This is a genomic window from Arenimonas aestuarii, assembly GCF_054781715.1.
The window spans coordinates 1-111519 of sequence record NZ_BAAGTW010000005.1 but is presented as its reverse complement, the minus strand read 5'-3'; the positions used below and the strand labels follow the sequence as shown (position 1 = coordinate 111519).

101 protein-coding genes, 1 tRNA gene, 3 pseudogenes and 1 riboswitch (1 of these 106 only partly in view) are annotated in these 111519 nt (G+C 69.0%); of the genes and pseudogenes, 41 read left to right on the top strand and 64 right to left on the bottom strand.

Features of this window, described 5'->3' with window-relative positions; genetic code table 11:
• The 3 genes and pseudogenes from ACYVJH_RS09365 to ACYVJH_RS09355 form a co-directional block, all read right to left on the bottom strand.
• Positions 1-1148, bottom strand: the 5' portion of a protein-coding gene (locus ACYVJH_RS09365) for a diguanylate cyclase (protein ID WP_460454378.1). 838 nt of this gene lie to the left of the window's left edge; the window shows 1148 of its 1986 coding nt (coding positions 1-1148); it begins with the start codon at positions 1146-1148; its stop codon lies off the left edge, out of view.
• A 135-nt stretch (positions 1149-1283) separates the two neighbouring features.
• Positions 1284-1514: pseudogene (locus ACYVJH_RS09360) on the bottom strand (proprotein convertase P-domain-containing protein); the annotation flags it as partial.
• A 132-nt stretch (positions 1515-1646) separates the two neighbouring features.
• Positions 1647-3347, bottom strand: a pseudogene (locus tag ACYVJH_RS09355) (S8 family peptidase); the annotation flags it as partial.
• Positions 3348-3909: 562 nt separating this feature from the next.
• Between ACYVJH_RS09355 and ACYVJH_RS09350 the strand changes: the two are divergent.
• The gene (locus ACYVJH_RS09350) at positions 3910-4578 is read left to right on the top strand and encodes a hypothetical protein (protein ID WP_460454377.1); all 669 of its coding nucleotides are present in this window, start codon (positions 3910-3912) and stop codon (positions 4576-4578) included.
• 72 nt (positions 4579-4650) lie between these two features.
• Here the strand turns inward: ACYVJH_RS09350 and ACYVJH_RS09345 are convergent.
• Positions 4651-4727, bottom strand: a tRNA-Met gene (locus ACYVJH_RS09345).
• A gap of 152 nt (positions 4728-4879) precedes the next feature.
• On the opposite strand from ACYVJH_RS09345, the gene ACYVJH_RS09340 reads away from it, so the two are divergent.
• From ACYVJH_RS09340 to ACYVJH_RS09325, 4 genes are all read left to right on the top strand, one after another.
• Positions 4880-5431 carry an RNA pyrophosphohydrolase gene (locus ACYVJH_RS09340; RefSeq protein WP_460454376.1) on the top strand — a complete coding sequence of 184 codons (552 nt, stop codon included), beginning with the start codon at positions 4880-4882 and terminating at the stop codon, positions 5429-5431.
• A 72-nt stretch (positions 5432-5503) separates the two neighbouring features.
• Positions 5504-5740: a (2Fe-2S)-binding protein gene (locus ACYVJH_RS09335; protein ID WP_460454375.1), complete on the top strand. Its 237-nt coding sequence runs from the start codon at positions 5504-5506 to the stop codon at positions 5738-5740.
• Between the two features lie 92 nt (positions 5741-5832).
• Positions 5833-6303 (top strand): bacterioferritin, encoded by a 471-nt coding sequence (bfr, locus tag ACYVJH_RS09330; RefSeq protein ID WP_460454374.1) that lies wholly within the window; start codon positions 5833-5835, stop codon positions 6301-6303.
• A 142-nt stretch (positions 6304-6445) separates the two neighbouring features.
• On the top strand, positions 6446-7819 hold the full coding sequence (locus tag ACYVJH_RS09325; RefSeq protein WP_460454373.1) for a S8 family peptidase: 1374 nt from the start codon (positions 6446-6448) through the stop codon (positions 7817-7819).
• An 80-nt stretch (positions 7820-7899) separates the two neighbouring features.
• Here the strand turns inward: ACYVJH_RS09325 and ACYVJH_RS09320 are convergent, their stop codons facing one another.
• From ACYVJH_RS09320 to ACYVJH_RS09310, 3 genes are read right to left on the bottom strand one after another with little or no spacing between them, the layout of a single operon-like run.
• Positions 7900-10389 carry a hybrid sensor histidine kinase/response regulator gene (locus ACYVJH_RS09320; RefSeq protein ID WP_460454372.1) on the bottom strand — a complete coding sequence of 830 codons (2490 nt, stop codon included), beginning with the start codon at positions 10387-10389 and terminating at the stop codon, positions 7900-7902.
• Positions 10390-13065 (bottom strand): EAL domain-containing protein, encoded by a 2676-nt coding sequence (locus tag ACYVJH_RS09315; protein ID WP_460454371.1) that lies wholly within the window; start codon positions 13063-13065, stop codon positions 10390-10392. It abuts the gene before it with no gap.
• Between the two features lie 39 nt (positions 13066-13104).
• Positions 13105-13689, bottom strand: a complete 585-nt coding sequence (locus ACYVJH_RS09310; RefSeq protein ID WP_460454370.1) for a DUF4126 domain-containing protein — start codon at positions 13687-13689, stop codon at positions 13105-13107.
• A 115-nt stretch (positions 13690-13804) separates the two neighbouring features.
• Between ACYVJH_RS09310 and ACYVJH_RS09305 the strand changes: the two genes are divergently transcribed.
• From ACYVJH_RS09305 to ACYVJH_RS09280, 6 genes are read left to right on the top strand one after another with little or no spacing between them, the layout of a single operon-like run.
• Positions 13805-14536, top strand: a complete 732-nt coding sequence (locus ACYVJH_RS09305) for a DUF6776 family protein (protein WP_460454369.1) — start codon at positions 13805-13807, stop codon at positions 14534-14536.
• A 2-nt stretch (positions 14537-14538) separates the two neighbouring features.
• Entirely contained in the window at positions 14539-15000 is a 462-nt protein-coding gene (locus ACYVJH_RS09300; RefSeq protein ID WP_460454368.1) for a bactofilin family protein, read from the top strand.
• Between the two features lie 31 nt (positions 15001-15031).
• Positions 15032-15391, top strand: a complete 360-nt coding sequence (gene erpA / locus ACYVJH_RS09295) for an iron-sulfur cluster insertion protein ErpA (RefSeq protein WP_188665610.1) — start codon at positions 15032-15034, stop codon at positions 15389-15391.
• Positions 15392-15398: 7 nt separating this feature from the next.
• Complete coding sequence (gene nudC / locus ACYVJH_RS09290) at positions 15399-16316, top strand: NAD(+) diphosphatase (RefSeq protein WP_460454367.1); 918 nt, start codon at positions 15399-15401, stop codon at positions 16314-16316.
• A gap of 9 nt (positions 16317-16325) precedes the next feature.
• Complete coding sequence (locus tag ACYVJH_RS09285) at positions 16326-17207, top strand: hypothetical protein (protein ID WP_460454366.1); 882 nt, start codon at positions 16326-16328, stop codon at positions 17205-17207.
• A 15-nt stretch (positions 17208-17222) separates the two neighbouring features.
• Positions 17223-17453 (top strand): zinc ribbon domain-containing protein, encoded by a 231-nt coding sequence (locus tag ACYVJH_RS09280; protein WP_460454365.1) that lies wholly within the window; start codon positions 17223-17225, stop codon positions 17451-17453.
• 10 nt (positions 17454-17463) lie between these two features.
• Here the strand turns inward: ACYVJH_RS09280 and ACYVJH_RS09275 are convergent, their stop codons facing one another.
• The 20 genes and pseudogenes from ACYVJH_RS09275 to ACYVJH_RS09180 form a co-directional block, all read right to left on the bottom strand.
• A complete protein-coding gene (locus ACYVJH_RS09275; RefSeq protein ID WP_460454434.1) occupies positions 17464-17730 on the bottom strand; it encodes a CD225/dispanin family protein in 267 nt (88 codons plus the stop codon).
• Between the two features lie 19 nt (positions 17731-17749).
• A complete protein-coding gene (locus tag ACYVJH_RS09270) occupies positions 17750-18184 on the bottom strand; it encodes a DUF2752 domain-containing protein (RefSeq protein ID WP_460454364.1) in 435 nt (144 codons plus the stop codon).
• On the bottom strand, positions 18168-18485 hold the full coding sequence (locus ACYVJH_RS09265; protein ID WP_460454433.1) for a CD225/dispanin family protein: 318 nt from the start codon (positions 18483-18485) through the stop codon (positions 18168-18170). The genes ACYVJH_RS09270 and ACYVJH_RS09265 overlap by 17 nt, the downstream gene beginning before the upstream one ends.
• Positions 18486-18515: 30 nt before the next feature.
• Positions 18516-18581, bottom strand: a pseudogene (locus ACYVJH_RS09260) (zinc-ribbon domain-containing protein); the annotation flags it as partial.
• Between the two features lie 86 nt (positions 18582-18667).
• On the bottom strand, positions 18668-20584 hold the full coding sequence (locus tag ACYVJH_RS09255; RefSeq protein WP_460454363.1) for an MFS transporter: 1917 nt from the start codon (positions 20582-20584) through the stop codon (positions 18668-18670).
• A gap of 113 nt (positions 20585-20697) precedes the next feature.
• A complete protein-coding gene (locus tag ACYVJH_RS09250; RefSeq protein ID WP_460454362.1) occupies positions 20698-26127 on the bottom strand; it encodes a putative Ig domain-containing protein in 5430 nt (1809 codons plus the stop codon).
• A 170-nt stretch (positions 26128-26297) separates the two neighbouring features.
• Entirely contained in the window at positions 26298-27584 is a 1287-nt protein-coding gene (gene purD / locus ACYVJH_RS09245; RefSeq protein WP_460454361.1) for a phosphoribosylamine--glycine ligase, read from the bottom strand.
• A 34-nt stretch (positions 27585-27618) separates the two neighbouring features.
• Complete coding sequence (locus tag ACYVJH_RS09240) at positions 27619-28068, bottom strand: hypothetical protein (protein WP_460454360.1); 450 nt, start codon at positions 28066-28068, stop codon at positions 27619-27621.
• Positions 28068-29636, bottom strand: coding sequence for a bifunctional phosphoribosylaminoimidazolecarboxamide formyltransferase/IMP cyclohydrolase (purH, locus tag ACYVJH_RS09235; protein ID WP_460454359.1), 1569 nt, complete (start codon positions 29634-29636; stop codon positions 28068-28070). The genes ACYVJH_RS09240 and purH overlap by 1 nt, the downstream gene beginning before the upstream one ends.
• A gap of 37 nt (positions 29637-29673) precedes the next feature.
• The gene (gene fis / locus ACYVJH_RS09230) at positions 29674-29955 is read right to left on the bottom strand and encodes a DNA-binding transcriptional regulator Fis (RefSeq protein WP_188665584.1); all 282 of its coding nucleotides are present in this window, start codon (positions 29953-29955) and stop codon (positions 29674-29676) included.
• Between the two features lie 112 nt (positions 29956-30067).
• Complete coding sequence (locus ACYVJH_RS09225) at positions 30068-30586, bottom strand: DUF3426 domain-containing protein (protein WP_460454358.1); 519 nt, start codon at positions 30584-30586, stop codon at positions 30068-30070.
• Positions 30587-30604: 18 nt separating this feature from the next.
• Complete coding sequence (gene prmA, locus ACYVJH_RS09220) at positions 30605-31510, bottom strand: 50S ribosomal protein L11 methyltransferase (RefSeq protein WP_460454357.1); 906 nt, start codon at positions 31508-31510, stop codon at positions 30605-30607.
• 45 nt (positions 31511-31555) lie between these two features.
• Complete coding sequence (locus ACYVJH_RS09215) at positions 31556-32236, bottom strand: hypothetical protein (RefSeq protein WP_460454356.1); 681 nt, start codon at positions 32234-32236, stop codon at positions 31556-31558.
• Positions 32233-32946: a hypothetical protein gene (locus tag ACYVJH_RS09210; RefSeq protein ID WP_460454355.1), complete on the bottom strand. Its 714-nt coding sequence runs from the start codon at positions 32944-32946 to the stop codon at positions 32233-32235. Before ACYVJH_RS09210 ends, ACYVJH_RS09215 begins: the two co-directional genes overlap by 4 nt.
• Before the next feature lie 60 nt (positions 32947-33006).
• The gene (gene accC / locus ACYVJH_RS09205; RefSeq protein ID WP_460454354.1) at positions 33007-34374 is read right to left on the bottom strand and encodes an acetyl-CoA carboxylase biotin carboxylase subunit; all 1368 of its coding nucleotides are present in this window, start codon (positions 34372-34374) and stop codon (positions 33007-33009) included.
• Positions 34375-34384: 10 nt separating this feature from the next.
• Complete coding sequence (gene accB / locus ACYVJH_RS09200) at positions 34385-34861, bottom strand: acetyl-CoA carboxylase biotin carboxyl carrier protein (RefSeq protein WP_460454353.1); 477 nt, start codon at positions 34859-34861, stop codon at positions 34385-34387.
• A gap of 39 nt (positions 34862-34900) precedes the next feature.
• On the bottom strand, positions 34901-35335 hold the full coding sequence (gene aroQ / locus ACYVJH_RS09195; protein WP_460454352.1) for a type II 3-dehydroquinate dehydratase: 435 nt from the start codon (positions 35333-35335) through the stop codon (positions 34901-34903).
• A 100-nt stretch (positions 35336-35435) separates the two neighbouring features.
• Complete coding sequence (locus tag ACYVJH_RS09190; RefSeq protein ID WP_460454351.1) at positions 35436-35990, bottom strand: TlpA family protein disulfide reductase; 555 nt, start codon at positions 35988-35990, stop codon at positions 35436-35438.
• Positions 35987-38125 carry a protein-disulfide reductase DsbD family protein gene (locus tag ACYVJH_RS09185; RefSeq protein ID WP_460454350.1) on the bottom strand — a complete coding sequence of 713 codons (2139 nt, stop codon included), beginning with the start codon at positions 38123-38125 and terminating at the stop codon, positions 35987-35989. The genes ACYVJH_RS09190 and ACYVJH_RS09185 overlap by 4 nt, the downstream gene beginning before the upstream one ends.
• A gap of 116 nt (positions 38126-38241) precedes the next feature.
• Entirely contained in the window at positions 38242-38622 is a 381-nt protein-coding gene (locus tag ACYVJH_RS09180) for a helix-turn-helix domain-containing protein (RefSeq protein ID WP_188665567.1), read from the bottom strand.
• A gap of 344 nt (positions 38623-38966) precedes the next feature.
• Between ACYVJH_RS09180 and ACYVJH_RS09175 the strand changes: the two genes are divergently transcribed.
• From ACYVJH_RS09175 to groL, 3 genes are all read left to right on the top strand, one after another.
• Positions 38967-39449, top strand: a complete 483-nt coding sequence (locus ACYVJH_RS09175; protein WP_460454349.1) for a hypothetical protein — start codon at positions 38967-38969, stop codon at positions 39447-39449.
• 142 nt (positions 39450-39591) lie between these two features.
• On the top strand, positions 39592-39879 hold the full coding sequence (gene groES / locus ACYVJH_RS09170) for a co-chaperone GroES (protein WP_188665563.1): 288 nt from the start codon (positions 39592-39594) through the stop codon (positions 39877-39879).
• A 63-nt stretch (positions 39880-39942) separates the two neighbouring features.
• Positions 39943-41598 carry a chaperonin GroEL gene (gene groL / locus ACYVJH_RS09165; RefSeq protein ID WP_188665559.1) on the top strand — a complete coding sequence of 552 codons (1656 nt, stop codon included), beginning with the start codon at positions 39943-39945 and terminating at the stop codon, positions 41596-41598.
• A gap of 78 nt (positions 41599-41676) precedes the next feature.
• On the opposite strand, the gene ACYVJH_RS09160 is transcribed toward groL, so the two are convergent.
• Genes ACYVJH_RS09160 through ACYVJH_RS09145 form a run of 4 tightly spaced genes read right to left on the bottom strand, consistent with a single transcriptional unit; the run spans position 41677 to position 45505 of the window.
• A complete protein-coding gene (locus ACYVJH_RS09160) occupies positions 41677-42909 on the bottom strand; it encodes an adenylate/guanylate cyclase domain-containing protein (protein ID WP_460454348.1) in 1233 nt (410 codons plus the stop codon).
• Between the two features lie 60 nt (positions 42910-42969).
• Positions 42970-43461: a RidA family protein gene (locus tag ACYVJH_RS09155; RefSeq protein WP_460454347.1), complete on the bottom strand. Its 492-nt coding sequence runs from the start codon at positions 43459-43461 to the stop codon at positions 42970-42972.
• Positions 43458-43925, bottom strand: coding sequence for a c-type cytochrome (locus tag ACYVJH_RS09150; RefSeq protein ID WP_460454346.1), 468 nt, complete (start codon positions 43923-43925; stop codon positions 43458-43460). The genes ACYVJH_RS09155 and ACYVJH_RS09150 overlap by 4 nt, the downstream gene beginning before the upstream one ends.
• Positions 43922-45505, bottom strand: coding sequence for a flavin monoamine oxidase family protein (locus ACYVJH_RS09145; protein WP_460454345.1), 1584 nt, complete (start codon positions 45503-45505; stop codon positions 43922-43924). Before ACYVJH_RS09145 ends, ACYVJH_RS09150 begins: the two co-directional genes overlap by 4 nt.
• A gap of 221 nt (positions 45506-45726) precedes the next feature.
• Here ACYVJH_RS09145 and ACYVJH_RS09140 point away from each other — a divergent pair, with 221 nt between their 5' ends.
• Both ACYVJH_RS09140 and ACYVJH_RS09135 read left to right on the top strand, forming a co-directional pair.
• Positions 45727-46176 (top strand): hypothetical protein, encoded by a 450-nt coding sequence (locus tag ACYVJH_RS09140; protein WP_460454344.1) that lies wholly within the window; start codon positions 45727-45729, stop codon positions 46174-46176.
• 109 nt (positions 46177-46285) lie between these two features.
• Positions 46286-48343, top strand: a complete 2058-nt coding sequence (locus ACYVJH_RS09135) for a phospholipid carrier-dependent glycosyltransferase (protein WP_460454343.1) — start codon at positions 46286-46288, stop codon at positions 48341-48343.
• Here the strand turns inward: ACYVJH_RS09135 and ACYVJH_RS09130 are convergent, their stop codons facing one another.
• Complete coding sequence (locus ACYVJH_RS09130; RefSeq protein ID WP_460454342.1) at positions 48344-51397, bottom strand: efflux RND transporter permease subunit; 3054 nt, start codon at positions 51395-51397, stop codon at positions 48344-48346. It abuts the gene before it with no gap.
• A 5-nt stretch (positions 51398-51402) separates the two neighbouring features.
• Positions 51403-52482 (bottom strand): efflux RND transporter periplasmic adaptor subunit, encoded by a 1080-nt coding sequence (locus ACYVJH_RS09125; RefSeq protein WP_460454341.1) that lies wholly within the window; start codon positions 52480-52482, stop codon positions 51403-51405.
• 127 nt (positions 52483-52609) lie between these two features.
• On the opposite strand from ACYVJH_RS09125, the gene ACYVJH_RS09120 reads away from it, so the two are divergent.
• Together ACYVJH_RS09120 and glnE are read left to right on the top strand one after the other, a co-directional pair.
• Positions 52610-53818 carry a magnesium transporter gene (locus ACYVJH_RS09120; RefSeq protein WP_460454340.1) on the top strand — a complete coding sequence of 403 codons (1209 nt, stop codon included), beginning with the start codon at positions 52610-52612 and terminating at the stop codon, positions 53816-53818.
• A gap of 257 nt (positions 53819-54075) precedes the next feature.
• A complete protein-coding gene (gene glnE, locus ACYVJH_RS09115; protein ID WP_460454339.1) occupies positions 54076-56865 on the top strand; it encodes a bifunctional [glutamate--ammonia ligase]-adenylyl-L-tyrosine phosphorylase/[glutamate--ammonia-ligase] adenylyltransferase in 2790 nt (929 codons plus the stop codon).
• Positions 56866-56883: 18 nt separating this feature from the next.
• Here glnE and ACYVJH_RS09110 read toward each other — a convergent pair whose 3' ends face one another.
• Together ACYVJH_RS09110 and ACYVJH_RS09105 are read right to left on the bottom strand one after the other, a co-directional pair.
• Positions 56884-57837: a mitochondrial fission ELM1 family protein gene (locus tag ACYVJH_RS09110; protein ID WP_460454338.1), complete on the bottom strand. Its 954-nt coding sequence runs from the start codon at positions 57835-57837 to the stop codon at positions 56884-56886.
• A 58-nt stretch (positions 57838-57895) separates the two neighbouring features.
• On the bottom strand, positions 57896-58699 hold the full coding sequence (locus ACYVJH_RS09105; protein ID WP_460454337.1) for a hypothetical protein: 804 nt from the start codon (positions 58697-58699) through the stop codon (positions 57896-57898).
• 210 nt (positions 58700-58909) lie between these two features.
• Here ACYVJH_RS09105 and ACYVJH_RS09100 point away from each other — a divergent pair, with 210 nt between their 5' ends.
• From ACYVJH_RS09100 to ACYVJH_RS09080, 5 genes are read left to right on the top strand one after another with little or no spacing between them, the layout of a single operon-like run.
• On the top strand, positions 58910-59485 hold the full coding sequence (locus tag ACYVJH_RS09100) for a YceI family protein (RefSeq protein WP_460454336.1): 576 nt from the start codon (positions 58910-58912) through the stop codon (positions 59483-59485).
• A gap of 57 nt (positions 59486-59542) precedes the next feature.
• Positions 59543-59746, top strand: a complete 204-nt coding sequence (locus tag ACYVJH_RS09095; protein ID WP_460454335.1) for a zinc-finger domain-containing protein — start codon at positions 59543-59545, stop codon at positions 59744-59746.
• Positions 59747-59768: 22 nt separating this feature from the next.
• On the top strand, positions 59769-60881 hold the full coding sequence (locus ACYVJH_RS09090) for a glycosyltransferase (protein ID WP_460454334.1): 1113 nt from the start codon (positions 59769-59771) through the stop codon (positions 60879-60881).
• Positions 60859-62121: an O-antigen ligase family protein gene (locus ACYVJH_RS09085; RefSeq protein ID WP_460454333.1), complete on the top strand. Its 1263-nt coding sequence runs from the start codon at positions 60859-60861 to the stop codon at positions 62119-62121. Before ACYVJH_RS09090 ends, ACYVJH_RS09085 begins: the two co-directional genes overlap by 23 nt.
• A gap of 6 nt (positions 62122-62127) precedes the next feature.
• Positions 62128-63006: a lysophospholipid acyltransferase family protein gene (locus ACYVJH_RS09080; protein WP_460454332.1), complete on the top strand. Its 879-nt coding sequence runs from the start codon at positions 62128-62130 to the stop codon at positions 63004-63006.
• On the opposite strand, the gene lpxL is transcribed toward ACYVJH_RS09080, so the two are convergent.
• Positions 63007-63918: an LpxL/LpxP family Kdo(2)-lipid IV(A) lauroyl/palmitoleoyl acyltransferase gene (gene lpxL, locus ACYVJH_RS09075; protein ID WP_460454331.1), complete on the bottom strand. Its 912-nt coding sequence runs from the start codon at positions 63916-63918 to the stop codon at positions 63007-63009.
• A 35-nt stretch (positions 63919-63953) separates the two neighbouring features.
• Here lpxL and waaA point away from each other — a divergent pair, with 35 nt between their 5' ends.
• Positions 63954-65285, top strand: a complete 1332-nt coding sequence (waaA, locus tag ACYVJH_RS09070) for a lipid IV(A) 3-deoxy-D-manno-octulosonic acid transferase (RefSeq protein WP_460454330.1) — start codon at positions 63954-63956, stop codon at positions 65283-65285.
• A 9-nt stretch (positions 65286-65294) separates the two neighbouring features.
• Here waaA and ACYVJH_RS09065 read toward each other — a convergent pair whose 3' ends face one another.
• The 3 genes from ACYVJH_RS09065 to ACYVJH_RS09055 all read right to left on the bottom strand — a co-directional run bounded on the left by ACYVJH_RS09065 (position 65295) and on the right by ACYVJH_RS09055 (position 68178).
• Complete coding sequence (locus ACYVJH_RS09065) at positions 65295-66650, bottom strand: TolC family outer membrane protein (protein WP_460454329.1); 1356 nt, start codon at positions 66648-66650, stop codon at positions 65295-65297.
• Between the two features lie 16 nt (positions 66651-66666).
• Complete coding sequence (locus ACYVJH_RS09060) at positions 66667-67320, bottom strand: protein-L-isoaspartate O-methyltransferase family protein (RefSeq protein WP_460454328.1); 654 nt, start codon at positions 67318-67320, stop codon at positions 66667-66669.
• A gap of 216 nt (positions 67321-67536) precedes the next feature.
• Positions 67537-68178, bottom strand: a complete 642-nt coding sequence (locus ACYVJH_RS09055; protein WP_460454327.1) for a TetR/AcrR family transcriptional regulator — start codon at positions 68176-68178, stop codon at positions 67537-67539.
• 84 nt (positions 68179-68262) lie between these two features.
• On the opposite strand from ACYVJH_RS09055, the gene ACYVJH_RS09050 reads away from it, so the two are divergent.
• The 6 genes from ACYVJH_RS09050 to ACYVJH_RS09025 all read left to right on the top strand — a co-directional run bounded on the left by ACYVJH_RS09050 (position 68263) and on the right by ACYVJH_RS09025 (position 76254).
• Positions 68263-69411 carry an efflux RND transporter periplasmic adaptor subunit gene (locus ACYVJH_RS09050; protein ID WP_460454326.1) on the top strand — a complete coding sequence of 383 codons (1149 nt, stop codon included), beginning with the start codon at positions 68263-68265 and terminating at the stop codon, positions 69409-69411.
• Between the two features lie 9 nt (positions 69412-69420).
• On the top strand, positions 69421-72498 hold the full coding sequence (locus ACYVJH_RS09045; protein WP_460454325.1) for an efflux RND transporter permease subunit: 3078 nt from the start codon (positions 69421-69423) through the stop codon (positions 72496-72498).
• 106 nt (positions 72499-72604) lie between these two features.
• The gene (locus ACYVJH_RS09040; RefSeq protein ID WP_460454324.1) at positions 72605-73333 is read left to right on the top strand and encodes a redoxin domain-containing protein; all 729 of its coding nucleotides are present in this window, start codon (positions 72605-72607) and stop codon (positions 73331-73333) included.
• Positions 73330-73551, top strand: a complete 222-nt coding sequence (locus ACYVJH_RS09035) for a hypothetical protein (RefSeq protein ID WP_460454323.1) — start codon at positions 73330-73332, stop codon at positions 73549-73551. Before ACYVJH_RS09040 ends, ACYVJH_RS09035 begins: the two co-directional genes overlap by 4 nt.
• A 63-nt stretch (positions 73552-73614) precedes the next feature.
• Positions 73615-73712: riboswitch (TPP riboswitch) on the top strand.
• A gap of 69 nt (positions 73713-73781) precedes the next feature.
• On the top strand, positions 73782-75665 hold the full coding sequence (gene thiC / locus ACYVJH_RS09030) for a phosphomethylpyrimidine synthase ThiC (protein ID WP_460454322.1): 1884 nt from the start codon (positions 73782-73784) through the stop codon (positions 75663-75665).
• 10 nt (positions 75666-75675) lie between these two features.
• A complete protein-coding gene (locus ACYVJH_RS09025) occupies positions 75676-76254 on the top strand; it encodes a DUF6445 family protein (protein ID WP_460454321.1) in 579 nt (192 codons plus the stop codon).
• Here the strand turns inward: ACYVJH_RS09025 and ppa are convergent.
• The gene (gene ppa, locus ACYVJH_RS09020) at positions 76248-76796 is read right to left on the bottom strand and encodes an inorganic diphosphatase (protein WP_460454320.1); all 549 of its coding nucleotides are present in this window, start codon (positions 76794-76796) and stop codon (positions 76248-76250) included. The genes ACYVJH_RS09025 and ppa overlap by 7 nt on opposite strands.
• Positions 76797-76967: 171 nt before the next feature.
• On the opposite strand from ppa, the gene ACYVJH_RS09015 reads away from it, so the two are divergent.
• A complete protein-coding gene (locus tag ACYVJH_RS09015) occupies positions 76968-77330 on the top strand; it encodes an Hpt domain-containing protein (protein ID WP_460454319.1) in 363 nt (120 codons plus the stop codon).
• A gap of 1 nt (position 77331) precedes the next feature.
• Here ACYVJH_RS09015 and ACYVJH_RS09010 read toward each other — a convergent pair whose 3' ends face one another.
• The 4 genes from ACYVJH_RS09010 to ACYVJH_RS08995 all read right to left on the bottom strand — a co-directional run bounded on the left by ACYVJH_RS09010 (position 77332) and on the right by ACYVJH_RS08995 (position 83105).
• Positions 77332-79122: a hypothetical protein gene (locus tag ACYVJH_RS09010; protein WP_460454318.1), complete on the bottom strand. Its 1791-nt coding sequence runs from the start codon at positions 79120-79122 to the stop codon at positions 77332-77334.
• A 100-nt stretch (positions 79123-79222) separates the two neighbouring features.
• The gene (locus tag ACYVJH_RS09005; protein WP_460454317.1) at positions 79223-81256 is read right to left on the bottom strand and encodes a sodium-translocating pyrophosphatase; all 2034 of its coding nucleotides are present in this window, start codon (positions 81254-81256) and stop codon (positions 79223-79225) included.
• A 136-nt stretch (positions 81257-81392) separates the two neighbouring features.
• Positions 81393-81830, bottom strand: coding sequence for a DUF3617 domain-containing protein (locus tag ACYVJH_RS09000; protein ID WP_460454316.1), 438 nt, complete (start codon positions 81828-81830; stop codon positions 81393-81395).
• A gap of 21 nt (positions 81831-81851) precedes the next feature.
• Positions 81852-83105 (bottom strand): 6-phosphofructokinase, encoded by a 1254-nt coding sequence (locus tag ACYVJH_RS08995; protein WP_460454315.1) that lies wholly within the window; start codon positions 83103-83105, stop codon positions 81852-81854.
• Between the two features lie 268 nt (positions 83106-83373).
• Between ACYVJH_RS08995 and ACYVJH_RS08990 the strand changes: the two genes are divergently transcribed.
• From ACYVJH_RS08990 to ACYVJH_RS08980, 3 genes are read left to right on the top strand one after another with little or no spacing between them, the layout of a single operon-like run.
• Positions 83374-83952 carry an adenylate kinase gene (locus ACYVJH_RS08990; RefSeq protein WP_460454314.1) on the top strand — a complete coding sequence of 193 codons (579 nt, stop codon included), beginning with the start codon at positions 83374-83376 and terminating at the stop codon, positions 83950-83952.
• Positions 83953-83973: 21 nt separating this feature from the next.
• Positions 83974-85332 (top strand): UDP-N-acetylmuramate:L-alanyl-gamma-D-glutamyl-meso-diaminopimelate ligase, encoded by a 1359-nt coding sequence (gene mpl / locus ACYVJH_RS08985; RefSeq protein ID WP_460454313.1) that lies wholly within the window; start codon positions 83974-83976, stop codon positions 85330-85332.
• A 2-nt stretch (positions 85333-85334) separates the two neighbouring features.
• Entirely contained in the window at positions 85335-85925 is a 591-nt protein-coding gene (locus ACYVJH_RS08980) for an LON peptidase substrate-binding domain-containing protein (protein WP_460454312.1), read from the top strand.
• Position 85926: 1 nt separating this feature from the next.
• Here ACYVJH_RS08980 and ACYVJH_RS08975 read toward each other — a convergent pair whose 3' ends face one another.
• Positions 85927-87933 carry a bifunctional DedA family/phosphatase PAP2 family protein gene (locus ACYVJH_RS08975; protein WP_460454311.1) on the bottom strand — a complete coding sequence of 669 codons (2007 nt, stop codon included), beginning with the start codon at positions 87931-87933 and terminating at the stop codon, positions 85927-85929.
• 68 nt (positions 87934-88001) lie between these two features.
• Between ACYVJH_RS08975 and ACYVJH_RS08970 the strand changes: the two genes are divergently transcribed.
• Together ACYVJH_RS08970 and ACYVJH_RS08965 are read left to right on the top strand one after the other, a co-directional pair.
• On the top strand, positions 88002-88850 hold the full coding sequence (locus ACYVJH_RS08970; protein ID WP_460454310.1) for an SDR family oxidoreductase: 849 nt from the start codon (positions 88002-88004) through the stop codon (positions 88848-88850).
• On the top strand, positions 88847-89266 hold the full coding sequence (locus ACYVJH_RS08965) for a VOC family protein (protein WP_460454309.1): 420 nt from the start codon (positions 88847-88849) through the stop codon (positions 89264-89266). The genes ACYVJH_RS08970 and ACYVJH_RS08965 overlap by 4 nt, the downstream gene beginning before the upstream one ends.
• Before the next feature lie 169 nt (positions 89267-89435).
• Here the strand turns inward: ACYVJH_RS08965 and ACYVJH_RS08960 are convergent, their stop codons facing one another.
• The 9 genes from ACYVJH_RS08960 to gspG form a co-directional block, all read right to left on the bottom strand.
• The gene (locus tag ACYVJH_RS08960) at positions 89436-90137 is read right to left on the bottom strand and encodes a Crp/Fnr family transcriptional regulator (RefSeq protein ID WP_460454308.1); all 702 of its coding nucleotides are present in this window, start codon (positions 90135-90137) and stop codon (positions 89436-89438) included.
• Positions 90138-90260: 123 nt separating this feature from the next.
• Positions 90261-91004 (bottom strand): type II secretion system protein N, encoded by a 744-nt coding sequence (locus tag ACYVJH_RS08955; protein WP_460454307.1) that lies wholly within the window; start codon positions 91002-91004, stop codon positions 90261-90263.
• The gene (locus tag ACYVJH_RS08950) at positions 91001-91492 is read right to left on the bottom strand and encodes a type II secretion system protein M (RefSeq protein ID WP_460454306.1); all 492 of its coding nucleotides are present in this window, start codon (positions 91490-91492) and stop codon (positions 91001-91003) included. Before ACYVJH_RS08950 ends, ACYVJH_RS08955 begins: the two co-directional genes overlap by 4 nt.
• The gene (gene gspL, locus ACYVJH_RS08945; protein WP_460454305.1) at positions 91489-92703 is read right to left on the bottom strand and encodes a type II secretion system protein GspL; all 1215 of its coding nucleotides are present in this window, start codon (positions 92701-92703) and stop codon (positions 91489-91491) included. Before gspL ends, ACYVJH_RS08950 begins: the two co-directional genes overlap by 4 nt.
• Complete coding sequence (gene gspK / locus ACYVJH_RS08940; protein ID WP_460454304.1) at positions 92700-93608, bottom strand: type II secretion system minor pseudopilin GspK; 909 nt, start codon at positions 93606-93608, stop codon at positions 92700-92702. The genes gspL and gspK overlap by 4 nt, the downstream gene beginning before the upstream one ends.
• The gene (gene gspJ, locus ACYVJH_RS08935) at positions 93605-94189 is read right to left on the bottom strand and encodes a type II secretion system minor pseudopilin GspJ (RefSeq protein WP_460454303.1); all 585 of its coding nucleotides are present in this window, start codon (positions 94187-94189) and stop codon (positions 93605-93607) included. The genes gspK and gspJ overlap by 4 nt, the downstream gene beginning before the upstream one ends.
• Positions 94186-94593, bottom strand: coding sequence for a type II secretion system minor pseudopilin GspI (gene gspI / locus ACYVJH_RS08930; protein WP_460454302.1), 408 nt, complete (start codon positions 94591-94593; stop codon positions 94186-94188). The genes gspJ and gspI overlap by 4 nt, the downstream gene beginning before the upstream one ends.
• Positions 94571-95092, bottom strand: a complete 522-nt coding sequence (locus ACYVJH_RS08925; RefSeq protein ID WP_460454301.1) for a GspH/FimT family pseudopilin — start codon at positions 95090-95092, stop codon at positions 94571-94573. Before ACYVJH_RS08925 ends, gspI begins: the two co-directional genes overlap by 23 nt.
• A gap of 12 nt (positions 95093-95104) precedes the next feature.
• Positions 95105-95536, bottom strand: coding sequence for a type II secretion system major pseudopilin GspG (gene gspG, locus ACYVJH_RS08920; RefSeq protein WP_460454300.1), 432 nt, complete (start codon positions 95534-95536; stop codon positions 95105-95107).
• A 174-nt stretch (positions 95537-95710) separates the two neighbouring features.
• On the opposite strand from gspG, the gene ACYVJH_RS08915 reads away from it, so the two are divergent.
• Genes ACYVJH_RS08915 through gspF form a run of 4 tightly spaced genes read left to right on the top strand, consistent with a single transcriptional unit; the run spans position 95711 to position 100944 of the window.
• Positions 95711-96163, top strand: a complete 453-nt coding sequence (locus tag ACYVJH_RS08915; RefSeq protein ID WP_460454299.1) for a type II secretion system protein N — start codon at positions 95711-95713, stop codon at positions 96161-96163.
• A 51-nt stretch (positions 96164-96214) separates the two neighbouring features.
• Positions 96215-98269 (top strand): type II secretion system secretin GspD, encoded by a 2055-nt coding sequence (gene gspD / locus ACYVJH_RS08910; RefSeq protein WP_460454298.1) that lies wholly within the window; start codon positions 96215-96217, stop codon positions 98267-98269.
• Complete coding sequence (gene gspE, locus ACYVJH_RS08905) at positions 98266-99735, top strand: type II secretion system ATPase GspE (RefSeq protein WP_460454297.1); 1470 nt, start codon at positions 98266-98268, stop codon at positions 99733-99735. The genes gspD and gspE overlap by 4 nt, the downstream gene beginning before the upstream one ends.
• 3 nt (positions 99736-99738) lie before the next feature.
• Entirely contained in the window at positions 99739-100944 is a 1206-nt protein-coding gene (gene gspF, locus ACYVJH_RS08900) for a type II secretion system inner membrane protein GspF (protein WP_460454296.1), read from the top strand.
• Positions 100945-100994: 50 nt separating this feature from the next.
• On the opposite strand, the gene ACYVJH_RS08895 is transcribed toward gspF, so the two are convergent.
• The 8 genes from ACYVJH_RS08895 to thiE all read right to left on the bottom strand — a co-directional run bounded on the left by ACYVJH_RS08895 (position 100995) and on the right by thiE (position 109695).
• A complete protein-coding gene (locus tag ACYVJH_RS08895; protein ID WP_460454295.1) occupies positions 100995-102146 on the bottom strand; it encodes an OmpA family protein in 1152 nt (383 codons plus the stop codon).
• Between the two features lie 36 nt (positions 102147-102182).
• On the bottom strand, positions 102183-104159 hold the full coding sequence (locus ACYVJH_RS08890) for an ice-binding family protein (protein ID WP_460454294.1): 1977 nt from the start codon (positions 104157-104159) through the stop codon (positions 102183-102185).
• 121 nt (positions 104160-104280) lie between these two features.
• Positions 104281-105027: a Crp/Fnr family transcriptional regulator gene (locus tag ACYVJH_RS08885; RefSeq protein WP_460454293.1), complete on the bottom strand. Its 747-nt coding sequence runs from the start codon at positions 105025-105027 to the stop codon at positions 104281-104283.
• Positions 105028-105154: 127 nt separating this feature from the next.
• A complete protein-coding gene (locus ACYVJH_RS08880) occupies positions 105155-106006 on the bottom strand; it encodes an ion transporter (protein ID WP_460454292.1) in 852 nt (283 codons plus the stop codon).
• The gene (locus tag ACYVJH_RS08875; protein ID WP_460454291.1) at positions 106003-107136 is read right to left on the bottom strand and encodes a trans-sulfuration enzyme family protein; all 1134 of its coding nucleotides are present in this window, start codon (positions 107134-107136) and stop codon (positions 106003-106005) included. The genes ACYVJH_RS08880 and ACYVJH_RS08875 overlap by 4 nt, the downstream gene beginning before the upstream one ends.
• Positions 107133-107756, bottom strand: coding sequence for an HAD family hydrolase (locus ACYVJH_RS08870; RefSeq protein ID WP_460454290.1), 624 nt, complete (start codon positions 107754-107756; stop codon positions 107133-107135). Before ACYVJH_RS08870 ends, ACYVJH_RS08875 begins: the two co-directional genes overlap by 4 nt.
• Positions 107753-109045, bottom strand: coding sequence for a glutamate-1-semialdehyde 2,1-aminomutase (gene hemL, locus ACYVJH_RS08865; RefSeq protein ID WP_460454289.1), 1293 nt, complete (start codon positions 109043-109045; stop codon positions 107753-107755). Before hemL ends, ACYVJH_RS08870 begins: the two co-directional genes overlap by 4 nt.
• A complete protein-coding gene (thiE, locus tag ACYVJH_RS08860) occupies positions 109042-109695 on the bottom strand; it encodes a thiamine phosphate synthase (RefSeq protein ID WP_460454288.1) in 654 nt (217 codons plus the stop codon). Before thiE ends, hemL begins: the two co-directional genes overlap by 4 nt.
• A gap of 58 nt (positions 109696-109753) precedes the next feature.
• Between thiE and ACYVJH_RS08855 the strand changes: the two genes are divergently transcribed.
• A complete protein-coding gene (locus ACYVJH_RS08855) occupies positions 109754-109948 on the top strand; it encodes a rubredoxin (RefSeq protein WP_188665393.1) in 195 nt (64 codons plus the stop codon).
• A gap of 10 nt (positions 109949-109958) precedes the next feature.
• On the opposite strand, the gene ACYVJH_RS08850 is transcribed toward ACYVJH_RS08855, so the two are convergent.
• Positions 109959-110804 carry a SirB1 family protein gene (locus ACYVJH_RS08850; protein WP_460454287.1) on the bottom strand — a complete coding sequence of 282 codons (846 nt, stop codon included), beginning with the start codon at positions 110802-110804 and terminating at the stop codon, positions 109959-109961.
• A 31-nt stretch (positions 110805-110835) separates the two neighbouring features.
• The gene (locus tag ACYVJH_RS08845; protein WP_460454286.1) at positions 110836-111294 is read right to left on the bottom strand and encodes a DUF192 domain-containing protein; all 459 of its coding nucleotides are present in this window, start codon (positions 111292-111294) and stop codon (positions 110836-110838) included.
• Between the last annotated feature and the right edge of the window lie 225 nt (positions 111295-111519).

Genomic DNA, 111519 nt, shown 5'->3' with positions numbered 1-111519 from the left:
CCGCTGGCGCGCCGCCGAAGCTGGGGTTCTATCTTCTCCACCAGCAGCTTCTTCAGTCCCGCCAGGCCTGCCAGGGCCGTTTCAGGGTCGTCGCTTTCCGACAGCCGCTTGAAGACATCCATCTGTACTTCCAGCGACGTCTCCGGCTTCAATGCCAGGCAGGCGGCGACCGGATGCCCGCGGTCCCAGTGCCGGGTCGCCAGCTGCCGGTAGCAGGCCAGGTATTGCTGGGCTACCGGGCCGCTCAGGGCGGCGTCGCCCTTTTCCCGGTCCGCGCGGGCAAGGTATCGCCTTGCGTCATTGAACCGTCCGAGTTCGGCCGCCGACAGCGCGGCGAAGACCAGCGCGTCCTCGCGATAGGGGCTCTCTTCAGCGGCGACCTGGTCGAAGCTGCCCAGTGCGTTTTCATACTCGGACAGATGCAAGGCGTAGGCGATGCCGCTGTTGAACTCGGTCAGGACCACCTTGTCCTTCAGGAACTGCTTGTTGGCCCGGTCCGTCGGATCTTCCAGCACCGCCTGCATCCGCACCCTGGCATCCTTGAGCAGCGCCAGGCCCTTGCGCACATAGGCCTCGTCGCCATTGACGATGTAGCTGGTGGCCGTGTCCATCATGATTTCGCCGAGCAGTTCGGTGTTGCCGGCGGGGGCAAGGGCAAGCGCGGCCTCGAAGTTTTCGAAGGCGCCGGCGATGTCGCCCGCCTGCGACTGGCGCCAGGCGACGTCCTTGAGCAGGGCCGCGGCTGCTCCGGGCTCGTCCCCCTGCCGCGCCTCGCTGGCCAGCGCCAGCAACTGGCCCATGGACTCCTCGTACCCGGGCACCGAGGCCAGGATGCAGCGCTCGCGATAGATGAAGTCCTTCGCCAGCGGCGGGTTTTCCAGGCAGGCGGCCGCGGCTTCCGGGTCGTGGCCCTCGTAGTAGTACTCATCGAACAAGGCCCGCCGGAGCCGGTAGTGCTCGGCGGGGTCCCCGCTTTCGGCCAGCCGGCCCTGGAGCCACTGCACCCGGATATCCAGCGGGGCTTCCGAAGGGTAGGCGGCCGGAAGCGGCGGCAGCGCACGGACTTCTTCGATGGTGACCTCGGCGCGGACGCAGCACACGGCCAGCAGGAGCACCCACCCGAGCCCATGCACCCTGCGTTCCGACATTCGCCTGTCACCCCTACGAAAAGGACGTTCGATACGGAATGTAGCAACGAAAGGCGGCTGGAACCTTGATGCAGCGACCAAAAGAAGAACCCCGGCCGAAGCCGGGGTCCTGGTTTGCAGCGTATTGCCCGTGGATCAGAACGTAACCGACCAGCTGTTGATGTAGCCGGTGTCGCCGCCGGCGTTGTCGTTCACCCGAAGCTTCCAGGTGCCGTTCAGCGCTTCCGAAGACAGGTTCACCGTGTAGGTGCCGACGATGTTGTCGGCACTGCCACCGCTGCGGTTGTGCAGGTTGTAGGTCGAACCATCGGGCGCCACCAGGTCGACCTTCAGGTCGCCCTTGTAGGTGTGCACGATGTTCACCGCCACCGACGCATTCGACGGGGCATTGCCGCTGCGGCCGGAGACCGAGATCGGGCTCTCGACGGTGGCGTTGTCGTTGATCGCGTAGTCGGCGGTGTTGCTGTAGGTCTGCGGCGAGCTGCCGCCACCGGCGGTGTAGTTACCGACAAGGCTGACGCCCGAGAAGCTCGAGTAGGCCTTCACGCGCACGTGGTAGGTGCCGGCCGACGGGGCCGCGATGGTGCAGGTCTCGTTGTTGCCGCTCAGGTAGGGGCGGCAGACGTACGAGGTGTCGGTCGGCTGGCTGCCGAACTGCACGTACATGTCGGCGTCGCCGGTGCCACCGGACATGGTGAAGGTCAGGTTGCTCGAACCGGCCGGCACCGACAGGGTGTAGTACAGCGAGTTGCCCGCAGTGGCCGACAGGCCGGTCACGGCCACGCCCTTGGTCAGGCTGCCACCGGTCGGCGGCGGCGGCGGCGTACCGCCACCACCAGCCAGGTCCACCAGGGCCCGGGCATCGATGATGCCCGCGCCGCAGCCACCCGAACACGCGCCCGACAGCGGGTACGCGGTCGACTTCAGGTTGGCTTCCACCTGCGACGGGGTCCACAGCGCCAGGCCCAGGGCCAGGCGACGGCTCTGCGCCAGCGCCACGGCGCCGGCCACGTGCGGGGCCGCCATCGAGGTGCCGTTGTAGGACACGTAGTTCTCGCTGCCCGGACCCTGGGTGCCGCTGTTGAGCGTGGACAGGATGTTCGAGCCCGGTGCCGACACGTCGATCGAGGTGCCGTAGTTCGAGAAGCTCGAACGCGCGCTGGCGCTGGTGACCGAGGCCACGTTCACCACGTTGTTGCAGCTGGCCGGGGTGAAGCCCGAGGCATTGGCGTTGCTGTTGCCCGCCGCCACCACCACCGTGGTGCCGCGGCTGACGGCGCTGTTGATCGCGTTCTGCGTGGCGGTGTCGCAGGAGCCGCTGCCGCCGAGCGACATGTTGATGACGTCGGCCGCATTGGCCGCCGACAGGGTCGGCACGCCGCTGACGCTGCCACCCGATGCCCAGATGATGGCGTCGGCGATGTCGGACGTGGAGCCGCCGCCGCGACCCAGCACGCGGACCGGCATCACCTTGGCGCCCCAGGCGGTACCGGCAACACCCTTGGCGTTGTTGGTCACCGCGGCCACCGTGCCGGCCACGTGCGTACCGTGCCAGCTGGAGGGGTCGCCACCGTAGTAGTCGCCCGGGTCGGCGGGGTTGGAGTCGCGGCCGTTGCCGTCACCCGCCGTGGTGCTGTTGGAGATGAAGTCGTAGCCGGCGACGATGTTGGCCGCCAGGTCGGAGTGGGTCACGTAGCCGGTGTCGAGCACCGCCACGATGATGCCGCTGCCGTTGGCCACGTCCCAGGCCGTGTTGGCGCGGATGCCGGCGTCGGCGTCGGTATAGCCCCACTGCTGGCTGTAGTTGGTGTCGTTGGGCGTCAGGGTGTGCCTCATGATCCGGTCGATCTGGACGTACTCGACGTTCGGATTGGCCGCGATCTGGCGCATCAGGGTTTCGGCTTCGGCCGGGCTGAGCTTCTGCGAGCTGGCCACGACGTCGGCACCCAGGGACATGCGGCGCACGTGGCTGGCGGCCAGCGGCTTGCCGGCGCCGGCGCGATTGCCGTTCTGCAGGCGGGAGGCCTGGACCAGCTGGTTGGCGCCGACGGCGGCGACGTCCAGCGAGCGCTTGAGCGCCGCCGGGTTGGACGCCTCGGGCGTACCGGCCTTGTACTTGACGATGAACTGGTCGAACTGGGTGTCCGAAGCGATCGCGCTCAGGTCGACCCGAGGAGCGGGCTGGACGCCCGCGGCCATGGCGGCCTGCGCTGCAAGGGCGAAGGAAGTAGCCACGACGATACCGCGCAAACGAAGCTTGCGAGTGTTGTTGCTCACGTTGGTGGATCCCCGAAAAAGGAAAACAGCGATTGCCGCAAAGCGGCCGTGTTTTGCATCCCTGCCCCGGGTCCCCTGGGTGCACAACCCCCTTACGCGAGCCTTTAGGCTTCTCGTGTCAGCAGAAGGTTGCACGCCACCCGGACGTGTGACGCAGAGCACATCTGCATGACACTTTGCCGACGCTAGCCTCAGGGATTTTTGCCGTCAAGCGGCAACGCCGCATAACCGGCCGGGCTGGCTCCGGCCGGCGCCTGGTCAAAAAATGACCGCAGAAAACAAGGCGTTTTTTGGAGGCGACTGGCGCGGCGGCAAGGTGCCCGGGAGACACCCCGGGGCTACCGCCGGGCCAAACTGCGCAAACCCGGGCCGACGAACGGTCGTGCCGGGTGCCGCCGGGTGGCGGATTGACGGGCCGGCTTCCTGCCGCAGCCAGATTCGGTGATAGTCCGGGCGAATCATTGGGCAAGCCAGGGAGTACCTGTTGGACAAGACCTCTTTCCGCGCGCCATGGCGACACGCCTGGCTGCTGGGCCTGGTGGCCGTGGCGTCCTGCGGGTCGGGCGAGCTTCCTTTCGTGGCCGGGTCCTTGCCCGATCCCTCGCTGGCCAGGGCCTACCCGGGCTGCACGATCGTCAGCGTTTCACCCGCCGAGGCGCTGCCGGAAATTGGAGGCGAGGGCCGCCGCGCCCTGATGCGCCACGAAGCCGACTGCCTGCCGGACTTCGGCCACCCCGCCGCGTGGCACCAGCCCTATCGCATCGCCTTCGCGCAGGAGTTCACCGAGTCGCGCCAGTTCCCCGGGGGTACCAACACCTGGGTGGGCGGCGAGACGCGCTTCTTCGACGACTCCGCCGGGCCGCAGCGACAGGTAGACGCCGCCGCCGAAGGCATGGGCAAGAACTGCGCCGTGCTGCTGGAAAAACTGCAGGCCGAAGCGGCGCCGTGCATCACTTCAATCGACCCGGACACCGGCCGCCAATTCCAGGCAGCGCTTGACGACTTCCGCGGCAAACTGAACTTCCACATCAACACGAATGGCGAAACGCACCTTGCGGCGATTCGCATGGGGCGCGACCAGTTCTGCCTGGAGCATTGGCAGATGGTGCAGCGTCAGCTGGAGGGGCGGTTTGCGGGGTGCGTGGTCAGATGAGCGGGTGTCCGACAGCCGTGCAATGGCGATCAGCGGGACACAAAAAAACCCGCAAAAATGCGGGTTTAGTGATGGTGGCTATGGGTGGACTCGAACCACCGACCCCGTCATTATGAGTGACGTGCTCTAACCGGCTGAGCTACATAGCCATCGGCCGCTATCCGTTGCGGATAGGGCCGCGTATTGTCCGGGCAGCACCTCCCTGTGTCAATCCAGCCCCGCTGCGGGCCGCGTGCCGCGCTTGTGGCGCCTTCCGGGCCTGTGGCAGTCTGGCCCCAGTAGATTTTTTGGAGTCCGTCCCGTGGTCGATCCGGACGGTTTTCGCCCCAACGTGGGCATCGTGCTTATGCACGGCGACGGCCGGCTGTTCTGGGCCCGGCGGGTCAACCGTGACGGTTGGCAATTCCCACAGGGCGGCATGAACACCGACGAGACGCCGCTCGAGGCCATGTACCGCGAGCTGCGCGAAGAGGTGGGCCTGGCCCCTGAACACGTGGAAGTCCTGGGCGCCACGCCCGGCTGGCTGCGCTACCGGCTGCCCAGGCGCTGCATCCGCCGGGGCAACCGGCCGGTGTGTATTGGCCAGAAGCAGGTGTGGTTCCTGCTCAAGCTCACCGGGCAGGAGTCCGACCTGCGGCTGGACCTGACCGAGAAGCCGGAATTCGACAGCTGGCGCTGGGTGGACTTCTGGTACCCGGCCGAGCACGTGGTCAGCTTCAAGCGCGAGGTTTACGTAAGGGCGCTGGAGCACCTGGCACCGCATGCCCGGGAAGTGGCGGGGGAGGGCGCTGTCCCACCGGCGGATGAGACGGTGCGGGCCCTGGTGGCGGCGGCCGGCGGCAGGTGCCGCTAAGGCCAACCGGGGCTGAAGCCCCACGAAGGCGTCCGGGGAAAGCGGTTGACAATGATTCGCATTCGGGGTTGAATGCGAACAGTTCCCATTTATGGACCGTACGCCATGTACGTCTGCCTCTGCCATGGAGTCACCGACCACGACATTCGCCGGGCTGCCGAAGCCGGGTGTACGTCCGTGTCCGAGCTGACCATGCGCACCGGCCTGGGAAGTGGCTGCGGCAGCTGCGGCGAGCTGGCGGCCGAGATCCTGGGTGAAGCCAGCGCGCCGAGGGCGTTCCCGCTGCCGGTGTTCGCGGCCGCCGCCTAAGCGGCACTGAAAACGCTAAGCATTCCCGTTCCGGCATGGCCCGGCGCGAAGCGCTAGGCTGCCTGTTGCATCCACGGAACAGGAGGCCAGCCATGAAAGGCGACGCCAAGGTCATCGAGCACCTGAACAAGGCGCTCTACAACGAACTCATCGCGATCAACCAGTATTTCCTGCACGCCCGCATGTTCAACAACTGGGGCCTGAAGGAGCTGGGCGAACACGAGTACAAGGAATCGATCGACGAGATGAAGCATGCCGACATGCTCATCGAACGCATCCTGTTCCTTGAAGGCCTGCCCAACCTGCAGAACCTGGGCAAGCTGCGCATCGGCCAGACCCCGAAGGAAGCCCTGGAGTGCGACCTCAAGCTCGAGCACGACGCCGTGCCCGACCTCAAGGCCGGCATCGCCCACTGCGAGCAGGTGGCGGACTACGTTTCGCGCAAGGTCCTGGCCGACATCCTCGAGTCCGAGGAAGAACACATCGACTGGCTTGAAACCCAGCTCGAGCTGATGGGCCGGGTCGGCGAGCAGAACTACCTGCAGTCCAAGATGGGCAGCTGAGCCCCGTTTCCGGCCCCGGCCGGGGGTGAAGGTTTCAGCTGAAACCGTGTGCTGCATCGCAGAATGACTTGGGCCTCGGGCTGGTCGTAGCTTCCCGAATCCCCGCCCTTTTGGCGGGGACTTTTCGGGGAGTCACAAACGCATGAAATCAGTTTTCCGCACCACGCTGCTGGCCGCGGCGACCCTCGCTGCGCTCGGTACTGCTTCCTCCGCCCTTGCCGGTGGCCGTTCCGACCTCGTGCTGGCCGCGCTCGACCGCGGCGCCGAGCACCACGCCAACCGCGTGATCATCCAGTTCAGCGCCGACGCCACGCCGGCGCAGCGTAATGCCGTCATGCGCCGCGGCGCCCTGCAGGTGCAGGACACGCTGGTGCGCGGCAACCGCCGCTTCGACCGCGGCGGCGACGTCCAGCTCATGAGCTTCCGCGGTTACGGCAACGTCGCCCAGGCCATCCGCGACCTGGAAGGCCGCCCGGGCGTCGACTTCGTCGAAGCCGACTTCGTGCTCCGCCACGCCACCAGCAACGACCCGCTCTACACCGGCGGCCAGCTCTGGGGCATGTACGGCGACGCCACCAGCCCGGCCAACGCCTTCGGCAGCCAGGCCGGCGAAGCCTGGGGCGGCGGCGCCGATTGCTCCACCGTGGTGGTGGGCGTCATCGACGAAGGCTACATGTACGAGCACGAAGACCTGGCCGCCAACGCGTTCAAGAACCCGGGCGACAGCACCTTCGACGGCGTCGACAACGACGGCAACGGCCTGGTGGACGACGTCTACGGCTGGGACTTCGACGGCAACAACAGCTCGCTGTTCGACGGCGCCGGCGACGACCACGGCACCCACGTGGCCGGCACCATCGGCGGCGTCGGCAACAACGGCATCGGCGTGGCCGGCGTCTGCCACAGCGTCAAGCTGATGGGCGCCAAGTTCCTGGGCCGTCGCGGCGGCAGCACCGCCAACGCCATCAAGGCGGTGGACTACTTCACCGACCTGAAGGTGGACGGTGGCCTGAACATCGTCGCGACCAACAACTCCTGGGGCGGCGGCGGTTATTCGCAGGGCCTGAAGGACGCCATCGACCGCGCCAACGCGGCCGACATCCTGTTCATCGCGGCGGCCGGCAACAGCGGTGCCAACAACGACGCCACCGCGTCCTATCCCAGCAACTACGACAGCCCCAACGTGATCGCGGTCGCCGCGCTCACCTCCTCCGGTGCCCTGGCCAGCTACTCGCAGTACGGCGCCACCACCGTGGACCTGGCGGCGCCGGGTTCGGGCATCGTCTCCACCGTGCCGCGCAGCTCCAAGGGCAAGGTGATTTCCGGCTACGCCAGCTACAACGGCACCTCGATGGCCACCCCGCACGTGACGGGCGCGGCGGCGCTTTATGCCGCCCGCAACCCCGGGGCGAGCGCGGCGCAGATCAAGGCCGCCATCCTGGCCACCACCACGCCCACGCCTTCGCTGCAGGGCAAGGTCGCCACCGGTGGCCGGCTGAACGTCGAAGGTTTCTGAGCCAGCGCCTTCGGGTGTGAAAACGAAAGGCCCGGCAGCGATGCCGGGCCTTTTTCGTTCCGCTTGCCTTGCAGGGCCGGCTATTTGAGCAGGGCGTTCAAGGCCAGCGCCGCCCGCCGGAACTCGCTCTCGAGCACCGCCACCGCCACCGCCGGCCGCGGCAGCACACCCTGGCGGGCGCCCAGTTCGATGCGCTTGGCGGCGGCCGACAGGGCCATGGCACCCAGGTTGGCGCTGGCCGACTTGAGGGTGTGCGACGGCGCCACCATCGCCGGCATGTCGCCCGCGGATGCCGCCGCTTCGAGCGTGCTGACGTGCTTGGGCGCGTCTTCCAGGAACAGGCGCACCAGGCTCAGGTACTCGTTGCCCATGACCGCGCGCAGTTCGTCCACCACTTCATTGGCCAGCACCGGCGGCGGCGTCACCGGGGCTTCGCCGCGCAGTTGGGTCGACATCGGCTCGGGCCGCGCTGCCGGCGCCGGCGGACGGGCCGGTGCGGTGGCGGCCGGCTGCGGGATCCGCGGCGCCACCGGGGCGGGCGCGGAGGCAGCGGAGCGCGACGGGAAGGTCGGGCTCGGGCGCGGGATGGCGGGCGGTGCCGGGCGCGCGGCCATCGGGGGCGGCGCCACCACCGGGGGCGGCGGCAGCGCGTCGGCCGACACCGGTCGCGCCGCCAGCCAGCGCGCCAGCGTGGCTTCGAGCAGGCGGCGGTCCACCGGCTTTGACAGGTAGTCGTCCATGCCGGCGTCCAGGCACTTCTGGCGGTCGCCGGCCATGGCGTTGGCGGTCATGGCGATCACGGGCAGGCGCGGCAGGTTGTTCGCCGTTTCGTGCTGGCGCCATTCGCGGGTGGCGGTGTAACCGTCCTTCACCGGCATCTGGCAGTCCATCAGCACGATGTCCAGGTTGCCCTGCATCATCCGGTCGAGGGCCTTTTCGCCGTTGTCGGCGGTTTCGCACTGCAGGCCGAGCAGGCCGACCAGGCGCTGGGCCACCATCAGGTTCACCGGGTTGTCCTCGACCAGCAGCAGGCGCCCGCGCAGGCGGCCCTTGGGCGGGTCGGGCTCGGGCACGGCGCCCGGCACCACCAGCTCGCGTTCGGACAGGGCCTGGGCCTCGTCGCTGAGGCTGGGCTGCGCCGGCCCGGCCGACAGGAAACCCATCAGCGCGTTGCGCAGTTCGCCGCCGCCGATGGCGCGAGGCAGCACCAGCGCGTTCGGGCCCTGCACCAGTTCGGCGGCCACCGCTTCTTCGCCGTGCAGGTAGGCCACGCGCAGGTCTTCGAGCTCGGGCGTGCGGCGCAGGTTGCGGTGCAGGGCGATCACCGTGCTGCGAACGCTGTGCAGGTCCACCAGCATCAGGTCGAAGCTCCAGTTGGCGCCCCGCTGAAGGGCGCTGCGCAGCTTCGTCAGCGCGTCCTGGGTGGTTTCGGTCTGGGTGAGGGTGGCGCCCCAGCCGGGCGCGGCCTGGCCAATGCGCTGTCGCAGCGCCGCGTCGGTGGAGAGCAGCAGCACGCGGGCGCCGTTGAGGTCGGTGCGCTGGCCCTGCACGTCGCCGGCCGCCTTGAGCAGCGGCACTTCGAACCAGAAGGTGCTGCCACGGCCGGGTTCGGATTCCACGCCGATGGTGCCGCCCATCAGGTCGACGATGCGCTTGCAGATGACCAGGCCCAGGCCGGTGCCGCCGTAAAGCCGCGTGGTGCTGGCATCGGCCTGGCTGAAGGCGCGGAACAGGCGCGCGTCCTTGGCGATGCCGATGCCGGTATCGACGATTTCAAAGCGCAGCTCGTGCTGGCTGCGGGTCTCGCCGCGGCGGCTCACCGCCAGGTTGACCGAGCCACGTTCGGTGAACTTGACCGCGTTCGAAAGCAGGTTGGTGAGCACCTGGCGCAGGCGCACGGGGTCGCCGCGCACGGCCAGGCGCACGGACGCGTCGATCTGCAGGTTCAGGCGCAGGCCCTTGGACTCGGCGGGCTTTTCCATCAGCCGGATGACCGAGTCCAGCAGTTCGCGCAGGTTGAAGCTGGTGGTTTCCAGCGTCACCTTGTTCGCTTCGAGCTTGGAGTAATCCAGGATGTCGTCGACGATGCGCTGCATCTGCCGGGCCGACGTGTAGGCGGTGCGCACGATGTCCTGCTGGTCGGGCTGCAGGCGGCTGCTCATCAGCAGGTCGAGCATCGGGATGATGCCGTTGAGCGGCGTGCGGATCTCGTGGCTCATCGTCGCCAGGAACTCGCCCTTGGCCATCATCGCCGACTCGGCGGCCTGCTTGGCCTCGGTCAGTTCGCGCTCCAGGCGGCGGTGCAGGGCCAGTTCTTCCTGCAGCGCGTTCACCTCGCGGGTCTGCTCGCCGGTGGCCTGGGCCGCCTGGTGCAGGGCGCGGCTGCGCATGGTGTAGGCGCGCCACACGCCGGCGGCGCCGGCGAAGGCCAGCAGCGCGGCGATCAGCGCGGCCGACTGCCACAGCCAGTTTTCGCTGAAATGCCCCATCGCGGCGGCGATCGCCGCGCCCAGCGCGCCCGCGATCGCCAACCAGCGCACGATCAGCGCGTCGTTCGGGTTTGGCGTCATCTAGAGCACTGCCTGTTGGAAGTCGAAGTCCATGTCGCGGTCGGCCTGCTGCACCAGGTTGCCCTGGATGAAATCGATGCCGCTCATCCACAGCGTGGCGGCGGCCTGCGCGTCCTCGACGCCGTGGCCGATCACCTCCAGCCCGCGGCGATGGGCGCGGTCGATGAGCATCTTCAGCTCGTCGCGCATGTTCGGCGACAGCGCGGTCGAGGTGTACTTGCGTGCCAGCTTGACGAAGCCCAGGGGCAGTTCGTCGAACAGGCGGTCGGTGTCGTTGCTCGATTCGAACTGGCTCAGGCAGAACTGCAGGCCGTCGGCCACCATGGCATCGCAGAAGGTGCGGATGGTGCCGGCGTGGATGGCGGCGTCCTCCATGCGCAGCTCGACCACCAGCGACGTACCGGGCACGTCGTGGGCGGCCAGCTCGGCCTTGAGCCAGGTGGCCTGGCCCGGGTCGGCAAGCGTCAGCGGCGACTGGGTGACGAAAAGGCGCAGCGCCTTGCCCTCGGCACGGCGCTCGCCCACAAGCTTCATCGCGGCCTGCATCACCCAGCGGTCGATGTCGGTGATGAAGTCGCCGCGCTCGGCCAGGGGCACCACTTCGGCCGCCGGCAGCAGCTTGCCGTCGCCGTCGCGCAGGCGCAGCAGCACCTGGTACTGGCTGTCGTCGCTGCCGGCCACGGCAACGACAGGCTGGTACAGCAGTTCCAGGCTGTTGCGGGCGATGGCTTCGCGGATTTCGTTGACCAGCGCGGTTTCGCGCGCGGCTTCGGTCGGCTGGGTCGGCTGGTAGCGGCGCACGCCCTTGTCCTGGGTGCGCGACTCCCGGGCCATGCGCTCGGCGACGTCCAGCATTTCGGACACGTCGGTGAACCGATGCTTGAAGGCGCACACGCCCACCGAGACGCGCAGGCGCAGCGGGCGTCCCTGCACGGTGAACGGATGTTGCACCAGGGCCGCGCGCAGCTGGGTGGCGAAGGCCTCCAGCGAGGCTTCGTCGCGGTCGCTGTCGAGCACCACGAAACTGCCGTCGCCAAACCGCGTGGCCGGACGCGGGCCGGCCTGTTCGCCCACCAGCTTGCCCACGGCGGCCAGCAGCTGCTCCAGGACGGTCAGTCCGAGGCGGTCGCGCAGCAGGTTCACGCTTTCGACTTCCAGGAACAGCACGCCACCGGTGCTGTGCTCATGCGCGCCGGCCAGGGCCTCGGCCACCTGTTCGCGCAGTTCGGTGCGATGCATCAGGCCGGTTTCCGGGTGCCTGCCGGTGCGCCGGGTCTGGCGTTCCTGGGACGCGCGGTGGCGGGCGACGCGATTGCTTACCGCGGCGATGAGGTGTTTTGGCCGCACCGGCTTGGAGATGAAATCGTCGCCGCCGGCTTCCAGGGTTTCGAACTGGCGGTCGGTATCGGCTTCGCCCGACAGGAACACGATGGGCGTGTGCAGGAAGGCGTCCTGGTCGCGGATGAGCACGGTCAGCTCGATGCCGTTGGCATGCGGCATATGCAGGTCCATCAGGATCAGGTCGGGGTTGAACCGGATCAGGGCCTCGAGCACGTCCAGTGGGTCGAGCACCACGTCGGTCTGCATGCCGGCATTGCGCAGGATGCCTTCGGCGAACAGGGCCTGGTTGCGGTCGTCTTCGACGATGAGCACGCGGAAGGGCTCGCCGCCGCCGGGGCTGACCAGCTGGCCCAGGCGCTTGAGCACCTCGGCGGCATTGGGCTCGACCAGCAGCAGGTCGACGCCGGCGCGCTTGGCGTTCAGGCGCAGGTTGATGTCGTCGGCTTCGCTCAGGGCCACCAGCTGGATGGGCTGGCTGCTCAGTTCGCGGGCGGCGCGCACGGTGGCGCCGATTTCGTCGAGCTGGCTGCTGAAACCGGCGTCCACCAGGGCCAGGCGCGCGGGCAGCGCGCCCAGCAGCTCGCTCAGTTCCTCGGGCGTGTCGAGCAGTTCGACTTCATAGCCGGCGGCCTCCATGCGCTGGTCGAGTTCCAGCGACAGCGGCCCGTGTTCGGTGAGGTGGTAGACGCGGATGCCGGTGACATCCACGGGGGTGTCGGCGGGAGCAGGGGCGGGTGCCGGGGCCGGGGACGGAGCCGTCTTCGGCGTCGGCGTCGGGGCCCGGGACCGCGACGGTGGGGCCGGCTTCACGGCCGCTGGTCTTGCTGCCGGCTTGGGTGCCGGCGCTGGCTCAGGCGCCGGCGGCGCCGGCTCCTCGGCCATGGCGGTGGCGGTGGCATCGGGCGCGTCTTCGCCCCAGCGACGCCAGTAGTTGGCCGGCGGCGTTTCGGCGCGGCCGTTTTGCTGCACCACGCGCTGGGGCACGCTGGGATCGGCGCCGGCCTCGGCGCCCATCGGCACGGACTGGCCGATTTCCTCGACCAGGCTCCAGAGTTGTTCGCCGATGTCAGGCTCGGGCAGCGTCTGCTGCTGCAGCGTGTCGTGCAGAAGCTCGTGCAGGCGCAGGAAATGCTGGCCGGCCTGGTCCAGTCCGTGCTGGCGGCAGGCGTGGCCCAGGCTCAGCGCGTCTTCGTTCAGAAGGGCCACGCCGTTGATGTCCCAGCCGTCCTGCAGGAAGTGGTGCAGGCGGCGGCCGATCTTCTCCACGCGCCGCGGAAGGTGGCGCAGGAAGGCGGGTCGGTGTGCGGCGAGTCGTGACTCGTCGTGCGGATTCATCGAGTGGCCTCTGTTTGGCCTTGGATTATGCCCTGAAGGTTAACGGCCGGCAGCCGCCTTGCCGGACAGGCGCCAGACCCACCGTGCCAGCCAGGCCACGAGCAGCGCGCCGGCCAACAGTACCCCCAAAAGTAGCGCCAACGCCGCCCAGGGGTAGAGGAAGACCACCGAAATCGCCCCCAGTGCCGCGGTGTCCTCGCTGGCCGAGGCCGCCCAATTCGATACCGGCTCGGGTGAAGCATTGATGACGGCGCGCGTTCCTGACTTGAGCAGGTGCGTGCCCAGCGCCGCGCCGCCACCCAGGGCCAGCGCGCCGCCCGACAGCTGGCCATCGTCGGAAAGCGTGGCCGCCGCCAGGAATGCGCCCGCGGGGATGCGCGCCAGGGTCTGAAGCAGGTCCCAGCCCGAGTCCACGCCCGGGATCTTGTCGGCGGCGAACTCCACCACCGCCAGCGCGCCGGCAGTGCCCATCACCCAGGGCGACATGGTCACCTGCAGGGCGTCGGGCAGGTCCACCCACCCCATCAGCCCGGCCAGGCCGACGCCGAAAACGGTGAAATAGGCGCGCACGCCGGCCAGGCAGGCCAGCGCCAGCCCCAGTGCGAAGATATGCGCTTCGGTCATGCCGGCCCCCGGAACGTGACGTGGTTCACAGTATAGTGGCCCTGCGCCTTGACGCTGGCAGGGTGCGCCCGCTTAAGTTGGCCGGCTCCGCGTCCCGACGCGACCCCCTAAGGTCATGAATACCCCCGCCCCCGACAAGCACCGCTTCGTCATCGTTCCGCATCGCCCTTACGCGCGGGTGCTGCTGGTGGTCGGCCTGGCGCTGTGGCTGGCAAGCCTGGTGGCCGTCTGGATGTTCGCGTCCGAACGCGCCGCGCCCGGCCGCGACCAGCTGCGCCAGGAACTGAACCTGACCAGCGAACGCGCCGCGCGCTCGGAGGACGTCGCCCGGCAGCTGCGCCAGAACGTCGCCACCCTGCGCCGCAGCGACCAGATCAGCCGTGCCGCCAACACCGAGCTGCAGGCAACGCTGGCCGAGCGCGAGGAGGAAGTCTCGGCCCTGCGCGCGGACGTGGCCTTCTACGAGCGCCTGGTCGGTGCCACCGGCCAGCGCCGTGGCCTGAGCGTGCACGAGGCCGTTTTCGCCCGCGAGTCGGGCGGCACCTGGCGCTACACCGTCACCCTTACCCAGAACCTCAACCGCGGTGCCATCAGCAAGGGCGAAGCGCGGATGTCGGTCGAGGGCGTCAGCGAAGGCCGCCTGGTCAACCTGGGCTGGGCCGAGCTCCTCCAGAAGCCGGATGCAACCGGACAACCGTTCTCGTTCCGCTATTTCCAGCAGCTCGAAGGCAGCGTCATGCTGCCCGAGGGTTTTACCCCCCAACGCGTCCGCGTGCAGTTGCGCTCGGGCGGCAGTACCGTGGAGCAGGCCTTCCCCTGGGAAGCCCGTGCGCCGCGAGGAGACTAACCATGTTCGGCAGTGACAAGAAATCCCCCCGCCACGGCAATGCCGTGGAAACCCTGGTCGGCCCGCGCGCGGTCATCCGCGGCGACATCAATTTCTCCGGCGGCCTGTACGTCGAAGGCACCATCTACGGCAAGGTGGTCGCCGACGACGGCTCGGCCGCGGTGCTCACCCTGTCCGAGGACGGCCGCATCGAAGGCGAAGTGCGCGCGCCGGTGGTCGTGATCAGCGGCACCATGACCGGCGACGTCTACGCCAGCGAACGGGTCGAACTGGCCGCCAACGCCCGCGTGCAGGGCAATATCCACTACAAGGTGGTGGAAATGGCCGCTGGCGCCATGATTACCGGCCGCCTGATCCACGCCGAGGCGCCGCTGGCCCAGTTGACCGGCCCGGCGGGTGAATCGGCGCCCGCGGCGGTGCCCCTGCGCGGCAAGACCGGCAAGGCCGAGGCTCAGGAAGCTTGAAAGCGGGGCCCGCAGGCCCCATCTTGCCGCCATGGAAATGCATCCCAGCTACCAGCAGCTCGACGCCCCGCTCGAGTTCACGCCGGCCGCGGCCGCCAAGGTCGCGTCCCTGATCGCCGAAGAAGGCAATCCGGGCCTGAAGCTGCGGGTGTACATCACCGGCGGTGGCTGCTCGGGCTTCCAGTACGGTTTCGAGTTCGACGAGCAGCAGGCCGAGGACGACCTGGCCCTGCAGCGCGACGGCGTCACCCTGCTGGTGGACCCGCTCAGCCTGCAGTACCTGATGGGCGCGGAAGTGGATTACCGCGAAAGCCTGCAGGGCGCGCAGTTCGTCATCCGCAACCCCAACGCCAAGACCACCTGCGGCTGCGGCAGCAGCTTCTCGGCCTGATCCGCGCATGAGCGCCGTGCCACCCGGTTTCGCCTTCCGCGGCCCGGGCCTGGACCGCGCCGAGTTGCTGCGCGAAAACCCTGAAGAACTCGATGCCCGCTGGCATTCGGCGCGCGTGCTGGTGGTCGATGCCGAAGGCCAGGCCCGCTTCCACCGCCCGCCCAAGGAAACCGCGCCGGCCACCGGCGCCGAGGCCTCGCCCGAAGACGTCATCTGCACCGGCGGCCGCCTGGCCCCCGGACGGCCCGCCACGGCCAGCCTGCTGGGGCTGGACGGCGACACGGCCTGGTTCGTCCTTCCCCACGAAGACCTGGACCCGCCCCTGCCGGGCCGCCTCGGCGTGCGCGAAGCGGCCGCCACCTGGCCGGCGCTGCCGGCCTCGGCCCTGGCCCAGGCCCGCGCGCTGGTGCACTGGCAGCAGCGCAATCGCCATTGCGGCGGCTGCGGGGCCGCCGTGGTGTTCGGCCGGGCCGGCTACAGCGCCCGCTGCCCGGGCTGCGGGCTCGAACACTACCCACGCACCGACCCGGCGATCATCGTCGCCGTCAGCGACGGCCAGCGCCTGCTGCTGGGCCGCCAGGCCAGCTGGCCGCCGGGGCGCTGGTCGGTGCTGGCGGGTTTCGTCGAGCCGGGCGAATCGCTGGAACAGGCCATCACCCGCGAGGTCATGGAAGAAGCCGCGGTGCCGGTGCATTCGAGCTGTTATTCAGGCTCCCAGCCCTGGCCCTTCCCGGGCTCGCTGATGGTGGGGTTCCACGCCGCGGGCGAGCCGGTGGAACCCCAGGTCAGCGACGAGCTGGAGCAGGTGCGCTGGTTCTCGAAGGCCGACATCGAGGCCGAGGTCGCCAGCGGCGAACTCAAACTTTCGCCGCGGCTATCGATCGCGCGCACCCTCATCGAGGAATGGCTGGCCCAACAGGGCTAGAATCCCCCCATGTCCGCCGCCCTCATCGCCGTCGTCGTTGCACTGCTGCTGGGGCATGTCTTCCCCTCGCTGCCGCTGCTGCGCCGCTACGACTGGTTCATCGGCTGGCTGCACTGGCTGGGCCGGCAGGCTGGCGGCGACTGGCCCAATGGCGTCGGCCTGCTGCTGGCCGTGGGGTTGCCGCTGCTGGCGATCGGCGCCGTCCAGTTCTTCGTCGACGACCTGTTCTACGGGCTGCCGGCCTTCGCCTTCGCGCTGCTGGCGCTGCTCTACACCTGGGGCCCGCGCGACCTGGACCTGGACGTCGAGGCCATCATCGAAGCACGCACGCCCGACGCCCGTTGCGAAGCCGCGCAGTCGCTCTTCCACACCGGCGGCGAGCCGGTCTGCGAAGGACCGGCGCTGGTCGAGGCGGTGTTCCGCTGCGCACTGTGGCGCTGGTTCGGGGTGCTGTTCTGGTTCCTGGTGGCCGGTGCGGTGGGTGCCATCGGCTACCGGCTGGTGTCGCTGTGCGCCCAGGGCGAGGCCCGCCGCAGCCTGCCGGCGGGCCAGCGCGGCGTCGCCCGCACGGCGCTGGCGGTGCTGGACTGGCCGGTGGCGCAGCTGATGACCTTCGCGATGGCGCTGGCGGCCGATTTCGACCGCGTCGTGGGTGCCTGGCGCGACTGGCACGCGACTGGTGGCCTGCGCCTGGACGTGGGATTCCTGGGCGCCGCCGCGCGCGCCTCGGTGGCCAGTGAACTGGCCGAGGAAGAAGCCTATGCCGTCGATGGCCCCGCGCAGGCCCCGGCCCTGCTGGAACTGCGCGACGCCATGAGCCTGGTCTGGCGCATCCTGCTGCTGTGGCTGGGCGTGCTGGCCTTGTTCGTGCTTGCCGGCTGGGCCGTGTAAGCCCCGGAGAGCGCCTTGGAAAAGCACAATCAATGCCCCGAATGTGCGGGCACCCGCGTCCACAGCCACGGCGGCATCAGCGCCGGTGGCGGTTATGCGCCAAATTACCTGCCTGGCCTGGGCACGTTCTTCTCGTCGGGCAAGTTCACGGTGCGCGTCTGCGCCGACTGCGGCCTGACCCGTTTCTACGCCTCGCCCGAGGCGCGCGCGAAGCTGCGGGACTCGAAGGACTGGCGTCGCGGTTGAGGGGCAGGGGCTAGAAGCTGTTCGCCAAAGCGCCCAGGCCAAGGCCCATGGCCAGCAGCAGCAGGTAGGCCACGAGGCCGATGAGCGGCGTGAACAGCGACACCAGGCACCAGAACCGCGCCTTGTCCGAGGCCTCGCGGGCGCCGGCCACGTTGCCGGCCGCCACCAGCGTGTCGATGCGGCTGGCATGGACCAGCGCGACGATGCCACCGGGCAGGCAGCAGAACAGGGTCGCCAGGATCGCCCAGACCAGGTGGTTGGGGACGTAAGCATGCATCTGCGGCGGGGTGGTCAATTCATGCTCCCGGGGCCAGCCACGAGAACGGTTCCCACGGCAGGTTTCGCAATACTGCGTAAGTGATCAGCACGACGGCCCAGGGCCGGGCGTCGCCGATTCGGCGGGCCAGGCTGCGCCAGCCTTCCGGCAGCGCGAACAGCTGGTTGGCCAGCAGTAGCGCGACGAAGGGCAGGGAAAGCACCAGCAGCGGGTTCATCGCCATGGCGCTGGCGACGTCGAGGTGCAGCAGCGCATGCAGGGCGCGGGTGGTGCCGCAGCCGGGGCAGAACAGCCCGGTCAGCCACTCCGACGGGCAGGGCGGCAGCGGGCTGCCGGCCTGGCGCGGATCCACGTGCCACAGCACGACGGCGCCCGCCGCGGCGGCCAGGCCCAACAGGGCCAGGCCAACCGGGTGGCGCCGATACCCCGGCAGGGGATCAGTAGTTGCCGGCATCCGCGAGGGCGCCCAGCATCACCAGGCCGAACCAGGCGACGATGGCGAACAGGCCGACGCCCAGGGAAATCCAGCTCCACAGCTTGGCGTTGTCGGATGACTGCTGTGCGCCGACGTAATCGCCGGCGGCCGCCTTGCCGTCGACCTGCGCCGCGTAAACGATGGCGACGATGCCGCCCGGCAGGCAGCAGAACAGCGTCACCAGGATCGCCCACACCAGGTGGTTCGGGATCGGCGCACGCGGCGCGCCGGCGGCAGGCGCGGTGGCCTGGGGCGGCGGGGTGCTCGGGCCGGCCGACATCGGCGGGACCGGCGGGGTGACGGAAAGCGCGGCCCCGCATTGTTCACAGACGCTGGCGCCGGCCGTGTTCTGGTGGCCGCAGTTGGTGCAGATCATGGTGTTCCCCTGGAAAGTGGTCGTGGTGCACGCAAGGGCACCACGACGGGGAAACTAGCGGTTGCGTGCGCGTTCCGTCAAACCTTTCAGGGACGGTCGCCGCGCAGCTGCCGCACGCGCGCCTCCAGCGAGGCCGCGCTGGCGCTGTCGCCGGGCACGGGCGCGTCGGCGACCAGGCCGACGGCGGCGCGCAGTCGCCGCGGCACGCGCAGGCGGCCCAGGCGGCTGTCGCGGCGCGACCACATGCTGTCCCACAGGCCGGTCAGGGCCATCGGCACCACCGGCACCGGTGTCTGCGCCAGGATGCGTTCGACGCCGCCCTTGAAGGCCGCGATCTCACCGTCCTTGGTCAGCGCGCCCTCGGGGAAGATGCAGACCAGCTCCCCGGCCTCGAGCGCGGCCTTTACTTCGGCGAACGCGGCGTCCATCACCGCCGGGTCCTCGCGTGCGCCGGCGATGGGGATGGCGCGGTGGGCGCGGAACACCCAGTTCATGCCCGGGATGCGGAAGATCTTGTAGTACATGACGAAACGGATCGGCCGCGGCACCGCGGCGCTGATCACCAGCGGGTCCATGTAGCTGACGTGGTTGCACACCAGCAGGGCCGGGCCTTCGTCGGGGACGTGTTCCTCGATGCCGGTGATGCTGACGCGGTAGAAAACGGACACGTAGATCCAGGCCAGGAAGCGCAGGAAAAATTCCGGCACCAGGCTGAAGATCAGGATCGACACGCCGGCGTTGGCGATGGCCAGGGCCAGGAAAAGCTCGGGAATGCTCAGCCCGGGTAGCGGAATCCTGAGCCCGAACACGGCCAGCGACTCTCGCTGCAGCAGCACGCCCAGCGCGGCCGCGATCACGATGAATCCCGCGTTCTGGATGTTGACGCCGGCGATCACGCGCGAAAGTTCCTCGCGCGGCGTGCGGCTTTGCACCAGCGCGAACAGCGGCACGATGAACAGGCCGGCGAACAGGCCGATCAGGGTGAGGTCGGCGATGATGCGCCAGTTGCCGCCGGCAACGAAGTCGCGGACGGTCAGGTCACTGGCGGTCGCCAGGTCCGGCCGCGCGAAATACAGGTCGGCGCAGAAGACGGTCATGCCGATCGCACCCAGCGGCACCAGGCCGATTTCGATGGTGCGGCGGCTCAGCTTTTCGCACAGCAGCGAACCCACGCCGGTGCCCACCGAAAACAGCACGAAACAGAACAGGTAGAGCGTGCTGCCGCCGCCCAGGTAGGTCTCGGCGTAGGTCGGCAACTGCGCGGTCAGCACCGTGCCGACGAACCAGAACCAGGAGATGCCCAGGATCGCGTTGCGAACGGCCAGCTGCTTGCGCGCCAGGCGCAGGGCCTTGAGCGCTTCCGGGAACGGGTTCCAGTTGATCTTCAGGTCCGGCGCCGACGCCTCGACCCGCGGCACCAGACGGCTGACCAGGTTGCCGATGATCGCCAGCACCACGATCGACGCGGCCGCCGCCTCCGGCCCCGCCTGGCCGGCCACCACGAAGATGAGGCCGCCGAAGATCATGCCCAGCAGGATCGACATCGAGGTGCCCATCTCGACCAGGCCATTGCCGCCGGTCAGCTCCTCGGGCTTGAGCACGCTGGGCAGGATCGAATACTTCACCGGCCCGAACAGCGTCGACTGCAGTCCGGTGCCGAACAGCGCCACCAGCAGCAGGGGCATGTTTTCGGTCAGGAAGCCGACCGCCGCGACCGACATGATGCCGATCTCCATCGCGGTGGTGATGCGGATGAGCCGCTGCTTCTCCAGCTTCTCGGCGATCTGCCCGGCCAGTCCCGAAAAAAGGAAGTACGGCAGGATGAACAGCGCCGGCGCCAGGTTGGTGTAGAGCGTGCGCTGCTCCGAGGACACGCCCAGGAAAAACAGCAGCGCGATGATCGCCTGCCGGTAGACATTGTCGTTGAAGGCGCCCAGCGACTGGACGACGAAAAAAGGCAGGAAGCGTCGCTGCCCGAGCAATTCAAACTGGTTGTGGGCCATTGGCTCCCCCGGTGACCGAAGAAGCCTAGCCAAAAACTTGGGTCGGGAACATATGCGCAAGAAGAAGGGGCCGGTTTCCCGGCCCCTTAAGGGTCACGCGGTTGGTGGCTACGTCAGAACTGCTTTTGCACGTTCACCTGGACGCCGTGGTCCTCGCCGTCGCCGCCGAGCTGGCCGCGGTACTCCACGCGCCAGTTCCAGCCGGTGTTGGTGTCGAACATCGCGCCCAGGCCGGCCACGAAACGATTGCGATCGAAGCGGCTGGCGGCGACTCCGTAGACCGGGCCACCGGGCAGGTCGGCATAACCCAGTTCGGCCAGCGAGCGGCCGGACAGGTCCTGCTGGTACTCCAGGCGCAGCTGCGGGGTGAAGCTGCCCCAGCTCCTGGCCCGCCGCCAATCCATGCGCAGGCCAAGCGTGGCGACGCTGGTGTCCACGTCCATCGGGGCGTAGGCCAGCGCCAGCAGCGGGTGACCCGATTCCACGTAGCGGTCCAGCGACGCGTGCGCGGTGTCGTAACGCAGGTAGGGCGCGATGAGCATGCCGTCGCGGTCGATCTCCGAGCCGGCGGTGACGGACGCGAACCATTGGTCGCCGTCACGGCGGCCGGTCACGAACCCGTTCGTTGCCACCAGGTAACGGCGCAGGTCGAAACGCAGGTCCTGCAGACCCAGCACGCCGTCGAGGAAGAAATGCCGTCCCGGATGCCAGCTGGCGTATGCGGCGAGGGTGCGGGCCGAGCCTTCGACGCGGCTGCCGTCGTTACCGACTTCCACTTCGTCCTGGCCCCAGCCAAGGCCGGCACCGATCACGAAGTCTTCGGTCACCCGGTAATCCAGGCCGGCGCTGAGGCCATCGGATTCGAAGTCCAGGCCGGCGCGGCCGGGGCTTGCATCGAGCTTGCCCGAGCGGATCATGCCGCCGATCCAGCTGCCGAACCGACCCGTTGCGTCGTCCCCGGCCGCGGGCGTGGCGTACCCGTCGCCATTGTTCGCGCCGGTGTCCGCACCGCCGCCCAGGCCGAAGGCCTGGCTGCAGGCGTCGGGCAGGTGGCCCACCAGCGGCTGTTCGCAGCGTCGGTCGGCGGCAAAGGCGAGGTTCGCCTGGCTGCCACCGCCGCCGCGGTGAAGTTGTTCCAGGCGCTGGTGGAAGTTGGCCACCTGGGCCAGCGCGAAACGACGTGCCGAATTGGCCTGGGCGTCGATCATGCCGACCACGTCCGGGTCCTGGCTGGGATCCGGCCGCTCCTGCACGGTGACTTCCAGCACCGTGACATCGGAGGTCGCGAAGGCGTTGTCGACCGTGAACTCAATTGTCGCCACGCCGGTGAACGCGGGGTCGGGCGTAAAGGTCAGCAGGAAGCCCTGGCCGCCCGGCGCCAGCGTGGCCGTACCGGCGGTGGCAGGTGAGATCGTCAGGATATCCGCGGCGGTGAAGGGACCCCCGCTGGCTCCGGCAGTGATGTCGACCGTGACCGGCGTGGCCGGGGCGGTGCTCACCGCCTGCGCCACCGGCATCGGCAGCGGGTTGACCGTCACCCTCACCGTCGCCGGTGCCGAGGTCCCGCCGGCGCCCGTGGCGACGTAGGTGAAACTGGCCGAAGACACGCCCTGGGCCGGCGCGGTGTATTCGATCTCCAGGCCCGCCACCGTCGCCGTGCCGTCCGCGGGGAGCGAGGCCAGGCTGATGCCGGTGATCGGGGTCAGGCTGGTGTCGTTGGCGGTGACCGCGATGCTGACCGTTTCACCGGCGAGCACGGTGGCCACGTCGTCCGCCACTTCGGGTGGCGCCTCGACGATGTCGACTACGTAGGCGCGGTCGAGCGAGGCCGGCGTGCCGGCCGTGCTGTCGGTCACCGTCACGGTGAAGCCGAAGCTGCCCGTTGCGGTCGGCGTACCCGTCAACTGGCCGCCGGTCCCAAGGGCCAGGCCATCGGGCAGGCTGCCCGCAGTGACCGCGTACTGGTAGGGCGCGATGCCGCCGCTGGTGCTCAAGGTCGCGGCATAGCCGATGCCCACGGTGCCGCCAGGCAAGCTTGCGGGCTGCAGGTCGAGGTTGGGTACGGCGACCAACAGCGCATAGGCCTGCGTTCCGACCTGTCCGTTGGCATCGGTGGCCGTCAGGGTGGCGTTGAAGCTGCCACTGGAGGTGGGTGTGCCGCTGATCTCGCCCGAGCTGGCAAGGGACAGGCCCGGCGGCAGGCTGCCGGACGAGACGGTGAAGGCGTGTGGGCCGACACCACCGGAGGCCGACAGCGCGGCCGCATAGGCCTGGCCGGCGATGGCGTCGGGCAGCGTGGCCGGTGTGATCGTGATCGCCGGCGCGGGTACGTCCAGCGTGTAGTTGACCACCACCGTGAACGGCGCCCCGGTACCACCGAGGCCGGTGTCGGTGGCGGTCACGGTGATCGGGTAGCTGCCGGGCGCGGTCGGCGTGCCCGAAAGCGTATTGCCCACGAACGACAGTCCCGCCGGCAGTGTCCCGGTGAGCGCGTAGCTGAAGCTGCCCGAGCCGCCCGAGGCGGTGAAGGCCTGGCTGTAGGCCACCGCATAGGGCGCATTGAGCGTGCCCGCCGCGGGCGTCATGTCCAGCAGCGGCGGCGCGACCACCAGGGTGTAGGCCTGGTCGCCGGTCTGGCCATTGGCGTCGGTGGCCGTCACGGTGACGTTGAAGCTGCCGCTGGAAGTGGGCGTACCGCTGATCGCGCCCGACGTGGCCAGGGAAAGGCCCGGCGGCAGGTTGCCGGACGAGACGGTGAAGGCGTGCGGGCCGACACCACCAGAGGCCGACAGCGCGGCCGGATAGGCCTGGCCGGCGATGGCGTCGGGCAGCGTGGCCGGCGTGATCGTGATCGCCGGCGCGGGCACGTCCAGCGTGTAGTTGACCGCCACCGTGAACGGCGCTCCGGTGCCACTGAGGCCGGTGTCGGTGGCGCCTACCGAAATCGGGTAGCTGCCCGGCGCGGTCGGCGTGCCCGAAAGCGTATTGCCCACGAACGACAGTCCCGCCGGCAGTGTCCCGGTGAGCGCGTAGCTGAAGCTGCCCGAGCCACCCGAGGCGGTGAAGGCCTGGCTGTACGCGGCGCCATAAGGAAGATCGAGGACACCCGTGGTCGGTGTCATCACCAGCGTAGGTGCCGCCACCACCAGGGCGTAGGACCGGGTGCCGGTCTGCCCGAAGGCGTCGGTCGCGGTGACGTCGACGGCAAAATTTCCTGCCTGCGTCGCCGTTCCCGTCAGTGCGCCATTGGCCGCCAGCGCCAGACCGGTCGGCAGGCTGCCGCCGCTGATCGAGAAGGTGTGTGGGGCCACGCCGCCACTGGCAGACAGCGCCTGGCTGTAGGCGATGCCGGCGTCGGCGTCGGGCAGGGTAGCCGGGTCAAGCACGATGCCCGGGGCCGGCACGTCGAGCGTATAGCTGGTGGATACCGAGAACGGCGCCCCCACGCCACTGACACCGGTGTCAGTGGCGGTGATGGTGATCGGGAAGCTGCCCGGCTCGACCGGCGTACCCGAGAGCGTGTCGCCCACCAGTGCCAGTCCGGCGGGCAATGTCCCGCTGAGCGAATAGCCATAGCTGCCCGATCCGCCCGACGCGCTGAAAGCCTGGCTGAAGGCGCTGCCATAGGTTGCATTGAGCGTGCCCGCCGCGGGATCAAGCGCCAGCACTGGCGGCGCGACGGTCAGTGCAAACGTATCGCCGACGACGAAAGGCCCGTTGCCGGTGCTCGAATCGGTTCCGGACACGGCGAGGTTGAACGTACCCACGGCGCCAGGCGTGCCCGAGATCGTCACGGTGTTGGCCGACGCGGCGGTGATCGACAGGCCCGCCGGCAGGCCGTTGACCTGGTAACCCGACCAGGGCTGGGCGCCACCATTGAACGTGAAGGTTTCCGTGTACAGCGTGCTTGCGGTGGTCGTCAGCGCGCCGCCGGCCGAGATGGTGGCCACCGGGTCGCTGACCTGGACCGAAACGACCGCCGCCGCCGAGGTCCCGCCGCTGTTGGTGGCGGTGTAGCTGAAACTGTCGGCGCCGGCATAACCGGGCGTCGGCTGATAGCTGATCGTCGTGCCGCTGACCGTCGCCGTTCCGTTGGCGGCCGGCGTGGTGATGGCAAGTGACGTCGGCGTGCCGCCCGACAAGGTCAGCGGCACGTTGGCCGGCGCACTGTCGTAGGGCACGGTGAGCGAGGAAGCGGTGGCCACCGGCGCCACGTCGGTCACCGTGATCGCGTAGGCACCTGACCCGGCGTATGGCCCGGTGCCGGTGCTGGAATCGGTAGCAGTGAGGGTGAAGTTGAAGGTGCCAGGCGCCGTCGGCGTGCCGCTGATGGCTCCGCTGGACGCGTTGACGATCAGGCCGCCGGGCAGCGCGCCGGCGGTGACCGCGTAGGTGTAGGGCAGGATGCCGCCGCTCGCATTGACCCCGCCGAAGTAAGCCTGGCCCAGCGTGCCGCCGGGCAGCGCGGAGGGCGACAGCGACATCGTTGGCGCACTGATGGTCAGCGCATAGGTGCGCGAACCCGAATACGGCCCGGGAAAGACGCCGTTGTCGGTGGCGCTGACGGTGAAAGCGAAACTGCCGCCAGCCGTCGGGGTGCCGGACAGCAGCCCGGCGGCCGACAGCGACATGCCCGGCGGCAGGCTGCCGGAGATGAGGGAGAACGTGTAGGGGGCGGAGCCGCCCGCGGCCGCCAAAGCCTGCGAGTAGGGCGAGGCCACCGTGCCGCTGGCGAGGGTGGTCGGCGAGACGGCGATAACCACGTCGTCGTTGAGCAGGGTGCCCGTCGCGCTGCTGGGCGAACCAAGGGTGTAGCCGCTGCCCGCGCCGAGGCTGACGGTGACTGTTTCATTGGCCTCGGCGGTGCCGTCGGCGGTCGGGTTGATGGTCACGGAGCCCGAGCTGGCGCCCGATGCGATGGCAAGGCTGGCCGTGTTCCCGGTGTAGTCGCTGCCCGGGGTGGCGGTGCCGCCGTAACTGAGCGCGATGCTCAGGTTGGAAGGCGCCGGATCGCTGAGCGTAACGGTGTAGACCAGGTTGGTGGCGCCGTCCTCGGCCACCTGGGCCGGCGACACGGTGATGCTGGCACTGGGCGTCGCCGCCGCCGGGACGTAGGCCACCTGCACTTGCCCGGCGATGGAGCCGCCCGACGGGATGCCATTGGGATCCAGCGAGGAAAAGGTTCCGTACTGGAAGATCGTGGACACATCGCTGGACGTCGTGGTGTAGGTGCCCGTGCAGGTGGTGCTTCCGAATACAGCCAGGGGCAACCCCGCGCAGGAGAACCCGGTCAGCTCGACATTCATGGTCTCCAGGGAAATCGACGTCGTGATCCGGTTGGATTGCCCGAACGTGAAATTGAAGGTGATCGATTGCCCCGCCCCGGAATAGGTCGTGGGCGTGGAGCCGGTGATGGTCATGACCTGGGCCAGCGCGGGCGAAGCCACGGCCAGCGAGGCCAGCAACAGCAGGCCGACGCGCAGGAGCTGGACCGAGGCACGCGCGAACACCGCACGCGCCCCGCGAAAGGACGTCGTCTGCATCTGGAAACTCCCCCTGAAGAGTCCGGTAGCCGGCTGGCACCGAATTGAAGCCCCGCGGGGCCAGGGCAATTGCCCGGCCCCCTCGACGGTTCGACCACGTTACAGGATGCGGCCGGGACCCGTGCTTGTTACGGGGTGTTCTGAACTACCAACGCAGGATCGGGGCAAGATCAGCCAAGCAGGCGTTCGATAGCCCGCCAGCCGATGTCGCCGCGGTAGAAGACGCCGTCCCAGTGGATGTTGTCGGCGGCGGCGTAGGCGCGGCGTTGGGCGTCGGCGATGTCATTGCCCAGGGCGCAGGCGCACAGGACGCGGCCACCGGCGGTGACCACCTGGCCGTTTTTCATGGCGGTGCCGGCGTGGAAAACCTTGGCATCGGCGCCGGGGTCGGTGCCCAGGCCGGCGATGGCGTCACCGGTGCGCGGCGTGCCGGGGTAGTTTTCCGCGGCCATCACCACACCCAGGCTCGGGCGCGGGTCCCATTCGGCCTGCACCTGGTCCAGGCGGCCTTCGATGGCGGCTTCGACCAGGTCGAGCAGGTCGCTGCGCAGGCGCAGCATCACCGGCTGGGTCTCCGGGTCGCCGAAGCGCACGTTGAATTCGATCACTTTCGGCGCGCCGTCGGCCGAGATCATCAGCCCGGCGTAAAGGAAGCCGGTGAAGGGCACCCCGTCGGCGGCCATGCCGCGCACGGTCGGTTCGACCACTTCGCGCATGATGCGCGCATGCACCTGCGGCGTGACCACCGGTGCCGGCGAATACGCGCCCATGCCGCCGGTGTTGGGGCCGGTGTCGCCGTCGCCGACGCGCTTGTGGTCCTGGCTGGTGGCCATCGGCAGCGCGGTGCCGCCGTCGACCAGCGAAATGAAGCTGGCTTCCTCGCCGTCCAGGAACTCTTCGATCACCACGCGCGCGCCGGCCTCGCCGAAGGCATTGCCTTCTAGCATTTCGGTGATGGCGGCTTCGGCTTCCTGCACCGTCATCGCCACCACTACGCCCTTGCCGGCAGCCAGGCCGTCGGCCTTGATGACGATGGGCGCGCCGTGGTCGCGCACGTGCTGCAGGGCCAGCGCCGCATCCTCGAACACGGCGTAATACGCCGTCGGGATGCCGTGGCGGGCCAGGAAGTCCTTGGCGTAGGCCTTGCTGCCCTCGAGCTGCGCGGCCGCGGCGGTGGGGCCGAAGATCGGCTGGCCGGCCTCGCGGAACCGGTCGACCACGCCCAGCACCAGCGGCGCTTCCGGGCCAACGACGGTCAGGCCGACGCCTTCGGTTTCGGCCAGGTTGAGCAGGCCGTCGACGTCGGTGGCGCGCACGTCCACGTTGCGGCACTTGGTTTCGGTGGCGGTGCCGGCGTTGCCGGGCGCGACCAGCACTTCCTGCACGCGCGGCGACTGCGCCAGCTTCCAGGCCAGGGCGTGTTCGCGGCCGCCGGAACCGATCACCAGGACTTTCATGTCTTTTCCCCGAAGCAGAAGTGTGGGCCCGGCCTCAGCGTGCGCAATCGGCCGAGGTGAGCGAGATCTCGAAAAAGCGCCTGTCCTCGGCGTCGACGAAGCGGCGCGTGATGACGACGCCGCGCGCGAGCAGGTACAGCACGTCGGGCTGGTCGCAAAGCGGCAGCATCAGGGCCTTCTCGGCCTGCGCCACCTGCGCGATGGCCGGGTCGTCGGCTTTGGCGCGGCGGTTGAGGCTGCGGATGGTCATCACCAGGTTCTGGCCTTCGAAGCCGACTTCCTCGAGCATCAGGCCAGGCGCGTATTGCTGCGGCAGGCCACGACGGAACTCTTCCAGCACGGCCTGCACCTGGCGCAGGCCCTCGCTGTCGCGTCGTTCGGCCCGGATGCGCTGGTCGACCCGCCACCAGCCGGTGGCAATGATGGCCAGGCCCGCCACGACGGCAAGCGCCACCCACCAGCGCTGGCTGGCCTTGATGGGCATCAGTGGCGGAAGTGCCGGCGGCCGGTGAAGACCATGGCCATGCCGTGTTCGTCGGCCGCGGCGATGACTTCGGCGTCGCGCATCGAGCCACCGGGCTGGATGACCGCGGCGATGCCGGCCTGCGCGGCGGCGTCGATGCCGTCGCGGAAGGGGAAGAAGGCGTCGGAGGCCATCACCGAACCCGGAACCACCAGGCCGGCTTCCTCGGCCTTGATGCCGGCGATCTTCGCACTGACCACGCGGCTCATCTGGCCGGCGCCGATGCCGACCGTCTGCAGGTCGCGGGCATAAACGATGGCGTTGGACTTGACGTACATCGCCACCTTCCAGGCAAACAGCAGGTCGCGGAGCTGGGCCTGGGACGGTGCGAGCTTGCTGACCACCTTCAGGTCGGCGGCGCCCAGCGCGTCGGTGTCGGCGTCCTGCACGAGCAGGCCGCCGGCGATGCGCTTGTATTCCAGGCCGCCGGCCGAGCGCAGCTCGCCGCAGGCCAGTACGCGCACGTTGGGCTTTTTCGCGAAGGCCGGGAGTGCATCGGCGGCGATGGCCGGGGCGATCACCACTTCGACGAACTGGCGCTTGAGGATCTCCGCGGCCGTGGCCGCATCGAGCTCGCGGTTGAAGGCGATGATGCCGCCGAAGGCCGAGGTCGGGTCGACGGCGTGGGCGCGGTCGTAGGCGGCCATCAGGCTGTCCGCGACGGCGACGCCGCAGGGGTTGGCGTGTTTGACGATGACGCAGGCCGGCGCGTCGAAAGCCTTTACGCACTCGAGCGCGGCGTCGGCATCGGCGAGGTTGTTGTAGCTGAGCTCCTTGCCCTGCAGGAAGCGCGCGGTGGCGACGATGCCGGCGCCGGCGCCGGCTTCGACGTAGAGCGCGCCGCGCTGGTGCGGGTTTTCGCCATAACGCAGGGCCGAAGCGAGTTGCAGCGAAGCGTGGAAGGTTTTCGGCCAGGCTTCGGGTTCGTCCGGGTTGTCTGCCCGCGGCGACAGCCACTGGGCGATCTGGCCGTCGTAGGCGGCGGTGTGCGCGTAGGCCTTGGCCGCCCAGGCGCGGCGCATGGCGGCGGTGGTGCCGCCGGCCTGCAGCGCCTCGAGCAGGACGTCGTATTCGGACGGGTCGACCACGACGCTGGTGCGGGCGTGGTTCTTGGCGGTGGCGCGCAGCATCGCCGGGCCGCCGATGTCGATGTTCTCGATGGCGTCGTCGTAGCTGCAGCCGGGTTTGGACACCGTCTGCACGAAGGGATACAGGTTGACCACCAGCAGGTCGATCGGCGCGATGCCGTGTTCGGTCATCACCGCGTCGTCGGTGCCTTCGCGGCCGAGCAGGCCACCGTGGATCTTCGGGTGCAGGGTCTTGACCCGGCCGTCCATGATTTCCGGGAAACCTGTGACGTCGCTGACGTCGCGTACCGGCAGGCCGGCGTCACGCAGGGCCTTGGCGGTGCCGCCGGTGGAAAGCAGGTCGACGCCCAGCGCGTGCAGGCCGCGGGCCAGTTCGACCACGCCGGTCTTGTCGGAAACGGATAGCAGCGCGCGGCGGACGGGTTGGCGGTCGGCAGTCATCGGGCACCTCATGGGGAGGGCCGCGATTATACCGGCCTCAGGCCAGGCCGTAGGCCTTGAGCTTCTTGCGCAGGGTGGCGCGGTTGATGCCCAGGCAGGCGGCGGCGCGACTCTGGTTGCCTTCGCAGTGGCGCATCACTTCGGCGAAGAGCGGCAGTTCGATCTCGCGCAGGACCACTTCGTACAGGTCGTCGGGATCACAGCCATTGAAGTCGTGCAGGTAGCGGCGCACCGAACGGGAAACGTGCTCGCGCAGGGGCGTGTGGCCGCTGGGCGTCGTCTGATTGGTTTCCGCTCTGGCGGCGGTCGGGACATTCACTTCGGGGGCGCTCCACTGTTCTTGTCCGCTTCCGTGCGGAACCCGCCGGCCGGGCGACGGGGGAGCAGAGTCTACGTCAATCCTGCTGACCCCGCGACTGCCTTTTGCGACGTCAGTGGAAGTCGAACGTAAAGGCCACGGCCCGCTGGCCGGGGTCGAGTATTTCCAACGTGGCGCTGGCCGACTGGCCCGGCGCGATCAGTTCGGTCGCCGGCGGGCTACCCAGGTATTCGTGCGGCTGGAAGCGGCGCAGGCCCAGCGCATTGCCGTCGATGTCGTGCAGCGCGAGTTCCATCACCGGCCAGGGCTGGGCCCAACGGGCGTCGTTGCGGAAGCTGGTGGTGATCAACAGGGCGCGGTTGTCCTGCGGATGCCGGCGCACTTCGCGGCTGGTCACGCGGAAAGCGCCGGGTTCGTGCCAGGCCGGCAGCCCGCAGCCGAGCACGCCGCACAGACTTTCCAGCCGCGGCCGCCAGGCCGGGTCCGTGGCCAGGCGGGCACGGTCGGCCAGCATCAGCTGCAGCGCCAGGCTCGCGACCAGCACCGCTGCCAGCGCCCACCATCCCCACGGGCGGGGCCTGCGCGGTGCGGGAACGTCGGGAGCGGCGAAACGCGGGGGGCGGGGCGGCATGGCGCGAAGGATACCGGCTCAGCCGGCGCGGCGTCGGCCGGTGATGCGCATCCAGTCGCCTTCCTGCACGGCCTGCAGGTCGTCGAACCAGGCGGCGTAGCGTTCAAGCAGCGCCGGTTCCTGCCCATGCAGGATGCCGGACAGTGCGATCACGCCGCCCGGCTGCACGCGCGCGGCCAGGGTGTCGGCCAGGGCATCGAGTGCCACGGCCAGGATGTTGGCGACCACTACCGGATACGTGGCGGGCGGTTCGTCTTCGGGCGCGAACACGGCAAGCCGGTCGCCCACGCCGTTGCGTTCGGCGTTGTCGGCGGTGGCGGAAAGCGCCTGCGGGTCGTTGTCGACGCCAACCGCGCGGTCGGCGCCCAGCTTCAGCGCGGCCAGGGCCAGGATGCCGCTGCCGCAGCCAAAATCGAGCACGGTCTTGCCGGCCAGGTCGAGGGAATCGAGCCAGGCCAGGCACAGCGCCGTGGTCGGGTGGGTGCCGGACCCGAAGGCCAGGCCGGGGTCGAGGCGCACGATGGCGCCGCCTTGCGATTCCGTTGGCGCGTCCATGTTCCAGGGCACGATCCAGGTGCGGCGCCCGAAGGACAGGGGTTCGTACTGGTCCATCCAGGCGCGCTCCCAGTCCTGGTCGGCGACTTCGCGGAACTGTGCGTCGGCCAGGTCGAGCCCGCTGTCGAAGGCGTCCAGCGCATGCAGCACCAGTTCCGGCACGGTGTCGGCCGGGAACAGCGCCAGCAGGGTGATGTGCGGCCACAGCGGCAGCTCGCCCACGCCCGGCTCCAGCAACGCCCGCTCGTTGGGCGTGCTGGCATCGGCATCGAGCAGGGTGACCGACAGCGCGCCGATGTCGGCCAGCGCATTCTCTGCGCGGGCTTCGTCCTGCTCGCGGACGGTCAGGGCAAGTTCGAGGAAGGGCATGGCGGCCGGGGTGGGGGCGGGGCCGCCATTGTCGCATTGCCGCGTTCAGGCGTCGCCGTCGGGGTCCTGCTCCAGACACCGATAGGTGAGCACGGCATGTGTTTGTGGAACGCGGGCTTTGAGTTTTTCGCCGTCCGCCGTTTCCGGATACCCGCGGGGCCCGGACTCCGTTGCGGTCTCGATGCGCTCAATGACCAGGGGGCCCTGGGCGCAGTCCTCGGTATAGGCCTGCCGGACGAAGTCGCCGATCAGGCGATTGACGACATCCACGGTGCGGTCCTGGTCTGTCATCGGCATCGCGCTTGCGGCCAGGTAGTCCTTGCCTGCCGGCAAGGGGATCACGTCGAACGTGGAGCTCCCGGCTTCTACGATCCGATGGTTCGGCAGCAGGCCCAGTTGGCAGGTCACCTTTATCGAAAGCGGCTGGCCCGGCACGGGGCGCTCGTTGCCGAGCGGGAAGTCTTCCCGGCCCTCACCCATGCCATAACCCTGTCCCCCGCAGTGTTCGGCGGTGAGTGCCATCATCAGCGCCACCGCGTGGTCGGTGAAGGTATGGCGCGCGTCGCCAGCAATGCTCAGCCTGAATTGCCTGGCGCCGTTGCCGGCGGGCTCGAGTTCGACGATTTCGACATCCCCGGCCAGTTGCTGGGCGGGTGGCACGCCGTTGCTGCAGGCGGCGAGGCCCGCGGCAACCACGAGAAGGATTGCGGCGAGCGATCGGTTCATGACGGGTTTTCCTCGAGTTCCTGCTCCGGGTTTGGCCTTTCAGGCGCCGCGGACGCCCTGTCCATGCATCCGTACTCGGCGCCCAGGTAGGCGTGGCCGGTCGCCGGCGTTCGCGATTCCGGCGTATCCGGCGCCAGGACCACGATTTTCCGGAAGTGCACGCCGGTGGCTCCGCACTCCCGGTTGCCGCGGGCCAGCATGTAGCCCAGGGCCTTGTGCAGCGCGCTGTACTTTGGATTGAGTTCGCCATAGCTGACGCGCGTCATCTGGTGGCGTGACGGGTCGAACGGGCCGTCGCCACTCAACTCACGTCGCAGGCGATCGAATGCTTCGTCCTGGGTGATCGCAGGCTCGATCACGATCTCCTGCGGGAAGGCGACTTCACACTGGGCCCGAAGTTCGAAGACGGTGGCAGCCGGGTAAACCACGCCGGCTGGATCCTTCGCCAGGCCTTCCTGGCTCGGCGACATGTCGAGGATGCTGAAGTTGGCACCTTCGGGACAGACCTGGTTGTCGGCGAAGAACAGGGCCATGGCATCGACCCAGGTGGCTTCCGTCCCGGATTTCGTGCGCAGGATGAAGGTGCCGGCATTCGGGTCCGTCGGATCAAGCTCCCGGCTGACCGCCGTGAACTGACGGGACCGGTCCATCCTGGCGGCGGTGTCGGCGGCCGTTTTGGCGACCTCGCAGCCGGCAAGGATCACTGCCATCGTTAGCGAAAGCAGAAAAAATCCCACGCGTTTCAAGGGTTTGACTCCGGGTCGGGCGGTTCAGCCCAACCCTATCGCTTTTTCCTTGCGCTCCGCCAGCCGCTTTTCCAGGTAGTGGATGTTGGTGCCGCCCTGCTGGAAACCGACGTCGGCCATGATGCGCTGCTGAAGCGGCACGTTGGTCTTGATGCCGTCGACGACCATTTCGCTGAGCGCCACCTTCATGCGCGCGATCGCGGTGGCGCGGTCGGGGCCATGCACGATCAGCTTGCCGATCATCGAATCGTAGTTCGGCGGCACCTTGTAGCCTTCGTAGATGTGGCTGTCCACGCGCACGCCGGGGCCACCCGGGGCGTGGAAGTGGCGGATCAGGCCGGGGCTGGGCAGGAAGTTCTCCGGGTCCTCGGCATTGATGCGGCACTCGATGGCATGGCCGTTGATGCGGATGTCGTCCTGGCGGATCGACAGCTTCTCGCCGCTGGCGATCAGCAGCTGCTCCTTCACCAGGTCCACGCCGGTGATCATTTCCGTCACCGGGTGTTCGACCTGGATGCGGGTGTTCATTTCGATGAAGTAGAAGCGGCCGTTTTCGTAAAGGAACTCGAAGGTGCCGGCGCCGCGGTAGCCGATGCGCACGCAGGCTTCGGTGCAGATGCGGCCGATTTCGGCGCGCTGCTCGTCGGTGATGCCCGGGGCCGGCGCTTCTTCGACCACCTTCTGGTGGCGACGCTGCATCGAACAATCGCGCTCGCCCAGGTGGATGGCATTGCCCTGGCCGTCGGACAGCACCTGGATCTCCACGTGGCGCGGGTTTTCCAGGAACTTCTCCATGTAGACCATGTCGTTCGAAAACGCGGCCTTGGCTTCCTGGCGCGTGGCGGCAATGGCCGTCAGCAGCGCGCCCTCGGTGTGCACCACGCGCATGCCGCGGCCGCCGCCGCCGCCGGCGGCCTTGATGATCACCGGGTAGCCGATTTCGCGGCCGTGCGACAGGCATTCGGCATCGTCTTCGGGCAGCGGGCCGTTGGAGCCGGGCACGCAGGGCACGCCGGCGTCCTTCATGGCGCGGATGGCCTCGACCTTGTCGCCCATCATGCGGATGACGTTGGCGGTCGGGCCGATGAAGACGAAGCCGGACTTCTCGACGCGCTCGGCGAAGTCGGCGTTTTCACTCAGGAAGCCGTAACCGGGGTGGATGCCCTGGGCGTCGGTGACCTCGGCCGCGGCGATGATCGCCGGGATGTTGAGGTAACTCTCGGACGAGGGCGCCGGGCCGATGCAGACCGACTCGTCGGCCATCGCCACGTGCTTGAGATTGCGGTCCACGGTGGAGTGCACCGCCACCGTCTTGATGCCCAGGGCGTGGCAGGCGCGCAGGATACGCAGCGCGATCTCGCCGCGGTTGGCGATGACGATTTTTTCCAGCATGGGCCGGTCCTCAGCTTATGACGAACATGGGCTCGTCGAATTCGATCGGCTGGCCGTTCTCGACCAGGATCGCGCGCACCGTGCCCGAGACGTCGGCCTCGATCGGGTTGAACATCTTCATGGCTTCGATGATGCCCAGCGTGTCGCCGGCCTTGACCTGCTGGCCGACCTTGACGAAGGGCGGCTTGTCCGGGGCCTGCGCCTCGTAATAGGTGCCCACCATCGGCGAACGCACCGTGTGGCCGTCCGGGATGTCCTTGGTGGACTTGCCCACGGCTTCGGCCGACAGGGCGGCCGGGTTGGCCGGGGCGGCCGGGCGCGGGGTTTCGACGTGGTGCACCGCCGGCGCGGGCGCCGACATCACGCTGTAGCCGCCCGAAGGCACGCGCGCCAGACGCACGGATTCCTCGCCTTCCTTGATTTCGATCTCGGAGAGGTTGGATTCCTCGAGCAGGTCGATCAGCTTCTTTATCTTGCGAAGGTCCATGACGGCCTCGTCTTGTTGGTGATGGGGTTGGGAAGTGGCTCAGAGCCGCGCGATGGCGGCTTCAAGCGCGTAGGCGTAGCTGTCGGTGCCGAAGCCGCTGACCAGCCCGACCGCCAGGTCGGTGAAATAGCTGGTGTGGCGGAACGGTTCGCGCGCATGCGGGTTCGACAGGTGCACTTCGATGAAGGGCAGGGCGACCGCCGCCAGGGCGTCGCGCAGCGCCACCGAGGTGTGCGTGAAGGCGGCCGGGTTGACCAGCAGGAAGGCGGTGCCGTCGCCGCGGGCGGCCTGCACCCGGTCCACCAGCGCGTGCTCTGCGTTGGACTGGAAGGTTTCGAGCTGATGGCCGGCTTCGCCGGCGCGGGCGGCCAGGCGGGCATTGATGTCGTCCAGGCGGGCATGGCCATAGATGCCCGGCTCGCGTTCGCCGAGCAAGTTCAGATTGGGCCCATGCAGTACCAGGATGTTAGCCACGCCATGCCTCTCCCCGAGGGACGCACAGTCTGGGGGCAGGGTGGGGGCGTTGTCCAGACGATCGCCGCGACTTAGCCGCTTTTAACGGGCGTTTGAATTCTCAGGGCCGGGCCCATTCGCGCACCGATTCGGCATCGGGGAAGGCGCCGTAGTGGGTCTTGAGCAGCCGGCCCTCGGCATCCAGAAGCACCGTGTAGGGCAGGATGCCGCGCCGGTTGCCCAACTGCACGGAACTATCGCCCGGTCCCGGGTTTTCCACCAGCAATTGGAACGCGACCGGCACCTCGTCCAGGAAGGCCAGGGCCTCGTCGCGGCTTTCCAGGGCGATGCCGACCACTTTGATGCCATTGCCGCCCTGTTGTCGGGAGAAGGCGTCCAGGACGGGCATTTCCTTGCGGCAGGGGCCGCACCAGCTGGCCCAATAGTTGATGAGCCGGGTCCGGCCCGGGCCGGTGACGGTCACCGGGTCGCCGTTGCGCAGGTCGGGCAGGGTGAGCGGGGGCGCGAGTTCACCCACCGCGGTGACCACCATGCCGGGCGGCGCCGGTTTTTCCTCCGGCCACAGCGCCCGCTGGCCCAGCCACCAGCCCAGCCAGGCCGAAATCCCGCCCAGCAGGATGATCGCGCCCCAGGTGAACACGGCATCGCGCCTCATCGCGCGGCTTCCTCCAGGGCGGCCTCGACCATGCCCTGGGTCAGGATGGTCGGCAGCACGCGTGGTTCTCCCTGGCGCGGGTAAACCACGTACAGCGGCACGCCGACGGCCTTGTGCGATTCCAGGAAAGCGGTGATCTCCGGATCCACGTCGGTCCAGTCACCCTTCATGTAGACCGCGCCGGCACGCTCAAGCGCCGCCTTGAAGGCGTCCCGGCCGAGCACGGTGCGTTCGTTGGCCTTGCAGCTCACGCACCAGTCCGCGGTCATGTTGACGAACACCACGCGGCCGTCGCGGCGCAGCTGTTCCAGACGCTGGGCCGAATAGACGACGGCGCCGTCGGCGCTGGCCTCGGCGCGCACCGGCACCGGCATGCGCTGCACGGCCACCACCGGCCACAGCGACAGCGCGATGACCAGCGCGGCCAGGGTCTTGGCGGCCACGCCTTTCCAGCGCGCCTTTTCCCACAGCCACAGGCCCAGGCCCAGGCCGACCACGCCGACCAGCGCCAGGCCGATGGCGTCGGCGCCGCGCTGCTTGGCCAGCACCCACAGCAGCCACACGGCGGTGAGGTACATGGGGAAGGCCAGCAGATGCTTGAAGGTTTCCATCCAGGCGCCGGGCTTGGGCAGCCTGGCCGCCAGCGCCGGCACGAAGCCGATCAGGAGGAAGGGCAGGGCCAGGCCCAGGCCCAGCGCCAGGAACACGCCGATGGCCACGGCCGGCGAGGCCGCGAAGGCGAAGGCCAGCGCCGAGCCCATGAACGGTGCCGTGCACGGACTTGCGACCACGACCGCGAGCACGCCGGTGAAGAAGTCGCCGGCCGGGCCGGATTTCTGCGCCAGCGACTGGCCGGTGCCGGCCAGGGTGGCGCCGAAGGCGACCACACCCGACAGCGACAGGCCGATGGCCACCATCACCAGCGCCAGCGCCGTGATCACGCCCGGCTGCTGCAGCTGGAATCCCCAGCCCAGGGCCAGTCCGGCCTGGCGCAATGACAGCGCCGCGGCGCCGACCAGGGCGAAGCTGGCCAGGACGCCGGCGGTGTACCAAAGCGCCTGCGAACGGGCCTTGCGGCGATCGCCGCCGCCCTGCGCCAGCGACAGCGCCTTGAGGGAAAGCACCGGCAGCACGCAAGGCATCAGGTTGAGGATGACGCCGCCGCCCAGGGCCAGCAGCAGGGCCAGCCAAAGGGCCGGCGTGGCTTGGGACCCTGTTCCGGCCGATGCCGGCGGGACCGCGACGCGACCACCGGCCGGCAGCTCGAGCGCGACTTCGCGGGTCATCGGCGGATAGCAGATGCCGTCGGTCTGGCAGCCCTGGAAGGTCGCGACCACGGTCACCGGCACCGCATCGCCGTGTTCCCGGCGCAGCGGCAGCGGGGCATCCACGGTGTCGAAATAAACCTGGACGTCGCCGAAGTGTTCGTCGAAATGCGATGTCGCGGGGGGCCAGCCGATCGGCCCGGCCGACACGCCGTCGCCGCGCACTTCAACGCCGCTGCGGTCGCGGTACAGGTAATAACCCGGTGCCGGCGTGAAGCGCAGCAGCAGCTGGTCGGCGCTGTCGACGATGACTTCGAAGCGGAAGGCTTCCGCTTCCGGCAGCGGCAGTGCGTCCGTGGCGCCGCTGCCGGTGGCGAAGACGTCACTGCCGCGTGTACCCAGCAGGTCCAGGCCGGTGGCCGGCGCCGCGCCCGGCGCGGCCGCGGGCAGCGATACCCGCAGGGTCTTGGCATGTGGCGGGTAACACACGCCCAGGTCGGCGCAGCCCTGGTACTTCACCCTGAGCTCGACGACCGTGGTGCCGTCGGCCGCGGCGCCGGTCAGTACGCCGGTGACGGCGTCGCGGTAGGTTTCAACGTCGCCGAAGAACTCGTCGGTATAGGCAATGCCGTCGGGCAGTTGCAGCGGATTGACCTTGAAGCCCGTGGAAAGTACTTCGGCGCCCATGCGGTGCCGGTACAGGTAATAGCCGTCGGCGATGTCCCAGTGCAGTTCGATGCGGCCGCGATCGCTGGCGGTCGCGGTCAGCGCGAAGGCTTCGTCGATCGGCAGCAGGTCGGCCTCGTCCACGGCCTGTGCCATGGGGGCGAAACCAATCAGGGCCAGCAAGGCCAACAGCCTAAGGGTCATTCGGGATCTCGGTCAGGGGCGGGCAATACACGGGGGCGGGCGCCAAGGCGCCGCCCCCGTCAGACCGCCAGTATCCCCGGAAGTTCGTTGCCCTGGCGAGGTCGCGAACGAAACGCTCAGGCCCGGGCGGTCATGGCCTCGACAAAATCCACCAGGGGCTGCTGCTCCGGATTGCGCAGCGACCGGAAGGCGACCAGCAGGCGCTCTTCCAGTCCGCACTGGGCGTAGAAATTGAGCAGCATCGCCGGGGTTTCCTGCGAATCGTCCTCGCTGCCTCCGCCCACCCAGCGGCTGCCCCGGCCGGTGGCCAGCCATTCGAAGCTGACCACGGTGGCCATGGCGATCTTGGCCATGTTGTCGGTGGTTGGCCGGGCGCCGTCCTTGCGTTCCCACTGGGCCACTGCGCTGCGGGCCACGCCGACCGCGAAGGCCAGCTCCGATTGCGACAAGGACGCGCCCCGGCGCGCCTGCCTGATTCGATTGAATAGATGTGTCATGGATGTTTCCCCGAAAAGCCCTGCAAGGATCCGTGATGCCCGGTTTTGCTAACCAGGTCAGCACAATTGCCCAGAACCGGTGCATCTGCCCTAACCCCCTTTGCTTTGGATGGGCAGGCACCGGAGTTTCCGGGTGGCTGGTAAGCCCTGCTTAGCAGGGCGCCGCCGATGTGGGTGCCTCAGGCACCGTCCGGGGCGTTGACCCCGAACCCCGTCACCATGCTGTAGTCACGCCGAAGCCCTTGTTGCACCGGGCTTTTGGCGTGTCCATGCGGGTCGCCGTGCACTGTCCGATTGTAGAACCAAGCGCGGCCTGGAAAGCAACACTTCCCTGGGGGGGATGGATGACGAAGTGGGGAGTGGTTCTGGCGATGGCCTGGGGGGTGGATCTCACCCTGCGATGGCAGGGGCACCTGGCGCCGCCGGGGCTGGCCATCCTGTCCTGGGCAGGCCTGCAGCCGGTGGCCGTGCCGGATGCCGGACTGCGGCTTGCCGGCCTGGGCCCCCTGTCGTCGGACGCCGTGCTGCTTTCGCTGGCGCTGCTGGCGACGGCAGCCTTCGTGCTGACCCAGGCCATGATGGACCCGCCTCGCGACCGGGTTTTCCGCGCCGGCCTGCTGGCCGCGCTCGGGGCGGTGGCCTGGACCGGCCTGGACCTGCTCGAGGGCCTGGTCTTCGGCATCCGGATCCAGACCCTGGCCTGGCAGCCCGGAAACCATGCGGCCAGCTATTTCGGCCTGGGCGACCTGGTCCTGCCCCTGCTGCTGGTCGTCCTGACGGCGTGCTGGCTGGCCCAGCTGTGGCGAGGACTGCGCCGGGGGTCTTGAAAGGCCGGGCCAGGACCCCATCTAACCGGGGCCGCGGCGCTTCCGGTGCGACCGGCGCGCGCGTATCATTGGCACTCACTGGGGCCGAGTGCTAACAGCACAGGCCCATGTTGTTGAAACTAAAGGACTAACGAGGACACTCATGAACATCAAGCCGCTCTACGACCGTGTGGTCATCAAGCGTATGGAAGAGGAAAAGATGTCCGCTGGCGGCATCGTCATTCCGGACTCGGCCACCGAAAAGCCGATCAAGGGTGAAGTGGTCGCCGTCGGCGCCGGCAAGGCGCTCGACAACGGCTCGACCCGCACCCCGTCGGTGAAGGTCGGCGACAAGGTGCTGTTCGGCAAGTACGCCGGCACCGAGGTCAAGCTCGACGGCACCGAGTTCCTGGTGGTCAAGGAAGACGACATCCTCGCCATCCTCGGCTGATAACGCGCCTTCCGCGCGACCAGTCATCCCCCTCAATTCAAAGCATTCCGGAGAAATACAGAAATGGCAGCCAAGGAAATTCGTTTCGGTGAAGACGCCCGCGCGCGCATGGTGAAGGGCGTCAACACCCTCGCCAATGCCGTCAAGGCCACCCTGGGCCCGAAGGGCCGCAACGTCGTGCTCGACAAGAGCTTCGGCGCCCCCACGATCACCAAGGACGGCGTCAGCGTCGCCAAGGAAATCGAGCTGGCCGACAAGTTCGAGAACATGGGCGCCCAGATGGTCAAGGAAGTCGCTTCCAAGACCTCCGACATCGCCGGTGACGGCACCACCACCGCCACCGTGCTGGCGCAGGCCCTGATCCGCGAAGGCATGAAGGCGGTCGCCGCCGGCATGAACCCGATGGACCTCAAGCGCGGCATCGACAAGGCGGTCATCGCCGCCGTCGCCGAGCTCAAGACCCTGTCCAAGCCCTGCTCGACCAGCAAGGAAATCGCCCAGGTCGGTTCGATCTCGGCCAACTCCGATGGCGACATCGGCGAGCTGATCGCCAAGGCCATGGACAAGGTCGGCAAGGAAGGCGTGATCACCGTTGAAGAAGGCTCGGGCCTGGAGAACGAACTCGACGTCGTCGAGGGCATGCAGTTCGACCGCGGCTACCTGTCGCCGTACTTCATCAACAACCAGCAGTCGATGTCGGCCGAGCTCGAAGACCCGTTCATCCTGCTCTACGACAAGAAGATCTCGAACGTGCGCGAGCTGCTGCCCGTGCTCGAGGGCGTGGCCAAGGCCGGCAAGCCGCTGCTGATCGTCGCCGAGGAAGTCGAGGGTGAAGCCCTGGCGACCCTGGTGGTGAACACCATCCGCGGCATCGTCAAGGTCTGCGCCGTGAAGGCCCCGGGCTTCGGCGACCGTCGCAAGGCGATGCTCGAGGACATGGCCATCCTGACCGGCGGCACCGTGATTTCCGAGGAAGTCGGCCTGCAGCTCGAGAAGGCCACCATCAAGGACCTCGGCCGCGCCAAGAAGATCCAGGTCACCAAGGAAAACACCACCATCATTGATGGCGCCGGTGTTGCCGACGGTATCCAGGCCCGCATCAAGCAGATCAAGGCGCAGATCGAAGACACCTCTTCGGACTACGACCGCGAGAAGCTGCAGGAGCGCGTGGCCAAGCTGGCCGGCGGCGTGGCCGTCATCAAGGTCGGTGCCTCGACCGAGATCGAGATGAAGGAAAAGAAGGCCCGCGTCGAAGACGCCCTGCACGCCACCCGCGCTGCCGTTGAAGAAGGCATCGTCCCGGGCGGCGGCGTGGCGCTGCTGCGCGCCAAGGCCGCGATCAAGGGCCTGGAAGGCGCCAACGTCGACCAGAGCCACGGCATCAACATCGCCCTGCGCGCGATGGAAGCGCCGCTGCGCGAGATCGTCACCAACGCCGGCGACGAGCCGTCCGTCATCCTCAACAAGGTTGTCGAGGGCAAGGGTGCGTTCGGTTACAACGCCGCCAACGGCGAGTACGGCGACATGATCGAGTTCGGCATCCTGGACCCGACCAAGGTGACCCGCACCGCGCTGCAGAACGCCGCGTCGATCGCCGGCCTGATGATCACGACCGAAGCCATGGTCGCCGAAGCCCCGAAGAAGGACGAAGGCGGCGCCGCCGGTGGCATGGGCGGCGGCATGGGTGGCATGGGCGGCATGGGTGGCATGGACTTCTAAGTCCCCGCGCCAATGCGTCAGGTATGACCACGGAGCCCGGCCTTGTGCCGGGCTTCGTGCTTTGTTGCGCGCAGGCTCCTAGGCCACGCCACCGGTCGTGTGCAGGTCATGCGTGCCGTCCAGACCCTTGAGCGGCACGGCGGCGACCACCCGTGTCGGCACGCCGGATGCCCTGGCGAAGCCCTCACTCATCAGCAGCGCTTGCTGCTGGACGCCGCATTGGGCCTCGATGCGCGCGGCTACGTTGACCGCATCGCCAATCACGGTGAAGTCCACCCGCCGATGGTTGCCAATGTTGCCAAACTGGAAGCGCCCGAGATGCAGGCCGACGCCGTGCTGCAGGCCGAGATCGGCTTCAGCCAGCCCGCTGCTGGCCGTTTCCACCGCCGCGAGCGCGCGCCGGCAGGCATCGCCGCCGGGTTCGCCGGCAGCGACCGGGAAAATCGCCAGGATGGCGTCGCCGATGAACTTCAGGATGTCTCCGCCGTGGACATGAATCGCCTCTACCAGCACTGCGTAGTAGCGGTTGAGCAGCGACACCAGCTGGTCCGGCGGCAGCTGCCGGGACAGGTTCGAATAGCGACGGATGTCCGAAAACCAGATGGCGCCGTCCATCGTCAGCATGCTGCCGGGGCTGAGGTTGCCGCGGCGGATTTCGGTCGCCGGTCCGGCGCCCACGTAGCAGCGCAGGACGCTGTCCAGCACCACGTCCTTGATGGCGCTGTCCAGCAGCGACTCCAGCACGACCAGCGTGTCAGCGATGTGAGCCAGCGCGACACGATCGAAACCTCCGGAATGCCGGGTGACCAGGCTGATCATGCCGTCGGTCCGCCGCAGCTGGAACGCGGCGTAGTGGGTGGCACCCTGCGCGGCCAGGTCGTCGAGCACCGGGAAGCGACGCGTCCGGTTGCCGGCGGCCGGGGCGATGCGCAGGCTCAGCCGGTCACCGCCGGATTCGCGCAGGGCGTAAAACGGGCTGCGCACGAACTGCGGGGTCTCGCGGGCGCCGTAATGCAGGAACGCCTCCTCAACCGTGCAGCCGTCGAGGTGCTGGCAGCTGCGATGGACCAGTGCCGGCGAGGGGAATGGCCCAGGCTCGACATGGTCGGCCTGCCAGACGTAGCGAAGGCCCTTGATCTGCGGATGCAGAGTGGTCAGCGACAGGTTGGCGCGGAACACCGACAGTCCCTCAGCGTGCAGGAAGCGGCAGTAACGATGAACCAGCCCGGCAACGTCCCCGGGCGGATCAGACAACCGTTCGCGCTGCCACTCGAGCAGTCGGCGGTAACGCGATCGCGCGCCGGTTCTCATGGCGCCAGCATACGCTGGTATCGACGCCGACAATCCCAACCGGACCTGCCGAGACTTGCCTCAGGGCCGGACCGCGGTGACCTCGATTTCCACCAGGAAACCGGGGTTGGCCAGGGCCGCGACCTGCATGGTCGAACGCGCCGGCAGGTTGGGCTGCTCCTCGGTGCCGAAGAACTGCACGTAGCCCTTCATGAAACCAGCGAAGTCCATCCGGCCCTCATTCGCGGGGTCGCCCACGAGGAAAGCCTGCATCTTCACCACGTCGCCCATGCTCAGGCCCATGCCCTCGAGCTGGGCTTTGATGCGGCCGAGCACCGCCACCGTCTGGGCTTCCGTGTCGCCGTAGGCCGCGATGCTGTTGGCGGGTTCGTCGGCGTTCGCCACCGGCGGCACCGCGCCGCTGAGGTAAACCGTGGTGCGGCCGGCCGGCACTTCCACCGCCGCGGCGATCGGGAAGTTGCTGTTGGGAATCTTGTGCCGCACGACGTCGGCGCCGGAGGCCAGGGCCGGGGCAAGCACAAGCAGGGCAAGCAGGCAGATACGGGATTTCATCGACGGTCTCCGGTGGGGTCGCGCAGGGCCGCGACGTCGGCGGCGCTGATCGGGTCGGGATAGTTGTTGCCAAGATTGGTGCGCAGGTAGTTGACCACCGCGGCCACCTGTTCGTCATCCATCCACGACTGCGCCACGAACAGTTCCTGGTTGCGGTCGCTGCCGAAGGCCGGCATGTTGCGCCGTCCCTTGAGGATGGTGACGGCCAGGTAGGGCGCCGAGGCGGCCTTGGGATTGGCGGCCAGCGCGGGATAGTTGCCCGCGCCGTTGGCGCCGCGGCCTTCGGGCATGTGGCAGCCCTGGCAGACCTGTTCATAGATCGCCTTGCCGTCGCTGGCCTGGATCCTGCCGTCCACGGACGCGCGCTGCGACAGCGCGTCGGAGGCCGGTTCGTCCTGGCTGATGGCGGGCAGTGCCGCCAGGCCCAGGGCCAGCAGGCCGCCTTGGATGATCCGGGTCTTCATGCCTTTTCTCCCGTTGCCACGGCGCGCTGGTGCAGCCGGGTGATGGCGCTGAGCGCCGAGTTGACCGCACCTTCCTGCCAGGCCGGCTGGTGGGACGCATGCTCGCCGGCCAGCACGATGCGGCCGTCGAAGCCGCACAGGTTGGCGTAGTGCTGTTCGCGCAGCGCTTCGGTCCACAGCGCGAAACAGCCCATCGCGCTGGGCACGCGATGCCAGGACACGGCAACGCCGTTCTCGAATTCCTCGGGATACTGCGGGTGCAGCCGGCTGCCCTGCTGCACCGCCTGCGCCACCCGCTGCGCCGGCGACATGGCGTTGAAACGATCGGCATCGTGTCCCCACACGTAGGCGCCCAGCAGCACCGCCTTGCCCGGCGACTGGTAACCATGGCTGGGGTAGCCGATGGTGCCGATGGGCTGCGAGGTGTAGCTGATGCCGCCGTAGATGTGCTCGTCTTCTTCCCAGAATCGACGCTTGAACTGCAGGCCGACCTTGGTGGAGCCGGCATAGGGAATCGCGCTGATCGCATCGGTCATCGGCTGGCCGACGTTCATCGGGATCTGGCCAAGCACCGAAAGCGGGATCGTACATACGCACCAGTCGGCGCGCGCGGTCTGCGTGCCGCCGGGCGCCGCGGTGTCCTCGTAGGTGGCGGTGACCCCGGATTCGTCCTGGCGGATGTCGAGCACCTTGGCGCGGTAGCGGATGATGTCGCCCAGCTCGCGGCCGAAGGCTTTCGCGATCGCGTCCATGCCGCCGACGGGCTGCATCAGCGTGCTCTGCATGTCGTAGAGCTCGCCCAGCGGCAGGAAACCCCAGAGTCCGGACTGCAGGACATCCGAGGGCTTGATCGGGTTCGAATACACCGGCGCGCCCGACGGCCCGCCGCCCGGTGTCTTGGCGTAGCCGCGCCGGTCGTTGCTTTCGTGGCCGCCGACGTAGCGGTAGTCCTTGTCGAGCGCGCCCCACCACTGCAGCGAGGCGAGCAGGATTTCCCGGTCCTCGGCCGACACCGGCGCGTCCAGCGCACCACCGCGGCTCGCCTTGGCCAGCAGCTCGGCGACCTGGCCCTGGTAGTCGGCCTTGATGGTGCGCAGGCGCTGCGGCTTGCCGCCGAAGGCCACCGGGTCGTGCAGCAGGGCGTTGTAGTTGACCTGTACGAAATTCTCGAGCGCCACGCCGAGCCGCCGGCAATAACCCAGGATGCCGTGGTGGTGGTGCGGCAGGCGCCAGGGTCCGGGATTGATGTACTGGCCGGGCGCGAAGCCGCAGTCCTGGGTGTCGCCGCCGAGTTCGGTGTAGCGGTCGCCGCCGCGCAGGGTCCACACGCGGCCACCGGGGCGGTCGTTGAACTCCAGGACCTGAACGCGGTAGCCGGCGTCGCGCAGCTCGAGTGCGGCCACCATGCCGGCGATGCCGGCGCCGAGCACCAGCACCGATGCGCCGCGCGGGGCGCTGCCGAGTTTCGGGAAACCGCTGAAGCTGCTTTCGGCGGCGAAACCCAGGCTGGTCATCGCCTGGTACATGACCGCGCTGCCGCCGGCCAGGCCGATCAGGCGAAGCAGTTGCCGGCGGGACATCGTGCCGGCGCCTGCCGGGAGCTGACGGGGTTCCACTGTCATCGTGCAGCTCCAAGGCTATTTGAGAGAAGCTAACGGCGTGGAGCGAGCAAGACGGCCAATTCTCGTCCCGGACAGGAAAAGTGCTTCCGCGCCGGCGTTTTTCGATGTGAACGCGGGGTCGCCGGGTGTAGGTTCCGCGACGGGACACTGCCGTCCCGCCAAACCACCAGGGGAACACCATGAAGACGATCTGCAAGCTGCTTGCGCTGTCGCTGCTGCTTTCCGCGGCGTCCGCGTGGGCCCAGCTCAAGCCCTACACCGACTACGAGCCGAGCCAGGAAGTGACGCACATCACGACGATCCAGGTGCACGCCAACATGATCGACGATTACCTTGAAGGCATCCGCGGAACCTGGGTGGCCTCGAACAAGGTGGCCAAGGAGCTGGGGCACATCAAGGACTATTCGGTCTACGTGAGCGAGCTCCCGAACTCGGGCGATTTCAACGTCGTGCTGGTGCAGACCTTCGAGTCGGCCGAGCAGATGAAGCCCTCGAAGGAACGCTACGACGCCTTCATGAATGCCTGGGGCAAGGCCAACGAAGCCAAGACCCGCGAGATGGTGAAGAACTACCCGGCGATGCGCGACATCACCGGCGAGTACCAGCTGCGCCGCATCACCTTCAAGTAAGTCCCGCATCCATGCGCCTGGCGTCCCCGGGCGACGGGAGCGCCAGGTGCCATGGCCGGTCCCGGCTCCGGATTACGGTTTCAACGTCAGTCTTCCGGGAAGCCTGGCCATGCATGCCTCTTCACAGCCCGTCCGCGTCCGGGGCCTGGCCCTGTTGCTGCTTCTTGTCGGCCTGGCGGTCCTGCGCTCGCACGTCGGAACGCAGCGCGACGGCTTCACCATCGACGAACCCTGGCACGTCGTTGCAGGCGTCTCCTACCTGAGGACGGGGGACTTCCGGCTCAATCCCGAACATCCGCCGCTGGTGAAGCTGGTGGCGGGAGCGGCCCAGGACCGCGACTTCGTGCTGCCGCCGCTGCCACCGCTGGCCGAAAAGTCGCAGGAGCGCGAATGGGTCGAGGACGTGACCTTCCTGCAGAACGATGCCGCCGCCGTGCAACAGGCGTCGCGCCTGGCCCTGTGGACCTTCCATGGCGGGCTGCTCCTGGCCCTGGGCCTGATGCTGTGGCGCGCGCTCGGCCTGGCCTGGGCGAGCGGAACGCTGGCCTTCCTTGCCATCGAACCCAGCGTGGCCGCGCACCTGCCGGTGGTGATGACCGACCTGCCTCTGGCCCTGGGCCTTGTCGTGGCGGCCGTGGCCGCTGGCTTGATGCTCGAGGGCTGGCGATGGCGCTGGGTGCTGGTGACCGGCCTGGCCCTGGGCCTGGTGCTGGCCACCAAGCACTCCGCGCTGGCCGGCCTGGCCGGCCTGGCCCTGGTCGTGGCCGCCGGAGCGGTCGCGGGATGGCGGCAGGGCCGGCTGCGGGAAGTGGTGCGTCGCCTGGGCAAGGCCGCGGCGGCGGGCGCGCTGGCGCTGGCGGTGCTGTGGACCACGTACGGCTTCCAGTTCCACGCTGGTCCGGACGGGCAGGACCGCTTCAACCGCGCGATGGCGGACAAGGTCGCCGACCTGCATATCCCGCATTGGCGGGCAGGCATCCGTTTCGCGGACGAATGGCGACTGTTGCCACGCGCCTATCTCTGGGGCCTCGCGGACACCGTGCGTGCGGGCGTCGAGGGCCGGGGCCAGGCCACGCATTTCGTCTGGGGCGTCACCCACAAGGGCGCGCCGCCCTGGTTCACCTGGCCCAGCATCATCGTGTCCAAGGTGCCGCTGGCCTTGATGGCCATGGCGCTGGCGGGACTCGCCCTGCTTCCCTGGGCCGGCCAGGGCCGCGCCGGACGCTGGACGTTGCTGGCGGCGCTGGGCGTGGGCGCCCTGCACCTGGCGGCCCTCATGTCCGGCCAGGGGACCTATGGCGGCGTGCGCCATGCACTGCCGATCGTCGTATTGCTCGCCCTGCCGGCGGGCGCCGTGGTGTCCGCGGCCTGGTCCCGGCGGACGGCGCTGCGCATGGCGGCCGTCGCGCCCCTGCTGCTGGCCGGGGTGATGACGGCCAGGGAGCCAAGGCTGTGGGAATACCACAACGCGCTTGCCGGCGGCACGGCCAACGCCTACCGGAACTTCGGCAACGAGGGCCTGGACCTGGGCCAGCGCTGGCCGGAGATCCATCGCTTCTACCAGAAGACCATCGCTCCGGAGGGCGCGGTGTTCTATTCCTCGTATGGGTTCATGGAGGCGCAGGCCCGCGCGACGAAGGCCAACTACCGCCGCAAGGTCGAGGACATCCGGGACGACAACTTCGCCGGCATCTACGAGGGCTACTTCATCTACAACATGGCCGACACCCTCCCGTGGCCCGACTACGGCTGGAATCCGGAACGGGAGTTGCGTGGCCTGACGCCGGTCAAGCGGCTTGGCAACGCCATCATCTACCGCGGTCGCCAGGAAAGCCCCTTGGCACGCGCCGGGAACGTGTACTTCCTGTTGATGCAGCACCTGTATGTCAAGGGCGGCGGCGACGATGAGGTCGTCGCACGACGCCTGCAGGAGGTCCTGGATGTCATGCCATACCACGCTGGCGCCGCCATCGAGTTGGGCAACGCGCGGCTGCGCCTGGGCGATCCTGACGGCGCGCTGGCAGCTTACTCGACGCCGCTTGGGCAATCCGCGCTCCCGCCCGAGCCCCTGATAAAGGCGCAGCTGGAAGCGCGCGTGGCCGAGCTCAAGGACCCGGCGGTGGCATGGCAGAATTTGCCGCCCCTGCGCAACCCTTCGATGGAATGATCAGGCCGCCTTCGCCTTGCGCGTGAACCGCCGGGTGAAGGTCTCCATGGCCGCGAACGCGGCCGGGATCACCACCAGGCTGAGCAGGGTCGAGGTGGCCAGGCCACCGATGACGGCGATCGCCATCGGCTGGCGGAAGGCGGCATCGGCGCCCAGGCCAAGCGCGATCGGGGTCATGCCGGCGGTCATCGCGATGGTGGTCATGATCACCGGGCGCGCACGCTTGCGGCAGGCGTCCACCAGGGCGTCGTGCATGTTCATGCCCTTCTCGTCCTCGGCGATCACCGCGTAGTCCACCAGCAGGATCGAGTTCTTGGTGGCGATGCCGATCAGCATCAGCAGGCCGATCAGCGCAGGCAGCGACAGCAGCGTGCCGGTCAGCATCATCGCGCCAAAGGCGCCGCCGGCCGACAGCGGCACCGCCATCAGGATGATCAGCGGATGGCTGGCGTGGTTGAACAGCAGCAACAGCACCGCGTAGACGCAGAACAGGCCGGCGCCCATGGCCAGGGCGAAGCCGACGAACAGTTCGACGAAAATTTCCGAGTCGCCGGTGTTCTGGATCTGCACGCCCGGCGGCAGCCGCTGCAGCGAGGGCAGCTTCTCGACTTCCGCCATCACCTCGCCCAGCGGGCGGCCGTTGAGTTCGGCGGTGAAGGTGATGTTGCGCTGGCGGCCGAAACGATTGACCTGCGAAGGCCCGCTGCCCCGGCGGATGTCGGCCACGGCCGCCAGCGGCACCGTGCCACCCTTGGCGCTTGGGACGCGCAGCAGGGTCAGCAGGTCCTGGTCGGACAGGTTTTCTTCGGCCAGGCGCACGCGGATCGGGACCTGGCGGTCGGGCAGGTTGAGCTTGGCCAGGCGCTGGCGGAAGTCGCCGCTGGTGGCGATGCGCGCGGCTTCGGCGATGTCCGCGGTGGACACGCCCAGGTCGGCGGCACGGCGGGCGTCGGGCACGATCACCAGCTCCGGGCGCAGCAGCGAGGCGGTGGAGCTGACGGTGCCAAGGCCCTGCAGCGAACGCAGGTCGCGTTCGAATTCACCGGCGGCGCGATAGAGACGCTCCGGGTCGTCGCCGCTGAGCACCAGCATCAGCTGTTCGCCCGGTTCGCTGCTCAGGAAGCGCTGGCGCACGCCCGGCAGCGCGGTCAGCCGTTCGCGCACCTCGCGTTCGAGTTCCTTCTGCGACCGGTCGCGGTCGCCCTCGGGCCCCCAGTCCAGCACCATCGTGACCTTGCGGACTTCGCTGAATCCGCTCACCGCCGGGTCGCCCAGGTCGAGCACGCCGCCGACGGTGGCGTAGACCTGGCGCAGCTCGGGGATGTCGCTGATCAGGGCGCGGGCGCGCTCGCTCATTTCGGCGGTCTGGTCCAGGCGGGCGCCGGGTGGCAGTTCCAGGCTCAGGTTGCTGCGACCCAGGTCGGAGCCGGGGATGAAGGTGGCCGGGATGAAGGGCAGCAGCGCCAGCGAGCCGATGAACATCAGCAGCGCCAGGCCCAGGGTCTTGAAGCGGTTCGCCAGCGCCCACTCCACCAGGCGCAGGTAGCGCGCCATCAGTTTCGATTCTTTCTCGACGTGCGGCTTGGCCTTGAGCTGGTAGGCCGCCATCATCGGCGTCAGCAGGCGGGCGACCATCAGCGAGAAGATCACCGCCGTCGCCGCGGTCCAGCCGAACTCCAGGAAGAACTTGCCGGCGATGCCGGGCATGAAGGCCACCGGGATGAACACCGCGGCCAGCGTCGCCGAGGTGGCGATGACGGCAAGGCCGATTTCGTCGGCGGCTTCGGTGGCGGCCTGCTTGGGCGGTTTGCCCATGGCCAGGTGACGGTCGATGTTCTCGACCTCGACGATGGCGTCGTCAACCAGGATGCCGACCACCACCGCCAGCGCCAGCAGCGTGATCATGTTCAGGCTGAAACCCAGCAGCCAGATCACGCCGAAGGTGGGGATGATCGACAGCGGCAGCGCCAGCGCCGAAATCCAGGTCGCGCGCCAGTCGCGCAGGAAGAACCACACCACCAGCACCGCCAGCGCCGCGCCTTCCCAGAGCATGTGCATGGACGACGTGAACGAGGCGCGCACTTCGTCGATGGCCGTGCTGACGAGCTTGAACTGGACGCGCGGGTGTTCGGCTTCGAGTTGCCGGATGGCCGCTTCGACGCCTTCGCCGACGTCGATTTCGCTCGAGCCCACGGTGCGGCTGATGCCGAAGCTCACCACCGGCTGGCCGTCGATCAGCGCCAGCTGCCGGCGCTCGGCGTGGCCATCGGTGACCGTGGCCAGGGCCACCAGCGGCACCTGGCTGCCGTCGGGCAGCACGATCGGGAACTGTTCGAGCATCTGCGCGCTGTCCACCGTGCCGACCGCACGGATGGCCTGTTCGCTGCTGCCCTGGGTGGCCCGGCCGCCGGAGCGCTCGAGCTGGGAACGCGCCAGCTGGCCCGACACGTCGCCGGCGGTGATGCCGTAGGCGGCCAGCACGCCGGGGCGCAGGTCCACCTGCACTTCGCGGTCGATGCCGCCGCTGCGCACGACGGTGCCGACGCCGCGCACCGAGAACATTTTCTTGGTGACTTCGTTGTCGACGAACCAGCTCAGCTCGTCCTCGCCCAGGCTGTCCGAGGCCACCGCGTAGGTGACCAGGGTGCCGCCGACGATTTCAATCTTGGCGACCACCGGGTCTTCGATGTCGGCCGGCAGGTCGGCGCGGATGCGCGCCACGGCGTCGCGCACTTCGTCCAGGGCGGTGCTGAGGTCCTTGCCGATGCGGAACTCGACGAACGTCGTCGAGGAACCTTCGGTGACCGTGCTGACCAGCTTGTTGATGTCGGCGAGGCTGGCCACCGAGTCCTCGACCTTGCGGGTGACCTCGGTTTCGAGCTGGCTCGGCGTGGCGCCCGGCAGCGCCACGGTGACCGTGATGCCCGGGTAGGACACGTCGGGGAAACGCGACACCGCCAGCTGCTGGAAGCCGAACAGGCCGACCATCGTCAGCAGGATGAACAGCAGGATCGCCGGCAGCGGCCGGTTGATGGACCAGGCGGAGAAGTTCATTCGGCTCAGCCCTCGCTGGCCGCGACCACGCGCACCAGGTCACCGTCGGCCAGGAAGCCGGCGCCTTCGACGACCACGCGCTCATCGCCGTCCAGGCCTTCGCGGATTTCGACCACGTTTCCGCTGCGGGCGCCCAACTCGACCCGGCGCTGGGCGACGACGTCTCCTTCGCCAAGCACGAACAGGTAGCGGTAGCCGTCGCGCTCGACGATGGCGGCGGCGGGCACGGTGCGCACTTCGCGCTCGGCCAGGAGGATCTCGCCCGGCGCGTACATGCCGGCGCGCAGGCCGCCCGGGGAGGGCAGGTCGGCGTACACCGTGCCGGTGCGGCTACGGCTGTCCAGGCCCGGTGAAATCGTGCGCACCGTGCCCTCGACCGGCTGGCCATCGGGCGCCTGCAGGCGCACGGGCATGCCTTCCTCGACCTGCACCAGGGCGGCTTCGGGCAGCTCGGCACGCCATTCCAGGCGCTGGTCGCGGATAAGCCGCAGCAGTTCGGCGCCGGCGCTGATCACCTGGCCGGGCTGCACGTTACGTGCCGAAATGACGCCATCGTGCGGCGCGCGCAGCGTGGCGAAAGCCAGGCGCAGGCGGGCGTTTTCGACCTGGGACCGGGCGGTATCGCGCTGGGCCTTGGCGGTGAGTTCGCCGGCGATCAGCTGGTCGGCTTCGCTGGCGGCGACCAGCTGCTCGCGCTTGAGCATCTCGCCACGGCGGGCGTTGGCGCTGGCGACGGTGAGGTTGGCTTCGGCCTGGGCCAGGGCGGCCTGGGCCTGGCGCAGCTCCATGGCCAGGGTGCGGGTGTCGAGCTGCAGAAGGGGCTGGCCTTGGCTCACCTGGTCGCCGACTTCCACGTCCACCGAAGCCACGCGCTGGCCGGAGAGTTCGACGCCCAGAACCACTTCTTCCCAGGCGGCGATCGATCCCGAGGCGGCGATGCGGCGGGGCAGGGTCTGCATGGCCGGTTCGGCGACGCTGACGCTGAGCGACGGAGTGGCGGGTGGGGCGGTTTGGTCGGCACCGCAGGCGGCGAGCAGCAGGCCGCACGAAATCGCGAGCAGGGCTCGCAGGTCAAACGCCGTCATTGGATTCTTCGCCGTGGGGGTGCGAGAACGCGATTGTCCCAGAACTGCCAGGGCCGCGCATGGCCGGGCTGGTGTCCGTTCGGCTACGCTTAAGCCGTTTTCAGACGATTACACCCGGGAGAAATGCGTGAGCCCACCGACAGCGGCGCCGGACCAGGTGCTGGCCAAGCGCATTGCCGCGCTCGATACCGAATCGGCGATCAAGCGCCTGCGTGGCATCGACGCGCCGGACGTGGCGCAGTTGCTGGCCAGCCTGCCACCGGCGCGGGCCAACGACCTGCTCGCCGCGATGCCGGTGGGCGAGCGCACGGCAGTCATGGCCGCGGCCCCGGCGGGCACCGACTGGACGGACAGCCAGCGTTATCCGGAAGGCTCCGTGGGCCGGCTCATCGAGGACCCGCCGGCGGTGTTCCAGGCCGGTACCCGGGTCAGCGAGGCCATCGACGCCCTGCGGGACGTGGTGAAAAAGCGCCTTGTCACTTACCTGTGGGTGGTTGACGGCGACCAGCGCCTGGTCGGCGTGGTGGCCTTCCGCGACCTGCTCTACGCCGACCGCGGGCGTCCGCTGGACGAGATCATGATCCGCTCGCCGTTCTGCCTGCGTCCGGGCCAGGACCTGGTGGACGCCATGCGCGAGGTCGTGACGCGCCACTACCCGGTGTACCCGGTGTGCGAAGACGACGGCCACCTCGTTGGCCAGGTGCGTGGCCAGGTGCTGTTCGAACAGCAGGCTTTCGAGATCTCGGCCCAGGCCGGCTCCATGGTCGGCGTCGAGAAGGAAGAGCGCCTGGCGACGCCGCTGTGGCGCGCCTTCAAATTCCGCAATCCCTGGCTGCTGGTGAACCTGCTGACGGTGTTCGTGGCGGCGGCGGTGGTTGGCTTCTTCGAGGACACCATCAACCGGGTGGTGGTGCTGGCGGTGTTCCTGCCGGTGCTTGGTGGCCAGAGCGGAAACCTGGGTGCGCAGTCGATGGCGGTGATGCTGCGCGGCATGACCCTTGGCGAGCTCAAGGCCACGCGCATCGCGGGCATCGTCACCAAGGAAGGCGTGCTGGGCCTGATCAACGGCGCGGTGACCGGCGCGATCGCCGGCGCGGCGATGTACTGGGTGGTGGCCCGCAACGATGGCCCGGATGCGCTTGCTCTGGGCCTGATCACGCTGGCGGCGATGTCCCTGAGCTGCATGGTCGCGGGCCTGGCCGGGTCGACCATCCCCCTGGCGCTCAAGCGAATGGGCGCCGACCCGGCGACCGCCTCGAGCATCTTCCTCACGACACTGACCGACGTGGTCAGCATGGGCTCGTTCCTGGCCCTGGTGACCTGGCTGGTTCTCTGAACCAGGAACCGATGTTGCACTGCAACGTGCAACATTCCCGCCCCCACGCGAGGATGCTTGCGCTTCCGACGTGGGGGAGGGAGCTGAAAGCCCGCAGCTGCTCAAGCGCTGCGGGCTTTCTTTTTTCTTCCAGCGCATCCTCATCGAATCAAGCCGGAGGCTGGTGGCGCGGCATGCCGCCTGATCGCGCCATCGGGCGGGTGTTTCCGGCATCGACGCGCCAGGTCTGCCGGGGGGCGAACCCGTAGAATCGCGCAATGGCCGTCTCCAACTCCCTGGACAATGCAACGGATGCCCTGGTCGAGCGCGCCCTGGCGCGGCTTGCCGAACGCGCGCCGGTAGCCGCGGAGCCGGCGCGACGCCAGGCGCTGGCGAAGCTGGCGATCGCCAGCGACTTCGCGATCGATACGCTGGTGCGGCAGCCGAGCCTGCTCGAGACGCTGGACGAGCCCCTGGTCACCGTACCCGACCTGGGCGCCGACGCGGCGGCCGACTGGCCGTCGCTGCTGCGGCGCTGGCGGGCGCGGCAGTCCACGCGGCTGGTGTGGCGCGATGTCATGGGCCGGGACGACGTCGACGCCACGCTCGCAGGTGCCAGCCGCATCGCCGACCAGGCGCTGCAGGCCGCCGTGCAGGCGCTGGTTGGTCCGCTCGAGCAGGCCCACGGCCTGGTGCGCAATGAAGACGGCCAGGTGCAGTCGATGGTCGTTTTCGGGCTGGGCAAGCTGGGCGGGCACGAACTGAACTTCAGCTCCGACGTCGACCTGGTCTTCGCCTTTCCCGAACACGGCGTTTCCGATGGCCCGCGGCCGCTGGAGGCCGAGGCGTGGTTCACCCGCCTCGGGCAGCGCCTGGCGCAGCTGCTGGGCGACGTCACCGGCGACGGCTTCTGCCACCGCGTCGACCTGCGCCTGCGCCCCTTTGGCGCCAGCGGCCGCCTGGCCCTGAGCTTCGGCGCGATGGAGCAGTACTACCAGCGCGAAGGCCGCGACTGGGAGCGTTATGCCTGGATCAAGGCCCGCCCCGTGGCCGGCGACCTGGCCGCCGGCCAGCGCCTGCTCGATACGCTGCGGCCCTTCGTCTACCGGCGTTACCTGGACTACAGCGCGCTCGACGGCCTGCGCGAGATGAAGGCACTGATCAGCGCCGAGGTGCAGCGCCGCGAACTGGCCGAGGACCTCAAGCTCGGCCCCGGCGGCATCCGTGAAGTCGAGTTCCTGGTGCAGGCGCTGCAGCTGATCAGGGCCGGGCGTGAGCCGGGACTGCGCGGCCGGTCATTGCTGCCGGTGCTGGCTGCGTTGGCCGATGCCGGCCACGTCAAAGCCGCCACTGCCGAACGCCTGGCCACTGCCTACCGCTACCTGCGCCGGCTGGAGAACCGCGTGCAGATGCTGGCCGACCAGCAGGTGCACGCCCTGCCCGACGACCCGCTGCTGCGCCATCGCATCGCCCGCGGCCTGGGTCATCCGGGCGAAGGTGAACTGCTGGCCGAGCTGGACGGCCACCGGTCCGTGGTGGCTGAAGAATTTTCCGGCCTGCTCGAAGCGCGGCGTCGGCGCAAGGCGCCGGTCAGCTCGCTGGTGCAGTACTGGCGTGCGCTGCCCGACGGCGGCGATCCGGCCGTGCTGGCCGACGCCGGCTTCGAAAACGCCGACGTCCAGGACGCCCACCTGCGCGACTTCGCGCGCACGCCGGCGGTGCGCTCCCTGTCCACGCGTGGCCGCCAGCGCCTGGACAACGTGCTGCCGGAGCTGCTGGCCGCCGCCGCGCGTTCGCAGGCACCCGACGCCGCCCTGCCGCGTGGCCTGGCCCTGCTGCAGGCCGTGACCCGCCGCACCAGCTACCTGGCGCTGCTGGACGAGCAGCCGGCGGCGCTGGCGCGCCTGGTCGACGTGACCGCACGCAGTGCATTGCTGTCCGAACGCCTGGCCGCGCACCCGCTGCTGCTCGATGAATTGCTCGACACCCGCGCCGCCGGTCCGGTGCCCGACGACGGTGAAATCGCCGATCTCGTCGCCGACACCGCATCGCGCCTGCCGCCGGGTGATATCGAGGCGGGCTTGAACGCGCTCAACGAAATGCGCCAGGCCATCGGCTTCCGCGTGGCGCTGGCGACCATGGGCCTGCGCCTGCCGCCGGTGCAGTCGGCGTCGCGCCTGGCCACGCTGGCCGAGTCCTTGCTGGCGGTGCTGCTGCGCCTGGCCGAGGACGACCTGGCGCGCCAGCATGGCCGCGTGCCCGATGCCGGCCTGGCCGTGCTCGGTTACGGCAGCCTCGGCGGGAGGGAGCTGGGCTTTGGCTCCGATCTCGACCTGGTGTTCCTGCACGACGCACCGCCCGACGCCACGTCGGACGGCGACCGGCCGCTCGATGCCAACCGCTATTTCGGGCGCCTCGCCCAGCGCCTGGTCAGCCTGCTCGGTACCGTCACCGGCGCCGGCAAACTCTACGAAGTGGACGTGCGCCTGCGCCCCGACGGCGCCCAGGGCATGCTGGTTTCAAGCCTCGACAGCTTCGCCGACTACCAGCGCCAGCGCGCCTGGACCTGGGAGCGGCAGGCGCTGGTGCGCGCCCGGCCCATCGCCGGGGCGCCGGCGGTGCGTGCTGCCTTCGATCGCATCCGCCGCGAAACCCTGTGCGCGTCGCGCGATCCGGACACCCTGCGCGAGGACGTGCTGAAAATGCGCCGGCGCATGCGCACCGAACTGGACCGCGGCAATGCGGCCCGCTTCGACCTCAAGCAGGGCGAAGGCGGCCTGGTGGATCTGGAGTTCCTGCTGCAGGCGCTGGTGCTGCTGCACGCCGGCGAACATCCTGCCCTGTGCGAACCGCGGGATACCCCGGGACTGCTTGGCGCCGTCGACGCCGCCGGCCTGCTGCCCCCCGGCAGCCTGCAACCGCTGCTCGACGCCCACGCGCTCATGGTGGACATGGGCCTGGACTGCACCCTTGACCAGCGTCCACGCCTGGTTCCGCCCGACGACGCCCTTGAAAGCGCACGCACCGCCGTCCGGGACGCGTGCGCCGCGTGTGGGTTTGTTTTCTAGCCGGGCTAAAGCCGGTATTTAGAACCCAAGCCGGTCGCGCACCAGCGCGGCCACGCGCGGTGTTTCGCGAAGCGGCTCGACCGCGTGGTCTTCGGGCAGCTTGCCCAGGGGCCGGATGCGTCCGCGCGCCAGCATGGCGTCCAGATAACGCCTGACACGGCCGCTGGCACGCTGCGGTTCGGGTACGTAGACCGGGCAGGCGGTGGCGCAGGCTTCGGACACCATGTTCACCGAGTCGGGGCTGACCACGATCCGGTCGGCCCAGGCCAGGGCGCCGCCGTAGGGATTCTCGCCGTCGCTGGCGTCGAACCAGCGAAGACCCGGCACGTCGGCCCAATACGTGCGCGCCAGCGTCGCCAGCTTGGCCGGCGTTCGGCGCGAGCCGATCACCAGCAGGCTGCCGCCGTCCATGGCCAGCCAGTGCTCGAGCTTGGCGGCCATCACCTCGAAGGCGCCGCGGTCGAAGCGCACCGCCGGCGTGGGCCCGCCCAGCAGCACCACGGTGCGCGGGCCGGGCAGGTCGCCCAGCGCGGGGAAGTCGCGGCGGCCCTGTGCCAGCCAGGCTTCGTCCACGGGATTGAGGCTGCCGCACAGGGTTATCACATTGGCGCCGCCGCGGCCGTCGTGTTCGGGGGCGATCACCAGGTCCCAGAAAGTGGTCGGTATCCGCGGATGCAGCACCTGCACGACGCGCGCGCCGCGTTCGCGCAATAGCCGGGTGGCCAGGGCGGCGCGGCGGCCGGCGCCGATGGCCACGGACGGTGGCGAGGCCAGGCCGGCGAGGAAGTCGGGTCCAAACGCCTTCTCCGCGCCGGGCAGCCGCCGCGGCGCCAGCCAGCTCCAGGGAGCGGCGGCGTCCAGGCAGACTTCCCGCCCGCCCGGCGATAGCGCCTGCGCCAGCGCCAGCGCCTGCCGGCGGTGGCCGGCGGCGCCGTCGTGCAGGGTCCAGCAGCTGAAGGAATGGCCAGGCATCGTGCAAGCCTAGCCGGAACGATGGCGGCACCGCGAGGCCGCGGTGCCGCCGGGTGGGTCAGTCGCCGGCGAAGCGCGTGCCGAAGTTGATGTTGGCGGCATCCACCATGCGTGCGTTGCCGCGGATGGACAGGGTGATGGTGATGGGCTTCTTGAAGAAGTCCCTGGCCTGCGCTTCGGTCAGGCCGTAGGCATTGACCAGCGACCGCCTGCTGACCAGGCCGCCAATGCACATCCGGGTGAAGGTGAACTGCTCGACGTTGTATTCGCCCGGGTCGATGGACCCCGAAACATTGATCGCGCCCAGCGGCAGTTCGATGGCGCCGTTGTAGGGCGTGCCGGTGTTGGGGTCGCTGAGTCCGTCGAGCACTTCGCTTTCGATCCGGTATACGGGATACGCCTGGAACCGGTACTGCTCGCGCGCCGCGGTGAAGTTGGCGAAGCCCACCGACGCGATCGGCGTCTGCCAGTGGCACAGCAGCGAGTGGGTGCTCTTGCCGGGCAAGGTGATCGTCGCCAGGTCGGGCGCGCCGAAACTGGTGAGGTCCGGCTCCGGATTGAGCGCGATGCAGCGCGGGTCGGGCGGTTCGCCGGGGATCGTGCAGTCGGCCTGCAGGTAGACGTACCCCGAGAGCAGCCCCAGCCAGCGCACGTTGCGGCCGAAACTGTCGGCATCACCCACTTCGGCCGCGGTGGGCGCGGCCAGGGGGGCGACGGGACCGGCCAGGCGGGCCGCCTTGATCGCGGCGCGGCCGGCGGCCCGGGTGTCTTCCACGGCCGGCGAGCGGAAGCGGTCGTCGGCCAGGACGGGCGAGGTCGCCAGCGAGCTGGCCAGGGCCAGGAACAGGATGCAAGCTTTCATGCAGTGTCTCCTTGGTGGTCCCGCGCCCGGACGGGCGTCGGGGAGGCGGGCACGGGGGCGCCCGGGTCTCTCCCTGTCTTCACGGGACAAGGTGGGTCCGGGGGGTCAGGCACTGCCAGAAATGAAACGATACGTTCACATGGCAGGGCTGCGTTGCGATGGCGTGGCCAATAAGCTGACCCACCTCTTGCCACCCCCTGGAGATCCCGCATGAAGCTCAATCACTTTGCCCTGGCCGGCCTGCTCGCCCTGGCCAGCCTGCCGGCCCTGGCCGCCGATGCCTACGGCATCGACCCCACCCACACCCAGGTCGAGTTCACCTACAGCCACTTCGGCTTCTCGAACATCACCGGCCGCTTCGACAAGGTCGAGTCCGAATTCGCCTTCGACGCCGCCGACCCGACCCAGTCCAGCGTCAAGGTCACCATCCCGGTGGACAGCATCAGCACCGGCGTGGAAAAGCTCGACGCGCACCTCACGAGCGCCGACTTCTTCGACGCCGCCCAGTACCCGACGGCCACCTTCACCAGCACCGGCGTCACCGTCGCCGGCGAAGGCAAGCTGGCCGTGGCCGGCGACCTCACCATCCACGGCGTCACCCGGCCGGTGGTCATGGACGTCACCATCAACAAGGTCGGCGAGCACCCGATGACCAAGAAGCCAGCCGCCGGCTTCGATGCCAGCTTCGACATCAAGCGCAGCGAATTCGGCGTCGGCGGCTATGCCCCGGCCGTCAGCGACGACGTGCGCATCGAGATCACGGTCGAGGCCCAGAAGGCCGGCTGAAACGCTTCCGGGGTCCGGGCATGTAAAATGCAGCCCGGACCCCGAAGGACCTTCCCCATGTCGCGTACCGACACCGCCACTGCCCGCGGCCAGGCCAACGCCGAACGCCGTTACGAGGTTCAGCTGGCCGACCTGCCGCTGTCCTGCCCGACGCCGGCCATGGCGCTGTGGAACTCGCATCCGCGGGTTTACCTGCCGGTCGAGGCCACGGGTGAAGCCACCTGCCCGTACTGCGGCGCCCACTTCGTCCTCAAGGGCTGAGGCCCGGGCGGGTTTCCCGGCCGTGCGCCGCCTGACCGTCGTCCAGCTACTGCCGGCGCTGCACAGCGGCGGCGTTGAACGGTCCACCCTCGAAATCGCCGCCGCGCTGGTCGCGGCCGGGCACCGCAGCATCGTCATTTCCGCCGGCGGGCGCCTGGTCGGATCGCTGCTGGCGAGCGGCAGCGAACACATCGAACTTCCCGTCGGCCGCAAGTCGCTGCTGGCCGCGCCCGGCACCCTGCGTCGCCTTCGCGCCGAGCTGGCGCGCCTGCAGCCCGACATCGTGCACGCGCGCTCGCGATTGCCGGCCTGGCTGGCCTGGTTCGCCCTGCGCGGCGTGCCGGCACCGAAGCCCCGGTTCGTAACGACCGTGCATGGGCTGAATTCGCCCGGCCGCTACAGCGGCATCATGCGTCGCGGCGAACGCGTGGTCTGCGTCTCCGACACCGTGCGCGATCACGTGCTGGCATGCTGGCCGGACACCGATACCAGCCGCCTTCGCGTGATCCCGCGCGGCATCGACCCGGCGCAGTTCCCGCGTGGCCACCAGGCCCCGGAAAGCTGGCGCATCGCTTTTGCCAGGGAATTCCCGGCGCTGCAGGACGGCCGCCTGCTGCTCATGCCCGGCCGCGGCACCCGCCTGAAGGGCCACGCCGACGCCATCGCGCTGCTGGCCCGCCTGCGCGAGGCCGGCGAGGACGCGCGCCTGTGGTTGCTGGGCACCCGCGAGCCGGGCCGCGAGGCCTACGTCGCCGAACTTGAATCCCTGGCCCGCGAACGCGGCGTGTTCGGGCAACTGGTCATCAGTCCGCCGCGCCACGACGTGGTCGACGCTTACGCCGTCGCCGACCTGGTGCTGCAGCTTTCGAACAAGCCCGAAGCCTTCGGCCGCACCGTCGTCGAAGCGCTGTCGGTCGGCCGCCCAGTGCTGGGTTGGGACCACGGCGGCGTCGGTGAACTGCTGCGCGCGCTGTACCCGTCGGGCGCCGTGCGCTGGCGCGACCACGCCGCGCTGGCTGAAACCGCACGCGCCATGTTGTCCGGGCCGCCACCGATGCCGGTTACCATGCCCTACACCCTGGCCGCGATGCAGTCGGCCACGCTGGAGACATATGCAGGCCTCGTCCACGACTGAAAGCCGACTGCGCTGGGCCCCCTGGTGGGTGCTGGCGTCGGTGGCCCTGTGGCCCTTGCCCGGGCCGGCGGAAGCCGTGCTTTCGCTGGGTGCGCTGGCGGCGCTGGCGGTGCTGGCGGTGCAGCGCTTCCGCGGCGGCATGGCCCTGCTCAGCCACGAGGCCTGGGCGCTCACGACGGTATTGTTCCTCAGCTACTGGCTGCCCGAGTTGCTGTCCTCGCCCGACGCGAACAACGCACGGCGCGCGGTGCGTGAATCCCTGCTCGACCTGCGCTACCTGCCTTTCCTTTGGCTCGTTGCCATCGCGGTGGCCAATGATCGCGGGCGCCGGCTTACCTTCACCGGCATCGCCGTCATCTGTGGCTTCTGGCTGCTCGACGCCCTGGTGCAGGCCGCCACCGGCTGGAGCCTCGGTGGTCCGGCCACGGCCGACCGGCTCAGCGGCGTATTCGGTGCCGGCAACCTGAAGCTGGGCCTGGTGCTGGCCAGCCTGGCGCCGTTCCCGCTGATCGCCGCGGCCGAACGTTTCGGCCTGCGCGGCTGGCTGCTGGTCGCCATGGTCTTGGTGGCCGTGGTGCTGCTGGCGGGCGCACGTGCATCCTGGCTCACGCTGGCGCTGGCCCTGCTGGCCAGTGCCTGGCTGCAGTTCCGCAACCGCCGCGCGATCCTGACGCTGGTGGCCGGGGCGGCGGTGATGCTGGTGCTGGCGACGGCCTTCTCGGACAAGCTGCAGGAGCGCGTGCAGCGCACGGGCGCCATGCTCGACGGCAGCTCCGAAGGCGTCGACCATGCGCTCTCGGGTCGATTGCCGATCTGGCGTACCGCCGTCAACATGGCCATCGCGCATCCGGTGAACGGCGTCGGCGTGCGCGGCTTCCGCGACGCCTATGCGGACTATGCCGATGACGCCGACCCCTGGCTCGACGATCCCGACCATGGCGCCGGATACCACGCCCACCAGATCGTGCTGGAAGTGCTTAGCGAAACCGGCCTGGTCGGCGCCTTCTTCTGGCTGGGCGGCGCGGCGTTGGCCTGGCGAGCCTGGCGCTTCGCCAGCCCCGAGGCGCGGCGCCGGGCGCGGGCCCCGGGCCTGGCGCTGGCGGTGACGGTGTTCCCGCTCAATACCCACCTGGCGTTTTATTCGACCTTCTGGGGTGGGCTGACGCTGCTGTTGGCGGCGCTCTATGCCGGCAGCCTGCTGGCGGACAAACCACGCGGCGACGCCGCCGACGGGGCCTGACGCCCCATGCCCTGTTTATTCCTGCCGCTGCTGCAGGCCGTGGCGTGGCTGGCCGGGCGCTTGCCGCAGCACCTAGCACTGGCGCTGGGCCGGGCCCTGGCCTGGCTGCTGTGGCCGGCGCTGGGTTCGCGCCGGCGCATCGCCCGCATCAACGTGGACCTGTGTTTCCCCTCGCTGGATCCCGCGGCGCGGCGCCGCCTGGCCGATGCCAGCGTGGTGAACACCGTCGTGGGCGCACTGGAACTTCTGCGCGCCTGGCACGCGCCCCCAGCCGCGCTGGCTGGCCTCGCCGAAATCGAAGGACTGGAGCACCTGCGCAGCGCGCTTGGGCGTGGCCAGGGCGTGCTGCTGATGTGCGGCCACTTCACCCACACGGAGCTGGCGGTGCGCTTGCTTGGCGAGGCGCTGGGCCGGCCGGTGCGGGTGGTGGTGCGCCGCCACAACAATGCCTGCCTGGAACGCTGGTTCGAACGTTCGCGCGCGGCGGTGTACGGGCCGAGCATCGGCAAGAAGGACGTGCGCGGCCTGATCCGCGCCCTGCAGGCGGGGGAGCCGGTGGTGTATTCGGCCGACCAGAACTTCACTTACCAGAACGCCTTCGTGCCGTTCTTCGGCGTGCCCGCCGCCACCCTGACGGCGACGCCGGAACTGGTGCGCCGCGGTCGCGCGGTGCTGCTGCCGTTCTGGTACCGGCGCGACGCCGACGGCCGCTACCGCATCCGCATCGAAGCCGGCTGGCCGGGCTGGCCGTCCGACGACCCGGTGCAGGACGCCGCGCGCTACATGCGGGAACTCGAAACCGTGGTGCGTGAGTGCCCGGAGCAATACCTGTGGGCGCACCGGCGCTTCAAGACCCGGCCTCCCGGCGAGGGGCCCGTGTATTGATCAATACCGGCGGCGGCTGCCGTCGGGCTGGCGCTTGAAACGCTGGTGCAGCCAGAGGTACTGCTCGGGCCGGCGGCGGATCAGCCCTTCGAGCGTGGCCATGATGCGGGCGGTGTCCGCGGTGGCGTCGCGGGTGGGGAAGTTTTCCAGCGGCGGCAGGATTTCGATGCGGTAGCGGCCATCGTCCAGGCGCTCGTGGAACAGCGGCAGTACCAGCGCACCCCCCAGGCGAGCCAGCTGGTGGGTGGAGGTGAGGCTCCAGGCCGGCTGCCCGAAAAACGGCACGAACACGCTGTCGCCGCGGCGGGTTTCCTGGTCGGGCGCGAACCACAGCACGCCGCCCTGTTTCAGGTGCCGGATCGCCGGCCGCAGCTCGTCGCGGGCGAACATCGCCCTGGCGTGGCGCAGGCGCCCGCGCTTGACTGCCCATTCCATCGCCGCCTGTTCGTGTGGCCGGTACATGGCGCCCAGCGCGACCTGCTGGCAGAGCAGGCGCAGGCAGACCTCCAGCGTGGTGAAGTGCGCCGAGACCAGGATCACGCCGCGGCCGCCGGCCTGGGCGGCATGCAGGTGTTCGAGGCCGGTCAGTTCATAACCGCGGTCCACCGGGGCCAGCCGTCCCCACCAGGCGCGCAGGAATTCGAACAGGCCCAGGCCGAGGGAAGAAAAATTCTCGCGCAGCAGCCGCTCACGCGCGGCCGGCTCAAGTTCCGGGAAACACAGCGCGAGGTTGGTGGCCGCCACCCGCCGCCGCGAAGGCAGCACGTGCAGCATCAGCCTTCCCAGCAGCGGCCCGATCCGGCGCTGCAGCCACCACGGCCAGCGCGCCACCGTCCAGCCAAGGGCGACCCCCAGCCAGGTGGGCCAGGTGCGGGGGGACAACGGCGGCGGTGGAAACTCGGGCAGGGCCATGCGGCGGACATTCTAGCCGGGGTATCCTGCGCGCCATGCAACCAACCTTCGGACAGCGCGTCCTGCTGGGCCTCTACGCGCTGGTCCTGCACCTTGCGTTCCCCATCACGCTCTACCACCTGGTCTGGCGCGGCATGCGCCAGCGCGAGTACCTGCGCAGGTGGACCGAGCGTTATGGCTGGCTCGAGGGCAAACTCGACCTGCACGACGCCATCTGGGTGCACGCGGTGTCGGTTGGCGAGGTGATCGCGGCGCGGCCGTTGGTGGACGGGCTCCTGGCGCGGCACCCGGACCGCCCGCTGCTGGTCACCACCATCACGCCCACCGGGTCCGAACGCGTGCGCGCGCTTTGGGGCGACCGCGTGCACCACGTCTATCTGCCCTATGACCTGCGTGCCATGGTGCGTCGTTTCCTCGACCACGCGCGGCCGGCGCTGGCGGTGATCGTGGAGACCGAGATCTGGCTGAATCTTTACGTGGAATGCGAACGCCGCGGCATCCCGCTGATGATGGTCAACGCGCGGCTGTCCGAGCGCTCGCTGCGTGGCTACCTGCCGGTGCGTTCGCTGGCGCGGCTGGCCATGCAGTCGGTGGACCTGGTGGCGGCGCAGTCGCGCGCGGACGCCGAACGCCTGGCCCAGATCGGCGCGGACCGGGATCGAATCATCGTCACCGGCAACCTCAAGTACGACTCGCCCCCGCCCGAAGGCGTGCACGAGCAGGCCCTGCTGTGGCGCCGAGGCTGGGGCGAGCATCGGCCGGTCTGGATGGCCGCCAGCACCCACGGCCCGGAAGAGGCCGATGTATTGGCCGCGCACCTGGCACTGCTCGAACAGCATCCCGATGCCCTCCTGCTGTGGGCTCCGCGCCACCCCGAACGTTTCGGACCGGTCGCGGCCCTGGCCCAGGAAGCGGGCCTGGCCGTACGCACGCGCCGTGGCCAGCGCCTGCCGGTGGCGAAGACCCAGGTCTTCATCATCGACACGATCGGCGAACTGCTGTGGTTCTTCGCGGCGGCCGACCTGGCCTTCGTCGGCGGCAGCCTGTGCCCGGTGGGTGGCCACAACGTGCTCGAGCCCGCGGCGCTGGGCGTGCCCAGCGTGGTCGGCCCGCATACCTTCAATTTCGCCGAAATCACCCGGCGCCTGGGCCAGGCCGGCGGCCTGGTGCAGGTGGGCGACGCAGCGGCGCTGGCCGACACCGTGGGCGAACTGCTCAGGGATCCGGCGCGCTGCCGGGAGATGGGTGCCAAGGCCTGTGCGGAAGTGAGCGCGCTGGGCGGGGCGGTGGGACGTACGCTGGACCTGGCCGACCAGGTCCTGGCGGGCCAGCGCAGCAGCGTCGGCGCCGGCACCGCCAGGGACTAGCGGGGAGGCTTATTCGCCGTCTTCGTCGGCCGGCATCACCAGCGGCGCCTCGGCATCGGCGGTCAACACGCTGTTCACCGCCTGCAGGTCGTCCACGGTGATGGTGCCGGCGGCCTGGCGCAGGCGCAGGGTATTGACCAGGAAGGCGTGGCGGGCACGCGCGTACTCGCGCTGGGCCTGGAACAGCGCCTGCTGGCCGATCAGCACGTCAACGATGGTGCGGGTACCGACTTCCAGGCCGGCCTCGCTGGCCTCGTAGGCGGCCTGGGCCGACACCACCGACAGGCGGCGCGCTTCGACCTCGGCTTCGCCGGCCACCAGCGACCGCTGGGCGTTGCGGGTGTAGCGCACGACGGCGCGGCGCTCCTGTTCCAGCTGCTCGGCGGCGATGTCGCGGCCATGCACGGCCTGGCGCACACCGGACTGGATGGCGCCGCCGGCGTACAGCGGCACGCTCAGCGTCACGCCGACCGTGCTGCCGCCACCGGAGGTGTTCGGGCCGCCCGGGTACTCGTTCTGCCAGCCGGCGTTGTCGCCGATCGAGGCGCTGGCCGACAGCGTGGGCAGGTGGCCGGAGCGCGCCGTGCGGATGTCACGCTCGGCGGCCGCCAGGGCCAGTTCGGCGGCCAGCAGGTTGGGGTTGGATTCGGTGGCGATGGACACCCATTTGGCGGCGTCGCCTTCGATGGAGTTCTTGGGCACGAAGCCGGCCTCGAGGCCCTGCAGGTTGTCCAGGCGCTCGCCGGTGATTTCGGCCAGGGCCTCGTGGGCGTCCTCGAGTGCGGTGGCGGCGGCGATGGCGTTGGCGCGGGCGCTGTCGTAGCGGGCGCGGGCTTCGTGCACGTCGGTGATCGGGGCCAGGCCCACTTCCAGGCGCTTCTCGGCCTGGTCGAGCTGGCGTTTGACCGAACGCTCTTCGGCACGCGAGGACACCAACGTTTCGATGGCGGTGAGCACGTTGAAGTAGGCGTCGGCGACCCGGACGATCAGGTTGTCGGCCTGCGCGCGCAGCTGGAAGGAGGCCTGTTCGTCGCGCAGCCGGGTGGCGTTGAGCGACGTGTAGTTGCCGTAGTCGTAGAGCGACTGGCTGAGGCTGGCGCCGTAGCTGCGGTTGCGGCCATAGCCGTCGACGCCGCGGGTGCGGCTGTCGGTGAGGCTGGCGCTGGCGCTGATCTGCGGCAGCAGGCGGGCGCGTGCCTGGACGACGTTTTCACCGGTGGCCAGACGCTGGGCTTCGGCGGCGGCGAGCACGGGATCGGACTCGCGGGCCATCTGGAAGGCATCCATGAGATCCGCGGCCGAGACACTGCCGGCGGCGCCGGCAAGCAGGATGGCGGAAGCGAGGGGACGAAGGCTCAGGCGCATGGGGAGGGTCCTGGTATCAAAGGGTGAACTGCGGGGCCGGCTCGGCGCCGTGCAGGTAGGGCACGTCGGTTTCGAACAGGCTTTCGCGGTGGAAACTGTCGCCATGGCGGGTGATCAGCAGGGCTTCCTGCACCGGCGCCTGGCCGTGGATGACGAAGAGCCGGCCGCCGGGCTTGAGCCAGGCGCCGAACCGCTCGGGGTCGCTGGCCACGGCGCCGGTGATGCAGATGGCATCGAACTGGCGGCCTGGGGTCCAGGCGAACACGTCGGCGGTCTCCACGCGAACGTTGGTGATGCTTTCGGCCACGAGGCGGGCACGGGTGCGCTCGACGAAGTCGGCATGGCGGTCGATGCTGGTGACGTCGCGCGACAGCGCCGCCAGGCAGGCGGTGACGAAACCCGAGCCGGTGCCCACTTCCAGCACGTCGTCGCCGGGCGTGATGGCCATGGCCTGCAGCATGCGGCCCTCGACCACCGGCTTCATCATGACCTCGCCGTGCTCGAGCGGCAGCGGCAGGTCGGCGAAAGCCAGCTTGCGGTGGCGCGGCGGCACGAAGTCCTCGCGGCGCACGCTCATCAGGGTCTCGAGCACGCGCGGGTCGAGCACCTCCCAGGGCCGAACCTGCTGTTCGACCATGGCGAATCGGGCCTGCTGGAAGTCAATCGTCATTACGGCTAAATCCTTGAATCACAAGGGCGCTGATTCTACGCCCCGGCCGGGGGCCGCGGAAGGCGGAACACGGTGGGAAAACTGGGAAAGTGAATACCGGCTGCGAACACGCTGCGGGAGCGCGACCCCATGGCGGCAAGGATGCTGGCCGGGCCGCGGCCCCCGTAGTGCCATTGGTCACCGGGACTTCACGCCGGACGGGCTGCCGTTCATGGTTCATCGACGGCCGGGGCCGTAGGCGCGCAGGAACATGTCCACCGTCGCTTCGAGGTGGCTTTCAAGCTGCGGGCCAGCCAGCGGCGTCGGGCAGCTGCAGACCAGGCGGGCGTGGTGTTCGCCCTTGAGCAGGGCGAAAAACTGCGAAGCGGCCCGGGTGCAGTCGGGCACCTGCAGTTCGCCGGCTTCGACCTCGGCGCGCAGGAAATCGGCGAAGGCCTCCTGGATGCGCTCGGGGCCGGCTTCCCAGAACAGGTGCGGCAGCGTGGAGTTCTCGGGCAGCTGCTGCGACATGATCCGGTGCACGGCGATCGCCTCGTCCGAAGTGATGAGCCGGAACAGCGCCCGCGCGATGCGCAGCAGCTGGCCCCGCATCGGGCCTTCGAAGCGGGCCACGAACAGGTCGGCCGGCAACAGGTCCTCGCAGCTGGCCTTGACCGCCTCGACGAACAGGCTTTCCTTGTCCTGGAAATGGCTATAGACGGTCAGCTTGGACACGCTGGCGACCTGGGCGACCGAATCCATGGACGTGCCCTCGTAGCCGCGGGCCAGGAACAGGCCCTTGGCGGCTTCGAGGATGGCGGCGCGCTTGCCCGGGTCCTTGGGACGGCCGAGCGAGACAGGGCGGGTGGCGGCAACCATGCGGGGAGTGTTCCGGGGATTATTGAACTGGTGAGTATGGTAAAGCTACTATCCCCCCAGTTCAATCAATCCGCTGAAGCCGCCATGACTGCTGTGACCCCGCGACATCCCCTTTCCAGGGCTGGCCTGCGCGCCGGTTTGATCGCCGGCCTGCTGGCCGCGCTCGCCGGCTGTGGCGACGATGCCGCGACCCAGGAAACGGCCCGACCCGCCTGGGTAGTGCAGGCCACGAGCCAGGGCGCCGCGCCCACGGCTTACGCCGGCGAAGTGCGGGCTCGCCACGAACCGGCGCTGGCCTTCCGCATCGGCGGCAAGATCAGCAAACGTTTCGTCGACGTCGGCGCGCGGGTGGAGAAGAACCAGCCGCTGGCCGAACTCGACGCGTCCGACGTCGGCCTGCAGCGCGACGCCGCGCAGGCGCAGCTGTCGTCGGCCGAAGCCGACCTGGCCCTGGCCACCTCCGAGCTCGAACGCTACCGCGACCTGGTGGACCAGCAGCTGGTCAGCCGGTCGCTTTACGACGCCCGGGTGTCACAGCACGAAGCCGCTCAGGCACGGGTACGCCAGGCGCGCGCCCAGGCGAACGTATCGGTAAACCAGGCCGGATACGCCGTTCTGCGGGCGCCGGCCTCCGGCGTCATCGCCCAGCGCCTGGCCGAGGCCGGCCAGGTGGTGGCGGCCGGGCAGACGGTGTTCGTGCTGGCCGAGGACGGCGAGCGCGAAGTGGCGATCAGCGTGCCCGAACGCGATGCCCGTGATTTCAGCGTCGGCCGGCCGCTGGCGGTGGAGCTTTGGTCACGGCCCGGCGAACGCTTCCCGGGCTCGCTGCGCGAAATTTCACCCTCGGCCGATCCGCAGGCGCGCACCTTCGCGGCGCGGGTTGGCTTCGAGCCGGGCGACACGCCGGTGGACCTGGGCCAGAGCGCCCGCGTCTACGCCAACGGCGGCGACCAGCCGGTGGTGACCGTGCCGCTGTCGGCGGTGCATGAAAAGAACGGCGAGGCGGCCGTGTGGGCCGTCGATCCCCGGGAGGCGAGCGTGCACCTGCGGCCGGTGGTGCTGGGTGCCTACGGCGAGGACCGGGTGCCGGTGCTCAAGGGCCTGGCGGCCGGCGACTGGGTGGTGGCGGCCGGCGTGCACCTGCTGCTGGAAGGCCAGCGCATCACGCCGATCGACGACCAGAACCGGCCGGTGGACCTGGCGCCGCCCGCGCCCGTCGCCGACGCGCGCTGAGGCCGGCGCATGGACGGCCACTTCAATCTTTCCGAGTGGGCCCTGAAGAACCGGGCCCTGGTGCTGTACGCGATGCTGGTGCTGGCCTTCCTGGGCGTAGCCAGCTACCAGGGCCTGGGCCAGTCCGAGGACCCACCCTTCACCTTCAAGATCATGGTGGTGCGCACCTTCTGGCCCGGCGCCACCGCCGAGGAAATGGCCAAGCAGGTCACCGACAAGATCGAAAAGGAGGTGATGGAAACCGGGCGCTACGAATTCGTGCGCTCGTATTCGCGCGCCGGCGAGTCGCTGGTGATGCTCATGTCCAAGGATTCGCTGCGTTCCAGCGAGCTGCCGGCGCTGTGGTACGACGTGCGCAAGAAGGTGGGCGACGTGCGCCACACCCTGCCCCAGGGCGTGGTCGGGCCGTATTTCAACGACGAGTTCGGCGATACCTTCGGCAACATCTACGCGCTGTCCGGCGACGGTTTCGACTACGCCACCATGAAGGACTACGCCGAGCGCATCGAACTGGTGCTGCACCGGTTGCCGGACGTGGGCAAGATCGAACTGCTCGGCCTGCAGGACGAGAAGATCTGGATCGAGCTGTCGAACACCAAGCTCGCCACGCTCGGCCTGCCGCTGGACCAGGTGCAGCGCGCCATCGACGAACAGAACGCGGTGGCGCCGGCCAGCTTCTTCGAAACCCCGACCGACCGCGTGCAGCTGCGGGTGTCCGGGCGCTTCGACAGCGTGGAGCAGATCCGCAACTTCCCGATCCGCGTCGGTGACCGGAGTTTCCGCCTGGGCGACGTCGCCGACGTGCACCGGGGTTTCACTGATCCTGCAGCGCCGCGCATGCGTTTCATGGGCGACAACGCCATCGGCATCGCGGTGGCCATGCGCCAGGGTGGCGACATCCTGCGCCTGGGCGATGTGCTGGACGCCGAATTCGCACGCCTGCAGGAAACCCTGCCGGTGGGCATGACCCTGCGCAAGGTGTCCGACCAGCCGGCGGCGGTGCGCAGCGGCGTGGCCGAATTCGTCCGGGTGCTGACCGAAGCGGTGGTGATCGTGCTGCTGGTGAGCTTCTTCTCGCTGGGTTTCCGCACCGGCCTGGTGGTGGCGCTGTCGATCCCGCTGGTGCTGGCGATGACCTTCGCGGCGATGAACTATTTCGACATCGGCCTGCACAAGATTTCGCTTGGCGCACTCGTGCTGGCGCTGGGCCTGCTGGTGGACGACGCCATCATCGCGGTCGAGATGATGGCGGTGAAGATGGAGCAGGGCTATGGCCGCGTGCGCGCGGCAGCCTTCATGTGGAAATCCACGGCCTTCCCGATGCTCACCGGCACGCTGGTCACGGCGGCGGGCTTCCTGCCCATCGCCACGGCGGCCTCGAGCACCGGCGAGTACACGCGTTCGATCTTCCAGGTGGTGACGATCGCGCTGCTGCTGTCGTGGATCGCGGCGGTGGTGTTCATTCCCTACCTGGGCTACAAGCTGCTGCCCGAGCCCAAGCCCGCCGCCGCCGGCCATGCCGGCCACGGCAATGGCCACGACCCCTACGACACCCGCTTCTACCGCCGCTTCCGCAGCTGGGTGGTCTGGTGCGTACAGCACCGCTGGCTGGTGATCGCGGTGACGGCGGCGGCCTTCGTGGTCTCGCTGGCGATGTTCCGCTTCGTGCCCCAGCAGTTCTTCCCGGACTCGACCCGGCTCGAACTGATGGTCGACCTGGAGCTTGCCGAAGGCAGTTCGCTGCGCCACACCGAGGTGGTCGCCCAGCGCCTCGAAAAAGCCCTGGCCACGCGCGAGGACATCGAGAGCTACGTGGCCTACGTCGGCAGCGGCACGCCGCGTTTCTACCTGCCGCTGGACCAGAAGCTGCCGCAGGCCAATTTCGCCCAGTTCGTGATCCTGGCGCCGGACATCGAGGCGCGCGAGCAGGTCCGGGCCTGGCTGATCGGGCTGTTCGAGCAAGAGTTCTCCGATGTCCAGGCACGCGTCTCGCGCCTGGAGAACGGGCCGCCCGTCGGTTTCCCCATCCAGTTCCGGGTCTCGGGCGAGCACATCGATGAAGTGCGCGAGCTGGCGCGGCAGGTGGCGGGCAAGGTGCGCGAAAACCCGCACGTCACCAACGTCAACCTCGACTGGGACGAACCGAGCAAGGTCGTGCGCCTGGAAATCGACCAGGAGCGCGCGCGCGTGCTGGGGGTGAGTTCGGCCCACGTCGCCGCCTTCCTGCGCGGCTCGCTGTCCGGTACCTCGGTCAGCACCTATCGCGAGGGCAATGAGCAGATCGAGATCCTGCTGCGCGGCCCGGCCGAAGAACGCGAACGCCTGTCCCTGCTCGGCAGCCTGTCGGTGCCCACCAGCAGCGGCCAGCCGGTGCCGCTGTCGCAGATCGCGACGCTCGAGCATGGCTTCGAGGACGGCATCATCTGGCACCGCAACCGCCTGCCGACGGTGACCGTGCGCGCCGATGTCTACGGCGAGGTGACGCCGCCGTCGGTGACCGCCGAGATCCTGCCGCGGCTCGAAGGCATCCGCGCCGCGCTGCCGCCGGGTTACCTGCTCGAAACCGGCGGCACGGTCGAAGACTCCGGCCGCGGTTCGCGCTCCGTGGCGGCGGGCGTGCCGCTGTTCATCGGCGTGGTGGTGACCCTGCTGATGATCCAGCTGCGCAGCTTCCCGCGCACCCTGATGGTGGTGCTGACGGCGCCGCTGGGGCTGATCGGCGTGGTGCTGTTCCTGCTGGTGTTCCGGGTGCCGTTCGGCTTCGTGGCGATGTTGGGTACGATCGCGCTCAGCGGCATGATCATGCGCAACTCGATCATCCTGGTGGACCAGATCGAGCAGGACATCGCGGCCGGGCACCCGCCCGCGCAGGCCGTGGTGGACGCCACCGTGCGTCGCTTCCGTCCGATCGTGCTGACGGCCCTGGCGGCGGTGCTGGCGATGATCCCGCTCTCGCGCAGCGTCTTCTTCGGCCCGATGGCCGTCGCCATCATGGGCGGCCTGATCGTCGCCACGGCGCTGACGCTGCTGTTCCTGCCGGCGCTTTATGCGGCGTGGTTCCGGGTGCCCAACCCCGCCCGGACCTGACCGCGGCGTACCCCCGCCCGAGGGCTCCGGATGGGAGTACCCTGCCTCCGGGGCATCGGGCTGTCGGGTGCCGGACGGTGGGTCTTCGCTGAAGGGGGAGGGTGCGATGCTCAGGACCATGTGCGTGCTGGTGGCCTTGCTGTTTGCCGGCCCGGGTTGGGCTGCCGATGACATCCGTGTGATCACCTCATGGACCGACCTGCGTGACTCGCTGGTGTCAGGCGGCAAGTCGCCGGTCGAGGCCGACCAGGCCATCGGGGAGATGATCGGGGAGCTCAAGGACATGGATCGCACCGCGGGCAACGACCGCATCGGTGCGAAGGCCCCGGATTTCGACTTCGACGCCTGGCTCAATTCCGAGCCGCTGGCGCTGGAATCGCTGCGTGGCAAGGTCCTGCTGGTGCGCTGGTGGACCGACACCTGTCCGTTCTGCGCCAGCAGCGCGCCCGCGCTGCGGCATCTGCATGACACCTATTCGGACCAGGGCCTGGTGGTCATCGGCGTATTCCACCCCAAGGCCAGGCGCGACGACCCCATGGACCTGGCACGCGTGGAGCGTGCCGTGGAGACCCGGCAGTTTGAATTTCCGGTCGCCGTCGACTGGGACTGGCGCAACCGTACCCTCAAGTCCTGGTGGCTGACGGGTCCGGATCGCCCCGCGACCTCCGTCACCTTCCTGGTGGACAAGGCCGGCGTGATCCAGTTCGTGCACCCCGGCATGGAGTACCACCTCGCCGCCGACACCGACGTCAACCAGGATCCCGCGGCCCACGCCATGTGCTCGAGCGACATGAGCAACATCGAAGCGACCATCAAGCGCTTGCTGGCCGAATGATGAAAGCCTCCGTTCGTGTGTCGGCGATTATCGTTATCTGCCTGGGTTTGCTGGGGATGCTGTCCGGCATCTACCTGCTCGCGCAGGCGTCGTCTTTTTCCCTCGACAAGTTTTCACCGCAGGGGCGCGACACCTTGGTCGCATTGGCCGTGATGGCGGTGGGTCTCGTGGCCACGGTCGTTGGGTGGCAGGCGCTTCCGCGACGCCACAAGCGCTGATGCCTTGCCGGGCCCCGGGCGGGGGCCCGCGCTGGCCCCGCCGCCCTGCCCGTGGAACAATGCCCCCGGAAGCGGGGGTGCCTGGCGGGATGCGGGCTGAGACATACCCTTCGAACCTGATCCGGTTAACACCGGCGTAGGGAAGCTTCGTGGTGCCGGCCCCGTGCCCGCGCCCGGCGCCGCCGCTTCGTTCCTGCCCCCTGCCGGGGGCGCGCCCTAAGGACGAATGCATGAATGCCCTGCCCACCGAGCTGCTGCGCCAGGCCCAGCAGCTTTCCGAAGAAGTCACCCGGCCGATCCCGGGCTCCCGCAAGATCCACGTCGAAGGCTCGCGGGCCGACCTGCAGGTGCCGATGCGCGAGATCGCGCTGTCGCCGACGCCGCGGGTCTACGGTATCCAGGAGCCGAACGCCCCGTTCTGCACCTACGACACCTCGGGCCCCTACACCGATCCCGACGCGAGCATCGACCTGGCCGCGGGCCTGGCCGCCGTGCGCGCGCAGTGGATCGCCGACCGCGGCGACTGCGCGCCGCTGGACGGCCTGAGCAGCGAATTCGGCCGGTCCCGCGCCGACGACGCCAAGCTCGATGCCGTGCGCTTTCCGGCCCTGCGCCCGCCGCGCCGGGCGCTGGCCGGCCGCAACGTCAGCCAGATGCACTACGCCCGCCGCGGCATCATCACGCCGGAAATGGAATACATCGCCATCCGCGAGAACCAGCGCATCGAGGCGATCACCGAAGCCAACCTGCTGCACCGCCACCCGGGTGAATCCTTCGGCGCCAGCCTGCCGGGCCTGATCACCCCCGAATTCGTGCGTGACGAAGTCGCCCGCGGCCGCGCCATCATCCCGGCCAACATCAACCACCCGGAAATCGAGCCGATGATCATCGGCCGCAATTTCCTGACCAAGGTGAACGCGAACATCGGCAACAGCGCCGTCTCCTCGGGCATCGCCGAGGAAGTGGAAAAGCTGGTCTACGCCATCCGCTGGGGCGCCGACACGGTGATGGACCTGTCCACCGGCAAGCACATCCACGAAACCCGCGAGTGGATCATCCGCAATTCGCCGGTGCCGATCGGCACCGTGCCGATCTATCAGGCGCTGGAGAAGGTGGACGGCAAGGCCGAGGACCTGACCTGGGACATCTTCCGCGACACCCTGATCGAACAGGCCGAGCAGGGCGTGGACTACTTCACCATCCACGCCGGCGTGCTGCTGCGCTACGTGCCGCTGACCGCCAAGCGCGTCACCGGCATCGTCAGCCGCGGCGGCTCGATCCTGGCCAAGTGGTGCCTGGCCCACCACAAGGAGAATTTCCTCTACACGCACTTCGAGGAAATCTGCGAAATCATGAAGGCCTACGACGTCAGCTTCTCGCTGGGCGACGGCCTGCGTCCGGGCTGCATCGCCGACGCCAACGACGCCGCCCAGTTCGGCGAACTCGAGACCCTGGGCGAGCTGACCAAGATCGCCTGGAAGCACGACGTCCAGACCATGATCGAAGGCCCGGGCCACGTGCCGATGCAGCTGATCAAGGAAAACATGGACAAGCAGCTGCGCGAGTGCGGCGAGGCGCCGTTCTACACGCTCGGCCCGCTGACCACCGACATCGCGCCTGGCTACGACCACATCACCAGCGCCATCGGCGCGGCGATGATCGGCTGGTTCGGCACGGCGATGCTTTGTTACGTGACGCCCAAGGAACATCTGGGCCTGCCCAACAAGGCCGACGTGCGCGAGGGCCTGATGGCCTACCGCATCGCCGCCCACGCCGCCGACCTGGCCAAGGGCCACCCGGCCGCCCAGGCGCGCGACAACGCCCTGTCCAAGGCCCGCTTCGAGTTCCGCTGGGAAGACCAGTTCCACCTGGGCCTGGATCCGGAGCGGGCGCGGGAGTACCACGACGAGACCCTGCCCAAGGACGCCCACAAGGTCGCCCATTTCTGCTCGATGTGCGGCCCGCACTTCTGCTCGATGAAGATCACCCAGGACGTGCGCGAGTATGCTGCCGGCAAGGGCGTGGCCGACGAGGCCCGGGCGCTGGAGGAGGGCATGGCCGAAAAGGCCGCCGAATTCCGGGCTCAGGGTGCGCAGGTGTATCGCCGGGACTAGGGGACCCGACGTGTTCAATCCGAAGCCGACTGTCCAGACCATCACGCTTCCGGGCGGAGGTCTGTGCCTGGTGGTGGACAAGGCCCTGGCCGAGCCCGAGCGCTGGCGGGCACTGGCGTCCCGGCATGCGGCGCAGTTCGCGGTGGATCCGCTCGCGGGTTTCCCGGTGCGCCGGCTGCCGCTGCCCGGGCCGGTGCTGACGGCCATGCACGTGTTTTTTTCCGAAACCTTCCGTGAGCCGCTGGGCTTCCGGCGGGTGGTCGAAGGGCAGGGCTGGCTGTCGCTGGCCACGGCGGTGCCCAACGCACCGGCGCGGGCTTCGTCCAGCGGCCCGGGGCAGGGCACGGGCGTGATCAGCCTGTGCCTGTTCGAGGACCTGGCGCTGGGCGGGATGGTGTTCCCGCCTTCCCTGTTCCCGGGCGATGAACCACCGCCCCGGGTGGAGGCGCGCTACAACCGGCTGGTCGTCTTCGACGGGGCCTGCTGGCATGCGCCGGACATCCCGGCCCAGGCCCGCCTTTCCGCCGACCCGGCGCTGGGGCGCCTGACGCTGGACGCCCGCTTCACCTGCCGGCGCCGGCTTCAGTAGTTGAGCTTCACCGGGCTGGCTTCGAAACGCTGCACGGAATCGAGCACTTCCTGGCGTGCGGCCTCGGCGCCTTCCCAGCCGTCGAGCTTGACCCACTTGCCCTTCTCCAGGTCCTTGTAGTGCTCGAAGAAGTGGCCGATGCGATCCAGCCAGTGCTGGCTGACCTGGTGAATGTCCTGGATGTGCGTGTAGCCCGAGAAGACCTTGTCCACCGGCACGGCAACCAGCTTGGTGTCTTCGCCGGCTTCGTCCTTCATCTTCAGCATGCCGACCGGGCGGCAGCGGATGACCGAACCCGGGATCAGGGTCAGCGGCAGGATGACCATCACGTCGACCGGGTCGCCGTCGCCGCACAGGGTGTGGGGCACGTAACCGTAGTTGCAGGGGTAGCGCATCGGCGTGGACAGGATGCGGTCCACGAAAATGGCGCCGGTTTCCTTGTCGACCTCGTACTTGACCGGCTCGGCGTCCTTGGGGATTTCGATGACGACGTTGATTTCGTTCGGCACGTCGCGGCCGGTGGGCACCAGGTCTAGGGCCATGGGGAAACACTCCTGAATCCGCCCGGGGGAGGGCATGCGTGGGGGGCGCAAGGATACGGGAAAGGGCTGGAGCCCGCACTCCGGAGCGCGCGGCGGCCCGGCCGTGCCGGACTAGGCAGCGGCGCGCCCAGCCGCCAGAATAGGGCATCGCCCCCCGCCGGAGCCCGTTCGATGGCCCATCAGTCCCTGCTCGACCCCAAGGCGCTGGAACTGCTGCGCATGCTCGACCGCGACCGGCGGGGTGCCTTCAGCGAGTTCGTGCGCATGTTCGTGCACGAGGCCCCGGACCTGGTGCGCAAGATGGAACACGCCCAGGTCGCCGGCGACGCCGACGCCCTGGGCAAGGCTGCCCACTACCTTCGTTCTGCCGCCCTGGCCATGGGCGCCACCGACCTGGTGGCGGTCTGCCAGGAGCTCGAACACCTGGCCAATGACGAGCTGATGAACGAAGCCACCAACGCCCGCTTCGTCGAACTGCGCCGGCGCACCCGCGACGCGCTGATCCTGCTGCTGCAGGAAGTCCCCCAGATCTGAGCTATTCGCCGGGCGGAACGTCCGCCCCGCAGCCCAGCCAGCGCGGTGCCTTCGGGTTGGTGGCATCCATCCAGCCGTTGCCCTCCAGCCGCAGCAGCAGGCGCCCGTCCCGGACGACGACATCGGTGGGCGGCGCCGGCAGTGTCAGCAAGGACTGGGCTTGCATCGTCCCTGCGCTGACCGACACCCGGCCCAGCTCTGCAAACACTCCCTTCCGGGACCGTTCGCTGCCGCCGGCAATGTAGTAGTGGCCAGCGTCAAACGCGAACAGGACCAGGGGTTCGGCGCGCGTCGTGACACTGCCCGCGTTGCCGTGGCCGTGCGGGTTGAAGGCGATACGCCCCCCGAACTCACCAAGATCCTCCCCCACGAACCAGCCTTCGTCGCTGCGCAAGGCCGCCGATAGATGCCAGGTGCTGGTGTCTGCCAGCGTCGCGGCCTTTTCAAGGGTGTCCGGGCCATGCCATAGGGAGTCCGGCAAACGCTGCGCCGACGCCCCTTCGCCGGGGCAGGCGAGGGCGGCCGGATCGGCATAGCGGGCGTCGTTGCTGACCATGACCAGCTGCTCGCCGTTCGCGTCGGGGTGAGGCGGAGGCATTTCGCCTTTCGCGCGGGCGGCCCGGGCGAGTTCAAGCCAGCGCTCGACGGCGGCGGCCCGGGCCTGTTCCTGTTCCCGGGTACGGAAGGCCTCGCGCAGCGCCGGGTACCAGGTCGTGGCTGCAGACTTGTCCACCTCCGCCTTGGTGGGTTTGGGATCCAGGCCCCAGGCGGTGAGGGCCGTGGAAATGTCCGGGCTGGCGAGCAGGGTCGTGCGTCTTTCGCGCCACTGACCTGGGTCGATAGCGTGCAGGGTGCTCTGGGCGAACAGGCGCGTCCGGGAATCGGGAGCATCCATCAGTGCCAGGACCCGCTTGCGCTGTCCTCGCGCGGCGGTTCCAAGGCGCTCGGCTTCGAGCAGTCCTTCGACATCGTCTTCGGCGAACAGAGCCTCAAGGTCACCGACCCGCTCCTTCACGGAGCCCAGGTCGCGCCAGTGGCGCCGCAAGGTGTATCGCACCGGCGCCGGCGAGCTGGCGTAGATTCGCCGGAGCTCGGCCGGCATTTCATTTCCGCTCCAGTGCGCGACGGCATGCGCAAGGGCCGCCCGGCGACGGGTTTCCGCATCCGTGTCGTCGGCAATCAGCGACAGGAGTCGGCGATTGACCGGGTCGGCGTCCCGGGCGGTATATCTCTCGGAAAAGATTCCCCGGATTACGCCCTCGGGATCGGCCACGGACGCGGTGTTGCCCACAACCTCGAAACCAAAGGCCAGTGCCCGGTCCGGGTCGATCCGATTGAGTGCGTAAGCGTATTGGTTCGCCTGATTCGACCGCCTGGCAAGCGTGAACAGCCCGTCCCAGGCGTCCGTGTCGCCGATGTTTGCGACCAGGTAGGCTCGCGCGGGCTCCAGTGGCAGGGCGCGCATGAGGGCGGGCAACTGACCTTTCCAGGCCTCTTCGTGGGAGGCCGCGTACCACCAGGCAAGATCGCGCAGCTTCTCCAGTTCGTGCACAAGCAGCGGTGCAAGGGCTTGCACCACCTCCGGGGTCGGATGCTCGTCCAGGAATCGTTTGGCCCAGTACCGGCGCTCGGCATGCGTGTCCGGGGCCGTGGCGAGGGCCAGGCACTCGGGCACCGTAGCGCAGCCACTCTGGGCGGCCATCCGGACGGGTGTTTCGCCCTCCGGCTCCGCGAGGGCCAGGGCCGGGACCATTAGCGCGCAGCTGAAAGCCGAGGTCAGGACACGATGCATGTTGCTTCCCATGGGATGCTTGCAGCTAGTCTTCACCAGCGGCGGTGCAAAAGAAAAGCCCCGCCGGGGCGGGGCTTCTCCAAGCGCGGGAACCGCTACCTCAGAGCATCGGGATCATCAGCAGTGCAACGATGTTGATGATCTTGATCAGCGGGTTGATGGCCGGGCCGGCGGTGTCCTTGTACGGGTCGCCGACGGTGTCGCCGGTGACCGCGGCCTTGTGGGCTTCGCTGCCCTTGCCGCCGTGGTGGCCTTCCTCGATGTACTTCTTGGCGTTGTCCCAGGCGCCGCCGCCGGTGCACATCGAGATCGCCAGGAACAGGCCGGTGACGATGGTGCCCATCAGCAGGCCGCCCAGGGCATCGGCGCCGAGCACCACGCCGACGATGATCGGGATGAACAGCGGCAGCATCGAGGGCACGATCATTTCGCGGATCGCCGACTTGGTCAGCAGGTCAACCGCCTTGTCGTACTGCGGCTTGCCGGTGCCTTCCATGATGCCGGGGATCTCGCGGAACTGGCGCCGCACTTCCTCGACCACCGCACCGGCCGCCCGGCCCACGGCCTGCATCGCCAGGGCGCCGAACAGGTAGGGGATCATGCCGCCGATCAGCAGGCCGATCACCACGTTCGGGTTGTCGATGGAGAAATCCACCACCCGGCCCGATTCCTGCAGCTTGTGGGCGTAATCGGCGAACAGCACCAGCGCGGCCAGGCCGGCCGAACCGATGGCGTAACCCTTGGTCACCGCCTTGGTGGTGTTGCCCACGGCGTCCAGGGCGTCGGTGGTGACGCGGATGTCCTTGTCCATGCCCGACATTTCGGCGATGCCGCCGGCGTTGTCGGTGATCGGGCCATAGGCGTCGAGCGCGACGATCATGCCGGCCATGGAAAGCATGGACGTGGCGGCGATCGCGATGCCCATCAGGCCGGCGATTTCGTAGCAGGTCCAGATGGCGGCAGCCACGGCCAGCACCGGCGCCGCGGTGGACTTCATCGACACGGCCAGGCCGGCGATGACGTTGGTGCCGTGGCCGGTTTCCGAGGCCTTGGCGACGTCCTGTACCGGCGCGTATTCAGTGGCGGTGTAGTACTCGGTGATCACCACCATCGCCGCAGTCAGCACCAGGCCGACGATGGCGCAGTAGAACAGCGGCATGCCCAGCGCGGAGGCAAACATGTTGTCGGTGACGAACCAGAAACCGATCGCCGCCAGCACGCCCGAGACGGCCAGGCCGCGGTACAGGGCGTTCATGATCTTGCCGCCGTCCTTCACCTTCACGAAGAAGGTGCCGACGATCGAGGCCAGGATCGACACCGCACCCAGCACCATCGGGTAGAGCACACCGGCCCAGCCGTAGGTGGTGAAGGCGATGCCGGCGATCAGCATCGCGGCGATCACGGTGACGGCGTAGGTTTCGAACAGGTCGGCGGCCATACCGGCGCAGTCGCCGACGTTGTCACCGACGTTGTCGGCGATCACGGCCGGGTTGCGGGGGTCGTCTTCCGGGATGCCGGCTTCGACCTTGCCCACCAGGTCGGCGCCGACGTCGGCGCCCTTGGTGAAGATGCCGCCGCCCAGGCGCGCGAAGATCGAGATCAACGAGCTGCCGAAGGCCAGGCCGATCATCGGCTGCATGGCCGCCTGCACCGATTCGGCGGTCTGCACGCCCGAGCCGATCGTGTACCAGAAGTAGCCGGCGACGCCGAGCAGGCCCAGGCCGACCACCAGCATGCCGGTGATGGCGCCGCCCTTGAAGCTGACGTTGAGCGCGGTATTGAGGCTGACCGTGGCCGCCTGCGCGGTACGCACGTTGGCGCGCACCGAGACGAACATGCCGATGAAGCCAGCCGCGCCGGACAGGATGGCGCCGATGGCGAAGCCGATGGCCGTCGGCCAGCCCAGGCCGGGCACGAAGGCGATGACCAGGAACAGCACCACGCCGACGATGGCGATGGTGCGGTACTGGCGGCTCAGGTAGGCGCCGGCGCCTTCCTGGATGGCCGCCGCGATGCCCTGCATTTTTTCATTGCCGGCCGGTTGGGCGACGATCCAGCGCGCCACGAAGATGCCGTAAAGAATGGCGACCGCCGCACAGGCGATCGCAAGGTGAAGTCCGTACTGCTCAAACATGCCAACCCTCCCCAGAGTCAAACAGCGAACAAACGTAAGCGGCCGACTGGCCGCCCCGTCCGAGTATGGCCGAAGGGAGGGGGTGAAGCCACAAGGCCCGCCGGGCGGGCCCCGGGGGGCTGGCCGGTGTCGCCGGCTAGGCCGGCGGCGAGTATTCGCAGGCGCCGATGCGCTTGCCCTCGAAGCGCATGTTCATCTCGATGGACTGGCCGCCGCTGGTGCCGACCATGTTCATCTTGCCGCGGTAGGCGTCGCCACCCAGCTGTTCGAACTCACCCTTCGCGGTCAGTTCGGCCTCGCCGGTGCAGACCAGGGTGTAGCGCGAGGTATTGCCTTCGACCTCGAAGTCGGTGATCGAGCAGTTCTCGTCGTGCGGCACCATCTTTTCGCTGGTGTGGTCCTTGGGACCGCAGACCTCCGTGGTCTGGTCGGGCATCTTGAACGGCAGGCCGACCATCTCGACCTGGGTGGTCACCCGGTAAAGGCTGCCTTCCCGCGGCTGTGCCAGGACGCTGCCGCCGGATGCCAGGCCCAGCGCGATGGCGGTGAGGGCGGCCAGGTTGCGGATCTTCATGGAATTCTCCTTTGCGATGACTCAGTCGAACGCCGGAAGCTTCTTCGCCACGGCGTGTAACTTCAGTCGAACGTATTTCGGCAGCCCGTCCGGCCCATACGGCGGCGGCGCCTCGCCTTTCACCAGGGGCGTGAGGTAACGCCGGCAGGCTGCGGTGATGCCGTAACCCGATGCGTCGATGTAAGCCCTGGGCATGGTTTTCTCGTGGTTGGCGATGCCGGCCAGCGGCGCCGGCGCGATCTTCCAGCGGTAGGGTTTGTCCGAGGTGCGCACGATCACCGGCATCACGCCGTTCATGCCCTTGAGCGCGTACTCCACGGCCTTCCTGCCGACCGCCTGGGCATGCGCCAGGTCGGTTTTCGAGGCCAGGTGCCGGGCCGAGCGCTGCAGGTAGTCGGGCACGGTCCAGTGCACCTTCAGGCCCAGCCGGTCCTTGACCGTCGCCGCCAGCAGCGGGCCGACGCCGCCCAGCTGGCTGTGGCCGAAAGCGTCCTTTCCGGCGCCGGCATCGGCGACAAACCCCCCGTCGGCGCGGCGCAGGCCTTCGGATACCACCACCACGCAGTAGCCGATGCGCTTGACCACGGCCTGCACGCGGGCCAGGAACTTCGCCTCGTCCCAGGCCACTTCCGGGAACAGGATGATGTGCGGTGCCTCGTCCTTGCCCTGGCCGGCCAGGCCGGCGGCGGCGGCCAGCCAGCCAGCGTGCCGGCCCATGACTTCATAAACGAAGACCTTGGTGGACGTGTCGGCCATGGCGGCGACGTCCAGCGCGGCTTCGGCCACGGACACGGCCGTGTACTTGGCGGCGGAGCCGAAGCCGGGGCAGCAGTCGGTCACCACCAGGTCGTTGTCCACCGTCTTGGGCACGCCGATGCAGGTGAGCGGGTAGCCCGAGGATTCGGCCAGCTTCGAAAGCTTGAGCGCGGTGTCGGCCGAATCGTTGCCGCCGTTGTAGAGGAACCAGCGCACGTCGTGGGCCTTGATCACGGCCAGCAGGCGTTCGTACTTGGCGGCGTCTTCTTCCAGCGACTTGAGCTTGTAGCGGCAGCTGCCGAAGGCGCCGCCCGGGGTGTGGGCGAGCGCCCGGATGGAAGCCGGCGATTCTTTCGAGGTGTCCACCAGGTCCTCGCGCAGCGCGCCAAGGATGCCGTTGCGGGCCGCGAGGACCTTGATCTTCCTGGTTCGCGCGGCGGCGATGACCGCGCCCGCGGTAGCGTTGATGACGGCGGTGACGCCGCCGGATTGTGCGTAGAGCAGGTTGCCTTTGTTCATCGCGGAATTGTAGCCCAGGGCAAGTGCTTACCCTGACTTGCGCGGCGGCCGCGGCCATGCGCCCGGACCGTGGGTAAATCTGCAAGCAGGGCAATGACTTGGCGGCCGCCAAGGGCGATGCAGCCGCCGGCGCGGCACGGCGGTTTCATTGACTTGGGACCGCCCGGCCAGTAGCGTTTCCGGGTCCGCACGGCCTGTCGGCGGCCCCAGTAAAGATAAAAGGGGTTAAGACGGCGTCGTGCGTCCTTGTTTATAGGGGTTTGAAACGATGCGACTGGTACTTCTCGGCGCGCCCGGCTCGGGCAAGGGCACGCAGGCTTCGCGTCTGCGTGAACACCTGCAGGTGCCGCACGTCTCCACCGGCGACCTGCTGCGCGCCGCGGTCAAGGCTGGCACGCCGCTGGGACTGCAGGCCAAGGCCGTGATGGAGTCCGGCGCCCTGGTGTCCGACGAAATCGTGCTGGGCATGCTCGAAGAGCGCCTCACCGCCGGCGACACCGGCAACGGATTCATCCTCGACGGCTACCCGCGCAACCTCGTGCAGGCCAATGCCCTCGATGCGCTGCTGCGCAAGCTCGAGCAGCCGGTGGACATCGCCGTGCAGCTGGACGTGGACGCCGAGCTGCTGGTCGAGCGCATCGCCGGCCGCGCCCAGGTCGAAGGCCGCGCCGACGACACCCCGGAAGCCGTGCGCAACCGCCTGAAGATCTACAACGAGGCCACCGCGCCGGTCGTGGATTTCTACCGCAACACCGGCCGCCTGGCCTGCGTCAACGGCGTCGGCAGCGTGGACGAGGTGTTCCAGCGCATCCTGGAGACCCTGGCGCCCACGCCCGACATCGGCTGACGCGCCCGTCGCGGTGACGCCGTGAAACTGCACATCCTTGGCATCTGCGGCACCTTCATGGGTGGCGTGGCGGCGCTGGCGCGCGAACTCGGCCACGCCGTCGATGGCAGCGACCAGAATGTCTACCCGCCCATGTCCACCCAGCTCGAGCAGCTGGGCATCCGGCTGTCGAAGGGTTACGACCCCGCCAACCTCGCCGCCGACACCGACGAAGTGGTGGTCGGCAATGCCCTCTCGCGCGGCAATGATTCGGTTGAACACGTCCTCGACGCCGGCCTGCGCTACATCTCCGGCGCACAGTGGCTGAGCGAACGTGTCCTGCCGGGCCGCGAAACCCTGGCCGTCGCCGGCACCCACGGCAAGACCACCACCACGTCCATCCTGGCCTGGCTGCTCGAAGCCGCCGGCCGCGACCCGGGTTTCCTGGTCGGCGGCGTGCCGGAAAACTTCGGCGTGTCCGCGCGCCTGGGCAGTGGCCGCGAGTTCGTGGTCGAGGCGGACGAATACGACACCGCGTTTTTCGACAAGCGCAGCAAGTTCGTGCACTACCGGCCGGTGGTGGCGATCCTGAACAACCTCGAGTTCGACCACGCCGACATCTTCCCGGACCTGGCCGCGATCCAGCGCCAGTTCCACCACCTGGTGCGCACCGTGCCGCGCCGCGGCCGGCTCATCGTCAACGGCGAAGAGGCCGCCCTGGCCGAGGTGCTGGCCATGGGCTGCTGGACGCCGGTGGAAACCTTCGGCCTGGACGGTGACTTCGACTGGTCCGCGCGCCTGCATGCCGCCGACGGCACCCGCTTCGACGTGCTGCACCGTGGCGCCACCGTGGGGACGGTCGAATGGGCGCTGGTGGGCCGGCACAACGTCATGAACGGCCTGGCGGCGATCGCCGCCGCCCACGCCGTCGGCGCCGACCTCGGAAAGGCCATTCCGGCGCTGCGCGACTTCGTGTCGGTCAAGCGCCGGCTGGAAGTCCTGGGTGAGCGCGCCGGCGTCACCGTCTACGACGACTTCGCCCACCATCCCACCGCCATCCGCACCACGCTCGAGGGCCTGCGTGCCCGCGTGGGCAGCGCGCGCATCGTGGTCGCGATGGAGCCGCGCAGCAATTCCATGCGCCTGGGCGCCCACGCCGGCCAGATCGCGCCGTCGCTCGACGGGGCCGATGCCGTGGTCTTCCTGCACCGGCCCGAGCTGGCCTGGGACGGCGGCAAGGTCGTGTCTGCCCTGCGCGGCGAGGGCGAAACCGTCGCCGACGTCGATGCCCTGCTGGCGGCACTGGGCCGGCGCTGCCGCGCCGGCGACCACGTGGTGTTCATGTCCAACGGCGGTTTCGACGGCGCGCCGCGCCGCTTCCTGGCCCAGCTGGGCGGCTAAGCGTGGCGATTTGCGAACTGCCGCTGTTCCCGCTTTCAACCGTGCTCTTGCCCGGTGGGCGCGTGTCGCTGCGCATCTTCGAGCCGCGTTACCTCGACCTGGTCAAGCGCTGCGGGCGCAGCGGCGAAGGCTTCGGCATCTGCCTAATCCTCGCCGGTCGCGAGGTGGGCGAGGCCGCCTCGCCGGCGGCGCATGGCACCGAGGCGGTGATCGTTGATTTTTCCATGACCGACGACGGCCTGCTCGGGCTCACCGTCGAAGGTCGGCGCCGCTTCCACGTCGAGCGTACCCGCGTGCGCGACGACGGCCTGGTGCTGGGCGACGTGCAGTGGCTGGAGGAGCCGCCGCCGGAAACCCTGCGCGACGAACACGCCCTGCTGTCGGTGCTGCTGGCACGCATCATGGACAAGGCCGGCATCGACCACGAAGGCCCGGGCAAGGGCGACCTGGCCGACGCCGCCTGGGTTGGCTGGCGGCTGGCCGAATGGCTGCCGCTGGAGGCCACCGAACGGCTGGCGCTGCTGCAGCTGGCTGATCCGCACGAGCGGCTGCAGAAACTGGTCGAACGGCTGCCTGATTTCCAGGCCGAATGAGTCAGCCGCCGGACGGCGGCCGCAGGCGCAGCACCGGCAGGCCGTCGCCGCCGCTGACGTCCAGGGTCGACTGCATGTCGCCGGCGTCTTCGCGCAGCGGGCCCAGCAGGGCCTCCTCGCCGGGCAGGGCCCGCCAGTAGCTGAAGAAGTCCAGCCGGCGGGTGAATTCCAGCGCGTGCACGGTGCCGATCCACAGCGGCTGGTCGCCGGGCTGCAGCACCACCGGGCTGGTCCACAGGCGCAGTACCTGCATGCGGCCACCGGCCTGGTCGCGGCGCACCATCACCAGCACTTCCGCGCGGCCGTTGTGGGTGGCCGGCAATACCGGCAGGTCCAGCGGCGTGGCGTCCTTGTCCAGGGTCTGCAGCAGGCCGTACCAGCCGCCGACGGTGTAATCCTGCCAGCCGGCCAGCAGCAGCCGCGTGCGCAGCACGTGCAGGGGCCCGGCCACCTGCACGTTCAGTGGCCAGGCGTCGCGGCCGCGCAGTTCATTGCGGCGCGCGGGCAGGCCGGCCTGCGAGTCGCCGCGCCACCAGGCGTTGGCGGCCAGCGGCGCCGGCGTGTGCGGCGGATCGAACTTGACCAGGATGTCGTCGGCCTGGCGACTGCCATGCCAGGCCGCCACGCCCAGCACCGCGACGAAGAACACGGTGGCGATGGGCCGCACCCAGAACGAACGCACCACGCGGCGTCGGTAGGCGATGCCCAGCGCGGCGATCCACAGCAGGCCCAGCAGGATGCCGGCCAGCACGTCGCTGAGCCAGTGCGCGCCCAGGTACAGGCGCGAGAAGCCCAGCAGTCCCACGACCAGCGCCGCCACGACGTAGGGCCAGGCGCGGTTGCGACCGGGCAGCTCGCGTGCGATCAGCACGGCGAAGAAGCCATAGACCACGGTCGCCATGGTGACCGTCGCCGACGGGAAGCTGAAACCCGGGACCGCGGTCGAGGCCGGCGGCTTGGGCATGTGCAGCAGGTAGCCCAGGAACCAGGTCAGCACCAGGGCGAAACCCGGCGCCGCCAGCCAGTGCCAGGCGGCGATGTGCCGGCGGCGCCACAGCAGCCAGGCGAACACGCCCACCACCGCCGGCGCCAGCACCACCGCGTCGCCCAGGGTGGCCAGGAAGGCCATGGGCACGTCGGCCAGCGGATTGCGCAGGCCGAACATCAGGTGGTGCACGGTCAGGTCCAGGTCGGACGGTGCCGAGCCGCCGCCGACCGAAATCAGGATCGAGAAAAATCCCCAGCCGGCCGCGCCCAGCACGGCCGCCAGCAGCAGCAGGGACGCCGACTCGGGACGGTTCGGGTCGATCAGGGCTTCGGAATAACGCCCCAGCACCGGATGTTTGTGCGACCAGGCCAGGGCGCGTTCGAGCATGCCGGTGGTGTGCGCGCCCAGCCAGCGCCACAGGTAGAAGACCGCCGACCAGATCGCGGCAACGAGCACCAGCACCACCGCCAGCACGATGGCGAGCCGCCCGGCCACCGCGGCCACGAGGTCGAGCGAGGTGCCGAACAGCCAGCCCGGTGCCAGGAAGGTGGCCGACCAGATGAGCGCCGCGATCCCGCTGGCCGGCACGTACTGGCGCAGCTTCATCTTCAGCATGCCGGCGATGGCCGGCACGAAGGGCCGGATGGCGCCGACGTAGCGGGCCATGATGATCGACTTCATGCCGTGCCGGCGGAAGGCGGTTTCGCCGCGCTCGAGCCACTGCGGGTGTTTGTGGAAGGGCCAGCGCTGGCGCAGCTGCGGCCCGTAGCGGTGGCCGACCCAGAAGCTGATGGCGTCACCGGCGAAGGCGCCCAGGGTCGCGCAGGCCAGTGCATAGGCGCCGTCCACGTGGCCCAGGCCCACGAGCGTGCCCACCGCGAACAGCAGCGGCACGGCCGGGATGGCCACGCCCACGATGACCAGGGCGTCGCCAAAGGCGATGAGGAAGATGACGAGGCCCGCCAGGGTCGGGTTTTCACCGATCCATGCGACGAGGGCCTCCAGGCGGGCTGAATCCATGGGGCGCGATTATAGGCTGCCTCCGGGGACCCCCGGTTTACACTGCGACCAAAGTTCAGGAGTGATGCATGCCTAACCTCCGCGGAAAGACCCTTTTCATCACCGGCGCCTCCCGGGGCATCGGCCTGGCCATTGCCCTGCGCGCGGCCCGGGAAGGCGCCAACGTGGCCATCGCCGCCAAGTCCTCGGTGCCCAACCCCAAGCTGCCCGGCACCATCCACAGCGCGGCCGCCGCGGTGGACGCCGCGGGCGGCCAGGGCCTGGCGCTGCAGTGCGACATCCGCGAGGAAGACCAGGTGAAGGCGGCCGTGGCGGCCACGGTCGAACGCTTCGGCGGCCTCGACATCCTGGTCAACAACGCCAGTGCGATCTGGCTGCAGGGTGCGCTGCAAACGCCGATGAAGCGCTTCGACCTGATGCAGCAGGTCAACGCCCGCGGCACCTTCCTGTGCAGCCAGGCCTGCCTGCCGCACCTGCTCGATTCGGCCAACCCGCACATCCTGACCCTGGCGCCGCCGCCCAACCTGGACCCGAAATGGTGGGGTCCGCACACGGGCTACACCCTGGCCAAGATGGGCATGAGCTTCGTCACCCTGGGCCTGGCGGCCGAGTTCGGCCCGCGCGGCGTCGCGGTCAACGCCCTGTGGCCGCGCACGGTGATCGCCACCGACGCACTGAAGATGATCCCGGGCACCGAGCCGGCGAAGTGCCGCACGCCGGAGATCATGGCCGACGCCGCCCATGCGGTGCTGAGCCGGGACTCCTGGAAGTTCAGCGGCCATTTCCTGATCGACGAGGCCGTGTTGCGGGAAACCGGCGTCACCGATTTCGGCCAGTACGCCGTGGATCCGTCGCAGCCACTGCTGCCCGACCTGTTCCTGGACGATCCCGAACTCGAGGAGGCCCTGCGCCAATGAGATACCTGCACGCCATGGTGCGCGTCCGCGACCTGGACGCCTCGCTGCACTTTTTCCGCGACGCACTGGGCCTGGTGGAAACCCGCCGTCGCGACTACCCCGACGCGCGTTTCACCCTGCTGTACCTGGCCGCGCCCGACAATCCGGAGGCGGAGGTCGAGCTGACCTACAACTACGACGACGAAGACTACGGTTCGGCGCGCAACTTCGGCCACCTGGCCTTCGAGGTCGACGACATCTATGCCACCTGCGAACGCCTGCAGGCACACGGCGTGGTGATCAACCGCCCGCCGCGCGACGGCCGCATGGCCTTCGTGCGTTCGCCCGACCAGATTTCGATCGAGCTGCTGCAGAAGGGCGCTGCGCTGGAAAAGGCCGAGCCCTGGCTGTCGATGCCCAACATCGGGCAGTGGTAACCCGCTAGTCGGCTTCCTGCGCGTTTTCCAGGGCGATGCCCAGGACGCGGGCGATTTCCTTGGCGACTTCGAGTGCGCGCAGGGCGCTGTCTTCGTCGTCGGCCTCAACCAGGACCAGGTGGGTGCCCGGCCCGACGTTGTCGGACAGGCCGGCTCATCAGAGCGGTACCTAAAGCCGGGGCGCAGGCGAAAGCGAGGTGTAACACTCGCAGGAAATCGCCTCCAGGCTGCTGCGGTTCAGGATATGGATATCGCCGCGCGAATAGCTGATCAGCCCGGCTTTCTGCATCGCGCCGGCGGCGATGGTCACGGCGCTGCGCTGAACGCCCAGCATGTCGGCCAGCAGTTCGTGGGTCAGGTGGAAGTGGTCGGCGTGGGCGCGGTCGTGGGTCATCAACAGCCAGCGCGCAAGCCGCGCCTGGACGTCATGGAAGCTGGTGCAGGCAGCGGTCCGCGCCACCTGCGCCAGCAGGTCGAAGAGATGGCGCCGCATGGCGCGTGCCAGCCCCGGGCTGTTGGGAATTTCCCGCCGCAGCCAGTCGGCGGGCAAACGCAGCGCGCTGCCCGGGCACTTCACGATGCCCAGCATCGGCACGTCGGGGCCCTTGCCCAGGGCCAGGCTCAGGCCCAGCATGCCTTCGCTGCCCACCAGCACCATGTCCAGCGGCGGGTGTCCATCGACCGAGGCGGCCAGGGAAACGCAGGCCGACAGCGGGAAGATCGCCTCATGCAGGGTTTCGCCGGGCCGGAACAGGGTCACGCCGAAAGCCAACTCGGTCGGTTCGCAGACGGCCAGCAACCTGCGTTGTTCGCTGCGCGGCAGCCCCGCAATCAGGGAGTTGGCAGGTGGGTCGGGCGTGGAACTTGGCAAGACGTGCTCCTGGTGGGCAGGGGGCATGCCGCGGGAAACACACGCGGCCGGGCAACGGGTGCAGTGTGTTGCAGCCGCCGCGTGTGCTCTGTTCGTTAAGCCACACACAGGTTCGCCGCAATTTCACTGCAGTCGCCAATCGAAGCGGCCGTCACTGCGTTCGACGGCAAGCAATCGCAGGAACGGTGCAAGCTGCGTCCGCAGCGCCGGCGGCACCACGGCGGTGGCTTCGAACCGTGGATCGGCGCCGGACTGCCAGGCGCCCTGGCCGCTGACCTGAAGCGGGCCGGCGGTCGTGCGCAGGCTGGCCCGCCAGCCTTGGTCCAGGCCCTGCACGTCCAGCGCGTAGTCGCCCAGCGGTGACACCGGGGAAAGCGACGAGCCCGCCGCCCGCCAGTGCACCGTCACGCTTCCGGCCGCCAGTCCCGGTCCGAATTCCAGACTGTCCGTGACCAGCCTGATCTCGCCGGCGACGCCCCAGGCGGCCATGTCCGGAATGGCGGCGGCCAGCGTGGCGGCCGGCATACGGATGTCCACGCCGTACAGCCCGATCTTCGAGCGTGAAAGCGACATCGCCGAAAGTGATGCCGGCGTATCGGTGGCCAGTTCAAAGTCCAAACGACCGGCCAGCAATGCGGCTGGCCGCATTCGCCAGGCCACCGCCGCCGCCCAGCGCCGGCCGCCGGCCTGGTCGTGCAGTTCAGCCACGCCACTTCCCGACCACAGCGTGCCTTCGGGCGAGGCCAGGCGCAGGTGCCCCTTGCTGGCTTGGTCAAGCTTTGCGTCGAGCAGACGCGCCGGCGCGAAAACCATGAGCGAAACCACGTAGAGGCAGGTGCCCATCGCCAGCCAGGCCCAGGGCTTCATGGCGGCCCCGACGGCACCAGCGTGGCGGTGATGCGGACTTGGCCGGGCGCCGGCAGCGCGTCGATGCGGCACGACTCCAGTCGCACCTGTCGCGTCGCGAGGTCTCCGACCCAGCCAAGCCAAGCCGCAAAGCCCACGGTTTCGAACACCACCACGACCTGGCCCGGGTCCGGAGATTCCAGACGGGTCGCCGCTGCCGGCGGCAGCTTCGCGTCCAGCGCGGCCTGTACGCGCGCCCGCAGTGCTTGTTCCGGCGCTGGGAGGGCGGGCAGGCGGCGCAGGCGCTCAAGTTCCTGAGCCTGCTGATCCATCGTGGCCGCGGCGGCACGCAGGGCCTGGACATCGCGCTGCAAGGGGGCGCGCGCCTGCAGCGCCGCGATAACCAGGACCAGGCAGGTAGCGACTGCCAGCAGGCCAAGCCCGCCCAGCATGGCCTGCCGTTCGCGCGCGGAACGCGACTGCCAGCGTTGGAGCAACGGGCCGATCATTGCGCCTGCACCGTGAGGCGCACCGCCGTGCCCGGCGTTGCCGGCGGCTGTGTTTCAACCTGCAGGCCCGCCTGCACCAGTCGCGCCGCGACCTGCTGAACGCCGGCGGCGTCCACGCCCACGACCTCCACGACCAGGCTGGATGATTGGTAGGAAACCGCGCGCAGGCTGCCCGGGGGAAGTTCGCGGCCGGCGTCGCCAAGATGGGCGAGCAGGGCCGGGAAATCCCCGGGATCAAGCTGGCCGGCGGCGTGGCGGGTCTGCGCCAGCTGGCGCCGCATCTGCAGCGGCGCATTGGCGACGGCCACGGCGTCGGGGAATGCGCTGCGAAAGCGCTGCTCCATCTGCGCCTGCAGGTTGCGACGCTCGATCGCCAGCGATGCCCAATCGCCGACCAGCAGCGCGGCGTGCAGCGCCAGGGCGACAGCGAGCACCCAGGCGGCGGTGCGCAGACGCGGCGCCAGGCCCGACAGGCCGCGCCAGCCACGTTCGGCAGCCACCAGCGGCACGCCGGCGTGCATGGGCGCCTGGGTCCAGTCGCCGCCGTCGCTGGCTGCTGAGATTTCAACCGGGAGACCCAGCAGCTGCGACCAGGCGGCGGCATCCGGCGCCGCCTCGTCCGCCATCGGGTGCAGCACGATCCGCACCGGCGCGGTTTCAGCCGCGCGTGCCTGGGCCAGCAGCAGGCGCAGCGAAACCGGCGGCGTGGTGGCGTCGCCGCAGTCGGTCGCCACGCCTTCGAATTCGCCCGTTCGCACGAAACCTTCGCTGCCATACCAACGCAGCTGCCAGGTGCCCGGCAGCCACGGCAGCAGCAGCGTTTCCGCCTGCCATTCGACGCCGCGTACGCCGGCTTCGGCGAGCGCGCGGCTCCAGGTCTCGTAACCGTCCTGGTCGAACACCGCCAGGATGTCGTTACCCTCGGACTGGCCCAGCCAACGCACCTGGTTCAGGGCCGGGTCGCCTGCCGTTTGTTCCTCGACCGCGAAGGCAAGGGCCTGGCCGGACGGTCGGCGTTTCGACGGTGGCAGCTTCACGCGCAGGAAGACCACCTGCGATGCCGGCAGCACGACCTGAACGCGCTGGGCGTGGCGCGGCAGCGTCGAGAACTCACCTTCGCCAACCACGGTGTCGCGACCCTCGTTCACCAGCGCCCAGCGGCAGGCCGGCGGCGAATCGGGCAGCGAACAATAGAGACGCAGCAGGCTCACGGAAATTTCCTCCAGGCCACGCCGGGCCAGCCTGCGCTGTCGCGTACCAGCAGGGCGCTTCCGCGTGCCTGCGCACCGTGCAGTTCGACCGACATGGTGACCAGGAAATAGTCGCTGTTGACCGAAATCCGCTCCGGCGCCAGGCGCATGCCCTCCGGCAGCCGGGTAAGGAAGCCGGTGCGATCGAGGAAGATCGCCCGTTCGCGCGAGGCCACCAGCGCACGGGCAGCCTCGGGGCCGAGGCCGGGCAGCAGCGCGGCCAGCACTTCCGGGCCGGCCGTATTGACGTTGATCGGCGTGCCGCGGGGCAGGGCGGTGACAAAGGGGCGCAGCCGGGCGCGCACCCCGGGGTCGAAGCCGCGCACGCGAGCCAGTTCGTCCAGGTCGGCAAGCGGTCGGTTGGCGGCGAGATAGGGTGATTCCAGGCCAAGGTAGTAGGCATCTTCCGCGCCGCCCTGGCCGATGCCGTCGGCGTCCAGCCAGTCGCCCAGGCTGGTGGCCAGCGAGCCGGGCAGGTCCAGCGAGACCAGCAACCGTTGCAGGATGGCCAGCTGCTCGGCATCCACCTTGCCGTTGCTGACGAGGTTGTTGAGGTTGAAGCGCGCCTGCTGGTCGTCGATGGCGCCGGCCAGCTGGCCGCCCTCCACCGGGATCGGCGGCATCTGCATTGCCCAGGGCTCACCGGCATGGTCGACCTGGCTGGCGCGCAGGTCGTCGTGCAGCAGCGCACGCGACCAGTCCAGGCCCGCCTCGAGGACATGCTGGGCCTGGCCGTGGCGGGTGTCGAGCTCGACCCGCCGCGTCCAGATGCTTTGCGAAAGCAGCAGTGCGGTCGCCGCCAGCGCCGCCAGGGCCACCACGGCCATGGCCATCACGATCGCGGCGCCTTGGGGCCGGGATTTCATGCGTCCACCGCGAACAGGCGGAGGATGCGCTCGCCGGAGCCAAGCACCAGCTGCAGGCGTACCGCGCGCGGCATCGTCGGCGACTCCGGCGAGGCCGGCCATGTCGATACCCAGGTGAGGTTCTGGTCCAGGTAGTCCAGTTCCAGCGTTTCGACGTCGTCGAGGACCGGGTAACGCGCTGGTTGTTCCCCCGGCGTCGCGTCCAGGCCCGTCCAGAGCCAGAGTTCGATTTGCCGGCTGTCGTTCAACTGGTAGGCGATGCGCCGCGGCGAATCAACGCCTTCTGGTGACGCGAAGCGACTCAGTTCCAGCCGTGGCGCGGTCTGGCCGGGTGCGCGGCCGACCCAGGCCGGTAGTTCGCCGCCGGCCGACCGAACCGGCCGCGGCGACGCCATGGCGACGTCACGTTCGAAGCGGCTGCAGAACGCGGATACGGCCTGCCACTTGCGTGTTTCCGCCAGCACGTGTTCGCGGGTATCAAGCACGGCGCCGAGGCCACGCCAGGACATCATCGCCAGCAGTGAAAGGATGAGCAGCGCAACCAGCAGCTCGATGAGCGTGAATCCGCGGTGCCGGCTCATGGCGAGGGCCCCGGTGCGTTGACGACGAAGCCGGTGACGTGGGCCAGGCGGTGTTCGGGTGACTGGCTGGCATGCACGAAGATGTCGACGCGGCGGAAGGCCGGATTGGGCGTGCTGGCGACTTCCTCGCGCCACGCGAAACCGATGCCCCCCTGTTCTTCCTGGCCTTGCGCGATGCCCAGCGGCAGCCACGCGCCGCGCGCGCGGTGTTCGGCCAGGCGGTTGTCCGCCACCCAGACGGCAAGCTGGCGGCCGCGAAGCTCCTGCAGGCTGGTCGTGGCGATGCCCGCGGCGCGCAGCGCTGCAAGCAGTGCGATGGAGATGATCGCCAAGGCCACCAGGACTTCAAGCAGGGTGAAGCCCGCGGGCCTGTGTCGGCGCTCACTGCGCGGCCGGAATGGCACCGTGCCCTCCTTCGTCGTCAATGACGGCGATGTGGCCCACCGGTGAGCCGGTTATGGTCGTGCGGGCCTTGCCCAGGCCAAGCTCAAGCGTGAATGCCGACGCCGCGCCGTCGCTGCTGAACTCCAGGCGCAGCGGGCCGGTGACCGGGCTGTTCTCGACGCGCAGGCCGAGCAGGTGCATGTCCCTGGGCAGGGTTCGCGGCAGCAGCAAGTCGCGCCCGCGGATTTCACTCCAGCCAACTTCCCGGTCGTGCTGCCAGAAGCGGTAGCCGGGAGGTTCGGCGGTCCAGGCCACGGCGTGGCCGCTGAAACGTGCCTCTTCCCGCGCCAGGGCCAGCAGGCGGGCCAGGCGTTCACTTTCGAGGCCGAGCCGCGCGCGGTCGTCGGGCAGCGCCACCGCGCTCACCAGGCCCACCAGCAGGCCCATGATCATCAGCACGACCAGCACCTCGAGCAAGGTGAAGCCACGGCATGCCGACGTGATTTTCTGCCGGGGCATCGGAATGCCCCGTTACAGCTGCCAGGAGCCGATGTCGGCGTCGTGGCCTTCGCCGCCCGGCTGGCCGTCGGCGCCGAGGCTGTAGACGTCGATTTCGGCGTTCTGGCCCGGGCTGAGGTAAAGCAGCGGCTTGCCCCAGGGATCCCTGGGCAGCCGGTCCAGGTAACCGGGACTGTTCCAGTTCGGCGGCAGCGGTGCGGTGGTCGGGGCGGAAACCAGCGCCTGCAGGCCCTGTTCGGTGGTCGGGTAACGATGGTTGTCCAGGCGGTAGAGCTTGAGCGCCTGCATCACCGCGGCGACGTCCTGGCGCGCCGCGGCCACGCGCGCTTCGTCCGGGCGGCTGATGATGCGCGGCACGACCGCCATGGCCAGGATGCCCAGGATCACCACCACCACCATCACCTCAAGCAGCGTGAAACCGCGCGACCGGGGAGTCTTGTTCATGGCTTTGCCCTTGCAGTGATTTGGCCGGGATCGCCCCGCGCACGCGCACGGAGTGCGGCGAACAACATTGTCGGCAGGGCGGCGCGCGGACTCTGTTCGCCACCGCACATACGCAAGGTGCGATAGACCCTAGTTTGTGCGGAAGAACACAGACGGCGTAGCAAGTGGCCAGCCATGCGAGCGGTTTCATTCGATAGTTCGGCCCTGCTGCAGACGACGATCGTGTCGCTGCTCAACACCCTTGCCCTGGCCTGCCTGGCCGCGGTGCTGGCGTACTGGACCTGGCGCTGGGTGCTGCCGGCGCCGGAACCTTCCGTCAGCGGCAGCCAGGTAGCCAGCGGCGCCAGCGCCGGCGAACTTTTCGGCAGCGCCTCGGCCGATGTCGTTGTCAGCGCCGCGGGCATCCGGCTGCTGGGGGTGGTCGCGGCGGCCGACGGTTACCCCGGTTATGCGCTGCTGCAGGTTGACGGCCAGCCGATCGTGGCCGCACAGGCGGGCACCACGCTGGCGCCGGGATTGCATCTGGCCGAGGTGCAATCGCGCCAGGTGGTGCTTGAGCGCGCAGGCGTCCGCGAAGTACTGCTGCTGCCCAGGCCGCCGACGCCCCTTCCCACACCCGTTCGCTGAGGCCCCGATGTCCCGCCAGAATTCCCGCCGCCACCACGACGGCCGCCTGCCGTGATCGTATCGCGCAGGTGTCGCACCACCTTGCCGTTCCTGGCCGGATGGCTGCTGGCGTTCGCCCTGGCCGGCGGCGCAGCGGCGCAATCCGGTCCCGACGACGTCACCCTGAACTTCGTCAACACCGAGATCGAGGGCATGGTGATGGTGATCAGCGAGATCACCGGCAAGAACTTCGTGCTCGACCCGCGGGTGAAGGGCACCATCAGCATCGTTTCCGCCAAGCCGCTGCCGCGGGAGGTCGTTTACGACGTCTTCCTTTCGGCCCTGCGCCTGCAGGGTTATGCGGCGATCGAAACCGGCGGCGTGGTCCGGATCGTTCCCGAGGCAGAAGCCAAGCTCTATCCCAGCGCCTCGAGCGGGCTGCGGGTGCGCGCGGCCGGCGGCGGCGACCAGGTCCAGACCCAGGCCTTCCACCTCAAGCACCAGCCGGCCGAACAGATGTTGCCGATCCTGCGGCCGCTGATCGCACCCAACAACACCATCACCGCCCACGCCGGCAACAACAGCCTGGTCATCACCGACTACGCCAACAACATGCCGCGGCTGGCGCGCATCATCGCCGCGATGGACATGCCTGACAGCAGCGAGCCGGTGGTCATTCCGCTGCACCACGCATCGGCGCTGGACGTGGCGGTGACGGTCAATCGCCTGTTCGCCGAAAGCGTCCCGGCGGCCGGTGTTCCGGGCGCGCCGTCGCGGTTCACCGTCGTCGCCGACATGCGGTCGAACAGCCTGCTGGCGCGCACCAGCGACCCGTCGCGCCTGAGCCAGCTGCGTCGCTTCGTGGCCATGCTCGATTCGCCGGGCAACGCCGGCGGCAACATCCACGTGGTTTACCTGCGCAACGCCGATGCGGTGAAGCTGGCCGAAACCCTGCGCGCGATCCACGGCGCCGACGCCGGCGCCAACATGGACAGCCCCACGGGGGCGATGCTGGGCGGGGCCGTTCCAGCCGAAGTCGAAACGGCACACGGCCGGTCTTCCGGCATCATCCAGGCCGACGCCGCGACCAATTCCATCATCATCACGGCGCCGGACGCGACCTACAACAACCTGCGCGCGGTGATCGAAAAACTCGACGTGCGCCGCGCCCAGGTGTATGTCGAAGCCCTGATCGCCGAAGTCACCTCCGATCGCGCGGCAGAATTCGGCGTGCAGTGGCAGAACCTGGGCGGCCTGGATGAAAGTGGTCGCCAGGTCTTCGGGGGCACCAACTTCGGCGGCAGCGGCGAAAACATCATCGGGCTGGCACAGAACCCGGGTTCCGCGGGCCCCGGGCTGAACCTGGGCATCATCAACGGCCGCGTGAGCCTGCCGGGCATCGGCGAAATCCTCAACCTGGGCGTGCTGGTGCGCGCGCTCGAGACCGATGCCAACGCCAACATCCTCTCGACGCCCACCCTGTTGACCCTGGACAACGAAGAAGCCTCGATCGTCATCGGCCAGAACGTACCCTTCATCACCGGCCAGTACGCCACCACCGGGTCGGGCACCACGCCGACGCCGTTCCAGACCATCGAACGCCAGGACGTTGGGCTGACGCTGCAGGTCAAGCCGCAGATCTCCGAAGGCGGCACCGTGCGCCTGCAGTTCTACCAGGAGGTGTCGAGCATCAACGACATTTCCAACCCGGCCGGTGTCATCACCAACAAGCGAGCCGTGTCCTCGACGGTGCTGGTCGAGGACGGACAGATCGTGGTGATCGGTGGCCTGATCCAGGACGCCACCAGCGAAGGCGTGCGCAAGGTGCCGGTGCTTGGCTCGATCCCGGGCATTGGCGGGCTGTTCCGCAGCAAGAAGCGCGGCCGCAGCAAGACCAACCTGATGATCTTCCTGCGCATTACCCTGGTCCGCGACAGCGCCGGCGCCGACGCCTATACCGGCGAGCGCTACGACTACATCCTGGGCGAACAGCAGGCCACGCGCCCCAGGCCCAGCGTTATCTTCGGCGATCCCGAGCCACCCTCGCTGCCGGTGCGGCCGCCGCCGCGGATGGCAGTGCCGCTGCCCGAACCGAAGCCGATGAAAGTCGATCGCCCGGGGCGATGAGCCGGCGCGCCGCCACGCTGCCCTACGCCTTCGCCACCGGCCAGGGCGTCGTGCTCGAATCGGTGGCCGGCGGGATGGCGGAGCTGAGCATTCGCGAAGGCGCGAGCGCCAGCACGCTGGCCGAGGTGCGCCGGGTTCTTGGCATGCCATTGCGGGTACGGCTGGTGGATGCCGCACGCTTCGACGAGCTGATAGCGGCGTCCTACCACGGCGCCGGCGCCGCCGCGCTGGCGGTGGATCTGGCGCAGGACATGGACCTTTCTCGCCTGCTGCAGGAAATCCCGCGGGTCGAAGACCTGCTTGAAAGCCAGGACAGTGCGCCGGTGATCCGGCTGATCAACGCGCTGTTCACCCAGGCCCTTCGCGAAGGCGCCTCGGACATCCACATCGAACCTTTTGAATCACGCCTGCTGGTGCGCCTGCGCGTCGACGGGACGCTGCGCGACCTGGTCGAACCCCCGCGCAAGCTGCACGGCGCGCTGGTGTCACGGGTGAAGATCATGGCCCAGCTCGATATCGCCGAAAAACGCCTGCCGCAGGACGGGCGCATCACCTTGCGACTTGCCGGCAAGCCGGTGGACGTGCGTGTCTCGACCATTCCCACCGGTCACGGTGAACGCGTGGTGCTCAGGCTGCTCGACAAGCAGGCCGGGCGGCTGGACCTGGGACGCCTGGGCATGGACGAACAGACGCTGGCGACGATGGACCGGCTGATCCGCCAGCCCCATGGCATCGTGCTGGTCACCGGTCCGACCGGCTCGGGCAAGACCACCACGCTCTATGCGGCGCTGTCGCGGCTGGACGCCGGCGCGCTGAACATCATGACCGTGGAGGATCCGATCGAGTACGACCTCGACGGCATCAGCCAGACCCAGGTCAGCGCCCGCATCGACATGGGTTTCGCACGGGCGCTGCGCACCATCCTGCGCCAGGACCCCGACGTGGTGATGATCGGCGAGATCCGCGATCTGGAAACCGCGCAGATTGCCGTGCAGGCCAGCCTGACCGGCCACCTGGTGTTCGCCACGCTGCACACCAACGACGCGGTCAGCGCCGTGACGCGCCTGGTGGACATGGGCATCGAACCCTTCCTGCTGGCGTCGAGCCTTATCGGCGTCGGCGCCCAGCGCCTGGTGCGCCGGCTTTGCCCGCAGTGCCGCGTGCCTTTCCAGGCGGACGCCGCCCAACTGCTTGCCTTGGGGTTCCCGCCGACCGACGGCAGCCTCTATTCCGCCCGGGGCTGCGAGGCCTGCGGAGGTTCGGGCTACCGCGGGCGCACAGGCATCTACGAACTGCTGGCCGTGGACGACAGCTTCCGCCGCCTCATCCACGACCGCGCCTCCGAACAGGTGCTGCGCGACCACGCGCTCGCCGGTGGCATGCGCACCCTGCGCGACGACGGCATGCGCTGGGCCGGCCAGGGACTGGTGAGCCTGGAGGAAGTCGTACGCGTGACCCGCGACTAGGCCATGGACGCCTTCAGCTACCAGGCCATTGACGCCGACGGCCACGCCGTTTCTGGCGTTCTGCAGGCTGATTCCGCGCGCCAGGCGCGTGCCCAGCTTCGTGCCCAGGGCTTGCTGCCCTCGCGCCTGGAACCCGTAGGTGCCCGCGCCCGCGCCGGCCGCAGCTGGGCCCGTGGACTGCCGTTCTCCGAACTGAGCCTGGTCACCCGGCAGCTGGCGACCCTGCTCGAATCGGGCCTGACCATGGAACAGTCGCTCGACGCGCTGATCGAACAGGCCGAGCGTCCCGCAACGCGCGAGGTGATGACCGGCCTGAAAATCGAGGTCACCGCCGGCCATTCCCTGTCGGCGGCAATGGCGGTTTACACGAACAGCTTTCCGGACTTCTACCGGGCGCTCGTGCATGGCGGCGAACAGTCCGGCGCCCTGGCGACGGTTCTCCAGCACCTGGCCGACTACCTCGATGCCCGCCAGGCCCTGCGACAGAAGACCGGCCTGGCCCTGCTGTATCCGGTGCTGGTGACCGGGGTCGCCTTCACGGTGGTGCTGGGGCTGCTGGTTTACGTCGTGCCGCAGGTCGTGCAGGTGTTCGAACAGTCGCGGCAGGACCTGCCGCTGATGACGCGTGCGCTGATCCTGTCGAGCGACTTCCTGCGTGCGACCTGGCCGGGCCTGTTGGTGCTTGGAGTGGGCGGCGCGTTCGCCGCCCGCGCCATCCTTCGGCGCCCGGGTCCCCGTCGGCGCTGGAGTGGCTGGCTGCTGCGCCTGCCCTGGCTGGGCCCCCTGGCCCGCGGCGTTAACACCGCGCGTTTCGCCGGCACCCTGGCGATCTTGGTGCGCGGCGGCGTACCGCTGCTGGCGGCGATGGAGTCGGGCGCGCGGGTGATGGACAACGTGGTGATGCGTGAAGCGGTCACGCGCGCCATGGACCGTGTGCGCGAAGGCGCCAGCCTGGCCAGGGCGCTGGACGAAACCCGGCTGTTCCCGGCGCTGCTGGTGCATCTTGTGGCCAGCGGCGAAACCAGCGGCCGCCTTGAGCAGATGCTGGAACGCGCCGCCCAGCTCGAAACCCGTGCGCTGGAACGGCGGCTTGCGGTGTTCCTGACCCTGCTTGAGCCGCTGATGATCCTGCTCATGGGCGGCGTGGTGCTGATGATCGTGCTGGCGATCCTGCTGCCGATCATGGAAATCAACCAGCTCGTGCAATAAAAAAGCCCGGCCTTGCGGCCGGGCTGAAGGGCTGAAGCGCCAAACTTTGTTCAGTTCTGCACGTTGAGCTCGGTGCGACGGTTGGTTTCGCTCTTGCAGGCTGGGAAGCCGTCGCCAAGCGATTCCAGCGGGCGGCTTTCGCCGTAGCCATTGGGGCCCGTCATGCGCGAGCTGTTGATGCCGGCGTTGGCCATATAGTCGTACACCACGCGGGCGCGGCGCTGTGACAGGTCCTGGTTGTAGCCGTCGCTGCCGCACTCGTCGGTATGCCCGGCCAATTCGAAGCGAAGGTCCGGGTAGCGGCCCAGGATGGCCACGGCCTCGTCCAGGATCACGATGGCATCCGGGCGCAGGGTGTCGCGGTCGAAGTCGAAGTTGACGCCGCGCAGGTCGATCGTCAGCGGCACCGGGCAGCCGTCCGGGCCGATGGCCTGTCCGGCCATGGAGTCCGGGCAGCGGTCGCGGCAGTTGTCGATGCCGTCGCCGTCGTCGTCGAGGTCCGCGCAGGTTTCACGCGCCACCGGCGCTTCCCGGGGGATGACCGCCGCGATGGGAGGCAGGAAACGATAGACCAGGCCGGCCGACAGCATGTCGATGTCGCCGGTGTTTCCGATGGCGTCGTCGATCCGATAGCGCTCGGCCTCGATGCGCATGGACAGGGCGCGGGTGAAGGCGTACTCCATGCCGGCGCCGAACTTGTAGTTCACCTCTTCGGTACTCGGATTCGGGTCGAGTACGTTGACCGCCCCGGTACCGACGAAGCGGGTGTCGGCTTCGGCGTAGATGGCACCGATGCGGGCAAACAGGGAGAAGCGTTCGCTGATCGGCATCCGTCCGACCAGGTCGAGGTAGATGCCGCGCAGGTCGATGTCGCCCGAAAGGGTGCCGGGGGGCGTGGTGTCGAGGAAGTAGCCGTAGCTGCCCAGGTCCACGTAGCCGCCTTCGAGGGCGAAGTTGGGACTGAACTGCCAGCCGGCGAAGACCTTGTAACCGTTGTCGGTGTCGAACTCATCGAGCGTGTTCACCGTGAATCCACGTTCGGCGAGGCTGCTGATGATGCGTTCGTCGTCGATGGTCGCCGCGGTCCAGCCGTAGTTGCCGCCCACGTACCAGCCGGTGTCGTCGTAGGCCGCAGCGTTGCTGCTGGCCAGGGCAGCGAGGATGGCCAGGGCCAGGAGCCCCGAGGGGTTTGCGAGTTTCATGTCATTCTCCAGGAAGGTTGGCACATCGCTTTGGCCTTACTGGCCAGGCACGTTGATGATGGTGTTGACCAGGGTCACCGACGCGCCCAGCGAGAGCAGCCGGCCGTCGACGGTCACGATGGTGACGTTGTTGGGCGTGGAAACCGCGACGCCGGACTGGCTGATCACCGTGCCGACCATGGTTCCGCCACCGCCGGCGTTGATGGTCGCGGCGCTTCCGACCTGCCAGTAGACGTTGTTGGCCTGCGCGCCGTTGACCAGCAGCACGCTCTGCGGGAACGCAGCGCCCGGGCCGCCCACCGTCAGTGAGGTGGCCATCTGGAACACCCAGACCGCGTTCGGATCACCGCCTGCGTCCAGGGTCAGGTCGCCGCCTTCGATCATGAAAGTGCCCGCGGCCGCGGTGTAGGTGCCCGGGGCCAGCACGAGATTGGCGAGGTTGCCCGCACCGGGATCGAGGCCCGGCGGCAGGGCCACGAGGTCGTTGTAGAGCACCAGCGCGTCGGCGCGGGCCTGCTGGGCAACCGCCAGGGTAGCGGCGGTGCCTTCGGTCGGGCATTGCGGGGTCGGCGACGGCGGCGCGGTGTAGATCAGGCCGTTGACGGTGCCGATGTTGAGCGGGGTTTCGGTGTAGATGCAGCCCGGGCCGGCGTCATGGAAGCCGGTGACCGCGGTCGAAACGGCGGTGGTGCCGATGTCGCCATTGACGATCGTTAGCACGCCCTGGTTGGTCATACCCGCCGAACCACCGAAGACGCCGAAGGGGGCGGCCGATCCCAGCGGCGGCGGAGCCAGGCAGCCGCTGGCATCGACGGTGAAGCTCCAGGTGTAGTCCACCAGCATCGTGTTCGCCGGCACCGCCAAGTCCTTGACGCCATTGGCGCCGCCGACGACGGTCGCGGTGTATTGCTCACCCGCGTCCAGGGCCAGTGCCGGCACGAAGGTGGCGATTCGGCCGGTGGCGACGTCGAGCGTGATCGACGAGGCGCTGATTTGCTGGGCGCCAGGGCCGGTCACGGTGAACGTGGTGTTGCTGATGCTGGTCGGATCCATCCGCGTGCCCGCAGGCACGCTGAAAGTTGCGCTGATCGAGTCACCCGGGCAGACGGTGGCCGCAGCGGCCGGGTTGGTGGACAGTACGGTGACGTTTGCCGGCGGCAGCGGGCCGGCCCCGGTGGTGAACGTCCAGACGTAGTCACTGGCGCCCGGCAGCGGGCCCTGGTTGCCGGCGAGCGCATTGCCGGCGATATCGGTGGCGGCCTGGGTGACGCGGGCAGTGTAGGTGGTGTTGGCGTCCAGGGCGGCATCGGGCAGGAAGATTGCAGTGCGCGAACCGCTGGAGTAGCTGACCGCGCCGGCCGGCGACACGCAGGGCGCGTCGCAGGTCAGCGTGAAGCTGCCGGCATTGACGGTGGCCGGTGCCATTTCCTCGCTGAACGTCGCCGAGATCGCGGTGTTCGTCGGCGCGTTGGGCGTCGGCCCGGGAATCGTGGTGGCCGGTTCGGTCGAAATGACCCGCGGACGGGTCAGGTCGGGGGCGAGGCCGGTGGTGAAGCGCCAGACGTAGGGGTTGGCCATTACCAGGTCGGTGGCAACGCTGCGGGCGGCCGTCACGGTCGCCGTGTACTGCGTCGACGGGGTAAGCCCGGTACCGTTGGCGAGGGTGAACGTCGCCACGCGACCGGCCGAATCAAGCGTGATCGTGCCCGTCGCGCTGACGCAGGGCGCCATGCAGGTGACGGTGAACGTGGCGCCACTGTCGAACGGGCGTACCGGCTCGCTGAATGTGGCTGTAATGATGGGGCTGTTGATCGGCACCGCGGTGGCGCCGTCGAGTGGGGTGACCGCGATGACCGTCGGTGCCAGGGCGACGTTGCCGCCGGGGCCGCCAAGGATGGGGTCGCGGCCGTCGCTGCCACCGCCGCCGCAACCGGCCAGCAGGGTGCCCAGCACGGCCATGGCCAGCCAGGATTTGAATCCGGGAAAGCCATTGAATCGGGTTGTCGCGTTCATGCCTTGACCACCTTAGCTATTGGGTCAGGCAGGGATACGCGCAGACGGTGGTGCGGTCTGTGCGGAAGGCAACTTATGGGTCCGCAAACGTGCGCTGGCGCACAAAGTGCGGCGCACGGGTTCAGGCTTGGGCGGTTGGCGCCGGTTTCTCGTGGTCGAACAGGTAAGGCAGGAGCCGGTCGGTCTCGCGCTTGACCACGTCGTAGCACTCGCAGCTCAGGCTCTCGAGCTTGGGCCGGTCGATAACGGTGATATGGCCGCGGGCGTAGGTGATCACCCCCAGCTTTTGCAGCTTGCTGGCCGCTTCGGTGACGCCCTCGCGCCGGACCCCAAGCATGTTGGCGATCAGTTCCTGGGTCATCACCAGCTGGTTGCCCTCGAGACGGTCGAGCGACAGCAGCAGCCAGCGGCAAAGCTGCTGGTCTATAGAGTGGTGGCGGTTGCAGACCGCGGTCTGGGCCATCTGGGTGATCAGCGCCTGGGTGTAGCGAAGCATCAGCAGCTGCATCTTGCCGTCGTGGTGGAACTCTTCCTTGGTGCGGCTGCCCGAAAGGCGGTAGGCATGGCCCGCACTCTGCACGATGGCGCGGCTGGGCGTGCTCTCGCCACCCATGAACAAGGCGACGCCGACCACGCCTTCGTTGCCCACCACCGCGATTTCCGCGGAGGCGCCGTCTTCAAGCACGTACAGCAGGGAAACGATCGAATTGATCGGGAAATAGACGTGGCGCATGGTGTCGCCGGACTCGTACAGGACCTTGCCCAGCGGCAGCGCGACCAGCTCGAGGTCGGGGAAGATGCGGTCCCTGACCTCCTGTGGAAAGGCGGCGAGCAAACGATTCTGCGTAGGGGTGGAGCTTGCAGCCATGACGTGGATCCCGTGGACGTCGGCGACATGCCGGCCCACGCAACTATAAGAATTGCGGGCGACGGCATATGTACGCTACCGCACATATTAGGCCCTTCGCGCCGGTCGCGCCCGCAGGCCCGGGACCTCAGGTGCCCGGCAGCTTGCCCCCGCAGCGCCGGCAGTAATCGGCATCGACGTCGTGTTCTGCCAGCTTGCAGTCCGGGCAGGCGTCCTTGCGGCGTTCGCGCAGACCCAGGGCAAGTTCGGCGGTGTAGATGCCGGTGGGCACGGCGATGATGCCGTAGCCGATCAGCATCAGGATCGTTGTGACGAAACGCCCGAAGGGCGTCACCGGCGTGATGTCTCCATAGCCGACCGTCGCCATCGTGGTGATGGCCCAGTACATGCCAATGGGGATGCTGGTGAATCCGCTTTCCGGACCTTCGATGACGTAGAGCGCGGCGCCGAAGATCACCGCGATGGTCAGCACCGCCACCAGGAACACCAGGATCTTGCGGCGTGAACGGTACAGTGCGCCCACCAGCAGGCCGCCTGCCTCGGTGTATTCCATCAGCTTGAGCACGCGGAAGATGCGAAGGATGCGCAGGATGCGAACCACCAGCAGCGCCTGGCTGCCGGGCAGCAGCAGGGACAGGTAGGTGGGCAGGATCGACAGCAGGTCGATGACGCCATAAAAGCTGGTGGCGTAGCGCCAGGGGCGCCTCACCACGGCCAGCCGGACCAGGTATTCAGCGGTGAAGAGCAGGGTGAAGCCCCACTCGGCCACGTAGAACCAGTAACCCCAGCGTTCGTGCAGCCCGGCTTCGCTGTCGAGTACGACCACGATGACGCTCACCACGATCGCCGCGATCAGCAGCAGGTCGAAGCGCCGCGGCGCCCCCGGGTCGTGCCGGAAGATGATCTCGAACCAGCGCGCTCGCCAGCCGCTGGTGGTGGCGGCCTCAAACTGGCCGGCGGCGATACGCGGCTGGCTCATGCCCCGGCCGCCCCAAGGGCCTGGGCGAAGTCGGCCAGCAGGTCATCCGGATGTTCCAGCCCCACCGACACCCGCAGCAGGTTGTCCGGGCTGATGGCGTTCGCGCCTTCGATCGATGCGCGGTGTTCGACCAGGGTTTCCGGGCCGCCAAGCGAGGTGGCGTTGATCGCCAGTTCCAGCGCGCCAGCCACCCGCAGGGCGGCGTCGCGGCCGCCCCTGATGCGCAGGCTGAGCATGCCGCCGAAATCGCTCATCTGCCGCGCCGCGATGTCGTGGCCGGGGTGTGCGGGCAGGCCAGGGTAGTGCACGGCTTCCACCGCGGCATGCCCGGCCAGGAACTCCGCCAGCGCCATCGCATTTCGGCAGTGCCAGGCCATTCGCGCCGGCAGCGACCGGCAGCCGCGCAGGATCAGCCAGGCGCTGAAGGGCGCGAGGATGCCGCCGGTGAGGTGGCGGCGATGGCGCACCGCGTCGTGGAACTGGTTGCGGCGCGCGAACACCAGCGCGCCTCCCATCACGTCGCTGTGGCCACCGATGTACTTGGTGGTCGAATGCATCACCAGGTCGGCGCCCAGCGCCAGTGGCCGCTGCAGCACCGGCGAGGCGAAGGTGTTGTCGCAGGCCAGCAGGGCGTCGTTGCCGTGGGCGAGTTCGGCCAGCGCCGCGATGTCGGCCACGCACAGGCGTGGGTTGGACGGCGTTTCGGCCCAGACCATCCGGGTTTCCGGACGCAGGGCGGCGCGCACGGCTTCGAGGTCGGACATGTCCACGGCCGTGGCGGTGACGCCGCGCTGGGGAAGGAATTCGGCACCCAGCACGCGCAGGCCCGTGTAGCAGTCGTCGGGGATCAGCAGGTGGGCGCCAATGGGCATCGATTCCAGCGCGGCTGCCATGGCCGCCATGCCCGAACCGAAACACAGGGCGGCCTCGCCACCTTCCATCGCGGCCAGCGCCGTCTCAAGCCGGTCCTGGGTCGGGTTGGATTCGCGCTGGTATTCGAAGCCGGCCCGGCGTTCGCCGGCCGGGCCATGCTGGAAGGTGGTGGCCATGTGGATCGGCGGTGATACGGCGCCGGTGTCGGGGTCCGGTTCGCCGCCAGCGTGCACGGCCAGGGTTTCGATGCGGGTCATGGGCCTTGCTCCGGCAGGTGGTGTTCGGCCAGGTGCGTGCGCAGTCCGGCCGGGCTGCGGTAAGTGTGCGCCATCAGGCCGGCGCGGCGCGCGCCCTTGGCGTTGTCGGGTTTGTCATCGAAAAAAAGCGCGTCGGCAGGTGCGACGCCCAGCGCCGCCAGGCAGCGCCGGTAGATGTCCGGGTCGGGCTTGGCCAGTTCGAACTGCGCCGAACAAAACACGCGCCCTTCGAAAAACGGCGCCAGGGCCGGGCAGATGGCGGCGAAATGATCGCGCAGCATCAGGCCGTTGTTGGTCAGCACCGCCAGTTGCACCGAACCCATGAGCTGCCCAAGCAGATCCAGTACCCCCGGCATGGGTTGCATGGCCGCGGCGCGGGCGGCGATGCAATCCTCCAGGCCTACCGGTACGCCCAGGTCCGTGGACAGGGTGGCCAGCAAACCCTCGGTGTCGGTGCGGCCCAGGTCGGCGTCGCGTTCGAGGCCGGAATCAAACAGCGCCGCCGACACGGCCTCCGGGCGGGCACCGATGCGCTCGGCCAGCACCCGGACCCGCGGGGCGTGCTCGTAGTGCACGAGCACGCCGTCGAGGTCGAACAGCACCAGCGCCGGGCGCCTCACCCGGCGGCGACCTCTTTGAATGCTTCGCGCGCGGCCTGGATGGTGAACGCCAGCTCTTCTTCGCCGTGGGCGCTGGACAGGAAGCCGGCCTCGAAGGCCGAGGGCGCGAAGTAGACGCCGCGGCGCAGCATGGCGTGGAAGAAACGATTGAAGGCGGCGGTGTCGCAGGCCACCGCATCGGCGAAGGTTTCCACCTGTTTGTCGGTGAAGAACAGGCCGAACATGGCGCAGCTGCGGGTGGTGGTGACCGGCACGCCGGCGTCACGGGCCGCGGCCTCCAGCCCGTCGCACAGCACGTGGGTCGCCGATTCCAGGCGCTCGTAGAAACCCGGGCCCTGGATGATGCCCAGCGTGGCCAGGCCGGCGGCCATCGCCACCGGATTGCCGCTCAGGGTGCCGGCCTGGTAGACCGGGCCGGCCGGTGCCACCTGCTGCATCAGGTCGGCGCGGCCGCCGTAGGCGCCCACCGGCATGCCGCCGCCGATGATCTTGCCGAAGGTGCTCAGGTCGGGCGTGACGCCGTAACGCGCCTGGGCGCCGCCGAGCGCGACGCGGAAGCCGGTCATCACTTCGTCGAAGATCAGGATCGCGCCCGACTGCGTGCACAGCTCGCGCAGGTGCTGCAGATAGCCGTCGCGCGGCAGGATGCAGTTGGCGTTGCCGACGATGGGTTCGACGATGACGCCGGCGATTTCTTCGCCCATTTCGGCGAACAGCTTCGTGGCCGCCTCGAAATCGTTGTAGGGCAGGGTCAGGGTCAGGTCGGCCAGGGCCTTGGGCACGCCCGGCGAATTGGGCAGGCCGAAGGTCAGCGCGCCCGAGCCGGCCTTGACCAGGAAGCTGTCGCCGTGGCCGTGGTAGCAGCCTTCGAACTTGACGATGCGCGTGCGTCCCGTGGCGCCGCGCGCCAGACGGATCGCCGACAGCGTGGCCTCGGTGCCGGAGTTGACCATGCGCATCATCTGCATGGACGGGACCAGCTTGCGCACGGTTTCAGCCATCGTGACTTCCAGGGCGTTGGGCACGCCGAAGCTCAGGCCCTTGCGCATCGTGCTGGCGACGGCGTCGAGCACCTTCGGGTGCGCGTGGCCGGCGATCATCGGGCCCCAACTGCCGATGTAGTCCACGTAGCGGTTGCCGTCGACGTCCACGAGGTAGGCGCCTTCGGCGCTGGCCGCGAAAAACGGCTCGCCGCCCACCGACTTGAAGGCGCGCACCGGCGAATTGACGCCACCGGGCATCAGGTCCAGGGCGCGGGTGAAGAGGTCGTGGCTGGTGGCGGTGTTCATGGTTTGGCGGTCTCGTGGGTGTTCGGTTCGAAGGCGCGGCGGTAGGCGCGCAGGGCGGCGGCCGGGTCGGGGGCGTCGAAAACACCGCCGATCACGGCCAGCAGGTCGGCGCCGGCGGCGACAAGCCCGGCGGCATTGTCCGGGGTGATGCCGCCGATGGCCACCCGCGTGCAGCCCAGGGAGGCGCTTTCGCGCAGCAGCCGGGGATCGGCGCGACGCGCGCCGGGTTTGGTGCCCGAAGGGAAAAACGCGCCGAAGGCGACGTAGTCGGCGCCGGCGGCCACGGCCTCGCGGGCGCGTTCAAGCGTGTCGTAACACGAGGCGCCCAGCCACAGGCCGGGGGCCTCGCGCCGGGCCTGGCGCAGGTCGCCGTCGTGTTCGCCCAGGTGCGCGCCCAGGGCGCCCACCTCGAGGGCCAGGCGCCAGTCATCGTTCACCACCAGCGGCACGCCGGCCTGGGCGCAGGCCGGGGCCAGGGCCTGCGCCTGCTGGCGGCGCAGGTCCGGCCGGGCGGCCTTGTTGCGGTACTGCAACAGGGCCGGGCCCTGGGCCAGCAGGGGCTGCAGCCGGGCCAGCAGGCGGCCGGTGTCGGGCTCGTCGGGCGTGATCAGGTAGACGCCGCGGCGCCTCGGGGATGGGCTGGGGTTCATTTCGGCGTGACCGGCAAGATGCGAGAATGTTAGCCGTTAACGTATTGACGGAACCGCAATGAATACCTCCACCGCCGCCGCCACCACTTACCGCACCTGGATGTGTGTGGTCTGTGGCTTCATCTACAGCGAGGCCGATGGCCTGCCGGAAGAGGGCATCGCCCCCGGTACGCGCTGGGAGGACGTGCCCGACACCTGGGTCTGCCCGGACTGCGGCGTCACCAAGGACGACTTCGAGATGGTGCCGGCCTGAAGCCGGCGGTTCAGTTCAGTCGCGCCGGGACACCGCTCAGGTCCACCAGCGCGGCGCGCACGCTGTCGACGTCGTCGGCTTCCGGAAGCATCTGCAGGTAGCGCGCCAGGTCTTCGCGCGCGCCCTTGGCATAACCCAGTTCACGGTAGGCCAGGCCGCGGTCGCGCACGGCTTCGGCGGTGCCGGGTGAGAGCTTGAGCAGCCGGTCCGCGGTCCGTGCCACGCGTTCCCAGTCGCGCTGTTCGAGGTACAGCCCCTTCAGGTTGCGCAGCATGCGCATCAGGATGCCGCGGTGCGTGGTCGGCGCCAGGATCTGCATCAGCTGCTGGTCGTCCGGCGGATGCCCGCCCATGTGCGGCGACGCGCGCTCGCGCAGTTCGTCGGCGCTCACCGGCCGGCCCTTGTTGAAGGGGTCGAGCACCAGGATGCCGTCGTCCACCGGCAGCCGCACCAGGAAATGCCCGGGGAAGGAAATGCCATCCAGCGGCATGCCGAGGCGGCGGGTGACCTCGATCTGGATCACCGCCAGCGAAATGGGAATGCCCAGCTTCCGGTCAACGACATCGTTGAGGTAGCTGTTGCGCGGGTCGTCGTATTCGAGATTGTTGCCGGCGAAGCCGACTTCCTCGAACAGGTAGCGGTTGATCGCCGTCAGGCGCGCCGGCAGGTCGATGTCACCGTCGAGCTGCGGACGCAGCGTGTCGGCATAGGTGTCCACCTGCGCGGTGTAGCCGCGGGGGTCGAGATCGGGGTATTCGTCGCGGGCGATCAGCAGGGCCGTGTCGAGCAGCGGCAGTTCGTCATCGCCGAGCGCGGCCAGTGCATTCCAGTCCGGCAGTGGGTTCGGGGCATCCATGCAGGCAATGTGGCCCCGGTGGGGCCATGAATCAAGGCTCGCCGCGCGTGGGAATGCCCGGCCCGAAGGTGATGGTGTCGCCGGCCTTCGTGCCCAGCACGCTGGCCTGGCCGGCGTTGAGCTCGAGCACGTACTGCGCCGGGCCCCTGCTGGGGTAGGACGGGCAGCGGTCGCCAAGGGAACACGGCGGCACGCCGCGCGACACCGAGACCAGCCTGCGCGAGGCATCGAAGTAGAAGATGTCGAGCGGGATCTTGGTGTTCTTCATCCAATAGGCCAGCGGCCGCTCGGCGTCGTGCACGAACAGCATGCCGGTGCCGTCGGCGAGGGACTCGCGGAACATCAGCCCGCGGTTGCGCTCGGCGTGGTCATCGGCCACTTCCACCTCGAAGCGCTGGCCATTGAGCTCCACCCAGGCCTGGCCGCCGCTGGCGCAGCCGGCCAGGGGCAGCAGGGCGGCGAGGAACAGGGCGAGGCTGGCAAGGCGCATGGGTGGCTCCGGCGGGGTGGAAAGCGACGTTCGGGGATGGGGATGGGGGTGTCAAGCCGACCGCCGGCTAAACAGGACCGGCCTCCTTTCAACTGCCTCTTCCCAATCCTGATCCATGCCGCTATAGTTCGCGGCCCTCGACGGCCCGGACGGTGTCGGGGGGCAAAAAAGGGCGTCGAAAAGGTGTTGACGTCCTTGGAAACTCTCGTATAATGTGCGGCTCCC

Bases quoted from the DNA above. Each gene is read 5' to 3' on its own strand.
- ACYVJH_RS09210 (WP_460454355.1), bottom strand. From the start codon at position 32,946: ATGGCAGTGATCCTTGCCGGCTGCGAGGTCGCCAAAACGGCCGCCGAC.
- ACYVJH_RS08880 (WP_460454292.1), bottom strand. From the start codon at position 106,006: ATGAGCCAGCCGCGTATCGCCGCCGGCCAGTTTGAGGCCGCCACCACC.
- ppa (WP_460454320.1), bottom strand. From the start codon at position 76,796: ATGGCCCTAGACCTGGTGCCCACCGGCCGCGACGTGCCGAACGAAATC.
- ACYVJH_RS08925 (WP_460454301.1), bottom strand. From the start codon at position 95,092: ATGCCCCGGCAGAAAATCACGTCGGCATGCCGTGGCTTCACCTTGCTC.
- ACYVJH_RS08965 (WP_460454309.1), top strand. From the start codon at position 88,847: ATGAGATACCTGCACGCCATGGTGCGCGTCCGCGACCTGGACGCCTCG.
- ACYVJH_RS09140 (WP_460454344.1), top strand. From the start codon at position 45,727: ATGAAGACGATCTGCAAGCTGCTTGCGCTGTCGCTGCTGCTTTCCGCG.
- ACYVJH_RS08950 (WP_460454306.1), bottom strand. From the start codon at position 91,492: ATGATCGGCCCGTTGCTCCAACGCTGGCAGTCGCGTTCCGCGCGCGAA.
- ACYVJH_RS09060 (WP_460454328.1), bottom strand. From the start codon at position 67,320: ATGACGATTGACTTCCAGCAGGCCCGATTCGCCATGGTCGAACAGCAG.
- waaA (WP_460454330.1), top strand. From the start codon at position 63,954: ATGCAACCAACCTTCGGACAGCGCGTCCTGCTGGGCCTCTACGCGCTG.
- ACYVJH_RS08845 (WP_460454286.1), bottom strand. From the start codon at position 111,294: ATGCGCCTTGCCAGCCTCGCCCTGTTCCTCGCCGCCCTGCTGCCCCTG.
- ACYVJH_RS09215 (WP_460454356.1), bottom strand. From the start codon at position 32,236: ATGAACCGATCGCTCGCCGCAATCCTTCTCGTGGTTGCCGCGGGCCTC.
- ACYVJH_RS09160 (WP_460454348.1), bottom strand. From the start codon at position 42,909: ATGAGAACCGGCGCGCGATCGCGTTACCGCCGACTGCTCGAGTGGCAG.
- ACYVJH_RS09150 (WP_460454346.1), bottom strand. From the start codon at position 43,925: ATGAAGACCCGGATCATCCAAGGCGGCCTGCTGGCCCTGGGCCTGGCG.
- ACYVJH_RS08855 (WP_188665393.1), top strand. From the start codon at position 109,754: ATGAATACCTCCACCGCCGCCGCCACCACTTACCGCACCTGGATGTGT.
- ACYVJH_RS09130 (WP_460454342.1), bottom strand. From the start codon at position 51,397: ATGAACTTCTCCGCCTGGTCCATCAACCGGCCGCTGCCGGCGATCCTG.
- ACYVJH_RS09300 (WP_460454368.1), top strand. From the start codon at position 14,539: ATGTTCGGCAGTGACAAGAAATCCCCCCGCCACGGCAATGCCGTGGAA.
- ACYVJH_RS09125 (WP_460454341.1), bottom strand. From the start codon at position 52,482: ATGACGGCGTTTGACCTGCGAGCCCTGCTCGCGATTTCGTGCGGCCTG.
- ACYVJH_RS09135 (WP_460454343.1), top strand. From the start codon at position 46,286: ATGCATGCCTCTTCACAGCCCGTCCGCGTCCGGGGCCTGGCCCTGTTG.
- ACYVJH_RS09285 (WP_460454366.1), top strand. From the start codon at position 16,326: ATGTCCGCCGCCCTCATCGCCGTCGTCGTTGCACTGCTGCTGGGGCAT.
- accB (WP_460454353.1), bottom strand. From the start codon at position 34,861: ATGGACCTTCGCAAGATAAAGAAGCTGATCGACCTGCTCGAGGAATCC.
- ACYVJH_RS09105 (WP_460454337.1), bottom strand. From the start codon at position 58,699: ATGAAAGCTTGCATCCTGTTCCTGGCCCTGGCCAGCTCGCTGGCGACC.
- ACYVJH_RS09240 (WP_460454360.1), bottom strand. From the start codon at position 28,068: ATGCCCATCAAGGCCAGCCAGCGCTGGTGGGTGGCGCTTGCCGTCGTG.
- ACYVJH_RS09225 (WP_460454358.1), bottom strand. From the start codon at position 30,586: ATGCCGCCCCGCCCCCCGCGTTTCGCCGCTCCCGACGTTCCCGCACCG.
- ACYVJH_RS09320 (WP_460454372.1), bottom strand. From the start codon at position 10,389: ATGACGCCAAACCCGAACGACGCGCTGATCGTGCGCTGGTTGGCGATC.
- groES (WP_188665563.1), top strand. From the start codon at position 39,592: ATGAACATCAAGCCGCTCTACGACCGTGTGGTCATCAAGCGTATGGAA.
- nudC (WP_460454367.1), top strand. From the start codon at position 15,399: ATGAGCGCCGTGCCACCCGGTTTCGCCTTCCGCGGCCCGGGCCTGGAC.
- ACYVJH_RS09175 (WP_460454349.1), top strand. From the start codon at position 38,967: ATGACGAAGTGGGGAGTGGTTCTGGCGATGGCCTGGGGGGTGGATCTC.
- groL (WP_188665559.1), top strand. From the start codon at position 39,943: ATGGCAGCCAAGGAAATTCGTTTCGGTGAAGACGCCCGCGCGCGCATG.
- erpA (WP_188665610.1), top strand. From the start codon at position 15,032: ATGGAAATGCATCCCAGCTACCAGCAGCTCGACGCCCCGCTCGAGTTC.
- gspJ (WP_460454303.1), bottom strand. From the start codon at position 94,189: ATGAGCCGGCACCGCGGATTCACGCTCATCGAGCTGCTGGTTGCGCTG.
- gspG (WP_460454300.1), bottom strand. From the start codon at position 95,536: ATGAACAAGACTCCCCGGTCGCGCGGTTTCACGCTGCTTGAGGTGATG.
- ACYVJH_RS09015 (WP_460454319.1), top strand. From the start codon at position 76,968: ATGGCCCATCAGTCCCTGCTCGACCCCAAGGCGCTGGAACTGCTGCGC.
- thiE (WP_460454288.1), bottom strand. From the start codon at position 109,695: ATGAACCCCAGCCCATCCCCGAGGCGCCGCGGCGTCTACCTGATCACG.
- ACYVJH_RS08975 (WP_460454311.1), bottom strand. From the start codon at position 87,933: ATGGATTCAGCCCGCCTGGAGGCCCTCGTCGCATGGATCGGTGAAAAC.
- gspE (WP_460454297.1), top strand. From the start codon at position 98,266: ATGAGCCGGCGCGCCGCCACGCTGCCCTACGCCTTCGCCACCGGCCAG.
- purD (WP_460454361.1), bottom strand. From the start codon at position 27,584: ATGAAAGTCCTGGTGATCGGTTCCGGCGGCCGCGAACACGCCCTGGCC.
- ACYVJH_RS09155 (WP_460454347.1), bottom strand. From the start codon at position 43,461: ATGAAATCCCGTATCTGCCTGCTTGCCCTGCTTGTGCTTGCCCCGGCC.
- ACYVJH_RS09065 (WP_460454329.1), bottom strand. From the start codon at position 66,650: ATGCGCCTGAGCCTTCGTCCCCTCGCTTCCGCCATCCTGCTTGCCGGC.
- ACYVJH_RS08915 (WP_460454299.1), top strand. From the start codon at position 95,711: ATGCGAGCGGTTTCATTCGATAGTTCGGCCCTGCTGCAGACGACGATC.
- prmA (WP_460454357.1), bottom strand. From the start codon at position 31,510: ATGCCCTTCCTCGAACTTGCCCTGACCGTCCGCGAGCAGGACGAAGCC.
- ACYVJH_RS09080 (WP_460454332.1), top strand. From the start codon at position 62,128: ATGCCCTGTTTATTCCTGCCGCTGCTGCAGGCCGTGGCGTGGCTGGCC.
- ACYVJH_RS09010 (WP_460454318.1), bottom strand. From the start codon at position 79,122: ATGCATCGTGTCCTGACCTCGGCTTTCAGCTGCGCGCTAATGGTCCCG.
- ACYVJH_RS09035 (WP_460454323.1), top strand. From the start codon at position 73,330: ATGATGAAAGCCTCCGTTCGTGTGTCGGCGATTATCGTTATCTGCCTG.
- ACYVJH_RS09315 (WP_460454371.1), bottom strand. From the start codon at position 13,065: ATGAATCCGCACGACGAGTCACGACTCGCCGCACACCGACCCGCCTTC.
- ACYVJH_RS08895 (WP_460454295.1), bottom strand. From the start codon at position 102,146: ATGAAACTCGCAAACCCCTCGGGGCTCCTGGCCCTGGCCATCCTCGCT.
- ACYVJH_RS09045 (WP_460454325.1), top strand. From the start codon at position 69,421: ATGGACGGCCACTTCAATCTTTCCGAGTGGGCCCTGAAGAACCGGGCC.
- ACYVJH_RS09265 (WP_460454433.1), bottom strand. From the start codon at position 18,485: ATGTCGGCCGGCCCGAGCACCCCGCCGCCCCAGGCCACCGCGCCTGCC.
- ACYVJH_RS09180 (WP_188665567.1), bottom strand. From the start codon at position 38,622: ATGACACATCTATTCAATCGAATCAGGCAGGCGCGCCGGGGCGCGTCC.
- ACYVJH_RS09050 (WP_460454326.1), top strand. From the start codon at position 68,263: ATGACTGCTGTGACCCCGCGACATCCCCTTTCCAGGGCTGGCCTGCGC.
- purH (WP_460454359.1), bottom strand. From the start codon at position 29,636: ATGACTGCCGACCGCCAACCCGTCCGCCGCGCGCTGCTATCCGTTTCC.
- glnE (WP_460454339.1), top strand. From the start codon at position 54,076: ATGGCCGTCTCCAACTCCCTGGACAATGCAACGGATGCCCTGGTCGAG.
- ACYVJH_RS09005 (WP_460454317.1), bottom strand. From the start codon at position 81,256: ATGTTTGAGCAGTACGGACTTCACCTTGCGATCGCCTGTGCGGCGGTC.
- ACYVJH_RS09325 (WP_460454373.1), top strand. From the start codon at position 6,446: ATGAAATCAGTTTTCCGCACCACGCTGCTGGCCGCGGCGACCCTCGCT.
- ACYVJH_RS09310 (WP_460454370.1), bottom strand. From the start codon at position 13,689: ATGACCGAAGCGCATATCTTCGCACTGGGGCTGGCGCTGGCCTGCCTG.
- ACYVJH_RS08885 (WP_460454293.1), bottom strand. From the start codon at position 105,027: ATGGCTGCAAGCTCCACCCCTACGCAGAATCGTTTGCTCGCCGCCTTT.
- ACYVJH_RS09040 (WP_460454324.1), top strand. From the start codon at position 72,605: ATGCTCAGGACCATGTGCGTGCTGGTGGCCTTGCTGTTTGCCGGCCCG.
- ACYVJH_RS09085 (WP_460454333.1), top strand. From the start codon at position 60,859: ATGCAGGCCTCGTCCACGACTGAAAGCCGACTGCGCTGGGCCCCCTGG.
- ACYVJH_RS08970 (WP_460454310.1), top strand. From the start codon at position 88,002: ATGCCTAACCTCCGCGGAAAGACCCTTTTCATCACCGGCGCCTCCCGG.
- ACYVJH_RS09185 (WP_460454350.1), bottom strand. From the start codon at position 38,125: ATGACCCTTAGGCTGTTGGCCTTGCTGGCCCTGATTGGTTTCGCCCCC.
- ACYVJH_RS09255 (WP_460454363.1), bottom strand. From the start codon at position 20,584: ATGGCCCACAACCAGTTTGAATTGCTCGGGCAGCGACGCTTCCTGCCT.
- hemL (WP_460454289.1), bottom strand. From the start codon at position 109,045: ATGAACACCGCCACCAGCCACGACCTCTTCACCCGCGCCCTGGACCTG.
- ACYVJH_RS09190 (WP_460454351.1), bottom strand. From the start codon at position 35,990: ATGAGGCGCGATGCCGTGTTCACCTGGGGCGCGATCATCCTGCTGGGC.
- ACYVJH_RS09145 (WP_460454345.1), bottom strand. From the start codon at position 45,505: ATGTCCCGCCGGCAACTGCTTCGCCTGATCGGCCTGGCCGGCGGCAGC.
- ACYVJH_RS08875 (WP_460454291.1), bottom strand. From the start codon at position 107,136: ATGACCCGCATCGAAACCCTGGCCGTGCACGCTGGCGGCGAACCGGAC.
- ACYVJH_RS09250 (WP_460454362.1), bottom strand. From the start codon at position 26,127: ATGCAGACGACGTCCTTTCGCGGGGCGCGTGCGGTGTTCGCGCGTGCC.
- accC (WP_460454354.1), bottom strand. From the start codon at position 34,374: ATGCTGGAAAAAATCGTCATCGCCAACCGCGGCGAGATCGCGCTGCGT.
- ACYVJH_RS09270 (WP_460454364.1), bottom strand. From the start codon at position 18,184: ATGCCGGCAACTACTGATCCCCTGCCGGGGTATCGGCGCCACCCGGTT.
- ACYVJH_RS09095 (WP_460454335.1), top strand. From the start codon at position 59,543: ATGTCGCGTACCGACACCGCCACTGCCCGCGGCCAGGCCAACGCCGAA.
- ACYVJH_RS09275 (WP_460454434.1), bottom strand. From the start codon at position 17,730: ATGCATGCTTACGTCCCCAACCACCTGGTCTGGGCGATCCTGGCGACC.
- lpxL (WP_460454331.1), bottom strand. From the start codon at position 63,918: ATGGCCCTGCCCGAGTTTCCACCGCCGCCGTTGTCCCCCCGCACCTGG.
- gspF (WP_460454296.1), top strand. From the start codon at position 99,739: ATGGACGCCTTCAGCTACCAGGCCATTGACGCCGACGGCCACGCCGTT.
- ACYVJH_RS09055 (WP_460454327.1), bottom strand. From the start codon at position 68,178: ATGGTTGCCGCCACCCGCCCTGTCTCGCTCGGCCGTCCCAAGGACCCG.
- ACYVJH_RS09000 (WP_460454316.1), bottom strand. From the start codon at position 81,830: ATGAAGATCCGCAACCTGGCCGCCCTCACCGCCATCGCGCTGGGCCTG.
- gspK (WP_460454304.1), bottom strand. From the start codon at position 93,608: ATGAAATCCCGGCCCCAAGGCGCCGCGATCGTGATGGCCATGGCCGTG.
- bfr (WP_460454374.1), top strand. From the start codon at position 5,833: ATGAAAGGCGACGCCAAGGTCATCGAGCACCTGAACAAGGCGCTCTAC.
- ACYVJH_RS08995 (WP_460454315.1), bottom strand. From the start codon at position 83,105: ATGAACAAAGGCAACCTGCTCTACGCACAATCCGGCGGCGTCACCGCC.
- ACYVJH_RS09100 (WP_460454336.1), top strand. From the start codon at position 58,910: ATGAAGCTCAATCACTTTGCCCTGGCCGGCCTGCTCGCCCTGGCCAGC.
- ACYVJH_RS08890 (WP_460454294.1), bottom strand. From the start codon at position 104,159: ATGAACGCGACAACCCGATTCAATGGCTTTCCCGGATTCAAATCCTGG.
- ACYVJH_RS09110 (WP_460454338.1), bottom strand. From the start codon at position 57,837: ATGCCTGGCCATTCCTTCAGCTGCTGGACCCTGCACGACGGCGCCGCC.
- ACYVJH_RS08955 (WP_460454307.1), bottom strand. From the start codon at position 91,004: ATGAAGCCCTGGGCCTGGCTGGCGATGGGCACCTGCCTCTACGTGGTT.
- ACYVJH_RS09305 (WP_460454369.1), top strand. From the start codon at position 13,805: ATGAATACCCCCGCCCCCGACAAGCACCGCTTCGTCATCGTTCCGCAT.
- thiC (WP_460454322.1), top strand. From the start codon at position 73,782: ATGAATGCCCTGCCCACCGAGCTGCTGCGCCAGGCCCAGCAGCTTTCC.
- ACYVJH_RS09335 (WP_460454375.1), top strand. From the start codon at position 5,504: ATGCGAACAGTTCCCATTTATGGACCGTACGCCATGTACGTCTGCCTC.
- ACYVJH_RS08990 (WP_460454314.1), top strand. From the start codon at position 83,374: ATGCGACTGGTACTTCTCGGCGCGCCCGGCTCGGGCAAGGGCACGCAG.
- ACYVJH_RS08850 (WP_460454287.1), bottom strand. From the start codon at position 110,804: ATGGATGCCCCGAACCCACTGCCGGACTGGAATGCACTGGCCGCGCTC.